Origin of the sequence: Sulfurospirillum arsenophilum NBRC 109478, from assembly GCF_000813345.1 — a bacterium.
Lineage (GTDB): Bacteria > Campylobacterota > Campylobacteria > Campylobacterales > Sulfurospirillaceae > Sulfurospirillum > Sulfurospirillum arsenophilum.
The window spans coordinates 344,396-459,738 of sequence record NZ_BBQF01000002.1; the positions used below are offsets into that span (position 1 = coordinate 344,396).

Here is a 115,343-nt window from a genome sequence, read left to right on the forward strand (position 1 = left end):
ACATTTCAATCGTGCGTGATATCATCAAAATTGAATCGGTTTATTCTAAAATGATTGAAAATGAGAATATCCTCTACGTACGTGTTGTCAACTTCGACAAGAACATTGTAGGTGATGTACAAGATGCCATTACAAAATATAAAGGTGCCAAGGGCATTGTTTTAGATCTTAGAAACAACCCTGGTGGACTTTTAAACCAAGCGGTAGGTTTAGTGGATATCTTTGTTGATGAAGGCATCATCGTCTCTCAAAAAGGACGTGTCGAATCTGAAAATGCTGAATACAAAGCAAGCAAATCTGGAACAAGCACAAAATTACCACTGGTAGTGTTGGTTAACGGTGGAAGTGCCAGTGCGAGTGAAATCGTCAGTGGCTCATTACAAGATCATAAACGTGCCATTATCATTGGTGAAAAAACCTTTGGAAAAGGAAGCGTTCAAGCAGTCCTTCCAGTCGTTGATAATGAAGCAATTCGTCTGACCATCGCTCGTTACTATCTCCCAAGTGGACGTACGATTCAAGCAGAAGGTGTAACACCTGATCTTGTTGTATATCCAGGTGATGTACCACATAAAAACAATGAACAGTCACTCAAAGAGAAAGATCTTAAAAAGCATTTAGAGGGTGAACTTAAAAAAGTAGATGAAAACAAAACTGAAGTAAAAGATACTAAAGCAAAACCAAAAACAAAAGAGTCATCAAAATCTGACAAAGAGATCATAAGTCAAGAGAGTCTTTTCAAAGACTTACAACTAAAAAGTGCTGTTGATGCTATCAAAGTACTTTCTATCAAAAAATAATTGAGGAGTAGCAAGTGAATAAAGGTGCATTGTTATACGAAGGAAAAGGTAAAAAACTGTTTTTGACAGATGATGAGAATCTTTTAGTCTCAGAATTTAAAGACGACTTGACAGCATTCAATGCTGAGAAAAAAGGCAATGAAGCAGGCAAAGGTGCGCTTAACTGTAAAATCAGTACCCAACTCTTCCATCTTCTTGAACAACATGGCATTAAAACGCACTTGGTAAAAACACTTGATGATACCAACCAATTAATTAAAAAAGTAAAAATCATCCCTATTGAAGTGGTTGTTAGAAACATTGCAACAGGTTCTTTAGCAAAACGTCTTGGCATTAAAGATGGCACTGTCCTTCCATTTACACTCGTTGAGTTCTACTATAAAGATGATGCACTTGGTGATCCTATCATTAACGATGAGCACTGTTTAATGCTTAATCTTGTAAAAAGTGAATCTGATTTGGAAGAGTTAAAAAGATTGGGACGTGAAATCAATTCTATTATGAAAAGCTTCTTTGCGGAGCGTAAACTCAAACTTGTTGACTTTAAAGTTGAATTTGGTGTTGATAAAGATGGCAATATCCTTCTCTCTGATGAAATCAGCCCTGATAGCTGTCGTTTCTGGGATATGGATACCAATGAAAAACTGGATAAAGATAGATTTAGACAAGGTTTAGGTGATGTTAAAGTTGCCTATGAAGAAGTCTTAAAACGTATCCTATCTCACTAAAATTACAAGGAAAAGATAAACGATGAAAGTTATTGTCAATATTCAACTCAAAAATGGCGTTTTAGATCCACAAGGAAAAGCCGTTCATCATGCACTTGCTTCTTTAAAATTTAACGAAGTGAATGAAGTGCGTATTGGAAAACAAATCATCCTTGACATTGCTGAAAGCGATAAAGCTAAAGCAAAAGAGAGAGTAACCATTATGTGTGATGAGCTTTTAGCCAATACCGTTATTGAAGACTATTCGATTGAGTTTCCAACATGCTAGTAGCCGTTGCTGTATTTCCAGGAACAAACTGTGAAATCGACACCAAATATGCTTTTGAAAAACTAGGGCAAGATGTTGTCCTTGTTTTTCATAAAGAAGAAAAATTACCAGAAGGTACCGACTTAGTTGTTCTTCCAGGTGGTTTTAGCTATGGCGATTACTTAAGAAGTGCTGCTATTGCTAAATTTTCTCCTATCATGAAAGCAGTCATCGAGTTTGCAAATAAAGGTGGAAAAGTGCTTGGTATCTGTAATGGTTTCCAAATGCTTGTTGAAGCACGCTTACTTCCAGGTGCTATGAAACGCAATGAAAATGTTCACTTCATCTCCCAGTTTCATCACCTCAAAGTCATCAATAATGACAATACTTTTTTACAAAAATGCGCTATTGGTGAGCTTTTGAATGTGCCTATCGCTCATGGTGAGGGAAGCTTTTATATTGATGATGCAGGGCTTAAAGAACTGTATGCCAATAAACAAGTCCTTCTTACTTATTGTGACGACAAAGGTGACATTAAAAATCCTAATGGATCTGTTGATTCCATTGCTGGTATTTGCAATAAAGCAAAAAATGTCTTTGGCCTTATGCCACACCCTGAACGTGCCATTGAGAAAATTTTAGGCTCTGATGATGGCGTGAAAATGCTTGAGGGTTTTATAAACTAACGTGATGAAGAAATTTTTCACACTGCTGACACTCTTTTTAGCGCTTTTAGCACCTGCCTCTGCTGCTGAAGAGAGTGCCTTTTCAGGGCGTTCCAAGTCTATTTTTCTCTCCATTGAAGAGATGCCTCAAAAAGTCTATATTGGGCAAGTTTTTCCTGTAAAATTTAAAGCCATTGTCGCTAATGATAAAATTGATGGTCTTGGCAATACCTTTTCTGGTTCATCGGCCGCGGAAGTGCTTAATCCTCAAAATCCTTGGGAACGTTCCGTCAACAATACGTATTTCAATACATTTTATTTTAAAATAAATTCTAAAACAGCTGTTATGCCTCGCCTAAGCGTCTCAGTAATACAACAGCAAGAAGCGGTTGAGAGTGAAATGATCACTTTAAATCTTCCTGCTCAACTGGTGCAACTCAAGCAAGACCCACTCTTCAGTAATGTTATTGCTAAAACGTTAACTGTCAACAAATACAAAACAACAACCTTTGATGCTAAAAATGTTATCGTTGTCTTAGAGATCGAAACAACAGGCGCAAATCTCAAAGATTTTGCACTCAGTGGCATTGCAAAAAGTGGCATTGACTCGTTCTCAGATAACGGCACTTCACAAAAAATTTACTACTACGGTATTGTTCCGAACTATCAAAAAAGTTTTGATTTTACCTATTTTGATCTTGCAAGCAACAAATTTAATAAAATAACTATTCCGATGGTGATTGAAAGTGATGAAGTTAGTACTCAACTAGGGCTTAATCCAAAAGAGAGTATTTTTGAATTTTATAAAAGTGTTGCCTACGCAGTTGCTGCATTTTTGTTTTTTGTCATTTTACTCAAACGTCGCAGATGGTACTATTTGGCTATTTCATTGTTCTTCTTGTGTCTCTTTTTTCTTGATCGTAACCCATTGAACAATGCCAAGCTCAAATCAAACAGTAGCATTATGATTCTACCAATGGAGAGATCAACTGTCTTTTTTACCAGCGATAAAATCTTAGATATTGAAAAATTGGGAGATAGAGAAGGATTTATCAAAATCTTGCTACCTGATGGAAAAATTGGATGGACAGACCGTGAAAATATTATCAAAAATTAGAGGAATTTACGTGATGATTGAGTTTGTCATCACAGTACTGATCACCATCGTTTTGATGTATGCTTTTCGCAACCATACGCATCCTATTAGACGTACATGGGGACACTTGCAAACTTTCTTAATGGGTTTTAGTATCAAACCAGAGGGTGAGGCAAGCCCAACAACAACGCTTTTAGTGATGAACCATCAAAGCCTTGTCGATATTGTAGCTCTAGAGACGATCTACCCTAAAAATCTCTGCTGGATTGCTAAAAAAGAGATCGAAGACATTCCTCTTTTTGGACACATTATTCCCGCTCCTCGGATGATTTCTATCGACCGCAAAGATAAACGCTCAATCATTAAGATGATTAAAGAAGGTAAAGAGCGTGTCAGTGAAGGACGCGTGCTTGCGATGTTCCCCGAAGGTACACGTGGACGTGGCGATAAACTCTTGAAATTCCAAAGTGGCGCAAAAATTTTGGCTGAAAAGTTAGAGCTTATCGTCCAACCAGCCATCATTGTAGGTGCACGTCATGTCTTTGATTCTAAAAACATTGATGCGCATAGTGGAGAAGTAAAAGTCATCTATCTTGACCCTATTAATCCTAAAGAGGATGAACAGTGGTTTGAGAAAATGTACCACACCATGGAAGAGAGATTAGCTCTCGAATTGGCTTCAAAATAATAACTCTGTGAAAGTCACAAAAGTGGCTTTCAAATTCTTTCAATTTTGCTAAAATAACGCAAATTTTTTGGATTTATCAAAAAACTTCTTTACATGTAAAGCTTTTTGACAAATCCAAAATAGAACAAAGGATATATCAATGTCAAAACATCAATTTCAAACCGAAGTCACTCAGCTTTTAGACCTGATGATTCACTCGCTCTACTCCAACAAAGAGATCTTTTTACGTGAACTTATCTCCAATGCTTCCGATGCACTGGATAAGCTAAATTATCTCACACTCACCGATGATACATACAAAGCACTCTCGTATGTACCCCGTATTGACATCGCCATCAATAAAGAAGCTAAAACACTAACACTTAGTGACAGCGGTATTGGTATGAATGAAGAAGATTTGGTTGAAAATCTTGGAACCATCGCTAAAAGCGGTACAAAATCATTCTTGCAAAATCTCAGTGGCGACAAAAAGAAAGATTCTAGCCTCATTGGTCAATTTGGTGTTGGTTTTTACTCTGCTTTTATGGTTGCCAATAAAATCGAAGTCGTAAGCCGTAAAGCTGGCGAAGAAAAAGCCTATATGTGGAGTAGCGAAGCCGGTGCAGAGTATGACATTGCAGAAGTTACCAAAGAGAGCCACGGTACATCGATTACCCTTTATCTTAAAGATGACGAAGATGAATTTTTAGAGTTTTACCGCATTCAAAGCGTTATTAAAAAATACTCAAACCACATCCCATTCCCTATTTTTATGGATAAAGAAGTGAAAGAGTATGATGATGAAGGCAAAGAAAAAAGTGCTGAACTTAAAAATGAGCAGATCAATAAAGCCAGTGCCCTTTGGACAGTAGCAAAAAGCCAAATCAAACCCGAAGAGTACAAAGACTTTTACCAACAAATTTCTCACGATAGCACCGATCCACTTCTTTGGAGCCACACTAAGGCTGAGGGGAAATACGAGTACACAACCCTCTTCTACATCCCATCAACGCCTCCAATGGATTTGTTTAGAATGGACTATAAACCAGGTGTTAAACTCTACGTTAAACGCGTTTTCATTACCGATGATGAGAAAGAGTTGCTTCCAACTTACCTTCGTTTTGTCAAAGGTATCATCGATGCAGAAGACCTACCTCTTAACGTCAGCCGTGAGATTTTACAGCAAAATAAAGTGTTAGAGACGATTAAAAAAGCATCTGTTAAAAAAATCTTGAGTGAACTTAAATCACTCAAAGAAAAAGAGAATGATAAATACCTAGAGTTCTACAAAAACTTCGGTCGCGTTGTTAAAGAAGGACTTTACAATGACTGGGATAACAAAGAAGCGCTTCTTGAACTCGTCCTTTTTAAATCATCTAAACGTGAAGGGTTAGTTAGCCTTAAAGAGTATAAAGAGGCGATGGGAGAAGATCAAAAAAGCATCTACTACATCACCGGTGAAAATGAAAAACTCCTTCGTAATTCACCACTGATTGAGCAGTTTAAAGCAAAAAATATCGAAGTCTTACTCCTAGATGAAGAAGTGGATGCCATCGTCTTCCCAATGGTTGGTGAGTACGATAAAACACCTATCAAACCAGTGAATAACTCAGACATTGACGAAGAGATCAAAGAAGATAAAGCGAAAGTCGAAGAAGATGAGAAAACGTATAAAGAGATCTTAGTCAAAATGAAAGAAATCCTCAAAGACGATACGAAAGATGTCAAAATTTCGAGTCGTTTGAGTGACTCTCCTTCATGCCTTGTGTACGATAAAAACGACCCAGATTTCCAAATGCAACAGATGCTCAAGCAAATGGGACAAGACAATATGCCAGCCGTTAAACCTATCTTAGAGATCAATCCAGAGCATGAGATTTTCAAAAAACTTAGCGCGAAATCTGATCTTTTAGAACTTAACGACATCGCTTTCTTGCTTCTCGATCAAGCCAAACTTCAAGAGGGTATGAAGATCGAAGATACCGCAGCGTTTGCAAAACGCTTGAACCGTTTTATCGCTAAAGCACTTTAAAACATACTTTTACATGTAAGGATTTTTCCTTACATGTAAAGTGTGATTGCCCTCACCGCTTCAGGGTATGCGTGAGCGTACTTTTGAATGCCAGCTCCAAAACTCTCCAACATATCTTTCGCGCGTATAAACAACGCTGTATCATCTTCTATTTTGGCTAATTCAAAAAGATTTTTAATCATCGTTGAAAGCGGACTTTTGTAGCTATTATCTTCCAAAACTGCTTTAGCACGAAACGCTTTATCGGAGAGATACCACGTCTCTTCTTTATAAAATTTATGTTCAGCTTCATGGCTTAGTTTTTTTGCCAAATCCAAGTAACGAGCCTCTTTCGTATGCTCATAACCACGAAGTAAACTCTCTATCACAAACGCGTAATCTTCGAGTAATGCTTCCACTTTCAAACTGCCGCCTAAGACGATTTGATGGTACAAAACAGTGTTTACATGTAAAGTGTTTAGAAGTGCACACAAAACACTTTTTGCTTTTTCAATCTTGCCCGCTTCAAAAAGTGCTGTGACCATTAAAGCATTCCAAGATGTCAGAATTTTGGTGTCAATAAACGGATACGCTACCTTTTGGCGCACCTCTTTTAAAATAGCAATAGCGTCATCCAAACGCTCTGGTTTTTCATTACATGTAATCACAGGATTGGTGCTTTGGTGCTCGAAATTCCCAAACTTCGTAATGCCAAAATAATCCATAACCTCTTTGACTTCGACATCATTGAGTCCACCCTTTAAAAGAGCCTCTTTAGCCTCAGAAAAGCTAAAAACGAAGTATTTTCCCTCTTCTCCTTCACTGTCAGCATCGCTGGCACTGAGGTATAGCCCTTCTTTTAAGAAACGCTCATCCATCGCTTCGATGGTTCTATCGACCACCTCTTTAAACAATGGTTTTTGCGTAAGCGTGTACAATTTGGCATAGACTTCAATGAGTTCGGCATTGGTATAAAGCATCTTTTCAAAATGAGGAATAATCCAGCTCTCATCGACGCTGTAACGGTAAAATCCACCCTCAATTTGATCGTTTATACCCCCTTGTGCCATCGCACTAAGCGCATCTTCACTCATATACAAGGCTTCAAGATTTTTGGTTTGCATATAAATATCTAAAAGTGCGTTCCATGTCGAAGCATGCGGGAATTTTGGCGCACTCCCTACACCTTTGGAGACATCATCATAACTTGCTTTGACATTGTTCACAAAAGCCTCGACAACCTCACTTTTTTCAATGCTTTGCTTTTGCTCAAAACTACGTTCATAATGCTTGATAGCAGCTTCTATACTCTGCGCACTCTTTTGAACTTCTTCATATTCATCATCGAATTTTCCTTTGATGAAGCTTGTCAGTTCACGAAATCCCATGCGCCCTTGCTGACTTTGCGGCGGCAAATACGTTCCTGCAAAAATCACTTGTTGCTGTGGCGTCATAATGATACTCAGCGGCCAGCCACCACTTCGTTTGGTGAGTAGATAATGCACGTCTTGATAGTATTTATCCAGATCAGGCATCTCTTCACGATCAACTTTGATACTGACAAAAGAATCATTAAGTAGCTTTGCGCTCACTTCATCTTCAAACGTCTCTCGCTCCATCACATGACACCAATGGCAGGTGCTGTATCCAATGGAAAGAAAAATCAGTCTGTTTTCATTTTTAGCTTTTAAAAGCGCCTTTTCACTCCACGCCATCCAGTTAACAGGATTGTGGGCATGTTGAAGCAGGTAAGGAGAATCCTCATGGATTAGTTCATTACTATACATCGTTTTGCCTACGGTTTATAAGGCTCAGGGGTATAGCCTTTGGACATTAGGGATTTCATGCCACCTTTGAGATTGACTACTTTGTAGCCTTGCTTCGATAAAAGCTCAGAAACAGCAGATGTTCGGTTTCCCGTACGGCAAATGAGCGCAAACTCTTTGTCTTTGGTCACATATTTGTCAAGTTCTTTCATGAAACTATCGGCGTCATAACGTCCTTGTTCATCAAAAAAAGTAATGGGAATAGCATTTTTAACCAAACCCGTCTCTTTCCATTCAGGGAGTGTGCGGATATCGATGATTTTTATGCTACTTTTAACCACCTCTTCACTTGCATCCACATGGCGTAATTCGGCAAAAAGAAATGTTGAAAGAAGTGCTATGAGTAATGAAATTTTATACATGTAAACTCCTAGTGATTTTAGGAGTTATTCTATCTCTTTTAAGTTAGCAGATGCTTTAAAACTTAATGTACCATTCCAGCTTCAACTAAAAAGGGTGAATGGGTATAGCTAATCTTTTTAATTTTGTCATATTTCGCGTAAGAGAGTATCAACATGTCTTTCGCACGCGTGGTTGCCACGTAAAAAAGACGTCGCTCTTCTTCAAGGCTTCCACCTTTTTGCATCAGTTTTCGGTTAGGAAAACGCCCATCCATGAGGTCGATGACATACACTTCTTTAAATTCAAGCCCTTTGCTCGCATGAATACTGAGTAAATTTACACCCTCACCTTCGCTCATTTCATTACTTCCAAGCGTTAAAGCATTCAAGAAACGTTCACTAGAGGCATACGAACTTGCCAAATCTTTCAGTAAGTGACCTTTACGAAAAATACGCGCACGTGCTTCTGTTTTTAATTTTTCATCCACCGTTCCATCTTTTTTGATGGTACGTTTGACGGCTAAAATTTCAGCAATGGCGCTAAAAACTTCAGAGCTTAACACATGATTGATAAGGCTTTGAGGTGTTTTAATGCGCGTAGCATGCTTCATAAACTTGTAAAACTGATGGAGAAATTTTGCTCCATCAATAGAGAGTTTCGGATGTTTCAAGATAGGACTAGAGAGAAAAAGCTCTTCAAATCCTAAACTGTAAAAACGGCTCACACTTCCAAGATCAATAATGTCATCAAAAAGCCCTAATTGATGATTTTTAGCCCGCTTTTTGAAAATATCTTCAACATCTTCACGAGGATGAAAAAATCCTTGGTAAATGTTTCCATCACCCAGTTTAAAAAGCCCATCAAACAGTTCTTTGGAGAGCGAACTTCCCACTCCTCTAGCGTATTCAAAGGTATGAATAAACGCCATCATATCTTTAGGATTGACGACAACACCAACAAGGTCTAACATCGCTTTGACTTCTGCTGAGTCAAAAAAGCTAATGCCCCCTTTTCGCTTACATGCAATCCCTTGTTCTCGAAGGGTGGCTTCGATGCCATCGGCTGTGGAGTTATTGCGAAAAATAACCGCAATATCAGCAGGTGCATGTATAGAATGTTTAATGAGCGAAGAGATCGAGTGATACTGTGAAAAAAGCTCATCGTAGATCAACAATTTTGGTGCTTCAAATGCTCCATCACGCGTTACTTCAAGCCTTTTTTCATACAATCTTGGATTTTTTTCAATGACACGGTTGGCTAACGAGAGAATTTTATGGGATGAGCGATAGTTTTTATTGAGTGTAAAGACATTAGCATTAGCATAACGCGTGCCAAAAGAGCCGATAATATCGATATTTGCACCATTAAACGCGTAAATACTCTGATCATAATCTCCCACACAAAAGAGTGACTTTGAGCGAAAAGCGTCAATTAAAGAACCTTGTAATGTATTGGTATCTTGATACTCATCGATCAAAACTTCATCAAAACTAAGCTCATCGGTGGTTTTGAGTGTATCACGCATTAAAATCAAGAGATCGTTAAAATCCACATAACCAAACTCGCGCTTAAGTGCTTGAAATTCCTCAAAAATGTCCTCATAAATGTCAAAAAAGAGACCATGTTCACTGTCATTTGACTCAAGCCACTCTGTAAAACTCTGCGTTACGGTGCTATTTTGATAGAGCGAAAAAATGTCATAAAGATAAGCCGCACTGTAAGCTTTTGCGCCAGAATCAATATGATCAAACCTGCGTCTATCGTGAATGCTTTTAAGTAAAATTTTGAGATCTTTTGGCTGTTTTAAAACAATGTTACGACCCAGTTTTTTCAGCAAACGGTAACTCACTGCATGAAACGTGCCTGACTCGATTTGGGAAGTGATGTTTTTACCAAAGAAAACACCGACACGCTCAAGCATTTCAGCCGCAGCTTTGTTGGTAAAAGTAAGCAGTAAAATGCGAGATGGTTGAACACCTTGATGTAAAAGATGTGCGATCCTCGCTACAATCGTCGAGGTTTTACCCGTTCCTGCACTGGCAATAATAAGATTATGTCCTGAGGGTGCAGTTGCAGCACTTTTTTGCTCAGCATTGAGTCGACTAAGAGGCATTGGGTTCCTAGAGTAAAAAAATTAGAGGGGGAATTTTAGTCCAAAAGACCCTAAAACAAAGTAAAACCTCACAGATACCAGTGACGTTTAACCAACTTGCCATCTTTATTCTCATCGATGTAAACCTTTTTTGGATCATCATCGGAAAGCCAGAGTACATAGTTCATTTCAGGTGTTTTAATCTCAATACGTTTTTCAATGGCTTCATAATTGCCTTTGGAAAGTTGTTCAAAGACACGAGAAAGGACGTGGTTGGTTCGTGGAAGTTTGAGTTCTTTAAGATTGATGTTATCATGCATAAATTGGTAAATAAGCTTTTTTTGAAGCATAAGTGTTGCAAAGTAAGAACCACTTTCGCGGTACTCTTTAGTACTAATGAGATTTTTAGAAATATTACCCAAAATATTGATTGAGTCAACTTTTGCACAAGCATCGCCAATGGCAACTAAAACTTGCTCGTTTTTATCATTGCGTGTCACAATGCCGGTACCATCATTACACACTTTTTCAAAATTTTTCGCCTCATAATCTCTCAAAACATCGTTGTAAGAGTATCCATACATACTGCTACACAAAAGGCCCAATAATGTTAAAACAACTCTCATTCCTGTCCTTTGTAAAAGTTTAGAAGTTCATGCGCTTCTTTAGAATTAATATAGCCTAAATAGAGTTCCAAAGACCTTATGGCCTCTGCTCGATCACCTAGCAAAAACTTCACTTTCGCATAAAGTATCCACGGTTTTTCAGAGCTTGAATTATGTTTGCTTGTCTCTTTAGCCCATATAATCACATCGCTGTACGATTGACGTTCAAAGTAAAAATATGCCAAAGCATAAGCATTATCGAAATTTTGCACTGTGTTATAGTTTTTAAGTAACTGTGCTTCTACACTTAAAGAATTTGTCGTTGTTTTTGTTTCATTCACAGGAAGTTTGACATCTTTTTTAGAGAGTTGAGGCGCTAAAAAAAGGATCTCTTCAGGTACGATTTCGGGTACGATTGTCTTTTCTGGCATAGTCAGATTACTCTCATTTTGATCACTCACTATTATTGACTGAACTTCAGTGGCAACAGGTGTAGGTATAGATGTAGGTGTAACGACTAGAGATATGTGAGAATGATTTGTCCAATAGTAACTGCTAAAACCTACCAAAAACAAAGACGCTATAATAAAAACAAGGCGAATAATGCGTGCTTTTTTAAGCTTAGAACAACGTCTCTCCAACTCTTCAAAACGTGTACTAGTCATGAACAAGTCCTAGATCAAGTGCTGCCATCGTGAGAAGACAGCTACTCAGTTTACGGTACTTTGAAAGACCTCTTTTTTGCGCATAATCGAGCAATTTCATAAGCGTATAAAGAAACTTTTTAATCATTCTAAAATTGCCCTTAGCATACCGTGCTATCACCCTAGCCTCATTTTTTGAAAACATCAATGCAATTTCACCGTGAATATGCCCCATACACAGTGTTTGAATATAACGCAAAATCTCATTTTCCTCAAGATTGCCATATTCTATGACCAATTTTGAGCGAGTTTTAAACTGCTTTTTTTCAAGCAGTGCCAACCCCTCTTCTTTGTGCATGGCAAGGACAAATTGAAAGAGCTTCGTGTCACTTAAGATGCGAATAAACTCAATCTGTTCATTGCTTAAAAGTTGTGCTTCATCAATTAAAACCGTACAAAATGACCCTGCATAGATTTCAAGAAGTTCATCCATAAACTCGCCTAAGCTTTTGCTTTTATCAAAAGGTATGCCCCTGGCTTCATAGAGCGTTTTGACAAGATCTCGTGAATCAAAGAAGGGATGTTCGATTAAAAGAGTGGATGAGCTCAGTACTGCTGAATGGTGCATGACTTTCATCATGTGGCTTTTGCCAACACCGGGGTCACCCAAAATAAAAATAAGCGGGATGGAAGAATCACCCATAGCCTCTTTGAGGTTATTGCGAGCGATTTCTGAACTGATACTATCAAAGTAAAATGAAGGGTCTACCGTGTCTTTAAAAAATTCTTTAGCAGCTTCAAAATCTTTCATTATGACTCTTTGCAAGCGGTTGCTTTAATTTGTCTTATTCTATCATATTCTTTCAAGATATATGAGATTTAATGTGTGATAATACCTCTTAAAAATTAACTGCATTCTCTTCTGGAATCAAAGAACGTTTTGGAAGAGGTGGGGCAAGATTAAGTTGCTGGGATTGTTGGTGTTGTTGTTGCTTTGGAGCAGCATTTTGTTGTTGTGGTTGTTGCAAAGCACCCTCTTTTTTGATGGCTTCTACAATCTCTTGAGTTGTTGGATTGGTTTTGACGGTTAACTCTTTAATGTAAACCGAATCGATCACCAAAGCATGTGTTTTTTTAGCATAGGCAATAATAGTCGATTTTAAAAGTTCTTTACCGCGTGAGGTTACAAGATCTTCCGCAAAATAACTTCCGATAACAATGTTGAGCGCATCGACAACTTTATGTTCATTACGCTTCACGTCATTGCCTTCAAAAATCAAACCAACCGTTACTTCTACAGGCTTTTTATCGGACTTTGCAAAGACGTTGGCTTTAAAGTGTTCCAACACTAACGTCTCTGCAAAAAGGCTTACATGTAAAAGTAAAACTGCTGTTAAAATGCGTTTCATACGACCCTTTTTTTAGACTGATGTATCCAGCACATTTCCGCCAAGTTCTTTGACTCTCGCGTCAACTTTTTCCAGTGCTTTTTGCATCGTAGTATAACTAATTTCAGGTAATTTTCCACCCCAAAGCTTTTCAGCTTCACTAAAACCTTGAAGCATTCCAGAACGTCCTGCTTGAAGCTTAGAGAGGTCATCTCCTGCGCCATTAATGACAAAATCTGAAATACGAGCACTCGTTTGTGCAATACCAAAAAAACCATCATCAGCGACCAACGCCTTGGCTTCATCTTGGCTCAACTGCCCAATAGGTTTGCCCTTATAACCAATATCTGCAAGAGTAAAAGTGTCCGCTTGTGTACCAAAAGTCGTTTTCGATTCAGAGGTCACTTGCGCCATATAGTCTGCTAAATAACTGTTGGTAATCTGCTTACCTGTTGTCAGTTTTTTATCTTTAGCATTAACGTCTTGATTGCTTTGTGAGTAGGTTATCAAACCCTTTGATTCATATGAAATTTCCAGATTCATGGTTGCCCCTTTTTAACCTGTTTCTTTTACATGTAAATCGTCAAAATTCATCAAAAAGTGAATCGCTCTTGACCTCTTCTATTTTTAAAATATCTGATTTTTGATAAAACTCCCCTACTTTGGGCGAGACTTGCACACAGCGTGTCAAATGCTCATAAAAACGTTGATAACCATAGTCCAGCAAAAGCTGTTTAGGATAACGCGCTCTTGAAATCGCTACGTAAAACTGGCTTTTTTCAAAAATATTGTTGATGTTACACACCAGTGAGTCGATGCTCATGCCCTGACTCTTATGAATCGTGATGGCATACGCCAGTTTGAGGGGAAATTGTTCAATAGAAACAAGTGGTTTTTCTTTGACTTCGCCTTCCATGACGACATTTTCGTGCAAGGTGTACTCTTGACGCTCTACTTTAACAAGCTCTCCTGCTTTTTCCACAATGACCTCATTTTCATCAATCGCTTTGATGACACCTCGCTCACCATTGTAGTATTTTCCCCATTTATTGGTGCAAAAAAGCACCTTTGCTCCCACTTTTAAGGTCAAGTCCACAGGAATGGGAAGCGCGTTTTTCCACCCCTCGATCTTGTTTACATGTAAAGACTGCTCATGCACTTTTTCTTTGGCTTTCAGCACGATGGGTTCACTCTCAATCTGCGCTAATTTTTGGATGTTCAGCATCTCTGCTTCTTTGTTTCTGCCAAACAAAACGGTTGGGTCATCGTCCCACACACCAACATTGGTACGTAACGCTTCAAGGTATTCGAGTGTATCGCCATCCAGTATGCCTCGTCGTATCTTTCCAAGGTGTGAGAAGAAAAGTGTGTCGTGTGTACGCTTGGTGATGGTTAACTCCACAACCACAGGCTCAAACGCGTTCCAGGAACTGCTCTCAAACGCATACTCAAAACCGCCCCACAGACTATTTTCTTTGCCTTTGGAAACAGGAGGAAGCTGGAAAAAATCACCCACAAACAAGACACTTCCCTCAAAACCCGCATTGCGCAGACGATAATAGATCATATCCAGCAAATCCGCTGAAACCATGCTAATCTCATCAATCACCAAAAGATCGCATCTTGTGAGCACTTTTTTGATCTCAACCAGTCTGGCTTTGGTATAGCGATCATGGCGAGTGAGTTCATCGAGATGATTGCAGATACCAAAGGCAAAAAAACTGTGCAAGGTTTGACCGCCAACATTGACTGCACTGACACCTGTACTGCCTAAAACAACGATTTGTTTTCCGATTTTTCGCAGCTCCGTGACGATTTCACCGACGAGATAACTCTTGCCAACTCCCGCACCACCCGTGAGGAGTACATTGTCTTTTTTTAAGATATCGATGAGTTTTTGTGCTAAGTTCAAAGAGGCTTCCTAAGTTGTTTTGGGTATTATAACATTAACAAAAGACAAGGCAGATTATGATTTCATTTCGACATATTTTTCTTTTTACATGTAGCCTTTTTGTCCTCGTAGGTTGTGCTTTAAAAGAGCCGTCAGCGGAAACGGTTATTGCGCAAAGAACCGCTTCAAAAGAGATGCTGCTTTACCCTCAAAATGTGGACTTTTTAGCGCAAAACATCACGCCCCAAAGCGTAGCACAAAACGATTTTACCTATCGCTACTATTCACCATGGTTTAGAACCCATGTCAGTTACAATAAAGAAGATGCACTCTGGGCAAACAAATCGTATGGGCTGAAAAATCGCTATTATGGCGAGAACTTGCAACTCATAGATGGTGTAGAGATCGATGCCATCATCAACGCTACGAATGTGGAAGCCTATTCAAGCATCAATGCTCATGCGATTATGATTCAAAATGCACAAATGCGCAATCTCCCTACGGACAAACCTTTTTTCAAAAAAACGACCTTACCAGGAGAAGGTTATCCCTTTGATTATTTGCAAACATCACGCATTCATATTGCCGAGCCTATCATCATCTCACACTACAGTCGAGACGGTGCTTGGGCATTTATCGAGAGTTCTTTTGCCTCTGGCTGGATTCCCGTTGAGAGCTTTGTGCTTGTCGATGCTAAAGAGCGCACAGAATTTTTGAGTGCCATAAAAATCGCCATCACAAAAGACAATGTGCCTCTTTACAATGAAAAACAACGGTTCATCACGTATGCAAAAGTGGGAGCCATCTTTCCCATCATAAGTGAAGACGATGACTTTTTTCATGCCTACATGTACACACGAGATGCTACGTTTACCGCACAAAAACTAGAACTTCGCATCCCAAAAAGCTTTGCGCAAACCGTGCCAATAAGCTTTAACAAAGAAAATCTCAGCCAAATCGGTGATGCGCTTTTAGGCGAAAAATACGGTTGGGGTGGATTTCTTGCAAACCGTGATTGCTCTGCCATGACGCGCGATTTTCTCTCTCCTTTTGGCATCTGGATTCCCCGCAATTCTGGCGCTCAAAAGAGTTTTGGAGAGTACGTCTCACTCAAAGATTTAACACCCAAGGAGAAAGAAGCGATGATACTCAAAAATGGCATAGCCTTTTTAAGCCTCATTTACCTCAAAGGTCATATTATGCTTTACGCAGGCGAATTTGAAGGCAAAGCCCTCGTAATGCAAAATATTTGGGGTGTCAGAACGATGGAAGAAGGCAAAGAGGGTCGTAATGTCATCGGTAAAGCCATCATCTCGGACCTTTATGTGGGAGCGAACCAACCCAACGTGCCTGAAAATGGACTGCTCATCAACCGCATTGAAGGCATAACAATCAAACCAGCAAATACAAAGAGCAACAATCTGGTTCAAAAATACCCTAGTATAAAGACTATCAAAGATAACACCGTCTTTTTTATGGATGGAAGCTCACTCCCGTATGATGACAAAAAAGTAAAGACGTTTGATGAGAAGCTTGAAAATGCTGACATCGAAGATATGTTTGCTCAAAAATACCCTGCCTTTGCACCCATAACTGACCCCGCATTCAATGATGACCCAGGTCGTTTTCGCAATGATACTTTTTTGAAAAAACTATACGGCTCAAGCAAAAGTGAAATTGAGAAAAATCTCACAACAATAAACTGGCTTCCAAACCACGGTGGGAAAAAACTATACTTTAATAAAAATGAAAACGCGAGCGCACAACTTCAAAAAGTCTCTGATGAGCTTGACCGTTTGCCTGAAGAGTACATGAAGTATCTCAAAAAAGTCGATGGAACCTACTACTTTCGCAAAATCGCCAAAACAGAACGCTTAAGTGCCCATAGTTACGGCATTGCCATCGACCTTGACACCCACTACTCACGCTACTGGCAGTGGGACAAAACGCACAATTTTCACAATGAATTTCCAAAAGAAATCGTCGATATCTTCGAGAAACATGGCTTTGTTTGGGGTGGCAGATGGTATCACTACGACACCATGCACTTTGAGTATCGACCTGAGTTGTTTGAAAGCATTGACTAACAATAGAGCTTTACATGTAAAGCTCTTATTTCGTAAACCCGCACGCCTTTACATCTTTGTCATCTTCTTTCACAATTGCTTGCGCTGCAATGACTGTTTGACCGTTAAACGTCACTGCTGGGTTTCCGTGTAACTTCCAACCGTCATTTAAAAACTCGGTGATTCTTGAACAAAAGGTTGAGTCATCCGGTCCTGTGATAAGTTTGTATTGCATATTTTCTCCTTTGAAATTTTTACATGTAAAGAATTTTAGTCTGTTTCGCTTAAAATATTGACGATGAGTTTTACCATTAGCTCTTTTTGGCTTGGCTCGCTTGCGGCAACAAGAAGAGCGAGAGAAACAAGCGCATTGTCATTTATCTTTGGCTCGCCATTTGCTTTGTAAGCGATGCCATTTTTGTGTAAAAACAAGATAAACAAAAACGATCCTATTCGTTTATTGCCATCACTAAAAGCGTGATCTTTGATGACGTAATAGAGCAAATTTGCTGCTTTTTCTTCGATACTTGAAAGTAGATCAACACCTCCAAAGGTTTGATAGATATTCAAGAGTGCCCCTTTAAACTCCCCTGCCTTTTCATTACCAAACAGTTCTGTTGCATCGCCTTTTTTCATTAGGTCTTTTTTAAGCTCTCTAATGGCATGTTTTGCCTCATCATAATCCAAAACAAACCGTTTTTCACAAGTTCCTTGTAACGAATGGAGTGCATCGGAGTCATAGCCTTGTAGCAATGCCCATGTTTTGGCATAGTTGTTGATGATGTCAAGTAAGCCTTTGGCTTCGTTACTGCTCAGTTCTTTCGTTTCGATGCTTTTGCGCACTAGTTCCATCGTAGCGGTCAGTTCATTCAAACTTTGAGCATTAATACGTTGGTGGTTAAGAGCATAGCCTTTGATAAGGTAGTCTTTGAGAATTTTACTTGCCCAAATACGGAACTGCGTACCGCGCTTAGATTTCACGCGATATCCAACAGAAATGATGACATCAAGATTATAAAAAGCGACATCTCTTTCTACTTCTCTTTTACCCTCAATTTGAACTATCCGGAAATTCCGGATAGTTGAGTTTTCCTCAAGCTCACCTTCTTTAAAAACATTTCCAATATGTTCATTGATTGTTTTGACATTTTTGTCAAAAAGCTCTGCCATCTGTTTTTGACTCAGCCAAACCGTCTCATTTTCAAGGCTAACTTCTAAACTCACTTGCCCTTTATCATCGGTGTATAAAACAACATTTTGCGTCTCTTGCATCGTTGCCATCCTTTTTTTCTTGTTTTATTATAGCCTTTTAATAAAAAGGCTATACATTTCATTTCACAATGAAATATCACTTTACATGTAAAAAATTTCCAATTCCTAGATGTAGATCAAGGTTTTTTAGTATTAAATGGGATAAAATGACTCTCATATAAAACAATTGAAAGGATAACCATGACATTTACCGCAAAAATAGACAAAACAGCCCTCAAAGGCACGCCCGTAAAATTGGAAGGCAACTTCCAAGAAGTGGGCAATAATGCACCTGTTGTTACTGTTGTCACTCCAGACTTACAAGAAAAAACCATCGGTGGTGAAAACAATAAAGCTCAACTCATCATCGTAGTACCTTCACTTGACACACCTGTGTGTGATGCGGAAGCGAGACGTTTTAACCAAGAAGTTGCGAAGCATGAAAACATCGACACGACGATTATTTCGATGGACTTACCGTTTGCAAGCGCAAAATTTTGCAATGTTGCGGGTATTGAAAATCTAACCGTTGGTAGTGACTTTAGACACAAAGCATTTGCACGTGCTTATGGCATGCTCATCAGCGATGGTGCACTTGAAGGCTTGTGTGCTAGAGCGCTTTTTGTTATCAGTAAAGATGGCAAGATTGTTTACAAACAGGTGGTTCCTGAGATCACGGAAGAACCCAATTATGACGAAGCGTTAAATGCCGCTATCGATGCAGCCAACAGAGGGGCTAGTTGTTGTGGTTTTTGTCAGTAGTTTAACCCCACCAGAGCCTCCAAAAACGACGGCTCTTCAAAACCTAGTCGCTCAGCCACACCGCCTCTTTTTCTTTGCGGGTGTGGTCAATGGCGTACTTTTTGTTGCTCTTTTAGGTCTGCATTATGCAGGGCTTTTGAGTTTACATGTAAGCGTAGGACTGTACCATGCTTATGCGATGACGTTCATCGTTTTTACGCAATTTTTTGCAGGCTTTTTGCTAACGACATTTCCACGCTATCTCTCGCGTCCATCGGCATCACCAAAAGCATATTTGCCGATCGCATGGCTGATGAATGGTGGTGGACTTTTGTTTATTGCACTCTCATTTGTCTCTGAGATGGCACTTGTAGCCCCTATGCTTGTTATCTTAGCAGGCTATGTCAAACTCTGCTTACTTTTGCTTGATTTTCAAACGAAAAGTACAGTGACCAATAAAACAGATACCACATGGATGCTCAGAGCGTTTGCACTGGGTCTTGTAGGGCAGCTACTTTTCATCGCAGATCTGTTTATTCCAGCCTATTCACTCGCACTTGGAGTGAGTTTTTATCTCTATTTGTTCTTTATTGTTCTCATCGTTTCACAAAAAATGATGCCGTTTTTTGCAGCCAATACCATTATCGGCTATACGATGAACAAAAGCAAGCACTTTTTGCTCTTGGTCTTTGTAGCACTCATCCTCAAAGTGGTTTTAGAAGCATTAAACATGAATGCTTTTGTGGCAGACAGTGCGCTCTTTAGCATCATCACGTATGAGCTTTTGAAATGGCGCCTACCGTTTCGCAAATCCCCAGCCATTTTATGGGTACTTTTCCTCTCGATTTGGTGGGTTCCAGTAGGGTTTGGGCTTTTTGTGGTGCAAGACTTTTCGGCACTTGTAGGACACTCTATTTATTTGGAAAAATCACCACTGCATGCCTTGGCATTGGGTTATTTTACAACCGTTCTTGTGGGCTTTGGAACCAGAGTTATTCTTGGGCATTCAGGGCGAACGCCTAAAGCAGATGCGTATGCTGTGACACTTTTTGGACTTATTCAAGCGATGGCGCTCATTCGTATCATCGCAGGTATTTTCCCGCAATTTGGGTATTTGCATGCGGTGCTTACCGTGGCAGTTCTGTGGATTGTTGTTTTTGGCTTATGGTCGAAGCGGTATATTCATATCTTATTTGAGAAGTAACGCGTTGTGTGAGCCCAAATAACAGGGCTCACTTACATGTAAACGAATAACTGACGAGCCAAAGGCGAGTGGGCACTCTGCGTGAGAGAACCCAGTGTTAACGTAGTTTTTAAAGCTTTGCTTTAAAAGCGTGTCAGAATTTAAAATTACGAAATGACTTCAAAACCTGCTTCATCAATTGCTTTTTCAAACACACTTACATCAATCGGAGCATCGTACTCAATAACCGTTTGACCACTGGCTAAGTCAACATTGACACTCTTGACACCTTTAATTCCCTCTAAAACACCTTTAACGCTTTTAACACATCCTCCACAACTCATCCCTTTAACCACCAATGTGATTGTTGCCATTATGTATCCTTTTACTATGATTTTATTTTTTCATTTTCCAACGTCGTAACAGCAGCGAATTACTCACCACCGAGACCGAACTCATCGCCATTGCGCCACCTGCGACAATCGGGTTTAACATACCCAAAAATGCCAGAGGAATTGCTAACACATTATACACAAAAGCTAAGAAGAGGTTCTGCTTAATTTTTGACATCGTAGCACGCGAAAGTGCGATGGCATTGACGACATAGAGTGGATCATTTGCAATTAAGATAAGATCGGCGCTCTCCACAGCAATGTCCGAACCATTGGACATCGCAATCGCCACATCAGCCACCGCAAGTGCAGGTGCATCGTTGATGCCATCACCGACCATGCAGACAAATTTTCCCTCGTTTTTAAGCTTTGCTATTGCCTCTGCTTTCCCGTTCGGCAAAACTTCTGCAAAAAAGTGCTTGATGCCAAGCTCACGAGCAACTTTCTGCGCACAACGTTCGTTATCTCCTGTGAGCATATACACTTCAATACCATCATTTTGAAGCTTCTCAACCGCCACTTTAGCACTCTCTCGAATCGTATCTGCCAATGCGATATACCCAAGAATCTGCTCTTTGGTAGCCAACGCTACAATGCTGTTGCCCTCTTCCAAAAACGTTTGCGCGACAGTTGAAGGTTGCAGAGAACTAAATTGCATAATAAAAGCAGGTGACCCAGCAAAGTAAACCACGCCATCGATCTCACCTGAAACGCCCAAACCTGAATAGTTCTGAAACGCTTGAACACTCTTTGATGAGTTCTGCGGTGCTGAAGCAATAATCGCTTTGGCTAACGGGTGTTTTGACCCCTCTTCTAAGGCTGCAACAAGGACTAGAAATTGCTCTTTATCCAATTCATTTTTTTCGATTAAAACATCGACCACTTGAGGATTTGCATAGGTCAATGTGCCTGTTTTATCGAACACGACAGCATTGATTTTTCCCACATTTTCAAGCACTTCTGCATTTTTGATGAGAATTCCCTCACTTGCCCCTCGCCCAACACCCACCATAATCGCCGTTGGCGTTGCAAGTCCAAGCGCACACGGACATGCGATAACCAATACCGAAACAGCGTTGATAATCGCCTCTTCAAAATCGCCCCCGATAAACCACCACGCACCAAAAGTAATCACCGCGATGCTCACCACAATGGGCACAAAAATACCGGCAATCGTATCGGCAAGGCGTTGAATAGGCGCTTTGGAGCCTTGTGCTTCTTCGATAAGACGAACGATGGAAGCTAAAAAAGTGCCAGAACCAACTTTCGTGGCTTGGCATTTGAGCATCCCATCGCCGTTTTTGGTCGCCCCAACAATGACATCTCCCACGGATTTCAGCACGGGTAAACTTTCCCCCGTCATCATCGACTCATCGACCATGCTATTGCCTTCCACAACAATACCATCCGTGGGGATGCTCTCGCCCGCTTTTACCACAAAAATATCGTTTACATGTAAAGCTTCAATGCTGATCTCTTCGACCACACCATTGCGCTCTACAAACGCTTTTTTAGGCTGTAAATGAAGGAGTTTTGCAATGGCAAAACCAGTCTTTGCCTTTGCTCTCACCTCTAAAAGTTTGCCTAAAAGTACCAATGTTATTACCGAAACAGATGCTTCAAAGTAAAGGTGTAGCGGCACGTAAAATAGCACAACGCTGAGGCTTAAAAAATACGCGGCACTCGTACCCAAAACCACGAGAACATCCATATTGGCACTGCCACTTTTCAAGCTTTTGTAGGCACCTATATAAAATTTTCGTCCACAGTAAAACTGTACAATCGTCGCAAGCCCTAGCTGAATCATCGGTGAGAGGTGCAGATGGATATTGAAAAGCATCGCCACCATTTCGACTAAAAACGGCAGTGTGAGCAGTGCTGAGAGGCTAAATTCTCTTAAAAGTTTTTGATAATCTTGTTCTTTGTCCAGACTTTTTTGATCTTGATCGACTTTGGAAGACTCCGTGGCGCCAAAACCTGTTTTTTCAATGCTTTGGATGATTTCAGGAAGATTGATATTAGGGTTAGATGAAGCAACAAACGCTTTTTCGCTCGCCAAGTTGACATTGGCTTTGACGCCTTCAAGCTTTCCAAGTACACGCTCAATGCGTGCTGAACATGCTGCACATGTCATGCCCTTGATGTCAAGCTCAAAATGTTTTTCAGACATTTTTTGTCTCCTTTATTTTTTGACATTCTAACGCTTCGTTACTTGTGCCAAGATGAAACAAAAAATGTAGACAAATCTTTACATGTAAAGACTATTCGTCTTCTTTTGCTTCCAAAAGTTGAGCAGCTTCGATGTCTGTGTTAAAATCTTGGTATTCAAGTTTGGCATCTTTAAGATTTTTAGTTGCTTTGGCGCCTAAACGCTTCAAATTCTCTACGCGACCTAGTATATTACCTGAGCCTTCTGTGAGCTGTTTTTGAGCGTTTTCATAGCTGTTATTGAGTGTTTGAAGCTGGCTGCCAACTTTTTTGAAACTCTCTGAAAAACCGACCATTTTGTCATACATTTTTCCAGCTTCATCAAAAAGCTTTGAGGCTAAAGTACTCGACTGCTCACTTTGCCAGTAGAGATAAATAGTGCGCAATGAAACGGTTAACGTTGAAGGGTTAACAATGGCAATATGCTTGCGAAGCGCGTACTCATAGAGTTTTGGATCTTCATTGATCGCGACCGAAAAAGCACCTTCAATGGGAACAAACATAAACACATACTGGAGTGTGCCTTGTTTATAGTGAGTGTAGTCTTTACTATCAAGTATGTCAATATGCTCACGAAACGCCTGCATCAAGGCTTTAGAAGCAATGTGTTTTTCTTCTTCACTCTCCGCCCTGATAAACTCATCGTAACTATTCAACGAAACTTTCGAATCAATAATGATGGTACGATCTTGAGGGAGTTTAATGACGACATCAGGACGCTTTGTTCGTCCCTCTTCATCTTTATAACTCTCTTGTGTTTCATAATGCACACCCTTGATGAGTCCTGAGTACTCTAAAACACTCTCCAAGATCATTTCACCCCAACTGCCTTGGCTCTGTTTTTTACCTTTGAGCGCTTTGGTGAGATTTTCAGCCTCTTTGGAGATGTTCATACCAGCTCTTGCGACCTGTTCAATCTCTTTAGAGAGCTCTGCAAATTTTTTCGTGCTGTTTTCTTGGGAATTTTCAACACTTTTTTTAAAACCATCTAAATTTTCTTTAAAGGGCTTAAGCAGTGTTTCAAGCGATTTTATCGAGGTGTCATCCAGTTTTTGAAGCTTTTTCTCTAGGTGTTGCTCCATGATAGCATTAAGCTTGAGTTCAAGCTTTTTCCCCTGCTCTTCAAGATCAAGTTTGAGTTTTTGATTTCCCTCTTTTTGGGCACTCAGTTCTGCTTGGAGTTTCGCACTTTGCATGTTAAGGGTTAAATTATCGGAAGTTAACTGCTCATTTTTGGCTTTAAATTCGGCTAATACATAGGCTTTTTCCTGAAGCACCGACTTAATCCACAATCCAAACACCACCATGGCAACACTAAATGTAATAAAAATAGCTAAAAATAGCATCTCTTGAGGCATAACAAACTCCTAATATGTGCTTACATGTAAAGAAAGATTATTCGATATAAATGGTGTCTAAAATCTGATTTTTGAAGCGAATATTTTCCAAGTTTTGCTTTAAAACGCGGTTCTCTTCTTTAAGAATTGAGTACTCACCATACAGTTTGCTAATATCACGGCTCATGTAATAAATTTGATTTTTGATGTAAATTTTGGGAAGAATCAGCAAAAAGGCGACAAACATCACCATATACACGAGCAATAAAAAACGAAAATCGAGATTTTTCTCGACCTTCTGCTCGGCATCATACTGTTCTAAAAGATCGTTTTTATCGCCCATTATGCACTCTTTATCTCAAAAACTCTCAGTTTTGCACTACGGCTACGAGGATTTTTCTTGACTTCAGCATTACTTGCTTCAATCGGTTTTTTACTGATGAGTTTACCTAAGCGGTGGTTATTACCACACATACAACGCATCACAGTAGGTGGGCAAATACAGTTTTGTGACCAAAGTTTAAAGGTCTGCTTCACGATGCGATCTTCAAGGGAATGAAACGAAATAATTCCTACCATACAGTGCTCAAAATTGGCATTTTTGATGCTTTCCAAAAGCTCAGTTAGAACACCCAGTTCGTTATTGACTTCAATACGAATGGCTTGAAACAGAAGTGTCGAAGGATGGATACTCTTTTTCCCTCCCACTTTCTCAGCTAATTTAGAAAGCTCTTTGGCACTTTGAAGAGGCACTTTGGCTCTAGCTTCGCAGATAAGATGTGCCAATTTTTTATACTCGTGAATCTCGCCATATTCCCGTAAAATAAACTCTAGCTTCTCTTTGGAGTAGTGATTGATGACTTCATAAGCACTAAGTTCCTGCTTCGGGTTCATGCGCATATCTAACACATCGGAATCAAAAGCAAATCCACGCTCTTTTTTATCAAGTTGCAAGGAAGAAACACCGATATCAGCGAGAATTCCTCGGATGGGGAGATCCGTATATTTAGAAATAACAGAAGAAAAATTACCATGATGAAACACAACACGATCACCAAAGCGTTCTAACCTTTTTTTGCTAAAGGCTAACGCCTCTTCATCTTGATCACACCCAATAAGTTTGATGTTAGGATTTTGCTCCAAAAGAGCCTCACTATGCCCACCATATCCTAGCGTACAGTCAACAATAACCCCATCATTAAGGCTAGAAAATGCCTCTTTGACCTCTTCTAAAAGTACGGGGATATGGGGAATGTTCACTGTGTGTCCTTCATTAAAATGGCTCTATTATAATCTATTGAGACTTACAATCGCCTCATACGCTACGTCCATCATCGTTTCAATTTCTTTACATGTAATCACATAAGGGGGCATAAAATAGACAACATTGCCCAGCGGACGCAGTATCACGCCCTTTTTCAGGGCATACTCAAATATTTTTAAATTCACACGAAAATCAATCGGATAAACATCAAGTTCCACAGCTGCGATCATTCCCATTTGACGAATTTTTTGCACATTGGGAAGTATTTTGAACTGCTCTAATTTAGAAGCGATTAGTGCAATTTTTTCTTGGTTTTTTTCTAAAATAGACTCATTCTCAAATATATCAAGTGTTGCATTCGCTGCACTGCAAGCTAATGGGTTGCCTGTATAACTATGAGAATGTAAAAATGCCTTAAATTCGGCGTAATCGCAATAAAATGCATCATACACTTTTTGAGTCGTAAGAACAACAGAAAGGGGAAGATAACCGCCCGTTAGTCCTTTGGATAATGTCATAAAATCAGGACTAACATTTGCATGTTCACAGGCAAACATTTTGCCCGTCCTACCAAAGCCAACAGCGATCTCATCGGCAATAAGATGCACACCATACTCATCACACAGTTTGCGAGCAAGCGAAATATAAAGTGGATGATACATGTTCATTCCACCCGAACATTGAATCAGTGGCTCGATGATAAACGCTGAAATTTGAGCTGCTTTTTCTTTAAAAATTTGCTCCAGCGCATCCGCTGCTTTTATGGCACTCTCCTGCGTTTGATCTTTAGGAACAGGAGTTTGAATCGTTTGCAATAAAATATCTTCAAAAACCTCTTTATAAAGCTTCACATCACCAACGGCTAAAGCACCGATGGTTTCGCCATGATAACTGTTTTCTAAAGAGACAAAGAAAGGTCGTTTTTCGCCTCTGTTTTTATGGTATTGAAAGCTCATTTTCAAAGCTACTTCGATCGCACTGGAGCCATTATCAGCATAAAAACATTTCACCAGCCTTTTTGGTGCTATGGCACATAGCCTTTTGGAAAGCCTAATGATCGGCTCATGCGTAAATCCAGCAAAAATAACATGTTCTAGCGTTTCTAATTGCTCTTTAACTTTTTGATTGATGTAAGGGTTGCAATGACCGAAAAGATTGACCCACCAAGAACTAACACCGTCAATATAACGGTTATCTTCAAAATCGTGTAAATAAACCCCTTTCCCACTTTTAATAGGGATAATCGGAAGTGTCTCGTGGTCTTTCATCTGCGTACAAGGATGCCATATATGCTTTAAATCATCCTCAATTAACATTTTTGTGTTCATTGTTACATTTTGCCTTTTTTTGTTAGGAGTTTCACGCAATTTATGGTTATTTAATAACTATATAGATAGAATTATAGCAAAATACAAAGATCTCAAAGGTTAAGAATGATTACGTGGATGCAACGTCACAAGAAATATCTGGTCATCACTATCTGGATTAGCACAATAGCATTCGTCGGTGCTGGTTTCGTAGGATGGGGGGCTTATGACCTCAATAAAGATCGCGCTGCTTCTGTTGCCAAGGTAGGTCATCGTACCATTTCTGTCCAAGAATTTCAATCCGCTTATGCAACCCACTACAACTTCTACAACAATCTTCTAGGTGGCAAACTCACTCAAGAACAAGCAGAACAAATGGGTCTTGATAAAATCGTTATGAACACACTGGTCAATCAAACACTTCTGTTGAATTATGCTGATGAGCTTGGTCTTCTTGCAACCAAAGAAGATGTCAAAGAGCGCCTTAAAAACACTTCAACGTTCCAAACTGATGGCGTTTTTAACAAAGATCTTTACTACTCAATCCTCAAAGCAAATCGTATCAATCCAAGCGATTATGAGAATGGCCTTGAAAAAGAAATTTTAAATGCAAAACTTGAAAACTTCTTCAAACTCACACCTTCACCTAAAGAGATCGACCTTTTTGCATCTGCCTTTTTTATGGAAGATCGCATCGCAGTTGCTTCGGTAACACTTGATGCAAATGAAGTCACAGCGAATGAAGAAGCGATCAAAGCCTACTGGGAAAAAAATAAATCAAACTATCTGACTAAAAAAAGCTATACACTTGAACTTCTTAATCTTCCTGCTTCACAAGCAAAATTTGATGATAAAACACTCGAAGAGTTTTTCAATCAAGAAAAATTCAATTATACATTTGAAGATGGAAAATTGATGACATTTGCGGAAGCTAAGAGTAAAGTCGCAGTAAACCTCAGACTTAAAAACGATAAGAAAAGTGCCCTAGAATCTTTCCTTGCTTTCAAAAAAGGTGAAGTGCCCGCCAATGAAACAAAAGTTGTTTTTGATGATGATACGATATACCCTCTCGATAAAATTCAAGTAGCAGCTAGAGACGAAGTACTAAAACCACTCGTTATCAAAGACAACTACGTTATCATTAAAATTAAAGAGATTAAATTTCCTGAACCAATGTCTTATGATATGGCTAAGAAAGATGCGAGCCGTGATCTTTTAGAAGGATTAAAAAGTGCCGCATTGGAAAAGAAAGCCCAAGTCAAACTTGACAATTTTTCAGGAAGCGACATTGGCTTTGTAAGTAGGGATTCTGTCAAGTCTATTGCAGGGCTTAGTGAAGCAAAAAGTGCAGAGTTTTTAAGTCACGTTTTTGATAACACAACAAAAAAAGGTTATAAAGTTATTGATGGTAAAGCCATTGTTTACGAGGTTTTGGAACAAAAGTTGCTTAACAAGGACAAGGCTAAGCAGTATGTTAGTTTGATTAGCGAAAATGTTTCGCAAGTGAAACAATCTGAGTTAAATCAAAATCTTATCAAAAAGCTCGCTACTGCGTATAAAGTCGAGCAATACTACAAAGGAAAATAGTTGAGCACTACGATTTTAGGTATCGACATTGGTTCAACCAAGATTTGCGCTATTATCGCTCAAAAAAACGATGATGGTGACGTCAAAATCTTAGGCGCAGGTATTGCAAAGTCTCAAGGTCTTAAAAAAGGTATTATTACCAATATTGACCTTGCTTCAAAGTCGATTCGCAATGCACTTAATGATGCAAAAAGAGTCGCGGGTACACAGTACGAGATGGTTATCGTTTCGATTTCTGGAGCTTACACGAAAAGTGTTGATAGCAGCGGTATTGTCAATATTCCAAACCGTGATATTGGTATCAAAGAAATTAATCGTGCAATGCAAATGGCAGATCATAACGCTAATATCCCAAATGAATATGAAAAACTCCACGTACTTCCTTACAATTTCAAAGTTGATGATCAAGAATTTATCGAAGATCCACTGGGAATGAATGGGGCACGCTTGGAAGTCCAGGTTCACATCATTACCGCACAAAAATCTTCACTCAGTAACCTTAGAAAAGCTGTTAAATCAGCAGGTGTTGAAATTGACAATATTGTTCTTGGCGGTTACGCCTCAGCAATTGCTGTTTTAAATCACGATGAGCGCGAACTCGGTGTTGCTGTGATTGATATGGGTGGCGCTACATGTAACATCATGATTCATGCTGGCAACTCTATGCGTTTCAATGACTATCTAGGCGTGGGTTCACTGAATATTACTAACGATCTCTCAACCGCTCTGCATACACCTCTTGGTGCAGCAGAAGAGATTAAAATTAATTATGGCTCGCTTAAAAGTAATTCAAGCGAACTCATCGAACTCCCTGTCATTGGGGATGATGGATCAACCCATGAAGTATCACTCAATATTGTTTCTAACGTTATCTATGTTAGGGTTGAAGAGACACTAATGATCTTAGCAAAAACACTTGAAGATAGTAGTTTTAAAGAACAAATCGGTGCTGGTGTTGTTTTGACAGGTGGAATGACAAAACTAGATGGCATTAGAGAATTAGCATCAGCAATTTTTGACAATGTGCCTATTAGAATTGCCAAACCAAGAGAAATGGATGGCCTCTTTGAGACGCTCAGAGATCCAAGCTATTCAACGGCAATTGGTCTTGTTCTTTACGGTGGAGGCTATTTTACACCGTATGAGATCGATTCAAATAAAAAATTACGATACAAAGATGAGACCATAGAACCAACGCGTCACCAACATCAAGAGACATTTGAAGAGGCTGATGGCGTTGAAGAAAATGAAATTGGAACACTTCCTGCTTCTGATAGCAGTAATGCGAAAGAGAAACTAAAAGATCTCGCAAATATTCAGGAAGAAAATAGTGAGGGTTTTGGCTCGAAACTATGGAATAGATTAACACAATTATTTTAAAGAGGGGTAAGAGGTATGAACGGATTTAGCATAGAAGAATCAAAATGTGTTTACGGAGCTAAAATCAAAGTTATCGGTGTTGGCGGCGGTGGTGGAAATATGATTAACCACATGGTAAGAGAAGGTATTAGTGGTATCGATCTTATCGCAGCAAACACAGACGCTCAGGCCCTTGAAAATTGTTTAGCAAAGACAAAAATCCAATTGGGCAAAAAAGGTCTGGGAGCTGGAATGCGCCCTGACATTGGTAGAGAATCTGCACTAGAGAGCTATGAAGAGATTAAAAGTTCTTTAGAGAAAGCTGACATTGTTTTCATCGCATCTGGTTTTGGTGGAGGAACAGGAACAGGAGCAGCACCTGTTGTTGCACAAGCAGCTAAAGAAGTTGGTGCATTAACCGTTGCCGTTGTTACACGTCCCTTTATGTTTGAAGGTAAAAAAAGAGCTAAACTTGCAGAACTTGGTATTAACGAACTTCGTAAAGAGAGTGATTCGATTGTAATTATTCCTAATGATAAACTTCTTGCTATTGTCGATGCAAAATTTGGTATCAAAGACAGTTTCAAGATCGTTGATGATGTTTTGAGCCGTGCTGTGAGTGGTATGAGTTTGGTTGTTCTTTCATCTGGACAAAGTGATATCAACGTTGACTTTGCCGACGTACAAACTGTTATGAGTCATCGTGGTATGGCACTTATGGGTATTGGCGAGAGCACTGGTGAAGATGCAGCGATGGAAGCGATTAAGAGTGCTATTGAGTCACCTCTACTTGATAACCTCTCAATTAACGGTGCCCTTGGTGTCTTGGTTCACTTCCAAATTCCATCAAGTTATCCTATTACTGAGATTAGCAATGCAATGCAACTTATCCTTGATTGTGCGGATGAAGATGCAGATGTTATCTTTGGTACAACAACCAGTGAAGATATGGAAGAAAACAGTGTTAAAGTTACTATCGTTGCAACAGGTTTTGAGAATAAAATCGAAGCTTCGAAAGAGCTCAAAATGCTTAATAGCAATCAAGAATCAATCAAAAAAGAGCGTATTTTACGCCTTAAAAAAGTAAGTGGTGGCTATGAGGGACAAGATGATTATCTTGATATCCCAACGTATATTAGACACCAAATGGATTAATACTCTCCCCTAAAACCTCTTCTATGCAGGAGAAGAAGCCTTGGCTTCTTCTCTTACTTTTGACTTAACCAACTACGTCTTACAAATAATACACATTGCGCTACCATTAAAAATTTCATCACCCATTCACTCTGCTTATGCATTTTAGTAAACAACTCTGTTGTTGTCTCAGCATTACCCAATTGTTGAGCATGCACAATAAATGGCGTATAGTAAAAAATAAATAGTCCTGTTGCGACAACAATCACAATCGACACTATAAATGACAAGAAATCGTAATTTTTAAACATCATCCAAACTTGTACTTCATAAATAATGCTGAAAAGTGCCACAAATCCAATGAGAAGGTTCATCTTCAAAAAAACCTGAGTCATTAAAATACCACTTTGAAAATGAGTCAACACACCATCGCCTAAATATTTTTGTGGGAAAAATATTACAGGAGCGATGAATGCACCTGCAGCAATTTCAACACCGATTGCAATGCCAAGCATCACCAAATAAATCACCATAAAACTTCTCATCTCTTCTCCTTAATCCAAAATCCACGATCTAGCTCCGCTAAATCTTTGTAAAATGCAATCTCTAAGCCTTTACTCTTTGCATACTCACTGATCGGCTGACGCTGATCATATCCCATCTCACAGGCAAGTGCTTTTACACCTCGTGTTACAAAAAGATCAATAATCTGACACAACATCTCGTCTCCTCTACTTCCGCCATAAAGTGCTAAAGAAGGTTCATACGAAAGTCCTATACCTAAAGGTTCTTCATTCGCGATATACGGAGGATTGGAAACAATCATATCGATTTCTCCACTAACCCCATCCAAATAACTGCCTTCAACAAACGCAATACGTTCACTAACACCTTGTTTTTTGGCGTTATGCTGGCTTACATGTAAAGCCTCACTTGAAATGTCCACCGCTGTAAATCTAGCCTTTGGAAGCAAAAGCGCAAGCATAATAGAGATGATTCCACTACCACACCCAATTTCGACAATATGCAAATGGGGTGAAAGTTCTTTGGCTAATTCCACAGCCTTATCGACAAGTATTTCTGTCTCTGGGCGAGGGATAAGCACACGGGCATCAACATCAAACTCTCTACCATAAAAACTAGCGCGTCCTAAAATATACTCCAACGGTTCATGGCTGATACGACGTTTCAAAAACTCTGTAAACCGCTCATCCATACTTATTTCATCATCACTATGGCTTAAAAGCCAACTCATCTCACAACCAAGCACTTCACCTAAAAGAATCATCGCCTCTTTTTGAGGAATATCCGTAACCTCGCGCAATTGCTCAGCACTTTTAGCTAAAAGCTCTTTAATGAGCAAGAGCCTCTCCTTCATTAAAGCTCATACCCAATTTTTTAAGTCTTTCCGTCAATGGTGGATGCGTAAAATAAAGTGCAATGCTCAAGGGATGGGAAAGCGGGAAACTTTTATTTTCATCTGCAAGTTTAACTAGAGCAGAAGCAAGCGATTCTCTACTTTCACACTCACTGCCATATTCATCTGCTCGATACTCATTGTAACGACTTAAAAGCCCAAAGAGTGGCATTAAAGCAAATGAAACCAGTGGTGAAAGCAATAAGAAAAGAGTCATCACACTTCCAGCAGATTTGTTTACATGTAAAGATTTAAAAAGCTCTTGTGGCAAATTTCCAAAGAGTCCAAACATCAACAAAAGCATCAAGGCACTTGAAGCAATATTTTTGAGAATATCTTTATGTTTAAAGTGACCCAGTTCATGACCCAAAACAGCTAAAAGTTCATGTTTTTCCAATTTTGCAATTAAGGTGTCAAACAGTACAACGCGTTTAGAACTACCCAAGCCTCCAAAGTAAGCATTCAGCCTATTGTCACGTTTGCTGGCATCCAAGCTAAATACACCACTGCTTTTTAGCCCTGCTTTGTGTAAAAGCGTTTCAATGGAACTTTTAAGACTCTCATCTTCAAGAGGGGTGAGTTTATTAAACAATGGAACAATCACAATCGGATAGATCATATTAATAAACAATATGACCGCAAAAGAGAATAAAAATCCGTAAAACCACCAATACGCGTAAGTCATTATAAGAATACTCATCACCCAGAAAAATGCACCACCAAAAAGGAAGAACATTAAAGATGATTTGATTTGATCTAAAATAAACGTTTTTAGATCAATGGTTGAGAAACCAAATTTTTTATCAAGTCCAAAAGTCTGGTAAAGATCAAATGGAAGTGAAAGTAGGTAATTGACCGCAACAAAGCTCATCACAAAAAGAACAGAGCGTAGCGCTTCATTTTCAAAATTTAGTACAGAATTAAGCATTGAAAAACCAAACGTTATCCAACCAAAAAAGAGTACAAAATCAAACAATGAAGAGACTAAAGAGAGTTTTTGTGTTGCTATCTTGTAAGAAGCGGCTTTGAGATAATTGGCAGGTGAAAGAATTACTGCTTTCAAGTCACGTGCTTTGGTTACAAAGCCTATTTCCATGAGTGCTGCATACATTCTAATTAAAAGATACATTATATAAAAGAGCGTTAATAGTTCTAACATAAAGTACGATTCCTTTGTCAAATTGAAAAACGTTATCATACCAGTTTTTCATCAATATTGCCTAAATGGATACAACTCATTTGCAACATACGAATGCTATTATTTTCTCAGAAATAGATGTGTTTCTTAATCCTTCCTAATAAGATACATGCTTTAAATCTTTTATTAGGAAAATGAGTTTACAATGAAAAAACAAAGACAAAAGGACGCAAGATGACAATTTCTAAGCAACTGATGGTAATGCTTTCCATCGCCATTATCGGAACCTGTACCATATTTGGTATCAGTATACGAGAAATGGATAAGATTTATGAGGAAACAAATTATAGCAATGTCAATTCGTTACCAAGTATTCTAGTTTTCAACGATATCACGGTAAATGCCCTTAGGCTTCGATTAGTTCTGTGGGAACATATATCGCAAGATGATAAAGAAGCTAATAATAAAAGTGCTGAAGGCATTAAAAAGGCTATTGATGAGATTGCTAAAGGGTTAAAAGACTATGAAGCTCTACTTTCCGATACCAAAGATAGAGAGTTGCTTAACAAGGATCTTGAAAGCTTTAAACAATACACTGCCGTCGCGCAAGAAGTTCTCAAACTCTCGGGATCTGGACATAAAACAGAAGCGGGTAACTTCTTAAATAAAAGCAGACCGATATTAAAAATATTTACAGCAGCCCTAGATGCACATATGGAATATAACGCTGAAATTGCAAAAAACTCAGCAAAAATGGCAGCAGAAGACAAACAAAATGCAAGTTTTGTGATGATTATTCTCTCTCTTGCCATTATTGGCTCAACCATCTTCATCAGCGTACTCATTCGAAACAACATCATGCAAGGCGTACATCTCGTACGCGATAGTATTGGTAACTTTGTTCGCAACAAAGAGCTTAACTTCCGCATTCAATACACCAAACAAAATGAAATCAAAGAGATGGTTGATAGTTTTAATGCGCTTGTAGAAACACTCGAAAGTACGATTGTCGATGCAAAGACCTCTTCAAGTGAAAATGCCTCTGTTTCGCATGAACTTAGCACCACCAGTATGCAAATAGGACGCAATGCAGAGCAAAGTTCTGCTATTGTCGCCAATACCATCCAAGAGATTGAAACCATCAAAGTCTTTGTGCAAGAGACAGCTACACTTTCTGAAAATATGAAACAAAGCATTGCAACCGCAGGTAATAGACTTGATAATGCTAAAAATGAAGTCATTGCCCTTCGTGGTGAAATGGATCAAGCCAGTGCCTCTGAAACGGCTCTTGCTCAAAAGCTAGAGCAAATGAGCCATGATGCAGAGCAAGTCAAACAGATCTTAACGGTGATTTCTGATATTGCCGATCAAACCAATCTTTTAGCGCTTAATGCAGCGATTGAAGCTGCAAGGGCTGGAGAGCATGGTCGTGGGTTTGCGGTTGTTGCGGATGAAGTACGAAAACTAGCTGAGCGTACGCAAACATCACTTACAGAAATCAATGCTACGATTAATGTCATTGTTCAATCTATTGTGGACTCTTCAGAGCAGATGGGAAGAAATGCCAAAAATATTCAAAGACTCTCAACGGTATCCAGTGGCGTTGAGACAACTATTTTAGGTACCACTCAAGTGATGGACGAAAGTGTTGCTGCCGTTACCACCAGTGCGCAGAACTCACGAAAGATTTCACAAGATACGGATAAAATTGTCGACATGGTCTCCAATATCAACACCCTTACCAGTGAAAATGCCAGAAGTGTTGAAGAGATCGCTGCTGCTGCCGATCATCTCTCTCGTTTGGCTGAAAATCTTAATAACAAGCTTAATCAGTTCCGCTCTTAATCTAGCTCTTGTTTGGGTAATGCATCTAAGCTTTACCCAACTTCTACGCATTTTCATCTTAATGGTATAATACGCGCAAAAAACAAAGTAAGGCACTTAATTTGGCACTTTTAGATTTAATTGGCATTAGCAAGGCATACGAAACTCAAAAAATTTTAACAGATGTTGATTTTTCCCTGCACGAAGGTGAGCGCGTTGCCATCATCGGTAAAAATGGTGGTGGTAAATCAACCCTTATGAAGATCGTTTTTGGCTCTTTGGAAGCAGATGAAGGAAGGCGGATTCTTCAAAAAAATACCAAAGTAGGCATGTTAGACCAAACACCTCGCTTTAAAGAGGGAATGAATGTCAAAGAAGCGATTGAAGAGGAACTAAAAGAGCTAAAAACCGCACGTCTTCGTTATGAAGAGGTCATTAAAACGTTAGAACATGACTATCACAATGAAGCACTGCTCGCAGAGCAAAGTCAACTGGTCACTTTTTTAGACCTGCATGATGCGTGGAGTTTGGATGAAAAGATAGAAAAAGTCTTGCAAGAGTTTGACCTTAAACAATTTGAACAAAGCGATGTCAACCTCTTAAGCGGTGGAGAACAACGTCGCGTGACATTAGCAGGACTCATTCTTCAAAAGCCTGATATTTTGTTACTGGATGAGCCTACCAACCACTTGGATGTCTATATGGTTGAGTTTTTAGAGCAAATGCTTTTAACTGCTAAATTCACGCTACTTTTCATTTCGCATGATCGTTATTTTATCGATCATCTAGCGACTCGTACGATTGAAATTGATGATGCTAAAGTGAGAAGCTTTGAAGGCGGTTATGAAAATTATCTTACATGTAAAGAGTTATTGATCTTATCGCTCCAAAAACAGCATGAAAATCTACTCAAATACCTTAAAGGCGAAGAGGAGTGGCTCAGACGTGGCGTCAAAGCTAGACTTAAACGCAACGAAGGGCGAAAGCAAAGAGTTTTTGAATTACGTGAGTCTGCAAAAAAAAACCCCTCTTTGGTTCGAAAACTCAAACTGGAGTTAGAGCGTGAAAAGCATAACTTCAATGGCGAAAAGATCATCAATAAACAAAAAATGCTCTTTGAAATGTACAACATCCATAAAAAACTAGGGAATAAACTCCTCATCAAAGATTTTAGTACACGTATTTTACAAAAAGACCGCATTGCCATTGTTGGTAAAAATGGAGCAGGCAAATCAACACTGCTGAAAATTTTACTGGGCGATATGAGTGTCGATAGTGGAAATTTTGACAAGGGTGAATTTAAGGTCGGTTATTTTGATCAACAACGCATGATGCTCGATGACAATAAAAACCTTATAGAGACATTTTGCCCTAATGGTGGAGATCGTGTCGATGTTAAAGGTAAAAATCTCCATGTATTTGGATATCTCAAAGATTTTCTCTTCCCCAAAGAAGACCTGAACAAAAAGATCGGCATACTCAGCGGTGGTGAAAAAAATAGAGTAGCCCTCGCCCTGCTCTTTTCACAAGAAGTCGATTGTCTTATCCTCGATGAGCCAACCAACGATCTTGATATTCCAACCATTAATATTTTAGAAGAATACATCCAAAGTTTTGGCGGAGCAGTTATCTTTGTTAGCCATGATCGTTACTTCGTCGATAAAATTGCTGGAAAGCTTTATGTTTTTAAAGGTGAAGGGATCATTGAAGAGAGCTATCAAAGTTACAGTGAATACTTAGAAATTGAAAAAGAGATCAAAGAACTTGATGCCATGGAATCTGCACAAGAAGCACCATGGATTGAAAAAGAAGAACCAAAAGCGCAAAAAGCAAAAGAGAGTGTACCCACAAAGCTAAGTTACAAAGAACAGCGTGCTCTTGATACACTGCCATTACAAATCCAAGCACTTGAAGATGAGATTAGCTCTATTAAAAGATGTCTTGAAAATCCAGAGTGCTATCAACAAATTGGACTTACAAAACTGAGTCAAAACTTAGAAGAAAAAGAAGCACTTTTAGAGCCAATGATTGAAGAGTTATTGGAAATAGAAGAAAAAGTAGAAATGATGCAAAGAGGCTAAACCTCCTTGCATTACGCTTTAAATGTTGAAAGTGTTGTGTCTAGATTTTGTGAAGACTCAAGCATGGTTTGAGAGATATGTGAAAGCTCAACAGCAATTTTTTCATTATTGTCAGATAAGCTTAACGTTCGTTTCATCTGCTCCATCATTTGATTGGTCAGATGCGAAATTTCTACAACTTTTTTAGATGCTTTTTTAGAAATATCTATCGACTCTAATGTACGATTTTTAGTCTCCTCTGTAGCATTTTGAACATCAAAAGCGCTGTTAGAGATATGACTGATATTTTCCGCATTCACTTCCATATTGGTACTGAGTTGTGTTACGCCTTGAACGATAACACTAATCGTAGCATCGATTTCAGCAAGTGCTTTTTGAGTACGCTCTGCAAGCTTTCGTACTTCATCGGCAACAACCGCAAACCCACGACCATGCTCCCCTGCCCTTGCAGCTTCAATCGCAGCATTGAGTGCTAACAAATTGGTCTGATCAGCGATATCTTTAATCATCGCCAAGACACCTTTGATTTGGTCAGTTTGCGAAACAACATTTTGGATTTGATGGGCCATCTCTTGTTCAGAATCACTCGCACCATTAATCTTTTGAACGACTTCGTTGAGTGCCAGACTCATTTTTTCTAAAACACTAAACGATGCGCTATTATCTTCAACCGTATGAATAGCAAGCTCTTCAGATAGATCCAAATCGGCTTCAATATCTTTCATCAAATCAAACGACATCTTAATCTGATGTGCTTGCTCAACCACACCTTTTGAAAATTCTAGTGCATTTTCATTCAGTGTTTCACCCGTATGTTCAACATTTTGTGAAATTTTTTGTGAGCTTAAGATGATAGATTGAATTTTTTCAATGAAAATATTGATGTATTTGGCAATATCACCCATCTCATCTTGGCTATTAATTTGAACTCGCGCAGTCAAATCGCCATTTCCGCTGGAAAGGTCATGGACACGTGCCATGAGTATCGCTAAAGGATCACCAACAACACGTTTAAGGACAAGCATAATCAAGACCGAGGTTACCAGCAATGAAAGTGCAAAAATACTAATGAGTTCCCAGCTTACCTCACTAATATAAGCATCAATTTCAGAAAATGAGAATGTCATATCCATAACGCCAAGCACATCCCCTTTTTGTGAAGTAGCATGACAGGCCAGACAATCTTGCTCAGCAATCAGCGGTTTTAAAAGTCTTAAACGATGACCTTTATCATCATCGAGTGTAATATTTTGCTGTTTTGGGTTTTTGAAGATATCGATAACTGCAACATCTGTTGATGGTTTTGCATTGATACCAAAAGTATCAATAACCGCTTGAGATTGATGGATTTTAAGCTCTTTAATCCCTTTCATTTCCCCAGCATCTTGCAATGATTTTTCAATCAAAGCACGATCACCCAAATTCATTGCAGCACGTACCGTTTGGAAAACCGATTGGCTGAGTAAATTTAGATTATTTTCACTTTGGATTTGAGAAGATTTTTTAAACTCACCTACAATGAAAAACTGTAAAATAATAAAACTAACCAATAAAAGAGGTATAAGGGTTAACCCTATTTTTAAACCTATGCCTTTGCGCATGAGTAGGCCTTTCTGACATTCATTACTTCAATCAAATTCATATCATCCAGCATAGTATACAACTCTTCACAGTTTATATTTACCTGTAAGTTCATTTTGTCCATTTTAATCGACTTAATTAAAAAGCCAATAACAGATGAAGTAATAATAAAAGAGTCTTTAATCGTTAGATTAATGATAGCATCAGGATGTTGCTCGTGAGTTTTTCGGACTGCCTCTTTAATAGCTTGTGCATTTGCAATTGTCTTTATCGTGCCCGTAATGAGAATTTCAACATGCTCACGGTGCACTTTAGTCACTAAATCCATTCTGCCTCCAAAAACAAAAAATCAACTTTTATTATAGTATATATTTCTCTGATTTTGGAATGAATGGATTCTTAGTGTGACACAAATTAGCCACACAGTTCCTTTTTGACACGTTCGCTAGCCATTGTGATATTCCAAGCTGGTTCCCAAACAATTTCGATGTCACAATTCTGCACACCTTCAATTTTTAAAACAGCATCTCTTGTCCATTGTTGAATAAGTTCATGCAACGGACATCCCTTCGTAGAAAGCGTCATTGTAACATGCACATCACCCTCTTCAATTTTAACACCATAAATAAGTCCTAATGAAACAATATCAAACCCAACTTCGGGGTCAATAACCGTTGAAATAGCACTGTAAACATCTTCTTCTGTAATCATCACTTACTCCTTAATTTTATAATTGAACGCATATGCTGCATTAAAAGCTACCAATACCAATGAAATCAGTAGCAACACGCTTCCTGCAAAAAAAAGCTTCTCTACTTGTAACACGACACCACCGCAAAGCCCAGCAACCGCACTAAAAAGCATCCATGTTTGAGCGTCAGCAATTTTGGTGTGAATCATCTGATGTAAAAGTGGCACTTTTTGTTTTCCAACCAATGGTGAAAATTTTTCATACCAAATCAAAAAAGGCAAAATTTTATAAATATGCCCCACAATAAAAGAGAGCAAAAAGCCAAAAAAGAAAAGTACCCCTGCGAGTATGCCCATAACACTGTTGCCAAAAGCAAAGTAAAGAGCACAACAGATCACAGAAGCGACCAAACAGACCAATGCAAACAGGACATTCTTAACCCAGTAATCATTTTGTTTACGCGCTCTTTGTTTGAAAATAATGCTGATTTGCACCACAAAACACGCAATAGCCGCAACCATAAGGGCAGCCCCAAGAGCTTGAAAAATCCAAGGCATTTGCATGATTAAAGCAACCATACACAACGCCGTTCCAATACTATGCAGATACAATGCCGCATTGATCCATTTCTCATCAAAACCATGAGAGAGTGAAAACATAGGAATAAGTACCATCGAAACGCCCATGACGATCATCATCACAAACCCACCGAGTGTGCCTATCATATGTGCTTTCACCCACGCATCAATGTCAATTGCTAAAAGACCATGTCCTAAACTAAGCCCAATCAGTAAACCTAAGCTCACCGAAATAAACAAAAAGATCGTACCAATAAGTAAAAACTTGCTCACAAGTGTTATGTTCTCTAAACGGTAAAAGGTTAAAAAAACATTGAAACAAAAAATAAGCATCGAAAGATAGGTTATTACCGCACCATAGGGAATAAGCAGATGAAGTTCGCTAAAGCTAAATCCGCTGACCATCAATGAAAACCCAACAATGTACATGTAAAACTGAACATACGCAAAATCTTTGGAAAAAATGGGTGCTTCAAGCACAACCGGTAAAAGCTGGTACATCGCACCAAAAATGACCATCATTACAAAACCAAGCAGATAGAGATGTGAAAATGCAGCTAATGAAGATGAGATGATATAACCTGATATATCGGAGCTCATAAACAAAAGGGCGATACCACTAATGCTTAAAAAAATAATTCCTGCAATAAAAAAATGCGCTACCAACACAAATGGAGGTGCCATCTCGGTGGCAAGTGAGACTTTCATCTACTTAACCAGCACACTGTTTTTGGCTTAAATCAACTTTGTCACTCATCCCCTCTTTGTATGAAAAGATAAGTTGGAGTTTTCCACCTTCAAGCTCTGTGACATCAATGTCATAAAAAGGTTGCACTTTGGCAAGTAAACCAATGGGGGATCGATGGTTAATCATCACTACTTTCTTGTGTGGGCTATCCAAAAGCTCAAGTGCGATCATGGCATTCACCATAGGTTCCGGTGGTACGCACAATGAAGTGTCAAAGCTGATGTATTCTATACCCTCTTGGACATAAGAGAAAAAAGGAACCGTTGTGTTGTCTACATGTAAAAGTTTTGCATCGCTAGGGAAATGATTTGTATTCATGATTTCATCCTTATTTTTGATGAAACTATAATGCAATGAGAAGATAATTTCCTTAATCTACATCAAGAAAAAGATAAATATTGTCTTATTTAAAAAAAGAGGAAGAAAGAGCCTTTATTCAAGGCTCTTGTAGAAGCTATTAATGTAAGAAGTGTCTAACGCCTGTAAAGTAGAGTGCCATACCATGCTCATTGGCAGCGGCAATGACATCCTCATCACGAATGCTACCACCTGGTTCAATGATCGCTTTAACACCCGCTGCCGCTGCAGCATCAATGCTATCACGGAATGGGAAAAATGCTTCGCTTGCCAATGCAGCGCCACTCACATCAATGCCCATATCTTCGGCTTTGCGAAGAGCGGCTTTCGCGGCATCCACACGACTAGTCATACCCATACCAATTGCCACCATTGCGCTCTCTTTGACATAAACAACACAATTTGATTTGGTCAAACTTGCCACTTTATAGGCGATTTCAAGGTCACTCAACTCTTGTTTGGAAGCAGTTCTGCTTGTTAAACATTTTGCATTTTTGATCTCGTCGTTACCCACCATGTCGCTCTCTTGGAACACAAACCCACCATCGACATGCTTAAAGTCATACGCATCTTCGCTAAGAACAAGGTATTTGCTCTCTTGCGTAAAGATTTTGATACGCTTTTTAGCATCAAAAACATGTAAAGCATCTTCATCCACGTTTGCAGCGATGATGACTTCCACAAAAATTTCATTGATTTTTTCAGCCAAGGCTTTATTCAAAGTTCCATTGATTGCCACAACACCACCATAAGCAGAAACAGGGTCACATTTAAGTGCTTTAACGTACGAATCAAGTAGATTTTCACCAATTGCAAAACCACATGGATTGGCATGTTTAATGATACACACCGCAGGGGCGTCACCAAAAGATGCAGCAATTTTAACAGCACCGTTGATGTCTGTCATATTATTAAAGCTAGCTTCGCCTTTGAGGGTTTTAAAATTATTGGTAAAGAAGTAGTCAAACTCATACAATGCACCCTTTTGGTGTGGATTTTCACCATAACGGGTGTCAAATGCTTTGGTTCCAACGATGAACTGTTTTTCACCAAAACCGTTGTTAAAACGTTTGTTCATGTAGTTTGCGATCATGCTATCATACGCTCCCGTATGCTCAAACGCCTTAATCATCAAATCTCTTCTAAATTCTAAGCTATTCGCTCCCGATTTAAGTGCTTCAATGACTCTGTCATAATCCAAAACATCGGTAACGATTAGTACGTCATTAAAGTTTTTTGCTGCACTTCTCACCATCGCAGGACCACCGATGTCAATGTTTTCAATAATGTCATCAAAATCATCAGTCTTCGTAATGGTCTCTTTAAAAGGATAAAGATTCACGCACACAAGATCAATTCCCTCAATGCCATGCTCTTTTGCAACATTTACATGTAAAGGTAAATCCCTTCGGTGTAAAATTCCTCCATGAATCATCGGGTTGAGCGTTTTCACACGTCCGTCAAACATCTCAGGAAACTTAGTCACTTCGCTTATTTCAAGCGCACTAACACCCTCTTCTTTTAAAAGTTTATAGGTTCCACCTGTTGAAATGATCTCAAAACCCAACGCCACCAAATCCTTGGCGAACTCCACAATACCCGTTTTATCGCTGACACTAATTAACGCTCTCACACTCGTCCTTTTTATCATGTTAAATATTTGTTTATTTATTTATTTTACAATACGTTGGTTTTAGTAACGATTAAATACAATACCAACAAATTTTGGAGCCCTTAATGTCCCAACCACAAAAGTCGTCAAATCTCGTTTGGATAACACTATTTTTGTGTTGGCTTACAGCGATGATTGCAACACTGGGAAGTCTTTTTTTCAGTGAAGTTATGCTCTTCCCACCCTGTGTTATGTGTTGGTATCAGCGCATTTGTATGTACCCATTGGCCGTTATTTTTCTCGTCGCACTTTTGAGTAATGATAAAAATGTTTTCAAGTACGCCATGCCTCTTGTTCTACTTGGACTTTTCTTTGCAAGTTATCATAATTTACTCTATTACGGCATCTTACCAGAAGCTGTTGCACCTTGTTCACAAGGAGTTTCATGCACGAGTGATTACATTAACTGGTTTGGATTTATGACCATTCAGTTACTCTCTTTAGTTTCATTTGTTATTGTTTTTATCTTATTACTATTTTTAAAACGAAAGGCTTCTTAAACCATGAAAAAACAGACTCTTGTCATTGCATCTCTTTTTACCCTTGTGCTTCTTTTTGTAGGAGGAAGCTACTTCTATAAAAATGCTGACCACAGCATCGTAGGAGAAAAAACTTCAGCGCTGATGCGCCCACATGCCTATGTCATCGGAAACCCGAATGCTAAAACAACCATTGTGGAGTTTTTTGACCCAGCATGTGAGACATGTAAAAGTTTTTATCCGTTTGTGAAAAACATTCTCAAACAAAACCCCGATAAAATCAAACTCGTACTTCGTTACGCACCTTTTCATACAGACTCTTACTATGTCGTTGCGATGATTGAAGCAGCACGGTTGCAAGGCAAATACCTTGAAGCCCTCGAAGTAATCTACAAATACCAAGACAAATGGGCAAGCCACGGAACGCCTAATATTGCGCTTATTTGGGGATTTTTACCTGAAGTGGGCATTGACATCGAAAAATTACGGGACGATATGAAAAAACCAGAAATTGATGCGCTTATCAAACAAGATATCGCCGATACAAAGACGCTGGGAGTCAAAGCAACTCCAGAGTTTTTTGTCAATGGCAAACCACTGGTTAAATTTGGATTCAAAGAGCTTCAAGCACTGATTGAATCCGAACTTTAAGAGAAATTAGCCCTGTTTTTGGGGCGTAATTTCATTGTAGCCATGAAGCCTAATATCACGACGCCTTTGTGCGTCATGGCAACGTCTTTTTTCCACATCATTTTCTGGCACAAAGGTAGGCACAGGTGTTGGTCTTCCTTTGTCATCGACAGCGACCATTGTAAAGAAACAGCTGTTTGTATGCGTTGCAATCCCTTTTTGAATATTTTCTGCAATCACCTTAATACCGACTTCCATCGATGTTTTTCCTGTATAGTTAACACTGGCTAAAAACGTTACCAGCGTGCCTACCGGAATGGCTTGTTTAAAAATCACTTGGTCAACGGACATCGTAACAACATAACCACCACAATAGCGTGATGCGCACGCGTACGCTACTTGATCGAGAAGCTTTAACAAGTCTCCTCCGTGAACATTACCAGAGAAATTGGCTTTATCGGGTGTCATTAAAACAGACATACTGAGCGTATGTCGCTCAAAAGGCGTGGATAGCATCTAATTTTTTTCCTTTTTTATCATTTCATACGCTTCATTAATCTCTTGAAGCTTAGCAGTCGCAGCGTCAATGATATTTTTATCTTTGCCCTGCCCCATTAAAATATCGGGATGGTACTCTTTGACAAGAGCTCGATACTTCTTTTTTATGCTTTCCATATCTTCGCTTGGCTCTGCACCTAAAACTGCATAGGCATTTTTTATTCCCATCTGCGCGTGTGTTGCTTTATTGGCATAAAACTGTTCAAAAGAGGCAATCAATCTTTCAAAATCAGCCCGTTTAACGTCTAAAGCATTCGCTATATCTTCGGTAATCATAAATTCCGCTTGGGAAAACTCATTGTCTATAAACGCAAGATTGAGCAAGTATTCCATGACTTTAAGACGTTTGACATAGTCATTTTTAGTGAGTTTGAGGTATTTTTGTGAGACAATCAGTGTATTGTCAAAACTTTGCATCTCTTTTTGATAGATCTCTTTTAGCTCTTCACGAACACTTTCGCTATTTTCAAATACACGAGCAATATCGCTAAACGTCAGCTTCAAAAGCTCCGCTTCAAGTTCATTGACTCTGCCATCTGCCTTGGCTACTTTTGCCATGAGTGCGACTAAAAGCCCCGCCTCATGTTCAGCCAAATCACCTCTCAGTGTCTGCTTAACATCCATGTTAATATGTTGGTATGCCTCAGTTTGATAGTTTTTTGTCAGTAAATAAAATACAACGAGAACGACTGCAATAATGACGTAGGTCATTTTTTCACCTTTACATGTAAAACTTGGTTTATGAAAATATGTTACAATCATTACACTAAAAAAAAGGACAATTTTGATGTTTAATTTTGATGAGATCGTCGATAGAACCAAGACACCTTGCGAAAAATGGAACAAATATAAAGGCCAAGACGTCATCCCAGCATGGGTTGCTGATATGGATTTCAAATCACCTCCTTGCGTTATTGAAGCGCTTCAAAAAAGAGTGCAGGAGGGTGTTTTTGGCTACACCGATATCGATGATGAAACCTACGATGCGATGATTGCTTTTGTGAAACGTCACTATAACTGGGAAATCAAAAAAGAGTGGATTCTCTTTACTCATGGTGTTGTGAGTAGCATGAATATCGCCTGCATGGCGGTGGAAACTGCAAGTGTTATGACCACAACGCCTATTTATCCGCATTTTATCAAAGCACCCAAACATGCAAACAAAGAAGTTCTAGCCATTGCGATGAAAGAAGAGAACAAACGATGGGTGCTTGATTTTGAAGCGATGGAGAAAGCCATTAATCCTACATGTAAACTCTTTATGCTCTGCAATCCTTACAACCCCGCAGGAACTGTTTTTACATGTAAAGAACTTGAGAGTCTTGGGGATTTTTGTTTAAAACACGACCTTACCATCTGCTCCGATGAAATTCATGCCGATCTGCTTTTGAATCCAGAGACAAAACATATTCCTATCGCTTCACTGAGCGAGGCATTAGCGCAAAAAAGCATCACGCTGATGGCTCCGAGTAAAACGTTTAACATCGCAGGACTTCAAGCCTCATTTGCCGTTATTCCCAATGCTGAGCTTCGTAAAAATTTTAAAAGAACCATGGGAAGCATGGTCGGAGGGATCAATATTTTGGGAATTACTGCTCTTAAAGCAGCCTATCTTGAAGGTGATGCATGGCTGAGTGAGCTTCGTGTCTATTTAGCTGCAAATCTCAAAATGGTGCAAGACTTTGTGAGTAAAAATCCAAAACTCAAACTCCTAGGTCAAGAAGCAACATTTCTCGCATGGATCGACGCATCATCTTTACATGTAAAAAGCCCGTATGAATTTTTTGTACAGCATGGGGTTGGTCTAAGCGATGGGGAACCTTTTGGCAACAAAAATTTTGTACGATTAAACTTTGGAACCCAAAAAAGTGTTTTAGAAGAAATTTTAAAACGCATGCAAAAGGCAATGGATAGCTTATGAAAAAGTACTTACTAGGGCTTTTAACAGCCCTTAGCCTCTATGGTAGCACGCATATTGTAATCTTAGGTGATCCCCACCTTCCAGGGAAAAATCCTCAGATGAAAGAGCATGTATTAGAGCAGATCAATCAATGGAATGATGTCAATATGGTTGTAGCCATGGGCGATCTTTGCTCAAGAACAGGGACAGAGGAAGAGTATGCTTACGTCAAAGCCTATTTTTCAAAACTGACCAAGCCACTTTATGTCATTACAGGTAATCACGATTTTATCTACGCCGATGAACTGGGTAGCAATGAAAAATTGCAACACGCTCCTCGTGAAATTCAAGAAGCGAAACTAAAACGTTTTCAGACCACATTTAATCTTCCAAATCTTTACTACAGCATTGAAAAAGAAAACTACTTGCTTCTGTTCCTCTCCGCGGACAATCCCTCTCATCTAGCAGAGCTCTCTAAAGAACAGCTCACATGGATAGAGCATGAATTGCAAAAACACCCTAAAATGCCCACCATTGTTTTTTTCCATGCACCCTTGGATAACACACTTGAAACCTATAATCGTTGGGTCAATACACCCAATTTCGTAGCACAACCTAAAGAAAAAATCCAAAAGCTGATTCAGAGCAATCCTCAACTCTTTTTATGGATCAGTGGGCATACTCACACATCCGTAAAAGAGCCAAGTTTTGCCTCAACGATTAACCACTATGAACATGTAACCAACATCCACAACAGCGACATGAATAAAGAGGTTATCTGGACAAACTCTTTGTTTTTATATGACAATCATGTTACGATTAAAACATACAACCATACAGAAGAAAAATGGCTCGATCCGTTAGAGCGAACCATTTCTGTACCAAGATTTTAGGTAAAAATGGTTAATATGCCGCAGATTTTTATGAGGATTTGAATGAGACAGTACCTATTTGCACTTTGTTCTTGCCTGTTTTTGCTAAGCGGTTGTGCCCAAAAAGAGTTTACGCAAAACGCTCCAGAACTTCAGCTCAAAGACGATACTCCAAAACGTCAAGAAATCATAAAAAATGCGCTCAAACATCAAGGGAAAAACGATGGTGGCGACTGCTCAGGCTTTGTAAGTTTAGTGAATAAAGAAAGTATAGAGCCTTACTTTACAACCGCAGAACTCAATGGTTATTTTGAGGATGCCAGACGCTCACTTGCGATTTACAATCTTTTAGAAGATCAAAATCGTATCTATCAAGAAAAGCCAAGAATTGGCGACTTGATCTTTTTTGCCAATACCGTTAAAAAATATGTAAAAACAAAAAAAAGTGTCGAAAATATTACACATATTGGGATTATCACGAAAATTGACTCCGATGAGACAATCCACTTTATTCACCACACGAAAGGTAAAAATTTGATTAGCCAAATGAATCTTAACTATCCATCAATTGCAACGTACAATAATAAATCGGTCAACTCTTATATGGAAAAATGCGCCAAAAATGAGGGTCATCAATGTCTAGCACCTGCTTATTTTAGTGCTTATGGGAAAATAAAATGAAAAAATGGTTTGCTTTGAGTGTTGCAGCTCTTTTATTCACAGGATGTGTGCCAAAAACAGTAGAAACACCTACCGCATCTATGGCAGAAAATACTCCAAATGAGCAGAAAATGTATCTTGGAGAAAAACCTTCCAACGACTTTTTTCTAAGACAAGAACATGATAGCTTTGACTTGCGTCCTATGCCTGAACTCTCCAGACGTGAAGCTATTGTACACAATGCATTGATGTATTTAGGGAAGCGTGATGGAGGTGACTGCTCAGGCTTTGTGAGTCTCATCAACTATAAAACAGGAACTCCTTTTTACCAAGAAAAAGAGTTAAGCCAAAGTTTTGACAATGCAAGAAAATCACGTGCTATGTTCAATCTTATGTCAAAAAAAGGACAGGCTTTTGAGACAACATTGCCCAATATTGGGGATCTTGTCTTTTTTGAAAATACCGAGCGAAAACCTGCTGTAAAAACAAAAGGTAAAGGCAAAGATAAAGTAGTAGCAAAACAACCTGTCGTTAATGTTGCAGAAAACATCACGCACGTAGGCATTGTTACCAAAGTAGAAAAAGATGGAACGGTTGAATTTATTCACCACTCCAATGGCAAAAATATCTTGGATTATATGAATTTTAATTATCCAATGCTCACCAATAAAGATGGCAAAGTCATTAACACTTATATGAAGCGTTGCCCTTCCCAAAAAGGTGCAGCACAACCTCAGTGTATGAATATCGCCTTTTTTGTGGCATATGGGACGTTTTAGGCTTTTACATGTAACACAAGCTAAGCTTGTGTTACTCAAATAGAAATATAACTTCTTACAATTAATACGTTTTAATAGCAGGCGGCTCATACGTACGCATTTTACTGAATAAACTCTCATAATTATCATCAACATAAAATACGTTACGTGATCGTTCTTGTAAAAATTTTTCAGCAACCATATGATCAAAAAGTTCAATCAACTTATTGTAATAACCATTGATATTTAATATACCGCAAGGCTTTTGTAACAACCCTATTTGATTCCATGTAAAGACTTCAAAAAATTCTTCTAAAGTCCCAGGTCCTCCTGGCAGAGCGATAAATCCATCGGCTAATTCCATCATTTTAGCTTTACGCTCGTGCATCGTGTCCACACAAATCAGTTCGGTCAAATCTTTATGTGCAATTTCTCTTTGTTCAAGAAATGTTGGAATAACCCCGATAACAGAGCCTCCCTCTTTAAGAATTGCATCTGCTATGGTTCCCATAATGCCAACACTTGCTCCACCATAAATTAACGTAATCTTCTCTTGTGCTAAAAACTTACCTAGTAAAATCGCTTGCTCTTTATAAATTTCACTTGCCCCAAGGCTTGAGCCACAATAAACTGCAATGCTTTTCATCCATACCCTTTTAATTATCAAATTTTGAGCTTGAATAGTATTCTTTTTCTAATTAAAAGAATTTATGATAATGGATATAGCGATAAATTTAAATCAATTCCAAAAATTTGTGGAAACCTATTATACGAAAAAGGGTGGTTGGATTTAAATATCTTTATTCATATTGGTTTTTTATCTGAAGAAACAGGAGAAGTGGGTCGTGCTATTCGAGTATTTAAAATTAAAAAAAGAGGTGCTTACACACCTCTTGAAGATTTGTTAGATATCTTGCTCGATAACTTCTTGGAAACGGTTAAAATAACGCTCTTTAATAGCATCAACACTTTTTGAAATATCATTACATGTAAAGTTATTTCCACCAACAGTTCCGATCTTTGAAACACTTAAACCAATGGTTTTAGCCATCGCTTCAAAGCCTGCTTCATCGTTTACTTCAACAAGAGAACGTGAGAAACTCTCTGCAAAAATGTCTTTAGAATCATTACATGTAAATTTACATGTAACGCCTTTTCCACTTTTAGCTACCATTTTAGCAAGAGCAAGAGCGATACCACCAACATTGACATCTTTAGCTGCGTTCAAATAACCTTTTTTGTTGGCTTCTATGACAAGTTCCCAAAGTTTCAACTCTTTGTCATAATCTAGCTCTGCTAATGTGCCTTCAACTTTGCCAAAAAGCTCTTTCATATACAAGCTACCACCAAAATCACTTTTGGTCTCGCCAATAAGGTAAATTGATGCACCCTCTTTTTGGAAGCTTGATGGAAGCGTTTTGTTCGCATCATCATTCAAACCTACCATAACGATCGCAGGCGTTGGGAAAACACCCACACCGTTGGTTTCATTGTAAAGGGAGACGTTACCACTGACAACCGGCGTATTCAACTTCGCGCACGCTTCTTTGATGCCATAACAGCCTTGTGCAAACTGCCACATAACTTCAGGGTTTTCAGGGTTTCCGTAGTTTAGACAATCGGTAATCGCTAAAGGACGAGCACCACTCATAGCAACGTTTCTTCCACTCTCAGCCACCGCAGCAGCAGCACCCATTTTAGGGTCGATGTAGTTATAACGTGGGTTACAGTCACTGCTCATCGAAAGGGCTTTGCCGTTTTCTTTGATACGAATAACACTTGCATCCAAACTACCCGGTGCTTTAATGGTATTGGTTTGGACCGTTGAATCGTATTGGTCAAAAATCCATGATTTATCGCTGACTTCGACGGAATTTAAAAGGGTATCAAATGCTTTTTGGTTCTCTACTTTTGCAAAATCATTGATCGTTGTGTTTTTAATAGTAGCCAAATAAGCTGGCTCTTTAGTTGGTCTATCATAAATAGGTGCTTGCTCGCTGACCGGTTGTACTGGCATATCTGCTACTCTCTCACCATGCCAGAAGAGTTCCATATTGCCCGTCGCCGTTACTTCACCGATAATTTCAGCGTTGAGATCCCATTTTCTAAAGATGTCAACAACTTTGTCTTCATACCCTTTTTTCGCACAGATAAGCATTCGCTCTTGTGATTCAGAGAGCATAAATTCAAACGGCTGCATGCCCTCTTCGCGTGCTGGAACTTTGTCCAAGTGCATGATCATACCGCTACCACTGCGTCCTGCCATTTCAAATGAGCTTGAAGTAAGTCCAGCTGCACCCATATCTTGGATACCCACGATATAGTCTGTTTTAAAGAGTTCTAAACACGCTTCCAAAAGAAGTTTTTCAGCAAATGGATCACCGACTTGTACCGTTGGGCGTAGGCTTTTGTTTGCTTCGGTAAAGCTATCACTTGCCATAACCGCACCACCCAGTCCATCACGACCTGTTTTAGAGCCAACGTAAACAACAGGGTTACCAAGTCCTTCAGCTTTTCCGTAAAAAATTTCATCACTTTTAGCAAGACCAAGCGTAAATGCGTTTACCAAAATATTGCCATTATAACTCTCATCAAAGAAAGTCTCACCACCGATGGTAGGAACACCCATACAGTTGCCGTATCCACCGATACCTGCAACAACACCACGTACAAGGTAGCGTTGATGATGGGAAGTGTCGTCATTGTTGGTAACATTTCCAAAACGAAGAGAGTTCATGTTTGCTACAGGGCGCGCACCCATCGTAAAGACGTCTCTTAAAATACCACCAACACCCGTTGCAGCACCTTGATATGGTTCAATAAAACTTGGGTGGTTATGAGACTCCATCTTAAAGACAGCCGCCATGCCATCGCCTACATCGATAACACCCGCATTCTCGCCCGGTCCTTGAATAACCCAAGGAGCCTTCGTTGGAAAACCATTCAGATACTTTTTACTGGATTTGTAAGAGCAGTGCTCGCTCCACATGGATGAGAAGATACCAATCTCTAGCATATTAGGCTCACGTCCTAAAATGTTCAAAATATTTTCATATTCGTCTTTTGTCAACTTATGCTTTTTTAACACTGCGTCTAAATTTTCCATGGATTGTTGCCCTATGTGATGTAATTAAAATGGGCTTATTTTACACAAAAGGAACTAAAAGTTAGTTTTGGTGAAAAGTTGCTTCCAATACTTCGGCACTAAGAGGCTTTGCAAAAAGGAATCCTTGCATGCTATCGCATTCATTTTCGATCAAAAATGCTTTTTGCTCTTCCGTTTCAACACCTTCGGCTAGGACTTCAAGGTTAAGCGTTTTACCCAGAGCGATGATCGCCTTTGAAATCGCTTGATCGTCTTTATCGTATGGCAAATCTTTAATAAAAGAGCGATCAATTTTAAGTTTATCTAATGGTAACTGTTTCAAATAACTGAGAGAAGAGTAGCCTGTCCCAAAATCATCAATCGAAATTTTATACCCAACAGTTTCTAATTTTTGCAACGTTTTAGAGACGTGTTCAGGGAAATTCATGAAACAGCTCTCCGTAACTTCAAGCTCAATGTTAAGTGCACTTACCCCTATTTCTTGGCGTATAGCTTCAATTTTTTCAACAAAATCTTCCTCTTCAATCTGTACGCTAGAGATATTAATCGCAAGAATACCATCAAAAAAACCTTTCTCTTGCCATCGTTTCATCTGCTCTAACGCTTTTTTGAAGATTAATAATCCAAGAGGAATAATCAGTCGTGTCTCTTCAGTCCTTGGAATAAAATTATTCGGCGGTATCATCCCTTCAACGGGATGCTGCCATCTGACAAGCGCTTCTAAACCTATCATTTTATTGGTGAAAAGATTAATTTGTGGTTGATAAAAAATAACAAATTCATCGTTTTCTACAGCATGTTTAAGGTCATTGTCCAATTTAGATATATTTAAAAGTTGTTCTGTCATCGACTTGGTGTAAAAAACACAGCTCTTTTGGAGACTTTTTTTAGCTTCATACATTGCTGTGTCAGCATTTCGAAAGAGTGTTTCAAAGCTTTTACCATCTTTTGGAGAACAGGCAATCCCCATGCTAGCACTTACCCTAAACTGTTCAAAACCAATTTCTATAGGTGCTTCCAAGCTTTGCAATAATCGTTCAGATAATGTTTTTACATGTAAAGAATCACTTGAAAGAATCACAAACTCATCACCACCTACGCGGGCTATAAAATCTAGCTCGTTGAGTGATGCTCTAAGACGTTCAGCAACGACTTGGATGACTTTATCACCGGTAGTATGCCCATACATATCATTGATGGTTTTAAAACGATCCAAATCTAAAAATAAAAAGCAGAGTTCTAGCTCATCTAAGAGGCGCTTTTCAAGCTCTTGTTTTAAATAGACACGATTAGGAAGTTTCGTCAAAGGATCATTAAGCGCTAAAAAGAGTATCTCTTTTTGTGTATTTTTGCGATTGCTAATATCGCGATGTGTGCCAGCAAGGCGCAGAGGAACGCCCGTTTTTTCATCACGTTCTACGACAGCTCCAGAGCCTTCTATCCAAACCCAATGACCATCAGAATGGCGCATACGAAACTCTATAATATAGGGTTTATTGTTGCGAATTGTGTTTTCAATAGCTCTTTGTGCAATGATTTTATCATCAGGATGGATTCGCTCAGACCAATCCGTTACCTCTTCATGAATATCTTCACGCACCAGTCCTAAAAATGAGAGCCATCGATCATTGACAATATGTGTATCATGCACATAGTCCCAATCCCAATACCCAAGATCAGCCCCATGAATAACATACTCTAAGCGTTGCTCATTCTCTTTAAGTTTTTTTTGCATTGATTCAATTTGCGTAATTTTCGCTTTAATAAGTCCATAAAGAAATAATGAAGTAATAAGAACAAAGAAAAAACCTTTATACGTTGAGAGCGTTGCAAATACGGTCACATTATCAACAAAATATTCTACAGCATGATCTGAAAAAAATATCCATAACGTTGCGAAGAGAGCATAAATAAGCACAATACGGAATGGACTAATTCTAGAACGCATCAATTAACTCCTATGATTACAGTTTTCAACTTATGCCTATTATACTCCACGTTCATGACATTTATATTATTTTGATAAAAATTCAGCTAAAATCCAACCTTAACTTAACTTCGAGGCGGTACCTTTTATGTTTGGAATGGGAATAGGAGAAATCCTTGTTATCGCGATTGTTGCTATTATATTTTTAGGTCCAGAGAAACTTCCTGAGGCAATGGTCAAGGGTGCAAAATTTTTCAAGTCATTTAAAAACAGCATCAATGACGTCAAAAGTAGTTTTGAACAAGAGATGAAAATCCAAGAGCTCAAAGACGAAGCGCTTACGTATAAGAAAAAATTGGATGAAGTAGCTACCAATGCACGTAAAGTCATTACATTTGATGAACTCGAAGAGATCAAAAAATCAACACAAGGTGTTAATGACTCTTTGAAAGAACTCGAAGAGAGCGTCAAAGAGAGTACAACACTCGATACACCTTCGACGATCACACCCGAACCTATCCAAGTGCAAGTGATCGAAACGCCTAAAGAGATAAAAAAAGAGGACAATGTATAATGTTTGATGAGTTAAAGCCCCATTTAGCAGAACTTCGTAAAAGACTTTCCGTTTCACTCGTTACCATTTTTGTGATGTTTCTTATCTGTTTTTCGTTTTGGCAGCCTATTCTTGCATGGATGATAGCACCACTTAAAGCCGTACTTCCAGAAGGAAGCAATGTCATTTTTACTGGCGTTCAAGAACCTTTCTTCACCGCAATGAAAGTCGCTTTTTTTGCAGGGTTTATTCTATCTTTGCCTGTTATTTTTTGGCAATTTTGGCTCTTTGTCGCTCCTGGTCTTTATGACAATGAAAAAAAATTGGTAATTCCTTTTGTATTTGCAGCAACAATGATGTTCACCATAGGAGCCTCTTTTTGCTACTATGTTGTCGTTCCTCTGGCCTTTGGCTTTTTGATTGCTTTTGGTAGTGCCCTGTTTACCGCACTTCCTAGCATTGGCGAATACGTTGGCTTCTTCACAAAATTTTTAGTTGGTTTTGGACTCTCATTTGAAATGCCTGTTGTCATCTTTTTCTTTGCAAAATTAGGACTTGTAGATGACAAAGGCTTAAAAGAGTTCTTCCGCTACGCCATCGTGATTATCTTTGTTGTTGCAGGTATTTTGACCCCTCCCGATATTCTTTCTCAGTTCTTAATGGCAGGACCCCTACTGATTCTTTATGGTATCTCTATTTTGGTGGCAAAAATTGTCAATCCGTACATCCCACCTGAAAATGATGATACAGAAGAAGAACCTGTTGAAAAGAGTGAGGAATAAGGCCATAGACCCGCTTTTAAAATCAACTTACGACTACACGCTTCCACCAGAGCTTATCGCCACACATCCGGTTGAACCCCGAGATGAGGCGAGGCTTTTGGTGCTTGATCGCAAAAGTGGTCGTATCACACATACACTTTTTAAACACCTCTTTGACTTTTTACCCTCAGACATTGCAGTCCTTCTCAATGACACAAAAGTCGTTAAAGCACGTGTTTTCGGCAAAAAAGAGAGCGGTGGTGAAGTCGAAGTGCTTCTCAATGCTCCTTTGCAAGACAATCTTTATTCGGTGTATATCAAAGGTCGTGTCAAAGTCGGAACGAAGCTCTTTTTTAATGAAAAGATGGAAGCAGAAATTAGAGAACTCAAAGAAGATGGCACACGTATTGTTGCTTTTAGCCAAGAAGGAAAAGCACTGCACACCAAAGCTCTTTTTGATGTTTTAGAAAAAATTGGACATATCCCTCTTCCTCCATACATCAAACGTGAAGATACAAAAGAGGATAGTGTAGATTACCAAACGGTATTTGCTAAAGAGCAAGGTGCCGTTGCTGCACCAACAGCGTCGCTTCACTTTACACCTAATATGTTTGAAGAACTCAAAAGGCGTTATGAAACACACTTTTTAACCTTACATGTAGGTGCGGGAACGTTTAAGCCTGTGGAAGCAGAGCATATCTTAGAACATGTGATGCATTCTGAGATTTACGCTATTCCCTCGCTTACATGTAAACTCATTCAAAGTCCAAAAAATATTCTTGCCGTGGGGACAACGGTGACTAGAACCATCGAGTATTTTGCACGTACAAGCAATGCAGTAGGAAGGTGTGATCTCTTTTTACATCCACAAAATTTACCACTTCGCGTCAATCACCTCTTAACCAATTTTCACCTTCCAAAATCGACATTAATTATGTTAGTGGCTTCATTTGTGGGGATTGACAAAACGCTAGAACTCTACGAAGAAGCCGTGAAAGAAAAGTATCGTTTCTTCTCTTATGGCGATGCAATGTTAATTATTTAATTAGAGTTCTTACAGCACTCTAAATACGTTTTTAAAGCAAAGCTCCAAAGACTACGTTAACACTGGGGGTTTCCTCGGCGGAATGCCCGCGCACCTTTGATGCTTTTCGTTCTTGCAAAATGAGTTTTTACAAGAACTCTATTACGCTTTCATATCCAATAAACTGCCAAGCATTTCATCTTGAGTTTTAATGGTATCGGCATTGGCCTCAAAGCTTTTATCAATCGCAATTTGATCGGTGAATTCTGTCGCTAAATCGGTACCATTAGTTGATTTCCTGCTTTGTGCAACAACAGCATTATCTTGATTTGTAATCGTTGTTTGGGTCGCATTGTACTTTTCTGTGTTGACATTAGCAACATTTTGAGCACTGTTATTCATCCAGTTGGACATAGCCGTCATGGCAGTTGCATTAATTTGCATGATTGCTCCTTTCTCATATTTGCGAACTATACTCTACTTCGCTTGAAAAAGATATAAAGAAACGTTTAAGCCTATTTGACGAGGGTTTTGAGTGTATTGTTTAGATTATCAATCATTTTTGGATTTGTTTCTTTGTTAAAAGCAAAATAGAGATCACTCTCTTTTAAAACATAAACTACTTCGTATTCTGAAATATCACACCCCATCTCTTCAAGCAAAGAGAATGCTGATTCAACACTAAAAGCAATGGCATCTACGCGGTTTTCTTGGAGTTTTTTCAGCTGTGATGTACGGTTGGCAAAACGCTCCAAATTCTCCAAACGAAAGTCAAGGTCTAAGAGTGCTTTTTCTGAAGCCGTATCAGGGATGGTTGCAATTTTATAGCGATGCAAGACAGAAGGCGATGGAACTTGTAAATGCCTACTTTTCTTGGCAATAATACCTAATGTCATCTTCCCAACAGGTCCAACCCATTGAAACAGTGCTTCCCGCTCAGGTGAACGTACCATGCTATATATCATCGAATTTGTTTCGTTTAAAACATTACGGTAGCCTCTAGCCCAAGGTAAAAGTCGAATAGAATTATCAAAAAATTGATGACCACTCTTGGCAAACAACTCTTCAACAAGGCGTGTTGAGGAACCCTTCACGTTACCATTTTCTAAAAAACTATAGGGAGGGCTTTGCTCCGTATAGACTTTAAAAACTTCTGCACAAAGCGTCAAAGAGAAAAAAGCTATGAGCAAAAGATATTTCATAGCGTACTTCTTGCGCGTTGAAGCGACTTCCATGTATAGATAAACATATCAAAATTGTCTAATAAAATATCGGTAATATTAGGATCAAACTGCGATCCTTTCATCATTACAAAATAGTCTCGTACTACTTTCTCTTCCCACGGATCTTTATAAACACGCTTGTCCAAAAGCGAGTCAAAAACATCGGCAACAGAGCAAATACGTCCTACTAAAGCAATATTTTCTCCTTTTTTGCCATGAGGATAACCCTCGCCATCCCAACGCTCGTGGTGTTCTAATGCAATGGTTGCCGCCAAACGCATTAGTTCAAACTCAGAATCAATGAGCATCTCGTAGCCCATCACTGAGTGTCTTTTCATAATTTCCCACTCTTGATCATTCAGCTTATCAGGTTTATTCAAAATTTCATCACTAATGCCGACTTTACCGATGTCATGTAAAACGGCTGCCATTTTTACTTTCTCACACTCAGCTTCATCGTGACCTAGAAATTTGCAAAAAAGATAACAAAATTCAGCAACACGTCTTAAGTGTTGTCCCGTCTCTTTGGATTTAAGTTCAGCAATAGAGGCTGCAAGATACGTCATTTCATGATTAAGTTTCCGAATCTCTTCGGTTTGGCTATCGACTTGTTGTTGAAGATTTGATTGAAGTTGGTACAACGAGATGTGTGTTTTAACCCTCGCTTTTAAAAGGCTTGCATGAAAAGGTTTTGCAATAAAATCAACAGCACCTACATTAAATCCTATCTCTTCATAATCACTACCATCATTTGCAGTCAGAAAGATAATAGGGATATTGCGAACTTTATCCATTTGTTTCAGTCTGCGACACACTTCATAGCCTGTCATTAAAGGCATATTAATATCCAGTAAGATCAAATCAGGAAGTATGGATTCGGCTAACATAAGCCCTTTTTTTCCCTCTTTTGCCGCATAAACTTCATACTCATTGAGTATGGAACACAACATTTCAATGTATTCAGGTGTATCATCAATGACTAAGATTTTAGCCATACTTCATCTCCTCACACAAGTGTGCCAAGCTCATATTTGCGGCATCAAAATCAAAGCTTTTACATGCGAATACGAGTGTTTTAAAAGCTTCATGTTCACGTATGTTTTCATGTGTTGCAAGCTGTTCGAGAAGGAGGCTAACTTTAGAAACATTGGACATATCAAGAGCGAGTTTAAGCTCTTTAAGAATCGCTTCCAAGGCTTGTTTATCTTCATGGACTTGCATTTGAATTGTATGTGTGCTTAAATCAATTTGTTCAAATTCAGCGCGTAATGTATTGATGTTGGCATGATGCTCTTCAAGAATTTCATTCAAAGAGACACTTTCGACACTATGATGCTCTTTTAAAAACTGTTCTACTGCGCCAAGATGCTGTTCTAAAACTAAGACGCCTATCGTTCCGCAAAGTCCTTTGAGTGTATGGACATAATCAATCAGCATTGCAGTCTCTTTCTTTTCGATCAAGTCTTGCAACTTATTAGGCAGTTCTAAGTAGGTTTCAAAAAAACTGACAAAAAGCTTTTGCCACAATGCTTCATTGCCTCCTAGTTTTTTAATCGCTTCTTTTTTTGCAAAATGTTTTTTCACGCGTTTTTGAGTATTTACGGGTTGTTTTGGAGAGATAGAAAGGCTTACATGTAAAACCTCTAACAGCGTGCCATAGAAGTCTTCAACTTCAAATGGTTTCCCAATATGAGCATCCATCCCCGCTTGAATACATTTTTCAATATCCTGTACCATGACATTAGCGGTCATCGCTACAATAGGCGTTAGAACATTGAGCTCTTTACGAATCATGCGTGTCGCTTCATACCCATCCATGATCGGCATCTGAACGTCCATTAAAATTAGATCAAACGGATGTTCTTGCTCTTGAATCAACTCGACTGCTTCCAAGCCATTGCGGGCTATCTCAACTTTGGCATGAGTCTCTTTGAGCAAGTAGGTTGCAACTTCGAGGTTAATGTCATTGTCTTCAACAATCAAAATACGTTTAGAAGAGAGATCAATCTTGGAAGGATCAAACAGTGGCGTCTGTGAAGCAACAGAACATAAGGATACGAGTTCATCATAGAGCATCGAAGGATTGATCGGTTTTTTCAAAAAGGATTTAATGCCTGCATTATTAATACGATTTTTGATCTCTGCATCATCATTGGTCGCGATCATTAAAAAAGAAGGTAGCGCTTCAATGGCAATCTTTTGTGTCAACTGTCCATAAAGATCGACGCCATTAGCCCCTTTTGCGAGCTCATAATCAAGAATCACCAGATGATAAGGTTGTGCAATCGTTTGAATTTTTTCAGCAATATCTTCATTGCTTTTACATGTCGTAACAAAAAATCCAAACGAACGAATAAAATCACAGAGCATATCACTGACTTTTTTCTGATCTTCTATTACTAAAATGCGCAGCGGTTCATATGTTCCACTACTATTTTCATGCTGTATTTCTAGCCCTTGTGCTATTGGCAGTGTGATGGTTAAACTAAAAAGGCTACCTCTGCCCTCTTCACTCTCTAGGCTGATGTGTCCTTGCATCATTTCGGCAAGCTGCGTACAAATGTAAAGTCCTAACCCAGTACCACCATGTTTTCGTGTAATAGAAGCATCAAGCTGTCCAAATGCTTTAAACAGAAGCGATTGCTTCTCTTTAGGAATGCCCATACCGCTATCTCGCACATTTAATGTCAAGGTAGCTTTATTGCCTTCACTGGATTTTTCGTGAACACTCAGAACAACAGCACCCTCTTTGGTAAATTTGATCGCATTGCTTAAAAAGTTATTGACAATTTGCATAATTTTGCAAGGGTCACCTTTAAAAAAACGGTTTGTTTCTACAAAATCACACTGGAAATCAATGCCTTTCTCTTTGGCTAAAACGGAGAAAATAGAACAACTTTTTTTGAGTTCTTTATGCAGATCAAAAGCAATCGATTCAACATCCATTTTGCCAGCTTCTATTTTAGAAAAATCCAAAATATCGTTGATAATACGAAGAAGCACCGAAGATGCTTCTTTAATTTTTCCTACATAACTGGATTGTGTGTTGTTCATGGCTGTTTTACTGAGTAGATGAGACATACCCATGATGGCATTCATAGGCGTGCGTATTTCATGGCTCATATTGGCTAAAAATTCCGATTTGTAACGGCTTGCATCCTCAAGTTCTTTGGTGCGCAGTTTTACTTTTTCATCCAATATCTCATTTTCATGTTTGAGCGCATCAAAAAACCCTTTAAGTTTGATACGTGTTTTATCAAGTGCAAAACCAAGTGTTCCAATTTCATCGTTTTCATCCCACACAAAAGGTTCATCGAGCTTTTGCTGTGCTAAAAGATTGGAGTGACTTACCAAACGCCTAATCGGTCGAATGATTTTATAGTAATAAATCCATGAAATAAGAACGACTAAAAAAAGAATTTGGAAAAAAAGCATCGTACCAAAGAGTGTCAAGTCAGACATCACCGAATCTACAAGATCTTGACGTTTAAAGCCCATTTCTAATGAGCCAACAACCACATTGTCCTTTTCTAACGATTTATGTAAAAAGAGTGTGTCATCATTGTTCGCAATCCTATTTTGCTGCTCCCATCTCAAAAAAAGCTTTTCATTGCTATCTTTGACATAGACAAATTGCACATTAGGATCCAGCAAAAGCTGGTCGAGCATCTTTTGCCCTAATTCTGGGTAAAAATTCCATAATGACTCTACAAAAATCGCTGAGGAGAGGTTGAATTTTTTAGTATTGAGCGTTGTAAACTCTTCTTGCTTACTTTTATAAGTACTATTGGCATACGTGAGCATTAAAAGAGGCAATGGCAAAAGCAGTGAGATAATAATCATCACTGCTAAGGCTTGCAATAAAGATACGCGGTACAGCATCGCTCTAATCATTTTGAAGGCCTCTTTCAAAAGCTATTTTGACGACATTAGCCACAAAGGCACGCATGCTTGCAAACCATCGATCAAGCACTAAACGAAGTCTAAATTAACTATAACATTTTCAAATCAAAATTGTCAATTTTAGAGATAAATAGACTCCGCTTTTTTGACAATATGTACCTTACTTTCGATATTTTCTTTTAAATAGGCTTTAAAAAGCTCTAATTTGTCCTCTTCGCCATGAATGAGATAAATATTCTTTAATTCTTTGATCTGTTTAATCCATGACAACATATCCGCACGATCAGCATGTGCAGAAAAACCATTGATCGTATAAAGTTTTGCACGTACTTTAATATCTTCACCGTAAATGCGGATAAACTGCTCTCCATCGATGATATCTCGTCCCAACGTTCCCTTCACTTGGAAACCCACAAAAATAATGGCATTTTTAGGATCCCAAATACGTTGTTTAAGGTGATGCAAAACTCTACCACCATTACACATACCACTTCCAGCGATGATGATAGCGCGTTTTTCCACCTCATTAATTTCCATCGAATCTTTTCTACGAGGCGTATATTGAAGCTCTGGGAATGAAAAAGGATCATCCCCAAGACTTACACGTAACCCCAAGGTTTGATTCAGTTGTGCAGGATATTTTTGGTAAATCTTCGTTGCCTCAATGGCAAGAGGGCTATCTAAAAAGACATGACAATTGTGCAATTCACCCGCTTGATGCATCTGATGCAATAACCATAAAATCTCTTGGGTTCGCTCCAATGCAAACGAAGGTATGACAACATTACCGCCCGACTCAAGCGTTTGAATAATGGCTTCTTTAAACTCTTTGATACTCTCATCTAAGGCTCTATGTTCTCTATCACCATACGTTGATTCTATAAAAAGAGTGTCTGTCTTAGCAAGGGGACTTAGAGGATTGAGTAGCAAACGGTTTTTACTACCAAGGTCGCCTGAGAAAACAACACTTTTGTGCAAGGTATCTTCTTCATAATTGACCTCAACAAAAGCACTCCCCATAATATGACCTGCATTGTGAAATGTGAGTTTTAAAAAAGGAGCAATATTAATGACCTCATCGTATTTTACACGGCGAATTTTTTTCGTAAAAACTTGTTCTACATGCTCTTTCGTGTAAAGTGGCTCTTGGACGGTATTCTCTTCACCACGACGAAGTGCTTTTCGAAGCTGTGTTTCATACTCTTCTTGTAGTAATCCAGCACTGTCTAAAAGCATGATATACGCAATATCTAAGGTTGCATCGGTGGATATAATTTCTCCACGAAAGCCCTCTTTAATCAATTTTGGAACCCTACCAATATGATCGACATGCGCATGTGTTAAAACCAAATAATCAAGAGAAGGCACATCAAAAGGAAAAAGCTCGTAGTTGTTTTTCCAATGTTCACCTTGAATCATTCCACAATCGATTAAAATTTTAATCGATTGAATCTCTAATAAGTGACATGAACCTGTAACCATAGAAGCTGCACCATACGATGTGACTTTTGCCATACTTTATCCTTTAGTGTATAAATTTGTCAATAATCTCTTTGTATTTTTTTTCTATAACATGGCGTTTCTTTTTAAAGGTATTGGTGAGTTCTTCCCCCACTGTAAATTCTTTATCTAAAAAGTGAATATTTTGGAGCTTTTCGAAAGGTTTAAAACCTTGTCCTTGATGTAACAGATCGTTCATTTCACTTTTAATTTTAGCAACTATTTGCTTATCTTCCATTACTTGCTCAATATTCTGTACGGCTTTGTTAAAATGAACCGCTACATACTCTTTGAGCTTTTCAAAATCAGGCACAATAAGCGCCCCCAATCCTTTTTTAGTATGCCCAACCAAAATAGCATCTGTGATAAATGGCAACATCGATATGGTTGTTTCAATACGACTAGGGTCAACATTTTCACCACTGGCAAGCACAATGATCTCTTTGGATCGCCCGGTAATGACAAGCTCACCCTTAATGGTCAGCTTTGCAAGATCACCCGTTTTAAAGAAACCATCTTCACTAAAACTTTTTGCATTTTCTTCAGGGTTATGATAATACCCGCTGGTAACCTGCTCACCTTTCACCCAAATCTCGCCTACTTCTCCAGCGCCCAGCATATCGCCTTCTTTGTTGACGATCTTAAGCATGGTATCTCGAACAGGCAGACCCAATGTTGCAAACGTATTGCATTGAAGAGCACGCCCAGCAATCGTTGGTGCGCATTCTGTCATACCATATGCATTCACAATGCGAATTCCAATCGCATCAATCCATGTATCTAAAAAATCAGGTAAAGCGCCACCACCACTGACAGCCAGACGCAATCTTCCCCCAAATTTTTCCTGCACAAGCGCCAATTTTTTCTTAGCAAAAGCATTCAGTGGAGCAAGCAGTAAGCGTTGGGAAAATGCAACCGTTTTTTCTTTACATGTAAAAAGAAATGAGCGTTTTTCAAAACACGGAAGTTCATCTTTTAAAACACGATCCGCCCTATTGTAGGCTGCTGAAATAGCAACCAATTTATGAAACAATTTGGCTTTTTTAGGATCTTTTTTTTCTAATGCAGTATTGATCTTCGTATACATTGACTCCCAAAGTCTTGGTACCGTTGCAACGATAGTCGGCTTATAATGTTCTAAATCAGCCGCAAAAGTTTTGATAGTAGAGTAAACCGTACAACACCCTTTTGAAAGGGCTACATACTCAGCAGCACGCTCAAATATATGCCATGATGGAAGGATAGAAACCCAAACATCACTACTCTCTAGGGCGATTAATGGAGGAAGTTCACGAACATTGTACATAATGTTTTTATGGCTTAAAATAACCCCTTTAGGCGTACCTGTTGTACCTGATGTATAGATGAGTGTACACATGTCTTCCTCATCTAAAGCGTCTTTTCCTGCAATAAATGCTTCGATTTCATTGCGATGAATCGTTCTGTCTTGCAAAATATCTTTATAAGAGTAAATATTGCTTAATAGCGAGTGTACTTTAGGGGCTTCCAAAATAAAAATAGCTTTGAGTTTCAGATGATTGAGCATCATTTCGTGGCGTATGTAACTATGCTCATCTTCGACAATGAGAAACTCTGCACCTGAATGGGAAAGTATAAACTCTAACTCTTGCGTAGGAGTATCGCAGCCTCGTGGAATGCTAATAGCCCCCAAAGAGATAAGGGCTAGATCGGTGACCATCCACTCATAGCGGTTGTCACACAAAAACATGACTTTAGAGCCTTTTGTGAGCTTTTTAGCCTTAAAAGCACGAGAAAGAACCAAAACATCTTCAAATAATTTTTCATAATTAACTTCAAATTCTTTATCTGCTACCTTATAGATAAAGGCTTTTCTTTCTTTATGCTGTTCATACGTCTTAATAAACATATGAAACAACGTGTTTTCTTCACGGTGCAAGCACAATCCTTAACATTTCAAATTACGTTTATTGTAATCTTTATTCCTGAAAGAGAAGCTTATCTGTGGCGAAATGCTTTGAAAACACAGTAAATAATTACAATTTGAACTACCAAAAGTAGCCCATGTAAACAATAGACTTGGGTTTCTTTATCTATAACCCCGAAAAATTCGACAAATTTGTAAAAAAGATAAGAAATGATCATCCCAGCAAGATAGCCTTGTTGCTTCACAACATCCGCAAAAGAGAGTAGTGTCGTGCGCTTAAGGGCGAGTGTTTCCATACGCATAAGGTAATTACCAAACACAAATGTAAGTTGGTATGAAATATAGATAAAAAGTACATTGGTATAGCTATACTGAAAGATGAGAAAACTGATAATAATCAGTAATGCCAGAAACTCTACCAAGAGTGTAATTCGGTAAAAGACGAGAAGATTCATCATCTTCTCGTACACTTTTGCGACAACCAGCAACCCTACGGCTAACCCAATCCCTCCTAAAGAAAAAACAGAGGGCTCAAGTGGTGTGTAAAGCACAAAAACACTTCCTACCGCAAGACCAAAAAAGAGGGAATTGAGTAGCTTATACCAAAGGTAAGGGCGTAGGTTTAGGTTCATTAGAATCTCGCCTCAACACCCATATAATAGCTTCGCTCAGCCGATGCAAATCCGTAAGCAGTTTGGTAATATCGATCAAAGATGTTGTTGACTTTGACGTAAACATCCCACGTTGGATCAATGTGGTAGCTTACTTTTGTATTGGCTACAAAATAGTTTCCTGTTTCAACATTGCGCGCAGGTGTTGATGAAAAATCTTGATCTGCACGAGAGCCAACATACGTACCACTAACATTCCATGCTAATTTTTTTATTGGCATATACGTTGTGTAAAGCGTTGATTGGTAACGAGGACGTCTTGTAAGACGAACACCATCTTTGTTTTGTGCATCAACATACGTATAATTGCCTCCCATCAATAAAGATTGTAAGAGTTGTTGTTCATAAGAGATCTCGACACCTCTCATAATGGAAGTCCCCTCGATATTCACATTTTTTGACGTTGCATTATCCCAATTGATCATATCTTTAATTTCATTTCGAAAGAAATTGATTGTTAATCCAGCATATTGTGTTCCGATATTGAAACTTTTAATGTTTTCAGGCTTTAAATCAAAATTGCTTGTACCCCAAATGTTAATCATGTCAAGCATGGAAGGCGTTTGATATGCTGTTCCATAGTTTGTATAAATATTGAATTGATCGTTAAAGAGGTATTTTGCGCCTACTTTACCCGTGACTTTGTCATCAAATGCACTAAATCTATCATAACGGAGTGCCTCTGTTAAGATCACTTGATTAAATTGGTTTGTATTATTTACATACAGTGCTTTAGAATTATCATTGCGTTCTTTTTCAGCAGATCCTACTTGAGTGTATTCGATTTCACGTTTTTCATAAGAGCCACCAAAGACCAATGCACTCTTATCGTAATATTTCCATGTATCCTTCATCTCAATCGAAGGTATTTCACCTTTATAATCGCTCACACCGAACGTTGCATCAAGCTCTTTTTTAAGAAAACTGCTCTTTGAAAGCGTTGTCTCTATAGAGTGATCTCCCACCAAATGTTTATAGCCTACATAGCCAGAACGATTTCTAACATCGCTATGCTGTGAGTCATTGGGTGTATTTTCATCATAACTGTTCAGGGCATTCACATCATGATAGCCTGCTTCAACGCGGTTATACGCATCAAGCCAATATCCTGTTTTTAAATTTACGGTTGTATTTCTATAAGGGTCATCTTCGAATTGATCTATCTTCTTTCCATACAGTGCTTGACTTGTAAATCCATCTTCTTTCACACGCTCAACCGATAACATGATATCAAATACATCGGTTTTATGAGAAAGCGATGTATGCATACTTCGTCTCCCATAACTTCCAGTTTCTACACCAGCTGTTCCATGCGTACCATTTTGAGCATTTTTAGTGATGATGTTAACAACGCCAGCCGCAGCATCGGCACCCCATACACCGCTTTGTGCACCTTTTATCACTTCAATGCGGTCAATATCATCTACCAAAATTTGACTAAAATCGGCACCAGAGGTATTGCTAGGATCGTTATATCGAACACCATCAATAAGGACTAAAATATATTTATTGGACATACCTTGCATAAAAACACCCGTTGATTTACCAAGTCCGCCATTGGAAGCAAAGCTTACGCCTGGTATGGTATTAAGGGCGTCAACAACAGAAGTAATGCCTTTGAGAGAGAGTTCTTCGGAGGTGATAATGCTCACATTATCGGTGACATTGGTCGCACTGACCAAGGATTTGGAAGCCGTATAAACTTCAGACTTTTTTTCTTTGATCTTCTTTGAGATCACCACAACAGGCGCAGCACTTTCTTCGAGCACTTCTGTTGTTTCAGAGGATGCTTCAGCTTTTGGCGTATACAGTTGCTTTTCATTATCTACGACACTTTGCCCTTCACTTGCAAGTGCAATCGTAGCATTTAAAGCAAGTATCGCGGCTAGGCTGAAATACTTTCCTCTAAATCCTTTCAGATTTTTCATTTATTCTCCTTAAAATTTGGGAGAAATATTTTATCTAAAAAGTAACTATTTTCATATATCTTCATCTTACATAAGAATTAATCTTTACATGTAAACGCTAACAACGCATTAACACTCTAAAATTTGGTACAATAACCTAGTTAAAAATGTAGAAAAAGATTCGTAATTAGCTTGGTTACGAAGAAGGAACGGAATGAATCAAAAGACCTTACGGATTATCTTTTTTAGTTATCTTACGGTTGTTTTTATTGGCGCTATTTTATTGATGCTTCCGTTTGCTCATGTGGGAAAACTCGCTTTTATAGACGCACTTTTCACCTCCACATCCGCAACATGCGTGACAGGGCTTGTGGTTAAAATCACCCCTGAGGATTTTACATTTTTTGGACAATTTGTCATTTTAATTCTTATGCAAATTGGTGGTGTAGGCTACATGAGTATCGTCACCCTCTTCTTCTTGTTTATGAAGAGAAATCTCAACATCCATGAAAAAAATATGGCAAAAGAGTCTTTGAACTACTCAACCAACTTGGACATTCAAAACTTTCTTCAAAAAGTATTTCTGTTTACACTCATCATAGAATCATTAGGCGCACTCATCTTAACCCTACGCTTTGCAACACACATGCCTTTGCATAAAGCTATTTGGCAAGGTATTTTTCACTCGGTTGCCGCGTTTAACAATGCTGGTTTTTCTACCTTTAGAGACAACCTTATGGGGTATCAAACCGATTTCACCGTTTTAATGACCGTTGGATTTCTTATCATACTAGGTGGTATTGGCTATTTGGTCTTGGTTGAGCTTCATGCCAAGGCTACGCATAAACGTTTTATGCTCTCCGCTCACACAAAAATCACCCTTGTCGGTACGCTCGTTCTCATCGTTTCAGGAACACTTCTTTTTTTAGCGATTGAAGGGGATAACAAAGGTATTTTTGCCAACATGACATGGTATCATAGCCTGCTTAACAGCTTTTTTCTCTCGGTCAACTTTAGAACTTCTGGCTTTAACAGCCTTGATCTTTCCCAACTGAGCGACGCATCGCTTTTTTGTTCGACCATTTACATGATGATCGGTGGCGGTGCAGGAAGTACCGCAGGTGGTATTAAGATCACTACGGTTGCTGTGCTTATCATCGCAACCATCCACACCATTAAGATCAGTAACCAACAACCCCATGCCTTTAAGCGTACTATTTCGCCTGAAGTCATCAATCGCTCTTCTGCCATCATTTTAGTAGCTTCATTTATAGCAATTATGGCAACGCTTATCTTGGTTGAAACCCAAAAAACCAATTTCATGCAAACACTCTTTGAGGTCGTCTCCGCCTTTTGTACGGTAGGTGTTTCCGTTGGCAACGGCGATGTTCTCAGTCTCTCAGAAAAATTTAGCACCTTTGGAAAATCACTTGTAGTAGCGCTCATGCTTATCGGACGTATGGGCATTTTTGCCTTTGGATTTCTCATTATGGGAAGAGAGAAAATTAAACACATACAATACCCCGAAGGAAGGATTTTATTATGAAAACTTACGCCGTTATAGGCCTTGGAAAATTTGGCTTTCACATTGCAAAAGGCTTGGCTGAACAAGGTATGGATATCATCGCCATTGACAACGACCCTCATAAAATACAAGTCATTAGTGACTACATCGAAGATGCGCTTATTTTAGACAGTACCGACACAAAAGCACTTCAAGAAGCGGGTGTTGTAGGGCTTGATACGGTTATTATTAGCATTGGTGAGAACATTGAGGCAAGTATTTTAACGCTTATGGCACTTAAAGAGCTGGACAACAAAAACATTATTGCCAAAGCCATTACGCTAACCCATGGTGAAATTTTAGCGAGGCTTGGAGCTTTTAAAGTCATTTACCCTGAGAGAGAATCTGCCAAAAAACTCGTTGAAAACCTTGTCGGAAATGTCGTCATCGACCAAGTTGATTTTAGCAGTACCATCAAAATCGCAAAATTCCTCGTCACACAGTCACTTATTGGCAAACAAGTCAAAGATATTGAAACCATGTTTGAACATGAGATCCATCTCATTGCATGTAAAACACGTGATAATTGGACGTTTGATGTTGAAAAAACCTATAAAATCCGTGAAAATGATATGCTTGCATTCATCGGTAAAAAAGCCTTTATCGACAAGCTTCGAAATCTCACCAAATCTGAAAGTTAATCTTTACATGTAAAGCCTCTTTTAACAAAGTGTTGTTATAACATTCTGGTAAAGAGGTTTTTTCTCCACATTTTTAAATCTCCTTGCACAATTTTTCATCAAACGCAAAAGGAGTGCTTATGCCACTCAATCCTCTAACACCAGAAGAAGAACGTATCATCCTGCATAAAGGCACAGAAATGCCGTATTCTGGGATATACAATAGCTTTTATGACCAAGGCATCTACCATTGTAAACACTGTAATGCGCCCTTGTATACCTCAAATGACAAGTTCAATTCTGGCTGTGGCTGGCCTAGCTTTGATGATGAGATCAAAGGGGCAATAAAGCGCGAAAGTGACGCTGATGGCAGACGTATAGAAATACTTTGTAACGCGTGTGGTGCGCACTTAGGACATGTGTTTGAAGGTGAAGCCTTAACGCCTAAAAATACGAGACATTGTGTCAATTCCATTTCACTTTTATTTGTCCCTGAAAAAAAGTAGTTTTTTGTTTATGCTATAATACGGCACAAAATATTTTAAAGGAATTCTGAATGTCCCCAAGTGAACCAGACTCGCGTAGTTGTAGCTTACATCTTACTCTAGGCAGTCTATCATGACTCTACTTCTTGTCTATCTTTCTCTCGTTTTATTTATATCGTTTCTCTGTTCAATTTTAGAGGCTGTTTTGCTCTCGAGCACCGACTCTTATATCGAAACTATCCCTAGAGAAAATAATGAAAATGCAATCTCTGTGCTCAAAGAACTCAAATCTAACATTGACGTGCCAATCTCATCTATCTTGACGTTCAATACCTTCGCACACACCATGGGTGCAGCAGGTGTGGGTGCGCAAGCACAAATTCTTTTTGGAAATGAGTGGCAAACGGCTGTGGCATTTGTTGTTACATTGCTTATTTTATACATTGCTGAAATCATCCCTAAAACCATTGGTGCTTTGTACTGGAAAAAACTCCTCATTCCATCAGGATATACGATCGCATTTTTGGTGACACTCACCTACCCTTTTGTATGGGTTTCGTCTCTTTTAACCAATTACATCTCAAAAAACAAGAAAAAACATCCTAACTTCTCGCGTGACGAGATCATGGCCGTTGTGGCGATGGGCGAAAAAGATGGTTCGATTTTGAGTAAAGAGAGTGATCTGATTGAAAATCTTTTAAAACTTAAAAACATTAAAGCCAAAGATATTATGACTCCAAGGAGTGTTGTTTTTGCATTGCCTGCAACGACAACCATTGAAGAAGCCATCGAAGATGACCGTATGTACATCCATTCTCGTATTCCTGTTTTTGGTGATACCTTGGATGATGTTGTGGGTATTGTCTTTAACCAACGAATTCTTGAAGAGAGTGTGGAAGACCACGACAAAATCACACTTGAAGACATTGCACATGAAGTGCATATGGTTTCTGAGAACTTGCCAGTTCCAAACCTCATAGACCAGTTTGTTAAACGTAAAACTCACCTTTTCGTTGTCTTTGACAGCTACGGTCAAACTGCGGGCGTTGTTACGCTTGAAGATGCTATTGAGACGCTTTTGGGTGTTGAAATCGTTGATGAGATGGACGAAGTTGAAGACATGCAAGTCTTTGCTAAAGATCGCAGTAAAAAGTTTCAAGACCGTATGAAAGTCGAGCGTAAAAAACTCGAAAAAGCAAAAGTTAATTAAATACATTTGATTTGTAAAAAGTAAAAGCACCAAAGGTGCGAGGACTTTCTGTCGAAGAAAACCCAGTGTTAACGTAGTTTTTAAAGCTTTGCTTTAAAAACATATTAAGAGTTCTTGAGGAACTCTAATAGGAAGAGGCTTTACAGGTAAAGCCTCTTTAATAAACTCTTCTGTACTCCCACTTACTACTTTGATGATCCCACGTTAATTCATTCACACACGCATACGGTTGTTCTATGCTAAACATATCGTTGATGGCTACACCTAATATCTGTGAGAGAATCATGCGATTGACCCCAGCATGGGCGACAATGAGTAGAGAACCTGTTGCATGATGTGTCATGGCATCAAAGGCATCTCTAACGCGTTTTGCCATATCGTGGAAGCTCTCGCCATTGGGTGGCGTAAAGTACTCTAAATCTTTGCCTCTTTGGGCATACAGCTCAGGATACTGCAACTTGATGTACGACATTGGCACATTTTCCCAATCTCCCATATCAATCTCACAAAAGGCCTCAACAATTTGATACCTTGTATTTTTATCAATGCAGAGGATTTGAGTGGTTTGTAAACAACGCTTGAGCGGACTGGTAAAAATAGCATCAATAGGAATTGCTTTAAAATAATCATGCAATTCCCTAGCTTGTTCAAAGCCAAACGAATCTAGAGGAACATCCGTTCTGCCTAAATACCTTTTTTCACTTCCATTATCAATGTGCCCATGACGAAGCAGATAAACTTTTTCAACCATAAGGAAACGCTTTACATGTAAGGTTTACGATCTTTGCGATAATCGCTTTTGTGGCATTTAAACGCTTGGTGATGTTGCTTTGTGCGTCAAGGTTTCCTTCACATTTTTGAAATGCCCGAGCAAAGCGCTTTTCAAAACCACATACCTCATCTTCACTTACCAATTTATCGGCTAAAAAGAGCAGTTCATTGGCATTTAAAGGAGCATTTTCATCGACTTCAATGTCCATGTGTGTGGCAATGATGTCGCCTATAGCTTCATAGCCCATCGCACGTAATTTTTGCGCACCAACAAGAGCATGATTTTTCTCTTTTCGCGAGATGTCATGTACCAATGCCGCAGCACTTAAAACATTTTTATCAACGCCAAGTCCAAAAGAAGCGATCTGCTCGTACACCTTACATGCCATAGCTTCCACTGCTTCGCAATGCTTAATGATATGTTCTGGTACTTCGTTTTGAAGCATCATCGCTAAACACTCTTCTTTGTTAGGAACACTCATCGCTTCGTATCGCAGGAGGTTTTCATAATCCTCTTGTGTGTCCATATCCATTAAAACTGACTGCTCGGAAACGTTTACATGTAAAGCATCATTGCCGAATACTTCAAGCACTTTTTTAAGCCCGCCCTCACCATTGCTTGCAAGAATCTGCTCTTTATACTTCATATCAATTAAAGGAGGGTGTCCTTTACGCCCCAAAAACGTAGGGTAGATAACACCTTTGCGTTCACGCGCATACGCCTCATACAAGCGCTCAAGGCTTTGAACTTTAATGAGTGGAATGTCCACAGGCTGCATGTAAAACGCACTCAATGTTTCATCAATGGCTCGAACTCCTTTTTGGATAGAGCTAAACATCCCTTTATCGTAATTCTCATTATAAACAATAGACACATCCTCATCTTTCAAGACATCTCTCATTTCGTCTTGACGATGCCCAACAACCACATAGATATGCTTAAGACCATGCGCTTGATAGGTCTGAATCAACCGCTGCACAGCACTTGTTCGTCCAAACGGTAGCAACGGTTTGAAGTCGTGCATACGCGAAGAGTATCCCGCGGCGATGATGAGAACGGCGATTTGGCTTTTTGTCATTACCTAGCTTCTTCTAAATTTTATGAGCTCTGCTACGATACTGATGGCTATCTCTTCAGGTGTTTGGGCGTTGATGGAAACACCAACAGGGCAACACACCTCATCTAAGTCCTTTTGTGCAAATCCTTCATTTAAGAGTTGAGCATAGACATAATTTTTTTTGGTTTTACTTCCAATCATACCGATATATTTAGCTCTCGCTTGAAGTGCTTGCGTCAATACGATTTTATCAACGCCTCTGGTGACGATGACAATGTAACTGTTTTTAGGAATCCCTACCTCTTTTATCAATCCCTCGTACGTCGAAGAGACAACATGCACTTCATCAGCAGTGGGGAAACGCTCTTTGTTAGCAAACGCTTCTCTATCATCCAAAATAACCGTGTAAAACCCTAGTGTTTTTGTCAGTGCTGCAATTTGTTGTGATACATGACCAGCACCTACGATATAAAGTCGCTCCGTATTGTAAAAAGGTTCAATCATATATCTATTTTTTCCAACAAAAAGATGAAATTTGATATGAAAGAAATTTTCTCGAAGCTCATCCACAATGCTCTGTACTTCTTTATCTTCAACGCCATATAGATCTGTTTCAGTGCATATCCATTTATTTTTACCTGGAATTTGTCTGTTTGTCTGTGTAATCTTTGTAATCATAATAAAATCAACGCCAGCAGTTTTGAGATCTTTTGCTTGATGATGGATATTAAGTTGCTGAATGTCCAAAGCGTCTATGTGTTCCAAAAGAACGCTTACTTCACCACCACACACCATGCCCGCAGCACGTGCGTCATCATCGGTGAGTTCAATGTCTTCAATAGAGCACTGTTTGGTTCTAAACTTCTCAGGTGCCAATTGCATTGCCATAGCTTCAAGTGTTCCTCCACCAATGGTACCTTCAATAGAAGCATCTTTACGAATCACCATCTTTGCCCCTGCTTCTCTTGGAGCTGAACCACTTTTGTGCAGAATGGTTGCGGTAACGATTTCGTGTTGTTCATTTAAGCTATCCACAATGTGTTCAATTATGGTTTTCATCCATCATCCTTTTTTTCGTAAGTTGTCTATTTTTCTTTTGATCATACTGTTGGTAATTTTGATTGAATGGTCATCTTCCAGAGCATCAAGTCTGAGATCAAATTCAAATGGAAAATGCTCTCGAATCCGCCGAATTATCTCCTCTTTGAGCGCTCCACAACGCTCTTTGTTGGCAAGAATAATCTTTACATGTAAAACATTTTTCTCATACACCGTGAGCTTATAATCTAAGATACGAGAAAAGCGTAAAAGAATTTCATCGACCTCTCTTAAATGAATCTCATGCCCATGTATGTTTATTTTGTTTTCAATGCGCCCAAGTACTTTTTCCATGGTTCGTAAAAACGTACCACACGCACACGGTTTGGCAGAAATGCGTGCCATATCACCTGTTTTGTAACGAATGAGTGGCATTGCTTGACGATTTAGCGTTGTAAAAACAACTTCGCCGTACACTCCATCTTCCACAGCTTTCCCCGTTATCGGGTCTATAATTTCAAAATAGAGATCATTTTCCCTTAAGTGATAGCCGTTCAAACACTCGCACTCAACGCCTCCACCATAGCCCATCTCTGTCATACCGTAATGGTTAAAGACTTTGCATGCTCCATGATGACTCAGTGCTTCTACCAGCGCATCAGGAACATAGTCGGTGCTTAAAAGCACTTTTTTAATGTGGGTGTAAAAGAGTTCTGGCTTAACACGACTAAGGTACAACACTTGCATCGGTATGCCAACAAGACAGGTAATGTTATTTTCCTCAATACTCTGCGCCGTTTTTTCAACATCGCTAAGAACCCCTTGAACAATGCACGGGATTCCACTTTTAGCCAACGCTTTTTTAAGTAAATCCCCAATACTCGCATAAGAGGGTCCAGGAAGTAGAACCATCACTTTGTCACTTTCATCAAGAAGACAATCCATCCCGTGTTGAAAAAAATCGATGGTAGCTTCCAAATCCTCATGCGTGAAAAAAATGCGTTTCTCATCGCCTGTTGTACCTGAGGTATTTAACGTCACAATACGCTCAATGTCGGAACTAGGAACACAAATAAAATCAAGGCTATTTCGTTTAATGTCTTCAGCTGTTGTAAAAGCAATTTGCTCAAAATCTTGGAGCGATGAAATAGAATTTAGGTCACTCTCTCTCAGTCTTTCTTGATAAAATCGACTCTTTTCTTTTGCATACACCAAGGTTTTAACGAGTTCTCTCAACTGATATGCTTTTAAAGCTTCTTGGCTTTTGGACGCTAAGTGTGTGCGCTCTACTATCCAATTTTCCAATGGTGTTACTTTCATCATGCCCTCTTTGCATCTCGATAAAGAGAGGCCCCTTCCATGTTGGTGATGTTGTACATACAAAAAGGAATAAGCTTTCCATCAACGGTTGAGACATGAATACAACAATCTCTAATACGCTCCAAATTCACATTCCACGCATCTTGAAACGCCATACCTGAAAGGCTAAAAGCGTTGTTTTGAATCGCACTGAGTATTTTGTCCCAATCCGAGAGTTTCTCATCTTGAACCTGCTTTTGGTACGACCAATTGCGCGCTACAAAGGCTTTGGCTTTAGTAGCACCTTCCTCTGCTTTTTCACTTTCACTTGAACAGCAAGAGCGTTTAGTCACAGGCTTTAAGCTGCCCTCTTCTATTAGATAATTACCGTTAAATGAACAGAGTGCATTTTCACATCCAGGGGGTTGCATACTCTGCATACTCACCATGTGATCGGTTTGCTCACAAATCTGCTCCATTACTTCAGGCAAGGTGATTCTATCTTCATCCCTAGGCGCTTCTGGAATGCGTCCAAAATAACTTACAGGTTGAAAATGTACCCCTCTCACTGTGGGAGAACGACTGATGCCAAAACGAATGATGTCACCAATGTTATCCACATTGATATGGGGTACGATGGTCGGAACAAGCACCACACCGATGCCGAATTTTCGGCAATTCTCAATCGCTTGGCATTTCACATCAAACAACGCTTTTCCACGCAGTTTTTCATAAATCGCATCATTGATGCCATCAAATTGTAAAAAGATCGAGCTAAGCCCCGCTTCTTTTAAAGCTTTCACATACGTTTCATCGTTTGCCATTCGAAGACCATTGGTATTGACTTGAATAAAAGGAAATCCAAGTTCAACACCTATACGAATAATTTCCGAAAGATCATCTCGTACCGTTGGTTCACCGCCTGAGAGTTGGATATTGCATTTGCCTGAAACCTTTAAAATACTCTCGAACTGAAAACGCAACTGCTCCAAAGTTGGGTCGCTGCTCTTGGCATCCAAAGCATCTGCAAAACAAAAACGACAGTTTAAATTGCAACGCGTTGTCACTTCAATGAGCGCTGTACACGTGTGTTGCCTATGAGCACTGCACAGTCCACAATCAAACGGACACCCCTTTTCTACGTGTGTAATGGTTTTTTTGATGTAAGCTCTCTCTTTGGTGCGTATCCACTCTCGCATTAACGTACCACCTCTCCAGACAACCGTTTTAAACACTCCGTGTTCGGGACACTCTTTGTGCAGGAAAGTACTCGCTCCTTCATCGTACATATAAGCCTCAAGCTTACACAAACAGATAGGGCACAAGCTTTCAGTATGCATCAAAGGATTATACGTCATTACATCTGCTCTCTATTGCCATATTCATAGCCATATTCAACCAAAAGCTCATAGACTTTGATATACGCTTTTTGAATTATCTCTGCGCAGATGGGTTTATAGCTCTGATCGCCACTATGAAAATCCCTCACGCCAATGAGCGTAGCACACTGTGTCGAGCCAAATTCTGTTTTAAACCACTCGTGAAATTCATGCACCATCTGCGTAAAATTCTCTTTTGCACTCTCTTCGTCTTTAGCCTTAGCCGCATACAATCCTAAAACACCAATACCTCCACTCAGTACTCCACAGGTTTGTTGGGTATCGGCAATTCCTCTGCAAAGACCTTGCGCTGAGCGCACTAGATCATCATTGGAAGAGCCTTCATCTTCAAGAGCAAGCTTATACATAATCTGCGAACAGCAAAAACCCGCTGATGAGAGTTTAAATAAACGTAGGGATAATTCATCCATTGTTTGCTTCTCCTTTTTTAGCGATTAACATAAAATAACCAGGTTTGCAGTGTTTGATGTTTTGTTCAAAAGAACAGCATGTTTGAGCTTCTTCACCTTCGATGGTTTTGCTCCAAAATGCACCCATTGAGCCGTGCGAAAAGATGATTTTGACCATAAGCTCTTTGAGTAGATGAGAGCAATCTTCTAAAAGCATAATTTCAAAGCCAATCTTTTCTAGCATCTCTTTTAAAGAAAGAAGGTCATGCATTCCCCGCATACACGATGTAATGGAAAAATTGTCCATAGCATTGAGTGACTCAGGGATTTTCGCATAAACATCGTTGATCACAAACCAACCGCCTTTTTCTAATACTCTGTACACCTCTTGCAACGTTACATGTAAATCATTCATCAAGGACAAGGTACACTCTGCCAAAACACACTCAAAACGATTATTTGCAAACGGTAGCGCATCACCCGATCCTTTTACAAAACGCCCAAAAGGATTTTTGGCGTGTGCGATGTCGAGCAATTTGTCTGAAGGATCAATACCAACCACATGCACCCCGTAATTTTGGTAAAGATACGAAACTGTCGCACCCATACCACAGCCAAGATCCAATACGTGAGTTTGCTCATTTATAGCGCAAAAACTAACGGCTTGCTCGGTCAGTTTAAATCCTCCAGGACGTAAGGTTTCGCCTGTGGCTTCTTGCATACAACTACTTTCATAAACGTTTAACACGTTACTTATCCTCCAAGCTTTTTTCGACTTCAAGTATCTTTCCCAAAGCCAAATCTTCACTAATAAGAACCATATTACACGTAGGGCATTTTAAAAGATCCACTTCAAAATTGCCCTCAAGATAGCGCACTTTTACCTTTTGCGTCACCAATGCTTGATGGCATTTATCACACATCCATACAGTTGTTTTATCGGTTTGATCGCTCATCTTAATCCTCCACCACTTCCATGCGATGACTGTACACATCTTTGATCGTAATATCTCTGCCACTCTCTTCATACTTCACCCAAAACGTCACATTTTGAACGCGAAGACGTGCGAGATAATTCGATGCTTCAGGGTTGAAAAATCGCTCTTTACCGCTTAGGGAGTGATCCACCACTTTTTCAACATCACTCATCATAATAAATCGCTTTTCCATAAGAGCAACGATTTCATCTGAAACATGTAGGGTAAAATCATATGTCTTGCTCACAGCACATTCCTCCTCTTCATTCCAAATCTCTTTAAGAAGTTGATTTTTAAGTCGTTTTCGATTGTTTTGTCGATCAGAAAGTGTGGGCATTTTTTGAGGGGCATCTTGATTGACTTCATTACCATAAATAATGTCCAAAATGTGATACGCTCTTTTATTGCCTTTAACGATGGCATCTTTACACATCGCACAATAGACAAGAACATCTTGCTCGCTCTCACAGATGCGATCTTTCACAAAGTCATCCGCTTGTTCAGGATTTGCATTGGAAACCAAGCCACCGTAGCCACAACATTTCGCTTTTTCTTTGGAGTATTCAAGCTCTTGGATGGTATAGCCCAATGTTTTAACAATGCTTCGTACACTGTTATGAATCGCTGAATTATGCCTCGTAGCACAGGCATCGTGGATGCAAAGCTCGCGTTTTCCTTTTTTAATATCCACCTCAGGAAGTCCGTATGTGTCAAACACTTCCCATAAGGAAATGGTTTTAATCATCGGCAGATATTTCTCAAACGTAGCAGCGCAACTGGAACAGGCTAAGATAAACGTTGGCTCACCCATCTCTTCCCACGTCTTGTGTATCTTTTCAACACTTTCAGGCATCAGATCAAGCCTTCCTGCCCAATCCGCAGGAGCACCACAGCAGCCTAAATATAATCCCACGTCGTTATCCGCATCTTTGTCTTTAATCACACCCACTAAATGTTTATAAATATCACCAATATAATCGGTGTGTGTTGAGCTAAGCTGGCATCCCGGGTAAAAGAGATAGCCCGTCTTCCCAGAGCCTTTGTACAAGCCTCTTGCATATTTCGAAAAGGCAATGACAGGATAATAAAAGAGATTTTTGGATTGTTCTTTGCTCGGTTGTTTACGTACCATGGAAAAATAATCGCTATGGCTATACTGCATATCTTTGAGGGCGAAATCATGTGCTGAAAGAGGCATTTTGCCGCGTTCAACCATACTTTCACGCGTAGCGTGTATAATATCTGCCATACCAATTCCTATAGGACAGACCTCTTTACACAGACCACATTCAGTACAAGAGTTAATCATCAAATTGGCACTACGTGTTCCTAAAACGATACGTTCATTATGATTGATACTCCTGATATAGCTATCGGGAGTTATATTAAATCGCTGCATATGCACGCATGCTTTAATGCACGCGTCACATTGGCATTTGAGGCATCGTTTAGCTTCTTCTTTTGCTTCATTTTCACTGTAACACTGTGATGTTTTAACTACCACGTCTATAGGTTTTACCGTATCAATTTTATACTGTAATTTTGTTTCAAAAATTCCCTCGCGCTCTCTTGAAGCACTCATCGAGGTTTTGTTAATGTAGCGGTCTATCGAAACGGCTGAACGTTTGCCTGAACTGAGCGAATAAATAACGGAACTGTTTTGAGTTTGAATTTTTCCACCTATAAACAAGGAGGATTCATTGGCTTGAAACGTCTCAGGATTGATAGCATATATTTCGCTCCAAACGCCTGTTCCTAAGTAAACAGCATCGTATTGTTCGATATACCGTTTAAGATTTTCCATCAACACTTCGGTGTTATAATGAACTTTAATACCTTTTTTCTCAATCATCAAAAGTTCTTCTTCGATGAGCGAGGCTTCTAACCCTTTACCTTCATACTCCCAAAGACTTCCACCTAAACGGTTTGTTTTTTCATAAATAGTAACTTGGTAGCCTTTTTTATCGAGTTCAGTAGCGACAACAATCCCACTGAGTCCTCCACCGATAATCGCAACAGTACCTTTGTTTTTGGGTAAAAGCAGTGGTTTTTTGGGACTCGTATAGCCTAAATCAATAACAGTTTTTTCAAGTTCGCTGATGCGTATGCTTCCCCCTGCATCTTTTCTCACACAGGTATTCTCACAAGGATGGTCGCAAATTTTTCCAATAAGCCTGCTAAAAGGTATTTTGTTTTCCATAACCTTATACGCTTTAGCAAAATCACCTTTTTCAATTTCGTGAGCAAATGCAATCACATCCATATGCACCGGACACGATGCTACGCATACGGGAGGTTCTGAATGAATACATTGATTGCCAATTTCCAATAATTTATCTAAATCCATTCTTTATGTCCTCATATATCGCATTAAAAGCAAAAGGATACGTGAGATACATCTGTATCTCACGTATCGTCAAAACGTCGCTACATTAAGCCATAGCTGCTAAAACTTTCTCAGGACGTGCTGGTAAATGTGTCACTCTAGCACCGCACGCATTGTAAATAGCATTAATAATCGCGGCATGAGGAGCGGCAAGAGGCATTTCACCCGCACCAGAAGCACCTAATAAGCTGTTTGGTCTTTGGTATTCTGTGTAGATGAGATCAAGATTATCAGGAACATCTTTGATTTTTGGAATACCACATCCTGTCAAGGTTGTATGTTTTTTAAGATCATCAAAGTCCTCAGTAAGTGCTAGACCAATACCTTGAACCAAACCACCATACATTTGACCATCAACAACAAGTCTGTTGATAATGGTTCCAACATCCGATGCCAACGTCATTTTTTCAACATTGGTTTTACCTGTTTTTGTATCGACTTCAACTTCAGCGACACACACACCGTACATGTACGCTGCAAATGGATTTCCTTGACCATGATCTGGTGGTGTATCGGTACATGGCGCTGTCCATTTGCCCATGTATTTCACCTCACGACCTTCGGCTACCATCTCAGTATAGGTTCTGTATGTTCCATCTGCTTTTTTCATAGCTTCAAGAAGATTTCGGCACGCTACAACGGTTGCATTACCCGTAACAACATTGGAGCGACTTCCGCCTGCTGGTCCACTGTTTGGTGTTTTAGTCATATCGTTCAAGACCAAATCAATCTGTTCTGGTTTAAGATTTAACGGTTTTAACGTTTCATGCGCAAAAGTCAATGTGCCTACATCTGCGCCCTGACCGTGATCTTCCCATGAATTACCGACAGAGACACCTTTTGGCGTAAGCTCAGCCCATGCTTCAGATGAGTCTGGACCATCTAAACCACAACCATAGATGTTAACAGAAACGCCTACGCCGTATTTTTTACCTGGAGCCGCATTGGCATTCTTTTTAGCCGCTACTTTTTTCGCTAATTCATACACTGGACGGCTTTTATCAAACAGCTCTTCCAAACAGAAGACATCTGGAGAACATCCTGTTGGTGTTGTGTCACCTTCTCTGTAAATATTTTTATATCTGAATTCAAATGGATCCATACCCACTTTTTCAGCCAATTCATCAATAAGCACTTCGGAAGGGAACATAATCTCAGGAGCACCGTATCCACGGAACGCTGAACCCCAACCATGATTGGTACAAACGGTTCGTCCATTACCACGAATGTTAGGAATGTGATAACCAGCACCACCAAATTGGAAACCACGTTGTGTTAATAAGTCACCAAATTCTGAGTAAGGACCATGGTCAACACTCCAATCGGACTCTAATGCTAAGATTTTGCCATTTTTATCGGCAGCCATTTTCATTGTTGTCCAGAAAGGTGAACGCTTACCTGTGTAGGTAATTTGTTGTTTCATATTGAACTCAAGATACACAGGTCTTCCTGTAGCCATGGTTGCAACACCAAGTAAGCCTTCCATCGTTGGGCTAAATTTATAACCAAAAGTAGCCCCTGTATTATTTTGGACGATAAAGACGTCTTCTGCTTTCATACCTACACCCTCTGCAATCATAAGTGCATGGAAGTGAAGCGCAATACTCTTAGAGTGAATGATGAGTTTTCCGTTATCATCCACATAACCAAAACCAACATCTGGCTCAATAGGTAAGTGAGGCTGACGTTGTGTATAGAAGCTATCTTCCACAACATAAGGAGCATCTTTCATGATAGGAGCAGTTTCAGCCCCTTTGCTGATGTGGTTATTAAAGTAAACATTCGGCGTTCCCGGATGAATCTCAATAGCATCCACAGCCATTGCATCTGGTGCGTTCATATAAGCTGGTAAAACTTCGAGCTCCACCTTAACTTTATCAACACCAGCATGTGCCGCTTTTTCATTCTCAGCTAAGACAATCGCAATCGCATCACCGTATTGGAAGATTTTTTTATCGTTTAAGATTGGACGATCAAGTCCATCACCTTTGTTGGTAGGGAAAGCCAAACCATTAATGCGGTTGGTTCCTTTAACATCTTTATAGGTTAAAACAGCAACAACACCAGGAACTTTTTTAGCTTCTTCTGTGTCAATCGATAGAATATTGGCATGAGAAACTTCAGCTTGTACGATTTTGGCATGAAGTGTGTTAGCTGGAAGTTTTAAGCCTAAGTCTGCTCCAAAATCCCATGTTCCCATAACTTTTGCCATCGCGGAAGGACGAATATAAGATGAGCCAACCAATGATGCGCCTTCTGGAATTTTTTTCCAAAAATCTTTAAGCTCTAGTTCGCCTCGCATAATTTTTGCCGCATCCATAACCGCATCAACGAGAGGTTTGTATCCTGTACAGCGGCAGAGGTTTTTGTTTTTTTGGAACCAGTCTCTGACTTCTTCGCGTGTTGGATTGTTATTTTCTTCTAAAAGAACTTTAGCTGAAACAATGAAACCTGGTGTACAATAACCGCATTGTGCAGCACCATATACCATCCAAGCAATTTGAAGTGGATGAAGCTTGTCTTTCGTTCCCACACCTTCAATTGTGATAATTTCATCATTATCTTCAACCTTTTTCATCTTAGTAATACATGCTCGCACAAGTTTACCATTAAGAATAACTGTACAAGAACCACACTCACCGCTATTACAACCTACTTTCGTACCTGTAAGCCCTAGTTGTTTTCGCAAAACATCTGATAATTTGTCGTCTACGTCTGTAACCAAAGTTGTTTTGACACCATTGATGATTAACATTTTCTTTAACATGTTTGTACCCCTTATAAATATAGTATTACGATATTTATATATGCGAAAAAAGCATATTAGCATCTATAAGTTTTCTGAAAATCTCATTTTAAATGCTTGCAATATGTCTTTTTTGCATATTACCTACTATGAACGATCAAAAAACTCACCCATTTAGACCCACTATGAAAAGCACCTACATACATTGTATTGTTCATGTTTTATAGAATATTTTCTGGCCTCCCATAACCTGCGTATTTTTTGTTGTCTTAACTCTCACTGAAGATTATATACTAGAAACATAGCATGAATATAGCAACAGGAATGATTGTAAATACGCATTATTTTAAACTTAGGTTTATGAGTAAATAAGTAATATTTTTACATGTAAAGCAGTATCTTTTACAACTTTATACCTCAAAGCAACTTTGTTGCAAGTTGATATTTGGTATCTTGGTTCTTATCTCAAAGGAGAGGAATACGTTTTGTGAAAACATACAATTATTGTTATGAAACAGGTCAACTGCAAAATAATATAGATTTTTCATTATTTGAACAGGAAAAGAATGTTTTAGTACAAATCTTTTGCGGTCAAAATAAAGATGTATTATCTTATCTTACTGAAATTATCTTGCGCTATATTCCAAATGCTATTTGTATAGGGACAACAACGGATGGAGAAATCTATGGTGATTCTATTTCTACCCTACGAAGCATTATCTCCATTAGCATCTTTGAGCATACCTTCATCAAAACAGCCTATGTACAAGATAAAAATTCGTTTCAATGTGGTGTAAAACTAGCATCTGACTTAATCACTCCAAATACAAAGCTACTCATTCTCTTTTCAGATGGCACAAAGATGAATGCAGAAGAATTCCTTCACGGTGTGGAATCATTCGATGCTACTGTGCCTATTTGTGGGGGTATGGCAGGCGACAATGGTAAGTTTGAGCAAACCTATATCTCATCACAAAACACCATTTTAGGAGAAGGTGTGGTGGGAGTTTCATTAAATTCTGATATTTTGAAAGTAGCAACGGATTATAAATTTGATTGGAAACCTGTGGGGCTTAAACATACCATTACAAAGGTAAACAACAATAGAGTCTATAAAATAGATAGGATGAAAGCGTCCTACTTTTACGATAAATACCTCGGTAGCAATTTCTCGCGAACGGAATTTCCCCTCATTCTTGAAAAAAATGGCGTTATTATGGCTAGGGCGGTCATTGGAAAACATGAAGACGGTAGTTTGAGTTTCAGTGGTAACTTGGAGGAAGGAGATCAAGTGAGGATTGGCTTTGGCGATGCCGAATCTTTAATGAAAGACCCTATAGAAGTTTTAAAAAACTTACACTCAATTGACATCGAAACATTTTATATCTTCTCCTGTATGGCGCGAAGACGGTTTATGCCATTTTTAATCAAGCTTGGCATCGGTTCTTTTTCTAAAACAGCCCCATGTTCAGGGTTCTTTACCTATTCAGAATTTTACCACCACAATGGACACAACAAACTTCTTAACCAAACCCTTACGGTTGTCGCATTAAGTGAATCTTCCAAAACAGGTTCTGCTTTAGCTGTTTCCAACAAAGAAGAGACGAAAAAAAACACCTCTTATTCTAAAACGATAGAATCTTTAACCCATTTAATTGAACAAAGCGCTCGTGACTATGACAAACAGTCTAAACGCCTTGAAAAGCAGATGAACTATTCTGATGCTCTGTTAACTTCGCATAAACAGTTTTTGCGCTACACCGTTCATGAGATGAACACACCTCTAAGTGTTATTATGAATAACATTGAACTGTATGAGATGGAATTTGGGAAAAATAATTATTTGGAAAATATCGAAGTTGCCGTTAAAAGCATTTTTTCAATGTACGATGATTTGAGTTATTTGGTAAAAAAAGATCATATAACCTATTTAAATCAACGCATTGACTTGGTCGATTATATTCGCAGTCGCATCGACTTTTTTGCGCAAGTGGCAAATAAAGCCAAATCTATGTTTATTTTTGAAACCAATTCCGACAAAATTGATATCTTTTTTAATGAAACAAAATTACAACGCATCATCGATAATAACATTACCAACGCTATTAAATATACCTTTGAAAATGAGAAGATAGTTGTTTCACTCTTTAAAGAAGATGATAGCTGTTGTTTTAGCATCGCATCGCATTCACGAAGAATTCAAGACCCTGAAAAGATTTTTGAAGAGTATTACCGCGAAGAACTTGCACAAGATGGCTTTGGACTAGGACTCAATCTCGTTAAAAGAATTTGTAAGGAAGAAAACGTGAAAATCACACTGCATTCAGATGAATCTATAACATCCTTTTCATATCAATTTAAAATCGAGAACGCATGAAAATCTTACTTTTAGAAGACGACATCCTCCTCAATGAATCTATCACAAAATACCTCACAACCGTTGGTCATGCCATTACTTCCGTAAGAGATGGCAATATCTGCTTAGAAATTTTAGAAAAAGAAAAATTTGATCTACTTGTTTTTGATATCAATGTTCCCAACATCGATGGATTGAGCATTTTAGAAACATTGCACAGCCAAAAAAAAATAATTCCGATTATTTTTATCTCTACACTCATTGACATCGAAGATATCTCAAGAGCGTTTGAGCTTGGCTGTTATGATTATTTGAAAAAACCTTTTCATTTAAAAGAGCTCAACCTAAGAATCGACAGAATTTCAAAAACCGCTAAAAAAGAGTTGCATCACAAAAGGCTCTCTCCTTCTTATAGTTTTGATTGCGACACTATGACGCTTTATTTTCATGAAGAACCGCAAGTTTTATCCAAGCGTCAACTTCAGATTATTCAATTTCTCGCACATAACCGAGGCTTTGTCTGTAGCTACGATAGGTTTAGAGAATGCGTATGGAATGATTTTGATATGGACGTCGACGAAGCTACCATCCGAACAGAAGTCAATCGCTTAAAAAATCATTTGAAAGAAGATTTTATCGTCAATATTAGAGGTGTAGGCTATATCGTAAAAACGCCTTCGCTGTAACATAGTCTATATTTTACATGTAAAGATTTTACGTAGCATAACGTTAAAAATTTAGCTCCAAACCTTTTCTTTTATACACCAATGTCTTCATTCCAAAGCTCAGGGTTTTTTTCTATAAAAACTTCCATCAGTTGACGGCATTTAGGGTTGTTGAGCACTTCAACTTCAACGCCTCTTGACCTAACGTACTCTTCTGGTCCACAAAACGTCTGGTTTTCGCCGATAACAACTTTGGGTATGCCATAAAGCAAAATGGCACCACTGCACATATCGCAAGGCGATAATGTAGAATAAAGCGTTGCTCTACGATAATCAGCGGCACTAAGACGTCCAGCATTTTCCAAACAGTCCATTTCCGCATGCAATACAGCACTTCCTTTTTGAACTCTTTGGTTGTGACCACGTCCTACGATTTTACCGTCTATCACAAGAACAGAACCAATAGGTATACCGCCATCATCCAAACCTTTTTGGGCTTCCTCTATGGCTGCTTCTAAAAATTTATCCATAATTTTTCCCTTTTAGTTATCCTAGATTACTTGATATGACTATCGCTTCTATATTTATATTTCATCATCAATAATCATATTATCAATAATAGTTTTACCTATTTTCCAATCTTCTTCCCAAGAATGCACAGGTGCTTCAAAAAATACAATATATAAAATATCTTTTTTATCATTAGCAAGAAGGATATGAAACATCACAGCTATATCATCTCTCGAATCAAATTGATAAATTGTGAAATCCCCATTTAGGTAAGATTGGGGTTCTTTATAAAGTTTACCATTGTGCTTTTTTATTGAAGAGAGAAAGTTAACAATAAATTTTTTTGAGTATTCAGTAGGCTTTAGTTTGCTTTTTTTACTTACATTTAGAATTGAATTGACTGATAAACCCGTCAAAAAGTTTTGATTATTTATAATTTGTTCTTTTGAAATAAACACGGCATGAACTTGGTCATTTTTTTCAATTTGTAAAAACCAATCATTTGGTAATAAAAAATTTGTTTCCTTAGGTCCACAATTAGACCATTTAAAACCATTAGGAGCTGGATGATCTATTAATATAGATGAATTTGCAAAAATATTAATTGAAAATATAAAAAATAAAATTTGTAAAAGTTTCACTGTATGCCTTTATATAATAAAATATTACCCTCGCAAAAACCTCTCCACATCCCCCACTATCTCATCCACCGCCTCAGTAGCCCTTTGATGCAACACTTTGGTATAAACCCGCTCATTTATGGCGTCACTTGGCTCTAAATTATTGAGGATGGAATGTTTTACATGTAAAGCGAAATGATCCATCGCGATGACGTTTCCACTAGAGCCGATGATGACTAAAAACTGGCAATCTTCCATCGCGTCATAAAGGTGTTCGTACATGGGAGCTGGTTCGCCAAAGAAGACGATGTCGGGGCGTAGTGAACCATTACATTTACATGTAAAAGCTCTCTCTTGCTTGGTGTAGCCTATGTGATGGGTTGTGCCACACTTTTCACAGCGAAGGTGTGGTAAAAAACCATGCAAGTGCAAAATGTCCTTACACCCTGCTCTCTCGAAAAGGTCGTCCACATTTTGAGTGATGAGGGCAATGCCATTGGGGTGGTGTTCTTGTAGTTTTGCTATGGCATAGTGCGCAGCATTGGGCGTGACGGAGGAGAGTTGTTCACGTCTGGCATCGTAAAATGCTAAAGTATTTTCTCTGTTCCAACTCAAACACCCAGCCTGACAAATCTCTTCGATGCGGTACTTTTCCCACAGTCCATCCGTGTCGCGAAAAGTAGAGAGTCCACTCTCCGCACTGATGCCAGCCCCTGAGAAAATCACAACCCGTGCCATGGTATTACCTCTTTATAGTTTTGCTAAAAACGCTTTTATCGCTTCATTGCTATCGGTTGGGTTTTCAACCACACTCATGTGTGCCGCATGTTTGATAAGCACAAACTCTGCACCATGTATCTGCTCTGCCATCGCTTTCATGCGTGAAGGAGGTGTGATGGCATCGTGTTCTCCACAGAGAACGAGTGTAGGAAGTTTGATGGAAGAAAGATATTCAGTCGTGTCATTGCGTGTTAACATAGCGAGTAAACACCCTTTAACGCCGATAGAGTTAAAGGTCATAGACTTTGCGATGCGTTTTTCAAAAGCCTCTTTGTGCTCTTTTTTATACGCATCGGTATAACACTTTTTAATAAAATTTTTGGAAAACGTTGGCAAACCTTGCGCGTTGATACGTCTGATGACGTCGGAGCGTTCAAGTTTTGCATGATTGTCATCCGCATTGGAAGCCGTGTCGCATAAAATGACCGCTGAAAATTTATCTTCCATGCGCTCTAATGCACGCAAGGCAATGTATCCACCCATCGAAAAAGCGCATACTATAGGTTTTTCACCCTCTCTGAATTCTTCAACCATCATCTCAAGATCATCGACAAATGACTCCATCGTAAACTGTCCATCGCCAACGGAAGAGCCACCAAGGCCTCGTATATCGTACGCCATGCAGTAGTAGTTATCACTAAGCGCGGCTATTTGTTCACTCCACATCGTATGGTCATACGGAAAACCGTGTAAAAAAATGATGGGTCTATTTTTTTGATTACCTTCCAATAAGACCGCTAATCCGCCGATGGTTTTTTTCATATTTTATCCTTTGTATAGGTCATTATACATCAGACATTAAAATATAAGGCCTCCCTATGGTGCATAGCGATTGCCGTCGTGCTCTGTTCAGGATGAATTTGGAATGTTTCACTGAGTTCTATGCCAAATTCTTCAGGTTTTAAAAGGTCAAAAATGACTCGTGTATCTTCCAACGCTGGGCATGCGGGGTAACCAAAAGAGTAGCGGCATCCATGATAACGCTTCATCTGTACATCACGTAAACTATGCCCCTCATTCTCAGCAATGCCTAAATCAAGGCGTATCTGTTTATGAACGATCTCGGCAAGCGCTTCGGCCAGTTCAACGCTCAGACCGTGCACAAAAAAGTACTCGGTAAAATTGCCCGCATCGTAAAGCTCTTTTTCATACACGGAAAACTTTGGTCCAGCACTCACGCACGTAAGTGCTAAAACATCGTGACGATCAGGAGCGATAAAATCGCTTAAAGAACGATACGGGTTTCTATTTTGACGAGGAAAGTCAAAAACTTTAATGGCTCGATCTTTAATGGCTTCGATGCTTTCACGATTGACCTGCGCATCGCTAAAGTAGCCTTCACTCTCATCAAAAAGGTAAAGGTTGTTCTCATGCGAGCGTGCTGGGTAGTACCCATAAATGACCGTCGGCTCAAAAAGCCCTAGTCGCTCTATGTCCGCTTTCACACGCTCAAACGTTGGCCATAACACCGAATCGAGTTGTTTTTGCTTCTCTTCTTTGCTCTGTCCTTTTCCACTGTAACCCCAACGCTGTGCGAAGAGAATTTTGTGGTTGATCCACGAAAACGCCAACTCTTTAAGGTCAGTTTTAAGCACACGTCTGCCCCAAAATGGCGGTGTTGGAATGGCAATGTCACGGCTAGGCATTTTAATGCTCTTAAAAGGAGGCATCTCTTTGACTTCTTTTGTGGCTTTAACGACACTGTTTTCTGCACCTTTTCGCTTAAACGTCGTGTCATAGTTTTTTGCTTCGATGCGACCCATAGCCTCAAGACCCTCAAAGGCATCTTTGCAGTAGTAGATCGGACCATCGTAGATCGGTCGGCAAAAGTCTTCAACAAAGTTATCGGTCAGGGCTGCACCACCTAAAACAACAGGGATTTTAATGCCCATTTTCTGCATCGCTTCCAAGTTTTCTTTCATCACATTGGTGGACTTTACAAGTAGTCCGCTCATACCTATGGCATCGGCATTGTGCTCTTTCAGTGCCTCTAAAAACTGCTCTAAATCAGCTTTGATGCCGATGTTGATGACCTTAAATCCGTTGTTACTTAAAATAATGTCAACCAAGTTTTTACCAACATCATGCACGTCACCTTTTACCGTTCCGATGATAAGCGTGGTGGTCGTACTTTTCTCTGTTTTTGGCAAGTAGGGCTGTAAAAAGTCCACGGCAGCTTTCATCACTTCGGCAGATTGAAGGACGAACGGTAATTGCATCTTTCCACTACCAAATAGCTCGCCAACGACTTTCATCGCGTCTATCAAGATTTCATTGACGATCAATTCTGCAGGTAACTCATCTTTCGCCGTTGGCAAGAGGATGAGCATGCGTTCTTTATCGCCATCGATGAGCAATGTCGCGATCTTCTCTTTAGTATTCATCGCAAGGTACGCCGCGTCACTCTCGTCTTTGTTCTCAACAACCCCTTCAAAATGGTCGATGAATTTAAAGAGCGGGTCGCCCTCTTCTCGGTGATTAAAGAGCAAGTCTTCACAGATTTTTTTATCTTCATCGCTGATTTTGTGCATCGGAAGTGTATTTTTAACATTGACAATCGCCATGCTAAGACCCGCTTCGACACAATGGTGTAAAAAGACGGAGTTTAGGTACTCACGTGCATGTTTTGCCAAACCAAACGAGATATTTGAAACACCAAGCACAAAACCCACTTCGGGATGCATCGCATGAAACTCACGAATCGCTTCAATGGTTTCAATTGCCGCAGTATGATACTCAGGATCGCCACTACCCACGGTAAAAGTCAGAAGGTCAAACACCAAATCTCCTGGGTGAATGCCATGTTTTTCCGTCGCTAAGGTATAAATGCGTTCCGCAACCGCAACTTTTTGCTCTTTACTTTTTGCCATACCCACTTCATCGATGGTCAAACAGACCAGTGCCGCACCAAAGCGTTTCGCTAAAGAACAGACTTTATCAAACTTTTCAATGCCATCTTCTAGGTTAACCGAGTTGATGATAGGCTTTCCACCAATGAGTTTAAGCGAAACCTCAAGGGCTGGAACTTGCGTGGTGTCAGGCATAAGTGGCAAGATAATCTTTTGAACATAACGCCCCATAACTTCTTTGGTATCTTTGTGCTCATCTCTTCCTGCAAAACCAACACTCACATCAATGCCATGCGCGCCACTGCGAACTTGTTGTTGCGCCACACTCAGCGTACCATCGTAGTCTTCAGCAAGCAGTAACTCACGAAACGCTTTTGAGCCTGTAGCATTGCTTCGCTCACCAATGAGAAACGGTGCTGGGTCTTGTTTTAAAGCTCTTGTTTCAAACAACGAGGCAATGCTACGAGGCATTTCGCCTTTTGGAGCAAGGGGCTTTTTACCTTCCACACGCTTGGCAAGCTCTAGAATGTGCTGAGGCGTTGTTCCACAACATCCTCCGAGTATGGCAACACCTGCAATTTCGGTGAATTTTTCTTGAAGTTCCGCAAATTCGCGAGGTCCCATCGGATAAAAAGTATAACCACCACGGTTTTGAGGAAGCCCTGCATTGGCGTGTACACTAATCGGTTTAGACCAAACGGAGCTAAGTGTCTTGACATGCTTTTCAACTTGTTCTGGGCCTGTACCACAGTTAAAGCCAAGGCTTAGGATGTCAAAGGGCTCTAAGATCGCCGCGATAGTTGTCGCATCGGTTCCGATGAGCATTGTACCACTCAGTTCAATCGTCACAGAAACCATAATCGGAAGCTTTACATGTAACTCTTTTTGAGCATCGCTAATCGCATGAAGTGCGGCTTTGATTTGTAAGGGGTCTTGCGCGGTTTCAATCAAGAAAAGATCAGCCCCACCATCGATAACACCCCGTGCTGCCTCTTTATATCCCTCATACATCTCATCGTAACCGATATGTCCCAAAGAAGGTAGTTTCGTTCCTGGACCAAACGCAGCCGCTGTAAAACGAGGTTTTTCAAGTGTAGTAAACGATGCACATGCTTCTTTAACGATAGTTGCACCCGCTTTGGCTAATTCGTATGTTCGCTCGCCTATGCCATAATCTTCCAAAACCCACGGCAATGCGCCAAAGGTATTGGTCTTGATGATGTCCGCACCTGCAAGCAAATAACCTCGATGGATTTTTGAAATTTCTTCATGTGCGGTGGTGTTTAGAAGTTCATTACACCCCTCTTTGTTTTCCCATTGCTCAGGCGTAAGGCTTAATGCTTGGATCTGCGTGCCCATAGCACCGTCGATCACTAAAACTTTTTCTTTGATGAGTTCTTGAAGTGTTGCCAAGTGAAGTTCCTAGTATGTTATAACTTAGAATTATGGTATCAAAACTTTGGTAAGGAGAGGCTAAAAGGTTATGAGTAGTCCAAAGAGGCAAAAAATGCCCCTTTGGGTTTTACATGTAAAGATTAGGGATTGACAGTAGATTTGTAAACGGCTTTGCCACCTTTGATCTCTTTGATAACAGCAGAACGGGTTGCATTTCCTTTATCATCAATCGAGATAAAGCCAGATACTCCCTCATATTTTGAAGTTTTTCGGATTTCGTTGTTGACGCAAACGCTATCTTCTGGGTTAGCACAACGATTCATCGCATCGACCATGATGTTATAGGCATCTGCACCCAAAGCTGTAAATGAGTTCAGCTCTCTTTTACCTGTTTTTTTCTCATATGCGGCTATAAAATCTTTTGATTTTTGTGTTGGAGGCGCGCTGTGGTCAAATGCGTCTGTAAACATATAACCTTCGACTGCATCCCCGCCTAAGTCAATAAAGGTTTGATTGGCAACGCCATCGCCTGAAAAGAAAGGTTTATTGAAGTCTGCTTGTTTCGCTTGACGTTTAATCATAGACGCTTCGGTATGATATACAGGCAAGAAAACAAAATCAGCATTAAGCGATTTGATTTGAGAAATAACCGCTTTAAAATCTTTATCACCTGAGCTAATACGAACTTCTTTAAGTACTTTTCCACCGTTTTGTGTAAACGCTTGTGTAAAGGCTTTAGCAAGTCCGAGTGAATACACTTGTGCTTGATCGGTTACTACCACAGCTGTTTTAAGCCCTAAATCTTTAGAAGCATAGTTTGCAACCACGGTTCCTTGGAAAGAGTCAATAAAACAGACACGATTGGCATAAGCTCTATTTTCGGTAAGTTTATCGTTTGTCGCAGCAGGAGCAATCACAGGGATCTGTTTTTTCTCAGCAATAGAGATAATCTGAGCCGTGTTCGTACTGATCATCTCGCCTATAATTCCCACAACTTTATCGGAAGTAATAAGTCTCGTTGTAGCATTGGCTGATTCGACTTTATCGCCTTTGGTATCAACTAAAACCAGTTTAATACTATCGCCATTTTTGAGTTTTGGTTGCAATGCATTGGCAAGCTCAACTCCCTCATTCGCCACTTGACCATAACCCGCAAGCGCACCACTCATAGGTAAAATAACACCCACATTAATCTCTTTTGCATAAGCACTTGTTGCCATAATAGCGGCAAGGCTTAACAGTGTCATAAAAGAACGCATCTTTTCTCCTTTAAAAAATTCCCAAGAAAGTCTAACACAATCAAGATTATGATTGACTCAAAAAGCTCTTTTCTGGGGATAATATTACACATTCAAAGTGACAAAAAAGAGATGGGGAAAAGAGGAAGGAGAAGAAGCGATGATGATGCTTCTTCTTTTACATGTAAGAATAAAATCTATTTAAGCGTGGGTGTTTTCAGCGACGTTCAATGCTTCAGAAACATCGACAATGATTTGAAGTTTTTTGATAATCTCATTCATAGCGCGACTCTCTTCTTGTGCCGCGATGCTGATGCGTTCGACTTCAGACTGCGTTTTAATAATTTCATCAACGGTTCGTTGCAATGCTGGAACAATTTGGTCAACGACTTTTTGGACATCCATGATGGAGAGGCGAATATTATCGGTAGATTTGTTGCTCTGGTCGGAGAGTTTACGTACTTCACTTGCTACAACGGCAAATCCTCGTCCATGATCTCCCGCACGCGCTGCTTCAATGGTAGCGTTAAGTGCTAAAAGGTTGGTCTCACTCGCGATGTATTTAATAGCCGTCGTAATATTACCGATCTGATCAACCGCTTCGGTTAATTCTAGTGCCATATTATTGGTCACTTGAACATTTTGAACTTCAGCTGCCAATTTTGTGTTGACAATAACAATCGTATTTGCAGTATCTTCGATGGATTTGGAAGCACTTTGGGTGATAAGAGAAATCTCTTTGGTTTGCTCCGCTAATTTTTTGGAAATATCACGAGCTTCTTGCAGTGCTTTGTCGCTATTAATAGCCGTTACAATTTGCGCTAATCCACTGACACTCTCAGCCGTAGCTGTACGAGGAGGACTTGGCATGACAACAACATCAGGACGTAAATAGCTACTGTATTTTGTATAGAGTGTTTTACCCGATGAAACATACCCATCGGTTCCGATAATGTATTTTGATTCACTCAAAGCTTCCCTTGTCTCACTATCACTACACTCATCAAAAGGAACAACACGATACGTTACATGGTCTAGTCTGTAAAATTTTAAAAATTTCAGAAGAACATTCGCACCTGATGCACTGTTATTAAAAATAGCGACTTTTTCGCCTGCGGGAATACGACTAACGGCCACAAAAAAATCGGTAGGTGGCACAAACTCAACCGAAATGACTTTCTCTTTGCCATATTTTTTCAACATTTCATCATAACGGTTGGCAAAGCAGACAATTAAATCATAATTTGAAGCATCGTAATTTTGATAGTTACTTAAAGTAGCTTTTTGATACACAGCGGTGGTCGAAAGTGTTGCGTCAACCAATGAGACTAGCTCCTCAGTTGTAGCATCATTTGCTCCGATTAAAAGTAGATTAACACTCATATACTTCCCTTTAAATCAGTTATGTTAGTCATAGAATGGACACATAAAATAGTTCTCTTATTGTAGTCAACTTTACATAAAATAAGCTTGTACTGGTTCATTATAAGAAAAATGTATGACAAAAAAAGGACTAAAATTAATCAACTCCTTTTTTGCAATCGTAGTATAATAAATCAATTTTTAATCAAGGTGCTCACATGTTTGACATTCAGAATTATTATAGCTTTATAGCCGCTATTGTTGTTTTTCAACTTATTCCTGGAGCTGGGACTATTGCGATTCTTAATGCCACTGCACGCAATGGTATTAGAGCAGGTCTTGGTGCAGTCTGTGGGACACTTTTGGGTGATTTTGCTTTTATGATAGCAGCCCTTGCTGGACTTGCGGCTTTAATGCAGCAAAACCCCTTTCTTTTTGAGCTTTTACAGTACTTTGGTGCAGCGTATTTATGTTGGTTAGGTGTGGGACTGATGCGTACTAAAATTGAGCCTGAAAACGGAAAAGCAGAACCCAAAAAATCTGCCTCTGTCTATTTTAAGCAGGCTTTTTTTGTGAGCATTACCAACCCTAAAGTGATGCTCTTTTTTGTAGCATTCTTTCCTCTGTTTTTACGCCCCAATGCTACAGAGATGACATTGGTTGCGATGATTTTACATGTAAGCCTTATTAGCCTTGTTTACCAAACGCTCTTAGTTCTTTTAGGCAATACGTTAACACTTAAACTCAAAGCTTTTCCTCTTGCTCGAAAAATTGCTACCCGCTTAGCAGGAATTTCTCTTGTCGGTTTTGGCATTAAACTCGCCATCAACAACCGCTAATAAAGTAGGTAACAATGCCTCTTAGACATATTTTAATCGCCCTAAGTGTGGTTGTCATTTGGGGAGTCAATTTTGTGGTGATTCAAGTTGCCCTTCAAGAGATTCCTCCCCTGTTACTGACGTTTTTACGTTTCTTTTTTGCAACGTTTCCAGCGATCTTTTTCTTCAAAAGACCCAAAAACACCTCATGGAAAATGCTCTTTTGCTACTCTTTGAGCATGTTTATCCTCGATTTTGCGTTTTTATTTTCAGGAATGTATGTAGGTGTTAGTTCTGGCATTGCCTCTCTGGCACTTCAAACCCAAGTCTTTTTTACCGCCATCTTAGCCGTGATTTTTCTTAAAGAGAAAATGACGTTGGCTAAAATTATAGGAGCGATCATTGCTTTTTCGGGCATTGTATTTGTAGGATTTCATTCAGGAGGCGATGTCAATCTCTTAGGGCTTCTCTTAGTCGAATGCGCCGCACTTTCGTGGGCGATTGGCAATCTTGTTTCTAAGCAAATCGGCAAAGTAGATATGCTGAGCCTTGTGGTATGGGGAAGTTTCATTTCGCTTCCGTTTTTACTGGCACTCTCGTATATCTTTGAGTCTCATCTATGGCATTTTGAGATGTTCACACACCTCTCAGGTAAAAGTATAGGAGCTATTGCCTATCTTGCTTATCCTGTAACCTTTTTTGGCTTTGGCATCTGGAGCTGGCTATTGAGTCGTTACCCTGCAACCACCGTGGTACCTTTTACGCTCTTAGTGCCTGTGGTCGGCTTTTCCTCTTCAGCCCTTTTGGTAGGAGAAGCATTGCCAAGTTGGAAGCTTATCGCAGCATTTTTAATCGTCTTTGGATTAGTAATTAACCTCTATGGGGAACGCTTTATCAAGCGTTCCTAAATGCGTTACATGTAAACGAGATGTAAAGGGATTACTTCTCGTTTAGTGTTCTCAAATTTTCTCTTCTTTGTGTTGCTTTTTCATCTTCAGAGGTAAGATTAAGTGTTTGATTGAGCACGTCTAATGTCAGTTTTTTATCTGCGTTGAGTGTATCGATGGTAATGTCACCACCCAGTTTTCCCAAAGCGTAGCAGTATTTTCCCTTAGTACTCACATTGCTATCCAAGCCTAAAGTAGCGGTACGTGAACATTTATCGACCCATAAAAAAGCATCATTGGACTGATAATCATGCAGATAACCAAAGAGTTTAGCCGTCTCAAAAAATTTGATCTTGACTTCAAAGAAAGGGCTGACTTCTAAGTTCTCACTCAAACGAAGTAATATAGGAAACTTATAAAGCGTTGTACCGATTTTGAGGTTGTTTCTGGCACTGTCTAACACCAAATCTTGCTCTATTTTTGGGAATTCCCAAAAACGGCTGATCTCTTTGGTCCAAGCACCTAAAATCTTATCAAAGTTACTCAAAGAAGCTTCCAATGAGGCGTCTTCGCCCAATAGGTTTCGACTGAGTCCTAGTTGTGCACTGTAGCCTAAAAATGGTAAGAGTGTCGCACCAATATCGAGCGTTGTCCCTACTTTATCAACACTTTGACCACTACTCATTCTTGGGTCAATAATCATAAATTGATTGCGACGTTCACCCTTCATAAGATCATCAATCGCCACATTATGCATCGCAAGATGATCTGAGGCTACAACGATGATCGTATTTTTACCATACGGAGATTCCCCAATTTGCTTAATGAACTTTGCGATCAATTCATCCGAACACGTGACGGCATTCAGCATGGTGTTGCTTCCATCTTTATACTGTTGTTGCTTACAGCTTTTTGAGACATGCCCGTATGGGTGATGCGTGTCCATTGTTGAGAGGAACATTGCAAATTTTTGTTTGGTTTTTGAAAACTTTTTAAAGTCATTCATCGCAATATCAAAAAGCGTGTCATCATACAATCCCCACGGGGTTTGATAACTTGGATTTTGAAGCAATCCTTTCAGCTCTTTAATACCTTTAATATCATCAAATTGATGTGTTTTATAAAGCTTATCAACCCCTGCAAAATCCAAAGGCGAACCACTACGATAAATAAGTTTATACCCCTCTTTATGAAGCATATCACTCATGCACACGGCACCTGAATAGAAGGTGCTCATCTTCGACATGGAGTTACCTTGTGCAGAATGCGCATCGGTTGAAGGCGTCACTAAAGGAAGTCCGCACATCACAGATGTCATACCTGCGATCGTCCAACTGGTTCCTTGTGCTTGATGAATTTGTGTAAATGAGATGCTCTGCTCACGAATAGGACGAAGTGCTGTGACAAGTGAGGGGAAAATCTTCTCATCAAAGTAGGTGTTTTCAAAGCTTTCTGCAAAAATATACACCAAGTTAGGATGTTCTTCGCTCGTAGGCGTAAGTGAAGGTGTCTGATAATAATCCGCAAAGCTGTATTGAAGGCTGAGTGGATTTTCAATGCCAATCGCCTTAAGCACACTCTCGCCCGTAAAGCGTACAGTAGGATGAAGCAACAAAGAAATGATTAACGCCACAAGGGATATGCCATGTTTGAGCTTGTGATGATGTTCAAAGAGATCATTTTTCACTAAACGATAGTAAAAAAGTGAAAGCGCTAAACTTGCTATTAAAAGTCCTATTCCTGCTGCAATGATTAAATAATAATCACCAAATCCTGACCCATCCAACCCATAGCGAAGATGAAAGATGACAGCATCATTAATACCCTCACCCGTAAAGTAATTGGATACAATATAAAAAGCACTCATGATCATATAAATGAAAATTCCCACCGCACCTATGAGTGCACTCTTTTGTGTTCGTGTACGATTTTTAGAGGTAAATAAAGCGATAAGAAAAAGTCCTGCGGATAACCATAGCATGTTATTCATTGTTGTTTTGCATCCTCTTTGATTTTAGGATGGTATTATATCTTGTTGTTAAAAATTTGTAGAAAAATTTGTTATTTTTCCAAAGTGGTTAAATTTTAATCAGTTAACTGAGCATATTAAAATCCGCTAAGTGATACAATTTCATCAGTTCAACATTTTAGGAGGAATTCATGAGAAGTAAACTACTTTCTCTCGCAACATTGTTGCCTGTATCAGCATTATGGGCTGCAGAAGACGCAGCTACTGAGGTGGCAGAAGTCGCTGAAAAGGTTTTAACTCTTGACGTTGGTAACACAGCGTGGGTTTTAACAGCAACAGCACTCGTTATGTTAATGACACCAGCAGGTTTAGCACTTTTTTATGGCGGTATGTCTCGCTCTAAAAACTTGCTTAACACCATTGCGATGAGTGTTATGGGGTACATCGTTGCAGCCGTTGTTTGGGTTGTGGCTGGTTATACCTTGGCATTTGGTACAGATATCGGTGGCGTTATCGGTTTTGATAGTCTCTTCCTAAGTGGTATCAAGGTGACTGACCTTTGGGCAACGGGAAGTATTCCTGTGCTTCTTTTTGTGGCGTTCCAAATGACTTTTGCGGGTATTACCGTTGCTCTTGCAAGTGGTGCTATCATCGAGAGATTGAAGTTTTCAACATGGATCGTCTTTGCGGCTATTTGGATTCTAGCGGTTTATGCTCCTATTGCTCACTGGGTATGGGGTGGCGGATTTTTATCAAAACTTGGCGTTCTTGATTTCGCTGGTGGTACCGTTGTTCACATCAACGCAGGTGTTGCAGGCTTAGTTGTAGCGCTTATGTTAGGTAAACGTGCAGATTTTGGTAAAGCAATGTTCCCTTCATCTGTAACCTTGACCGTGCTAGGTGCGAGTATGTTATGGTTCGGTTGGTTCGGATTTAACGCAGGTAGTGAGTTGGGTGCTGATGGTATTGCTGCGAGTGCATTCCTTGTAACCAACACAGCAGCGGCTATTGCAGCGCTTTCTTGGATGACAATTGAGTACATCACGTACAAAAAGTTTACACTTCTTGGTATCGCTTCTGGTATCGTTGCAGGTCTTGTTGCGATCACTCCAGCAGCAGGTTTTGTTGACACAGGTGCTTCACTTATCATTGGTGCGGTTGCTGGTATCGTAGCGTTCTACGGTGTAAACGGCTTGAAAAAAGCACTTAAATACGATGACTCACTAGACGCATTTGGAATTCACGGCGTTGCTGGTATCTGGGGCGCACTTGCTACGGGTATTTTTGCAAACCCAGAAGTCAATGAGCTAGGAACTGGTTTACTCTATGGTAACGCAGATCAAGTGATGATTCAAATTGAAGGTATCATCGTAACTATCGTCTATACAGCGATCGCTACAGCGATTGTCTTTAAAATTGCTTCTATCCTAACAGGTGGTGCAAGAGTAAGCGCGGATGCAGAGTCTCAAGGTTTGGATGAAGTAGAACACGGCGAAAAAGCCTTCAACTTAAGATAATAAGGATCTAAAATGAAAAAAATCGAATCAATTATCAAACCATTCAAACTTGAAGACGTTAAAGACGCTTTAGCGGAACTTGACATCACAGGTATGACAGTAAGCGAAGTGAAAGGTTACGGAAGACAACAAGGCCATTCAGAGCTTTACAGAGGCGCTGAGTATGTCGTTGATTTCTTACCAAAAATTAAAATCGAAGTGGTTGTTGTTGACGAGCTTGTTGACAAAGTCATCGATGTTATCGTTAAAAGTGCGCGTACGGGCAAAATCGGTGATGGAAAGATCTTTGTTTCTGCTATCGAGAAAAGTGTTCGTATTCGAACCGGTGAGCTTGATAACGAAGCTGTTTAATCTTCATATGGGCAGATCACTCTGCCCATATCTCTTCATCTTCCTCGTTTAACTCTTTTTCTTCTTTCATTCTATAGGTCATCACAAGATTAAAGCAAAGTTCACTCAGCATCATCAGATCCCACATAGAAAGTATTTCTAAAAAAGGCATTCCCTCTTCAAGTTTTTCAAAATTGATTTTACATGTAAAGATGTAAGCATCATTGGGAGCAGCTAGTTCTGGAAGGTTAAGCGAGTATTGAAAAGCAAAGGTAATGTCAGCGTTACGCCCCATACGACGAATGCGCTTGAGTGTACCATCAAAATCTTTTTCGTTTAAACGAATCTCGGAATGAATGTTATGTGAGAGAACATTGCGCACAAAAGAAACAATGTCAAAAAAGTTTTCATACTGTTCACCAAAGAGTTTTTGCATAAAAATTTTAAAGGGACTCTCAAACCGAAGGCTCTCCACCGTAGCCATACAGATGCCACGAAAAGCGTTAAACTCGACAAAATACTCAAAGAGTGAAATCTCTTCTTTTTTAGTTTGCTTTGCATTGACTAAAAGCTCTTGAATGATTTCGGCATTGAAGTAGTACGCTTTATCGTTTTCATACTTTTTAACGACAAAGAGACTGCGATCGCTTAAATCTTCCGTTTTGGAAAGCTTGCCTAGAAACTCTCCCATGTGCAGAAAGTAAAAGTTTTGCTCCACGAGCAAAAGAGCATCATCGAGCAAAATTTCAGTATCGTTCATGTTACTTTTTCCAATTTTACTTTCATCTCTTGGTAAATGGCACAATTTCCCTCTTGACTCATCGCATGCGGTGTGAGTCTGTTCGCATTTTTGGCACCGCTATACAGTAACAGACAATCATCACGAAGCTTATCACTTGGCATCGCCGAGTATTCACAGCTTCCATAACGATTCGTAAGTCTAACACGATCTTCTTGTACCAACCCCAAACAAAGAGGAACATAAAGGTAATCATCGGTGACAAACTGTGAATTGAGTGACTTATTTTGTTTTGCAGCAATAAGAAAAAAGCCCTCTTCCTCTTTAAAATCATCCTCAAACTCTTCTAAAAATTCAAACCTACCACTTTTCGTATAAAAGGTTTTTTCATAAGGATAGTCTTCATACGTTTTAGAAATCAAAAAGCCCTCTTTTTCGATGCTGTTGGAGGCAATAACCCCATCAATAATGCTCTCTTCACTCTCCAACGCTTCATACCCAAATGCTTTAAGCATTGCCGTAGCCAATCCATATTCACTGATACCAATAGAACTTTCAACTAGCTTTGGCATTCGTCCAATAAAGTGATGACCATAACTCAGTTTCAAATCCTCTTTTTCTAAAAAGCTTTTGGCGGGAATGATGAGATGCGCTTTTGCTGACGTCTCATTTTCATGCAAACCAAAATAAACAATGCATTTAGCTTTATCAAGCCCTTCTTTCACTTTGGAAGTAGAAGGCATTTGACTCAGAGGATTGCCACCTTGAATGAAGATGAGATCGTACTTACCAAAATTCGCTATAGGCAAAGGCTCTGTTTTAGTACTTACTTTAAAAGGAGCCTTAAAACCAAAACCGCTGTTAGAGAGATAACTCACACCACAGCCTACTTTTCCAAACAGTCCGAGCATCGCACCCAAAGCGTCGATGGCACGCAGAACACTGTGACCAAAGCTGTATTTTTGTACACCAATGCCGACTAAAATAGAGACTTTTTTTCCTTTGATGAGATGGAGTAAATCCCCAATTTCATTAAGATTGACGTGCGATTTATCCAATAATTTTCGCATCGGAATACCACTGATGAAATCTAAAAAGCCTTTATAATTCAGTGTGCGTTCTTTTAAAAAAGCTTGATCTTCCATCTCTTCCATCGCAACTAAACGACACAGTAAGAGTGCGAAGTAAAAATCGCCTCGTGGTTTGATCTGAATGTGAAGAGCGGCATGACTGGAGAGGTCAATCTTCACAGGATCAATCACAATGAGTGTTTTACCTTTGAGGGCTGGTAGCATGTGTGAGTTGGTCACCGTAGGATTTCGACCCCATAAAATGACAACTTCAGCGTCTTTTACATGTAAAGGTGACAAGCACAAATTTGCCCCTCTGCTCTCATGTACCCCCGCATCTCCTGCTTCATCGCAAAGAGATCCAGAAGCTAGAACTGCCTTATGCTCAGCAAAAAAGCGCTTGGTGACACCTTGCATAACACCAAGATTTCCACTGCCTTTAAAATAGAGTGTTTTGGAAGGTTCATACGCTCTTAACTTCTCTTCCAAAACCTTCAAAGCCTCTTCCATTGTAATACTTTGCCCCAAATAACGTGGCTCTTCAATACGTTCAAAGGTATGGTAGTGGTTTAGATGATGGCAGAGGTAGCCTTGCGTGATGGGGTGGGATTTATTGCCTTTGAGTTTAAGCTCTTTACTAACAGCAATGCTGCATCCATCAAAACAATCCAGCGGACAGGTGGTAAAACGCATTGGAAGCCTCTTTTTGAGTAGAGTTTTGTTGAATGCAATTATACAGCAGTTCTTTAAAGGGAAGCGCATACTTTACACGATTTTGAGTAAGAAAGTTGAAAAAGAGTGTAGATGCGTTTCAACGCATCTACATTGGAGTTGTTAGATACTGATCTCTTTAATATCTGCAATCGATTTAAACGCATTGTAAACCGAAGCAATAAGATTTTGACGATTGGCTCTTACACTTAAATCTTCGGTATTCACCATAACGTTATCAAAGAACGCATCGATTTGTGGTTTGAGAGCAAAAAGTGCGTCAAGATTTTCTTCAAACGAGTTATATGTTTTTGAGGTAATAGCTTTAAAAGCGTTGTAAAGCTCTTTTTCATAGTTGTTATCGAAGAGTTTTTCATCCACGGCAATTTCAGCTTTGACATCCATATTTTTGATGATGTTAGCGACACGTTTGAAGGTTGAAAACATCTCTTTAAAACCGTCATCTTGAACAATGCTTGCAAGAGCTTTGATCTTTTGAGAAAGCTTCACGATCTCACGCTCACCACTGCTAATAACAGCGCTGATGATAGAAGGGTTAACATCAAAGAATTGGTACATTCGCTCTAAGAAGAATGTCTCTAAAACTTCAAAATCAAATGCTTTATACGATGCACTCAACGCTTTAAGATCGTGTTTGATATCAAAAGCTATGCCTTGATCCAGTACAATTTTAACGATACCATTCACCGCACGGCGAAGCGCATATGGGTCTTTGTTTCCTGTTGGAATTTTATCGATACTAAAGAGTGCAATGAGTGAATCAAGCTTGGAAGAAAGAGCCACAATTGAGCTAAAAAGTGTACTTGGAAGCGCACTCTCTTCTGAATTTGGCAGGTACTGCTCTTTAAGCGCTAGTGCGAAGAGCTCATCTTCACCCGAAGTAGTCGCATAGTAGTAACCCATTAAGCCTTGAAGTTCAGTAAACTCATACACCATCTCACTTAAAAGATCACTTTTGCTATACATAACAGATTTGTCCATAAGTGCCGTTAAACTTGAAGCATTAAGACGCGCATTTTGGGCAAGAAGCGCTGTTTGGTATTTGCTGGTTAAGTACGTTGCTATCGCTTTTTCTCGAAGCTCTTTATCCAAAAGTGAGCCCAACCCATCAAGGTAGGTGATGTCTTTAAGCCCTTCATAGCTCAAACCGTGTTTAAGGTCATTGTCCAAGAAGAAGAGTGCGTCAGAAAGACGTGCGCGAAGAACTTTTTCATTGCCTCTAACGATTAAGTCGTAATCATCGCTAATGGCGTTTGAAACCACGATGAAACGGTTGGTCAGTTTACCATCTTTAAAGACAGGGAAATAACGTTGGTTCTCTTTCATTGAAGTGATGATAACTTCGGGAGGTAAACGCAAAAATCGCTCTTCAAAACTACCAATCAATGCTTTTGGATACTCGGTAATCGCTACAACTTCCGCTAAAAGGTCTTCATCAATTTCGATGTGAATTCCCTCTTTTTTCTCAATCGCTTTAAAATCATTTAAAATAATCTCTTCACGTTTTGTAGGGTAAAGCACTACGCCACGCTCGCTGAGTCTGTCAAAATAGTCCCCTGCAAACATATACGCAAATGGCTCATAAGAGATGGTTCTGTGCGGGTAAGAAAATGGCGTGGATTCGATACCAAAAAGGGAGAAAGGAATATGCTCATCGCCTAGCATACAGCCGAACCAACGAATTGGACGAATGAAACTCTCTTCCAAAAAGCCCCAACGCATAGACTTTCCAAAGTTTAGCCCTTTGATAAAACTCTCAATCATTGCTTGAAGAAGATGTTTTGATGCTTGACCTGCAATGGTTTTTTTATAGTAAAGAACCTCTTTGCCATCTTTTTGACCACGAGAAATTTCACTAAATTCAACACCACACTTTTTAGCAAAACCAAGTGCAGCGGGAGTTGGCTCACCATCTTTGAGTGCAACCGAAAGAGGTGCTCCAAAGAATTCCTCTTCACGCTCATTTTGCTGTGTCGGAAACGCTTCATGCCAGAGGACTAAACGACGTGGTGTGTAGTAAAATTTAAACTCGCACGCAAGCGCATTTTTCTCTAAAATATCAAGCCATAATGTTTCAATATTGGGAAGTTCTTTCAAAAAAGGGATCGCAGGAAGTTCTTCGACGCCTATCTCTATCAAAAGGGGTTTGATCATTGATTGACCTTTACATGTAAATAATTTGACTCTATTTTAACCAAAGTGAGGTTAAATCGTCCTTTTACATGTAAAGGATTTTGCGGTGTTATCGACTACTTTTACAGTGACCTACGAGTTTTGTAAAAAGCCAAATGGAAGGACAAAAATCGGTAATTGCCCAGATGATTATCATCGCGATGACAAAGCCTAGCAACATTGTGCCGTAAACTGAGCCTGTGCTCATTAAACAGCATGCGACCAACAAGACAACTGCCAGCATCAAACGTTGGAGTTTTTCAGCACAGATCATTCCAAATCCTTTATGATTAATATAATATGTAACTATAAAAATAAAGCACTTAAAATGATGTTATATTTAAGATCTAATCGTTTACTGTATGGAAAATCGCAGTTAGAGGGAAATGATCTGAATACCCATCGCCTTGGTGTACACCTTTACCTCTATTGCTTATTTGCCAACGATTTGGATTGCCTTGTTCATCGAGCATATAAGGACGTGAAAAGACGGTAAGTGAGGAAGGATTATAGTCAATCCCTTTGCCATCACTCAGTGTTTTTGGAATAACAATATGATCTAATGTCGCCTTTTGTTTGCCATAACTGTGCGAGTAGCGCTTATCTTGAGGCAGGTCATACCAAAGGTTATAGAAGAGCGCACTTTTATCTCCAGTCTTGAGAACATTGACAAAACCCATACCCCAATCTTTCTGAACCTGATACGGTGAGTTAAAATCGCCCAAAAGCACATACTCTCTGCCCTCTTCTTTTAACAGAGCATTGTGCAGTGTTGTTGCGTAAAGAAGCCGCTCTTCTTCTTTCTCTTTTTGTGCAGGCCAATGGTTGATATAAACATCTAAACGCTTGTTCTCAATTTTTAGCGTAATACGATGAATGCCTCTAGCTTGATCCTTAATGGCTATCGTCGCAGTTTTTTCTATCGGAAAGCGTGAAAGAAGCGCTGTTTCGATATTAACGCGCTCTTTTTTATTAGGGTAAAAAAGATACGGATATGCTTTTGCCCCCAACGCCGCATTGAGTTTTTCCAGAACAACTTTGTTCTCAACTTCGGCTAAAGCGATAATATCGGCATCCATGTCAGAAATGACGCGAGCAATATGTGCAATTTTGATCTGCAACATTGCTTCATTCCAGCCATGTTTGTTGTTGGGTTTGTACTCTTCGTACTCTGTGCCATCCACCTTAGCATCAAAGAGGTTTTCTTCGCCATACAGTTAACTTCTTAACTTATAAGCATATTTATACATTACAATAGATCAGAATAACCATATTAAAGGGCGATTTTTCATATGCTTATGAGTGAAGATTATTAACATTTAAGAAATAAAAGATTACTCCCTACATGTAACTTAAAAAGACACCTATATTTATTCCCATGAGAATTGATTTTGTTTTAATTGTTCGTTCTGATAGAATTTTAAAACACCTGAAATTAACAAAAGGTCGAAGTAAATGCTCATTAATATTAGTGGCGTTTTTAGAATTTCTGTAATTATAGAAAACAATGTAGTTGATATTTACAATTCAGATAAATGGTGTATCTGGATGTCTAATCTCAAAAATTACTCAACTTCAACCATTATTCAATATATGAAAAGTGTTGAAAGATTTTTTATTTGGGGATGCCATAATCCTCAAAATGAAGAGTCATTTCCATTTTATCTCGCACACTATCGGCAAGCTCTTCTTGCTGGCTTTGTTATTTATGACCATGATGAAGAAGGAAATGAATTTATATTATGTAAATCTCAGCAACTTTCAAAAAAAACGATTAATAAAGAATTGGAAGGCATTAAAAGTTATTATAGATTTATTGATGAAAGTAGACTTTTTGATACCTTAGTTATTGATCAAAGATATGAATCTACAAGAAGCTCAAAAGGTTTATTAGCAGGTATCCAAATAAAAAAAAGTGATGACTATTTGCAAGCTTTTGGTAAAAGAGAAGAGTTTTTAAGGGCTTTTCGTACACCAAAAAGCACAGAAGAATCTATTAAAGCATTTCCTTTTATACTCTATGATAAATTACTTACTCACGCGAAGCCGAGAGAAAGGCTGATTTTTTTACTCTGTGGCGCTTGCTCAGCAAGAATTGGACAAACACTTAATTTAACTTTGCAAGATATTGACTTTGATAAAAAAGAAGTTTGGCTTATTGATCCTCTATCTGATCAAAAAGATCAATATGGCATTCCTAGAAGAAAATGGCTAAGTGAAGTATATGGAATTGATGTCAAGTCTCATATAGAGCATTCAAAAAAAGATTTTAGATTTAAATATCCTATACCACTCAAAAGAGAGCCTTTATTTTGGTTAGCAGAAGACAAATATAAAGATATATTTTTTAAAACGCTTCTTGAATATACGGCATCCCCGCAATACAACATTGCAAGAATTAAAAAAGTACCCCACCCTTTTATATTTATGACTATTTCAGGTGCACGTCTAACTCAAGCCTCAGTTCTACGAAGTATGAAAAACATTTTTTTAAAAATAGAATCTGACTTATTAAAACGAAAAAAACTAATGAATTTAGGACCGCATTCATTAAGACATATGTTTGGTTCAGCAATGGCAGAAATATATGCTCTAACAGGTGATGAATCATTAATATATGTCTGTAAAGAGGCTATGGGACATGCATCACTTGATTCTACAATGATATATTTCAATATGCTACCAGAAACTAAAAAAAAGCTCATTGCAGAAGTCTCAAGAAAAATTATGGATCAAAAACAAGGATAATAGTATGAATAAAAACAATGAATCAAACCTTGCAAATTATAGAAGAGAAATAAAAGAAAAAAACTTTATTCTTATTACAAAAGCGATTTCTCACTTAAAAAGTATCGGAGCCAACATTAATCAATCGTCTGTATCAAAAATTACTTATTTAATTGCAGATCCATTAATAGGAGAAAGTGGCTTAACGGCTGCTGCAATTTCAAAAAATCCTACATATAAAACACTCATTACATCAGAAAAATTACAGATGAATCATCAACAGGTTACAAAAGATAGATATAAAACAACACTTAATGAAGCAGAAGCATCATTAGAGATATTTAGACTAAAGTCGGAAATAAGTCAATATAAGAGAGATATGAAACTACTCCAACATCATCTAAAAAATATAAAATATGAAGATATAAAGAATGATTCTGCAAGTAATATTGATGAAAATATTGAGCTAAGAGATGCATTAACAACTATCATTGAAGTATTATTTGAGAAGAAACTAGTCTCTTTTGATGCAGAGTTCAATCTTCAATTATCCTTATATGGCAACAAATTGTTAAATAACAAATTAGTATCAAAACTTGGGATTTTAAAAAATGCAAAATAATATTTCTAGTCCTGCTACCACTGACCCAAAAATAATTTTTGTAGAGACCCTCCCTTTAGTCAATATGACTTGTTCATTTCTTATTCAGCAAAACAAACCACTTACCATTATTGAAGATTATTGTTGCTTCCTTGACTTTTTTCTCTCTGAAATTGTAGCTAATGGACAAGCAGGGAAAACATTAAACAACGATAAATTTAAATATCAACGCGGTTCAATGGATTTTGTCAATATTTCTAAAGCCATAAAAAAAATTTATCTCATAGATGGAGATACTGCTATTTTGAGACTTGTGAAAGAACCACATTTACATGTATATAAATATATTCATGGAGCTACCTATCAAGAATTAGTATCCATATATCTCTCAAAGCAAACACAATTTAATGCTCAAAACATCAAAACTAGTGTGCAATATATGCTCGATTGGTTTTTTTTATGGCTATGGGATAAAGGAGATCTTCTGTTCCCAAATGCTATGGCCTATGATTATTTTTATTCAAGAAACTATGGAGCGAACTATTTCTTCAAAGATAATTTGATTTTCAAAGCGATCAATGAGAACATAAATCTTAAACAAAATGTTGAACATTCTGGAGCAAAAACAATATCTCAAAAAAATGTGATGGCTGGTCGCATTATCTCATCAACACAGTGGAAACAGCTTGATCAAGTCATAGAAATTGATCTAACAAACTTTGAAAATTCAGCCAATATAAAACTCATTGCAGACAAAAATTCTTGGAGACCTAAAGCGTTTATCTCTGTCCTCAATAATCTTAGATGGGCACTTATAAAAATAGGATATCACGAAATAAAAAACCCCGCATTTGAAGCAGGCGAAAAGATTAGACAATCAAAGACACCTTCAGGTAAAAGCTTTTTTATAGAATTAGATACTTCAATTCATCAGAATTTTTCATATCTAAAAATTCAAGTATTAAGCTTTATTCAACACCTTGAAAATGAAAAATTAGCTGCTACAACAATTAAAGGAATTATTTATAGACTAAAAAGGTTCTTTGAATTTTTAATGGATAATTTTCCAAAACAACAATATAACGAAGCTTTTTTTGGTCATTTCTATGAGAACACTAATAGCAAAACTTATGCATTACTTGGTGGAGAAAACGATGCAAAAACAACACTTATCGCTTTAGCAAGATTTCTAAAATATGCTGGATTAATGCCTGCCTATGCAATAAAATTTATACCAGAAACTGCTAAAAAAGCTATAAGTAATAGAAAAGCTATGCCAAAAAAAATGATTAGACATCTTCGAGAAATCTTAGTAGAAAGACCCCCTATTACAAAAGTCAGATGGAATCCTAATAAAGCTGATTTATCTTGGTGGCCACACAAAGATGTTTATCCACCTTTGGCACTCATGTTGTTATTTCATTTATATGTACCTCTACGTGGAGAACAAGTCAGGAACCTTTGTAGAAAAAACTCTTTAGTTTTTGATGATATTGGCGATGTAGAATCTTTTATCATAAATACAGATAAAAATGTCAATCGAAGTGAATTACAGAAAATTCCAAATGTATGGGAAGATCTTAAAATATTTAAAGATTTCTATAAATGGCACATGGAATATTTCCCAGTAATTCCAAAAAAAACTTATCATAATGACCCTAACACTCCTTGGGAAAAATATGAACCTTTAATGATTATGCCTTCCACGTTTATGCCAATTAGTCATAGTTATCACAAAGATTATATGTACCGATTATTTGCAAAATATCAAATAGAAGCCAATAATCAACTTATTCAAGAGGGGTTAGAACCAAATATTAAAATAATCTATTTTAAAGATCGAAGACCTTTCCCCCTCAACCATAAAGAAATCGATTGTATGACAACAGAAACAATAGTAAAAGATATACAATGTGCTTACGATATTCACTCATTTAGAATTACTGGAGCGACCAGATACCTGCAAGAAGGCTTAGGAGTCAATCTTGTTATGCAATTAACTGGACATACAAATGCAAATACACTTTTAGGCATTTATGTTCGATTAACGACAGATGAGAAAAAGAAAACACTTACAAGTGCCATTTCAAAACTCTTTTTTGGTGACGATGAGACACTTGTTGAAAATACAAAAAAATTTGTATTGGAAGAAATACCAAATCAATATAACGTATCAGATCCAAATGAAATTTCAAAGGCATTCGAAGATAATGGACTTTTTTCACTTTTGAGAAAAAAAGATCCTGAACAATATGGGACAACAAAATCTATATTAGGTGTAACCATTGCATCATCAAAGCATCCTTCTGAATGGTTTCCAATGATACATGGTATTTGCCCAGGTGTAAAATGTCCTGAAGGGAGAGAAAGAATGTGCTCTTTATGCCCATATCTCATTACTGGGAAGCTTTTCCTTAATGGAATAACACATCAAGCTAATTTAGCTCTAGCAAAAATGCATAGGCTTGCTATTGAGATAGAAGAAGAGAATAAGTGTAACTATAGTAATAATCCAAAATCTGAAAGATTTGAAGTAGCTGTTGAAGAAGTTATGGGATGGTATGAAATCCTTCAGAAAATAGAAATAAATACAGCGTTTAACGATTCAGGAGATACAATTAATCATCAAAATGCATATCCTTCACTTCATAATAAAAAACAAAATAAAATATTTGATATGGTTGTACGGCCAACAGAAATTGCTTATCTTGAAAATACTTATAAGGCTTTTCAATTGGGAGCAGAAAAAGATTCATACTCCATTGCTGCATTAACAATAGCGGCATTCAATCTAGCAATTCATAATAAAGAAATAGAAAAAATATCAAATTTTTCAAATAATGACAAAGCGATGATTGATTATGTTATGCAATATTATCTTGAGGCACAACAAAATGATGCTCTTTCAGATTTTATTGCAAAAATGAAAATCAACGCTCCTCAAATAATTAATCAGAATACTATTTTATATTAGTTATTAGAATAAAATCAATACACTCCTTTCAAAAAAGGAGAAATATGCTATTACAAAATGCTATTGAAGATTTTCGATTTCATTGTAAATATGAAAAAAATTTAAACTCAAAGACTTTGAGAGCCTATGATATTGATCTTACCCAATTTTTAGAGATATTTTACACCTATGAGGTACAAAAAATTGACAAATATAACTTAAAGGATTATGTCGAAAAACTCTATGACAATAATTATAAAATTAAAACAATCAAAAGAAAGCTTGCAGTTATAAAAGCACTTTTCAATTATTTGGAATTTGATGAAATAATAGAAGTAAATCCGTTCAGAAAACTTAGAGTAGCCCTTAAAGAGCCAAAAATGCTGCCAAAGGCATTGGATTTAAAAGAGATTCAAGTGATACTAAAATATCTTTACATGCATAAGCAAAAGCACCAGCTTAAAGATACATGCAATTATAAATTATTGGTAAGAGATATTTTAACGATAGAGATGCTATTCGCTACAGGAGTAAGAGTATCCGAGCTATCAAATTTAAAAATCAATGAAATAAACATCAAAACAGGAATGATAAAAATATTTGGAAAAGGATCAAAAGAACGAATCATTCAAATTTGTGATCATGAGGTCTTATCTTTACTAAAAGAGTATGTAAAACTTTTTAATTTAGAAAATAAAAAAGGTTTTTTTCTGCTCAATAGACTAGATAAAAGATTTTCAGAGCAAGGAATAAGATTAATGGTCCAAAAACATCAAGAGCAAGTAAATGCCTCAAAGCATATTACTCCACATATGTTTAGGCATTCTTTTGCAACCTTACTTTTAGAAGAAGGTGTTGATGTAAGATATATTCAAAACATGCTAGGGCATGCTTCTATCTCAACGACTCAAATTTATACCAAAGTTAATACAAAACATCAAAGAAAAATCCTCAATACGAAACATCCAAGAAAACATCTTTCTTTCATCGCTTAACTCCTCAGAGAATAGCTAAAAATAGCTATTCTCTGAGCCTACCAATGTCTGATAATTAAGAATTATAATACACAAAATACTATTAGTTGAAGTTTTTAGTTATTTATTGCTTTAGCTTGATTAAGGAGTTTTAAAACAATAAAATACACAAATCGGCAACATTCAGAGTCCAAAAAAACCTATTTCCCAGATTTTCTTCTGTTGCATTCTTGACATAGCATTTGACAATTTAGAGTGTCTGTTTTACCACCTGAATACCAAGGTGTGATATGATCTGCTTCCATTTCTTCAATTTTGAAATGTTCTTTACAAATGACACATATCCCTTTTTGTTTCTCATAACACTCTATTTTTTGATTTTCGCTAAAAGGTCTAATATTGAGATGCTTTTCTTTACCACTTAAGAGATATTCATAAATTCCTTTTTTACTTGTTACATCTTCATCTTTTCTTAGTTCTGAAACTCTTTGTTTGAGTTTGATAGGGTCATAACTATTTTTTCCATAATTAAAATAAAACGAGCCCCAATCTAGCCCTTTCATTTCTTTGTGATATTCTGTAAAAAGGACTTCTACCCAATTAATCACACTTTGGAAATAAACCCATAGCTCACTTGCATTTTCATCGTGCTGGTGCATCGCCATATAGTTTTCAATGGTAGTGCTTTTACTTTTTGCAATCCATTCTATTGCTGTTTCAAGATATTCTTGTCTATTTACAGTACCACTTAAGTATTTATTAGCTTTGTTGTATGCCACACAACCATTTTTACTAAAATATCGTTTTGCATCACTAACCCAACTCCCACTAAATACAGCATTCCTTAATTCTTGGTCTGTTAATTTCTCACCAGCAATATTAATGGTTTTAAACCATTCCAATTTTTCACTAGGCTCTCCCTTGCAAAAATAAACCATAAGTTTGTAATTGAGGATTTTTTCTTTTTCATCTTTATGTAAATTATGAAAATAACGCATCATATATGAAAAGTCACTGTTAATATATTGTGCAATAGATATCGTTCGCTGTTGCCCATCTATAACTTCGTAATTGCCATCTTCTTTGACTGCCCAATACATCACGTTAAGTGGAAAATCTTGCATAACAGTATCAATAACAGCTTCACGCTGTTTATCTTTATAAACAAATTCGCGTTGATACGGTGGACGAATATCTAATTTTCCATCATAGCCCAAAACACCATTTTCTTCATTATCTTGATAGCCATTTGTAAGCTCTCGTATAGTTATCTCTTTAAGTTCAATTTTCATAGCTTTTTATTCCTTATAATTATTCGTGCATATGGAACATTAACAATACCATCTATTAACATATACAAATCTCCATCAACAGCACCTCTTTTTTGGATTTCTTTACGATATTTTTTATGTTCTGGTTTATATGGTTGAACACCTATCTCTAAACCTGAATTTGCAATACCTAATCCATGAATCTCAAATTGTTCAGGATTATATTTATCTAAAAATGTAATTGGTACACCCATATATCCTTCATAATCAATGGGTATATCTTTTGTTTTATCAACATTTATTGCATAAAAATTTTCATAAAATGTATATTCTTTAGGGCTATAGGATTTATATAGATTTAAATCTTCATGTCTTTTTGAAATATCTAAGTTTGTAAACCATACGACACCAGAAACTCTTATCATCCCTTCTTTTTTATCTGTAGCTGTAGCATAATCTTCATAATGCTTGTTAATAAAATGGCTTGCACCACCTTTGAATCCATAACCAAGCCATATTTTATTTTCTTTTACTAATTTAAATATTTCTTTGTATGAAATTGCATTTTGATGTCCAATAATAATAAATTTTTTTTCATAAGCTATAAGCTGTGCCACATATTCTCTAAAAAGTGAAAATGGTGGATTAGTGACTACAATGTCTGCTTGTCTTAAAAGTTCAATGCTTTCTTCACTTCTAAAATCTCCATCACCTTTTAATTGATGTGTTCCTATTTCTTCAATGTCGGGCACATTATTGCCATCTTTATCACCTGCATATTCCAGATAAATGGCCTTTTCAGATTTGTTTTCACTAAACAAATCTCTTTCTTGATTTTTATAACATGTAGTGATAAGTTTTTTAAGTCCTAATTTTTCAAAGTTATAAGAAAAATAGTGAAAGAAATTACTTATACGAGGATCATCACAATTACAGTAAACTACTTTATCTTTGAAATGGTCTTTATAGTGTTTTAATTCTCTTTCAATATCTGAAAGTTGTGTATAAAATTCATCTTTTTTTGCGCTTTTTGCACTTGTCAGATTTGCATTTGCCACGCTTATTTTCCTTACCAATTAGTGCATTTGATAATTCTTAATTATCAGCCATTCATTCTAATCAAAAGTTACTAAATTATATATTATTTATGAAAATAGGAAGAAGGGGATTTTTAAATATAAATATCTATATTTTGGAAGTTAGAATATATTATCAAAGCACTACTCAAACGGATTCACCACTTTTTCAGCCACATTCTCAACACTAATTTTCTCAGGTAAATCTTGTTTTTTCAAATACTCCACAATAGTGTCAATCTGACGTTTAAGTGCAAAGGCATACTCTAAGCCTTGTTGGTCTTTGGTGATATCTACTGCGCCATGTATAGAAACTCTATCAAGCCTATTTTCAATAGAGAGTTCTTGTATGGTAATGACTTCTTCTTCATTCTCAAAGGGTGCAATACAAAGTAATTTTTCTTTTGACACGAGTTGTCCTTTTAGTGCTTCATTTCTTTGGGCTCTGGTAAGCTTAACAGTTGTGCTTTTTTATCTTCATTCATTTTTGGAAAGAAGTTAATACCACTAAGGATTTCTAACTCTTTAACAGA

At 38.6% G+C, this 115,343-nt stretch carries 104 protein-coding genes (2 of these 104 running past the window's edge); 38 read left to right on the forward strand and 66 right to left on the reverse strand.

Annotated features, from left to right (window positions below):
- The 7 genes from SAR02S_RS06090 to htpG all read left to right on the forward strand — a co-directional run.
- Positions 1-800 carry the 3' portion of a S41 family peptidase gene (locus SAR02S_RS06090; protein WP_041957880.1) on the forward strand. The gene continues 532 nt to the left of window position 1, outside the view, so 800 of the gene's 1,332 nt are visible here — the last part of the coding sequence; the start codon falls outside the window, past its left edge; it ends in the stop codon at positions 798-800.
- Between the two features lie 14 nt (positions 801-814).
- Positions 815-1,528, forward strand: coding sequence for a phosphoribosylaminoimidazolesuccinocarboxamide synthase (gene purC / locus SAR02S_RS06095; protein WP_041957882.1), 714 nt, complete (start codon positions 815-817; stop codon positions 1,526-1,528).
- 22 nt (positions 1,529-1,550) lie between these two features.
- Positions 1,551-1,796, forward strand: a complete 246-nt coding sequence (gene purS, locus SAR02S_RS06100) for a phosphoribosylformylglycinamidine synthase subunit PurS (RefSeq protein ID WP_041957884.1) — start codon at positions 1,551-1,553, stop codon at positions 1,794-1,796.
- Positions 1,790-2,461 (forward strand): phosphoribosylformylglycinamidine synthase subunit PurQ, encoded by a 672-nt coding sequence (purQ, locus tag SAR02S_RS06105; RefSeq protein WP_041957886.1) that lies wholly within the window; start codon positions 1,790-1,792, stop codon positions 2,459-2,461. Before purS ends, purQ begins: the two co-directional genes overlap by 7 nt.
- Before the next feature lie 4 nt (positions 2,462-2,465).
- Positions 2,466-3,557, forward strand: a complete 1,092-nt coding sequence (locus SAR02S_RS06110; protein ID WP_041957889.1) for a hypothetical protein — start codon at positions 2,466-2,468, stop codon at positions 3,555-3,557.
- Between the two features lie 13 nt (positions 3,558-3,570).
- The gene (locus SAR02S_RS06115) at positions 3,571-4,224 is read left to right on the forward strand and encodes a lysophospholipid acyltransferase family protein (protein WP_232294013.1); all 654 of its coding nucleotides are present in this window, start codon (positions 3,571-3,573) and stop codon (positions 4,222-4,224) included.
- A gap of 139 nt (positions 4,225-4,363) precedes the next feature.
- Complete coding sequence (gene htpG, locus SAR02S_RS06120; RefSeq protein WP_041957893.1) at positions 4,364-6,235, forward strand: molecular chaperone HtpG; 1,872 nt, start codon at positions 4,364-4,366, stop codon at positions 6,233-6,235.
- A gap of 29 nt (positions 6,236-6,264) precedes the next feature.
- On the opposite strand, the gene SAR02S_RS06125 is transcribed toward htpG, so the two are convergent.
- From SAR02S_RS06125 to SAR02S_RS06165, 9 genes are all read right to left on the reverse strand, one after another.
- On the reverse strand, positions 6,265-8,001 hold the full coding sequence (locus tag SAR02S_RS06125) for a thioredoxin domain-containing protein (RefSeq protein ID WP_041957895.1): 1,737 nt from the start codon (positions 7,999-8,001) through the stop codon (positions 6,265-6,267).
- Between the two features lie 8 nt (positions 8,002-8,009).
- Positions 8,010-8,402 carry a rhodanese-like domain-containing protein gene (locus SAR02S_RS06130; protein ID WP_041957897.1) on the reverse strand — a complete coding sequence of 131 codons (393 nt, stop codon included), beginning with the start codon at positions 8,400-8,402 and terminating at the stop codon, positions 8,010-8,012.
- A 62-nt stretch (positions 8,403-8,464) separates the two neighbouring features.
- Positions 8,465-10,495, reverse strand: a complete 2,031-nt coding sequence (locus SAR02S_RS06135; protein WP_041957898.1) for an ATP-dependent helicase — start codon at positions 10,493-10,495, stop codon at positions 8,465-8,467.
- A 68-nt stretch (positions 10,496-10,563) separates the two neighbouring features.
- Positions 10,564-11,100, reverse strand: a complete 537-nt coding sequence (locus SAR02S_RS06140; protein ID WP_041957900.1) for a hypothetical protein — start codon at positions 11,098-11,100, stop codon at positions 10,564-10,566.
- Positions 11,097-11,744, reverse strand: a complete 648-nt coding sequence (locus SAR02S_RS06145; protein ID WP_041957902.1) for a CDC27 family protein — start codon at positions 11,742-11,744, stop codon at positions 11,097-11,099. The genes SAR02S_RS06140 and SAR02S_RS06145 overlap by 4 nt, the downstream gene beginning before the upstream one ends.
- A complete protein-coding gene (locus SAR02S_RS06150; protein ID WP_041957904.1) occupies positions 11,737-12,534 on the reverse strand; it encodes an ATP-binding protein in 798 nt (265 codons plus the stop codon). The genes SAR02S_RS06145 and SAR02S_RS06150 overlap by 8 nt, the downstream gene beginning before the upstream one ends.
- 88 nt (positions 12,535-12,622) lie before the next feature.
- Complete coding sequence (locus SAR02S_RS06155; protein ID WP_041957906.1) at positions 12,623-13,132, reverse strand: hypothetical protein; 510 nt, start codon at positions 13,130-13,132, stop codon at positions 12,623-12,625.
- Between the two features lie 12 nt (positions 13,133-13,144).
- Positions 13,145-13,654, reverse strand: coding sequence for a hypothetical protein (locus SAR02S_RS06160; protein WP_041957908.1), 510 nt, complete (start codon positions 13,652-13,654; stop codon positions 13,145-13,147).
- A gap of 40 nt (positions 13,655-13,694) precedes the next feature.
- Entirely contained in the window at positions 13,695-15,023 is a 1,329-nt protein-coding gene (locus SAR02S_RS06165) for an ATP-dependent DNA helicase (protein ID WP_041957910.1), read from the reverse strand.
- Between the two features lie 56 nt (positions 15,024-15,079).
- Between SAR02S_RS06165 and SAR02S_RS06170 the strand changes: the two genes are divergently transcribed.
- Positions 15,080-17,089: an SH3 domain-containing protein gene (locus SAR02S_RS06170; RefSeq protein WP_232293999.1), complete on the forward strand. Its 2,010-nt coding sequence runs from the start codon at positions 15,080-15,082 to the stop codon at positions 17,087-17,089.
- Positions 17,090-17,114: 25 nt separating this feature from the next.
- On the opposite strand, the gene SAR02S_RS06175 is transcribed toward SAR02S_RS06170, so the two are convergent.
- Together SAR02S_RS06175 and rhuM are read right to left on the reverse strand one after the other, a co-directional pair.
- Positions 17,115-17,303 carry a DUF1737 domain-containing protein gene (locus tag SAR02S_RS06175; protein ID WP_041957912.1) on the reverse strand — a complete coding sequence of 63 codons (189 nt, stop codon included), beginning with the start codon at positions 17,301-17,303 and terminating at the stop codon, positions 17,115-17,117.
- A gap of 35 nt (positions 17,304-17,338) precedes the next feature.
- Positions 17,339-18,340 (reverse strand): virulence protein RhuM/Fic/DOC family protein, encoded by a 1,002-nt coding sequence (gene rhuM, locus SAR02S_RS06180; protein WP_041957913.1) that lies wholly within the window; start codon positions 18,338-18,340, stop codon positions 17,339-17,341.
- 180 nt (positions 18,341-18,520) lie between these two features.
- Here rhuM and tpx point away from each other — a divergent pair, with 180 nt between their 5' ends.
- A complete protein-coding gene (gene tpx / locus SAR02S_RS06185; protein WP_084218462.1) occupies positions 18,521-19,081 on the forward strand; it encodes a thiol peroxidase in 561 nt (186 codons plus the stop codon).
- Positions 19,038-20,264: an NnrS family protein gene (locus SAR02S_RS06190; RefSeq protein WP_232294000.1), complete on the forward strand. Its 1,227-nt coding sequence runs from the start codon at positions 19,038-19,040 to the stop codon at positions 20,262-20,264. The genes tpx and SAR02S_RS06190 overlap by 44 nt, the downstream gene beginning before the upstream one ends.
- A 146-nt stretch (positions 20,265-20,410) precedes the next feature.
- Here the strand turns inward: SAR02S_RS06190 and SAR02S_RS06195 are convergent, their stop codons facing one another.
- The 6 genes from SAR02S_RS06195 to SAR02S_RS06220 form a co-directional block, all read right to left on the reverse strand.
- Complete coding sequence (locus SAR02S_RS06195) at positions 20,411-20,617, reverse strand: heavy-metal-associated domain-containing protein (protein ID WP_025345140.1); 207 nt, start codon at positions 20,615-20,617, stop codon at positions 20,411-20,413.
- 22 nt (positions 20,618-20,639) lie between these two features.
- Positions 20,640-22,805: a heavy metal translocating P-type ATPase gene (locus SAR02S_RS06200; RefSeq protein ID WP_041957918.1), complete on the reverse strand. Its 2,166-nt coding sequence runs from the start codon at positions 22,803-22,805 to the stop codon at positions 20,640-20,642.
- Between the two features lie 91 nt (positions 22,806-22,896).
- Entirely contained in the window at positions 22,897-24,201 is a 1,305-nt protein-coding gene (locus SAR02S_RS06205; protein WP_041957919.1) for a DNA recombination protein RmuC, read from the reverse strand.
- Between the two features lie 37 nt (positions 24,202-24,238).
- Positions 24,239-24,523, reverse strand: coding sequence for a hypothetical protein (locus SAR02S_RS06210; RefSeq protein WP_041957920.1), 285 nt, complete (start codon positions 24,521-24,523; stop codon positions 24,239-24,241).
- Positions 24,523-25,440 (reverse strand): 16S rRNA (cytosine(1402)-N(4))-methyltransferase RsmH, encoded by a 918-nt coding sequence (gene rsmH / locus SAR02S_RS06215; RefSeq protein WP_041957922.1) that lies wholly within the window; start codon positions 25,438-25,440, stop codon positions 24,523-24,525. The genes SAR02S_RS06210 and rsmH overlap by 1 nt, the downstream gene beginning before the upstream one ends.
- A 27-nt stretch (positions 25,441-25,467) precedes the next feature.
- Positions 25,468-26,772, reverse strand: a complete 1,305-nt coding sequence (locus SAR02S_RS06220) for an adenosylmethionine--8-amino-7-oxononanoate transaminase (RefSeq protein WP_041957924.1) — start codon at positions 26,770-26,772, stop codon at positions 25,468-25,470.
- Positions 26,773-26,877: 105 nt separating this feature from the next.
- Here SAR02S_RS06220 and SAR02S_RS06225 point away from each other — a divergent pair, with 105 nt between their 5' ends.
- The 3 genes from SAR02S_RS06225 to ftsZ are packed head-to-tail and all read left to right on the forward strand — an operon-like array spanning position 26,878 to position 30,852.
- Positions 26,878-28,338 carry a peptidylprolyl isomerase gene (locus SAR02S_RS06225; RefSeq protein WP_041957925.1) on the forward strand — a complete coding sequence of 487 codons (1,461 nt, stop codon included), beginning with the start codon at positions 26,878-26,880 and terminating at the stop codon, positions 28,336-28,338.
- A complete protein-coding gene (gene ftsA, locus SAR02S_RS06230) occupies positions 28,339-29,718 on the forward strand; it encodes a cell division protein FtsA (RefSeq protein ID WP_041957927.1) in 1,380 nt (459 codons plus the stop codon).
- A gap of 15 nt (positions 29,719-29,733) precedes the next feature.
- Entirely contained in the window at positions 29,734-30,852 is a 1,119-nt protein-coding gene (gene ftsZ, locus SAR02S_RS06235) for a cell division protein FtsZ (RefSeq protein WP_041957929.1), read from the forward strand.
- 53 nt (positions 30,853-30,905) lie between these two features.
- Here ftsZ and SAR02S_RS06240 read toward each other — a convergent pair whose 3' ends face one another.
- Genes SAR02S_RS06240 through SAR02S_RS06250 form a run of 3 tightly spaced genes read right to left on the reverse strand, consistent with a single transcriptional unit; the run spans position 30,906 to position 33,407 of the window.
- Complete coding sequence (locus SAR02S_RS06240; RefSeq protein ID WP_041957931.1) at positions 30,906-31,376, reverse strand: DUF4149 domain-containing protein; 471 nt, start codon at positions 31,374-31,376, stop codon at positions 30,906-30,908.
- Positions 31,373-32,194 (reverse strand): peptide chain release factor N(5)-glutamine methyltransferase, encoded by an 822-nt coding sequence (gene prmC / locus SAR02S_RS06245; protein WP_041957933.1) that lies wholly within the window; start codon positions 32,192-32,194, stop codon positions 31,373-31,375. The genes SAR02S_RS06240 and prmC overlap by 4 nt, the downstream gene beginning before the upstream one ends.
- Entirely contained in the window at positions 32,184-33,407 is a 1,224-nt protein-coding gene (locus SAR02S_RS06250) for a M48 family metallopeptidase (RefSeq protein ID WP_041957935.1), read from the reverse strand. The genes prmC and SAR02S_RS06250 overlap by 11 nt, the downstream gene beginning before the upstream one ends.
- Positions 33,408-33,620: 213 nt before the next feature.
- On the opposite strand from SAR02S_RS06250, the gene SAR02S_RS06255 reads away from it, so the two are divergent.
- Positions 33,621-35,231, forward strand: coding sequence for a methyl-accepting chemotaxis protein (locus SAR02S_RS06255; RefSeq protein WP_041957937.1), 1,611 nt, complete (start codon positions 33,621-33,623; stop codon positions 35,229-35,231).
- Between the two features lie 101 nt (positions 35,232-35,332).
- Entirely contained in the window at positions 35,333-37,291 is a 1,959-nt protein-coding gene (locus SAR02S_RS06260) for an ABC-F family ATP-binding cassette domain-containing protein (protein ID WP_041957939.1), read from the forward strand.
- An 11-nt stretch (positions 37,292-37,302) separates the two neighbouring features.
- Here the strand turns inward: SAR02S_RS06260 and SAR02S_RS06265 are convergent, their stop codons facing one another.
- The 6 genes from SAR02S_RS06265 to purH form a co-directional block, all read right to left on the reverse strand.
- The gene (locus SAR02S_RS06265) at positions 37,303-38,892 is read right to left on the reverse strand and encodes a methyl-accepting chemotaxis protein (RefSeq protein WP_041957941.1); all 1,590 of its coding nucleotides are present in this window, start codon (positions 38,890-38,892) and stop codon (positions 37,303-37,305) included.
- A complete protein-coding gene (locus SAR02S_RS06270) occupies positions 38,877-39,200 on the reverse strand; it encodes a hypothetical protein (RefSeq protein WP_041957943.1) in 324 nt (107 codons plus the stop codon). The genes SAR02S_RS06265 and SAR02S_RS06270 overlap by 16 nt, the downstream gene beginning before the upstream one ends.
- Positions 39,201-39,286: 86 nt before the next feature.
- Positions 39,287-39,583, reverse strand: a complete 297-nt coding sequence (locus SAR02S_RS06275) for a metal-sulfur cluster assembly factor (RefSeq protein ID WP_041957945.1) — start codon at positions 39,581-39,583, stop codon at positions 39,287-39,289.
- Between the two features lie 3 nt (positions 39,584-39,586).
- Positions 39,587-40,849 carry a hypothetical protein gene (locus tag SAR02S_RS06280; protein ID WP_041957948.1) on the reverse strand — a complete coding sequence of 421 codons (1,263 nt, stop codon included), beginning with the start codon at positions 40,847-40,849 and terminating at the stop codon, positions 39,587-39,589.
- A gap of 4 nt (positions 40,850-40,853) precedes the next feature.
- Positions 40,854-41,207 carry a hypothetical protein gene (locus tag SAR02S_RS06285; protein WP_041957950.1) on the reverse strand — a complete coding sequence of 118 codons (354 nt, stop codon included), beginning with the start codon at positions 41,205-41,207 and terminating at the stop codon, positions 40,854-40,856.
- Between the two features lie 139 nt (positions 41,208-41,346).
- Positions 41,347-42,879 carry a bifunctional phosphoribosylaminoimidazolecarboxamide formyltransferase/IMP cyclohydrolase gene (gene purH / locus SAR02S_RS06290; protein ID WP_041957952.1) on the reverse strand — a complete coding sequence of 511 codons (1,533 nt, stop codon included), beginning with the start codon at positions 42,877-42,879 and terminating at the stop codon, positions 41,347-41,349.
- A 104-nt stretch (positions 42,880-42,983) separates the two neighbouring features.
- Between purH and SAR02S_RS06295 the strand changes: the two genes are divergently transcribed.
- Positions 42,984-43,418 (forward strand): disulfide oxidoreductase, encoded by a 435-nt coding sequence (locus tag SAR02S_RS06295; protein WP_041957954.1) that lies wholly within the window; start codon positions 42,984-42,986, stop codon positions 43,416-43,418.
- A 3-nt stretch (positions 43,419-43,421) separates the two neighbouring features.
- Positions 43,422-44,048: a DsbA family protein gene (locus SAR02S_RS06300; protein WP_041957956.1), complete on the forward strand. Its 627-nt coding sequence runs from the start codon at positions 43,422-43,424 to the stop codon at positions 44,046-44,048.
- Positions 44,049-44,054: 6 nt separating this feature from the next.
- Here the strand turns inward: SAR02S_RS06300 and SAR02S_RS06305 are convergent, their stop codons facing one another.
- Positions 44,055-44,543, reverse strand: a complete 489-nt coding sequence (locus SAR02S_RS06305; RefSeq protein ID WP_041957958.1) for an acyl-CoA thioesterase — start codon at positions 44,541-44,543, stop codon at positions 44,055-44,057.
- Positions 44,544-45,296, reverse strand: coding sequence for a DnaJ domain-containing protein (locus SAR02S_RS06310; RefSeq protein ID WP_041957959.1), 753 nt, complete (start codon positions 45,294-45,296; stop codon positions 44,544-44,546).
- A gap of 76 nt (positions 45,297-45,372) precedes the next feature.
- On the opposite strand from SAR02S_RS06310, the gene SAR02S_RS06315 reads away from it, so the two are divergent.
- Genes SAR02S_RS06315 through SAR02S_RS06330 form a run of 4 tightly spaced genes read left to right on the forward strand, consistent with a single transcriptional unit; the run spans position 45,373 to position 48,796 of the window.
- On the forward strand, positions 45,373-46,506 hold the full coding sequence (locus SAR02S_RS06315) for a MalY/PatB family protein (protein ID WP_052433550.1): 1,134 nt from the start codon (positions 45,373-45,375) through the stop codon (positions 46,504-46,506).
- Positions 46,503-47,378, forward strand: coding sequence for a metallophosphoesterase family protein (locus SAR02S_RS06320; RefSeq protein ID WP_041957964.1), 876 nt, complete (start codon positions 46,503-46,505; stop codon positions 47,376-47,378). The genes SAR02S_RS06315 and SAR02S_RS06320 overlap by 4 nt, the downstream gene beginning before the upstream one ends.
- A gap of 42 nt (positions 47,379-47,420) precedes the next feature.
- Complete coding sequence (locus tag SAR02S_RS06325; protein ID WP_041957966.1) at positions 47,421-48,038, forward strand: NlpC/P60 family protein; 618 nt, start codon at positions 47,421-47,423, stop codon at positions 48,036-48,038.
- A complete protein-coding gene (locus tag SAR02S_RS06330; RefSeq protein WP_041957968.1) occupies positions 48,035-48,796 on the forward strand; it encodes a hypothetical protein in 762 nt (253 codons plus the stop codon). The genes SAR02S_RS06325 and SAR02S_RS06330 overlap by 4 nt, the downstream gene beginning before the upstream one ends.
- Positions 48,797-48,857: 61 nt before the next feature.
- On the opposite strand, the gene SAR02S_RS06335 is transcribed toward SAR02S_RS06330, so the two are convergent.
- The 3 genes from SAR02S_RS06335 to SAR02S_RS06345 form a co-directional block, all read right to left on the reverse strand.
- The gene (locus SAR02S_RS06335) at positions 48,858-49,421 is read right to left on the reverse strand and encodes an LOG family protein (protein ID WP_041957970.1); all 564 of its coding nucleotides are present in this window, start codon (positions 49,419-49,421) and stop codon (positions 48,858-48,860) included.
- Between the two features lie 258 nt (positions 49,422-49,679).
- The gene (gene purL, locus SAR02S_RS06340) at positions 49,680-51,881 is read right to left on the reverse strand and encodes a phosphoribosylformylglycinamidine synthase subunit PurL (protein WP_041957971.1); all 2,202 of its coding nucleotides are present in this window, start codon (positions 51,879-51,881) and stop codon (positions 49,680-49,682) included.
- Positions 51,882-51,942: 61 nt separating this feature from the next.
- Positions 51,943-53,829: a putative bifunctional diguanylate cyclase/phosphodiesterase gene (locus tag SAR02S_RS06345; protein ID WP_041957973.1), complete on the reverse strand. Its 1,887-nt coding sequence runs from the start codon at positions 53,827-53,829 to the stop codon at positions 51,943-51,945.
- 127 nt (positions 53,830-53,956) lie between these two features.
- Here SAR02S_RS06345 and tatB point away from each other — a divergent pair, with 127 nt between their 5' ends.
- The 3 genes from tatB to queA are packed head-to-tail and all read left to right on the forward strand — an operon-like array spanning position 53,957 to position 56,167.
- Positions 53,957-54,382 carry a Sec-independent protein translocase protein TatB gene (tatB, locus tag SAR02S_RS06350; RefSeq protein WP_041957976.1) on the forward strand — a complete coding sequence of 142 codons (426 nt, stop codon included), beginning with the start codon at positions 53,957-53,959 and terminating at the stop codon, positions 54,380-54,382.
- The gene (tatC, locus tag SAR02S_RS06355; RefSeq protein WP_041957978.1) at positions 54,382-55,143 is read left to right on the forward strand and encodes a twin-arginine translocase subunit TatC; all 762 of its coding nucleotides are present in this window, start codon (positions 54,382-54,384) and stop codon (positions 55,141-55,143) included. Before tatB ends, tatC begins: the two co-directional genes overlap by 1 nt.
- A 4-nt stretch (positions 55,144-55,147) precedes the next feature.
- On the forward strand, positions 55,148-56,167 hold the full coding sequence (gene queA / locus SAR02S_RS06360) for a tRNA preQ1(34) S-adenosylmethionine ribosyltransferase-isomerase QueA (RefSeq protein WP_198133095.1): 1,020 nt from the start codon (positions 55,148-55,150) through the stop codon (positions 56,165-56,167).
- 141 nt (positions 56,168-56,308) lie between these two features.
- Here queA and SAR02S_RS06365 read toward each other — a convergent pair whose 3' ends face one another.
- The 8 genes from SAR02S_RS06365 to SAR02S_RS06400 form a co-directional block, all read right to left on the reverse strand.
- Positions 56,309-56,590 (reverse strand): flagellar basal body rod C-terminal domain-containing protein, encoded by a 282-nt coding sequence (locus tag SAR02S_RS06365; protein WP_041957980.1) that lies wholly within the window; start codon positions 56,588-56,590, stop codon positions 56,309-56,311.
- Between the two features lie 71 nt (positions 56,591-56,661).
- Positions 56,662-57,348: a substrate-binding periplasmic protein gene (locus SAR02S_RS06370; protein WP_041957982.1), complete on the reverse strand. Its 687-nt coding sequence runs from the start codon at positions 57,346-57,348 to the stop codon at positions 56,662-56,664.
- Positions 57,345-58,364 (reverse strand): HD domain-containing phosphohydrolase, encoded by a 1,020-nt coding sequence (locus SAR02S_RS06375; RefSeq protein WP_041957983.1) that lies wholly within the window; start codon positions 58,362-58,364, stop codon positions 57,345-57,347. The genes SAR02S_RS06370 and SAR02S_RS06375 overlap by 4 nt, the downstream gene beginning before the upstream one ends.
- The gene (locus tag SAR02S_RS13200) at positions 58,357-61,263 is read right to left on the reverse strand and encodes a response regulator (RefSeq protein ID WP_052433551.1); all 2,907 of its coding nucleotides are present in this window, start codon (positions 61,261-61,263) and stop codon (positions 58,357-58,359) included. Before SAR02S_RS13200 ends, SAR02S_RS06375 begins: the two co-directional genes overlap by 8 nt.
- Positions 61,264-61,392: 129 nt before the next feature.
- On the reverse strand, positions 61,393-62,787 hold the full coding sequence (locus SAR02S_RS06385; RefSeq protein WP_041957985.1) for an MBL fold metallo-hydrolase RNA specificity domain-containing protein: 1,395 nt from the start codon (positions 62,785-62,787) through the stop codon (positions 61,393-61,395).
- A gap of 10 nt (positions 62,788-62,797) precedes the next feature.
- Positions 62,798-64,690 carry an AMP-dependent synthetase/ligase gene (locus tag SAR02S_RS06390; protein ID WP_156961450.1) on the reverse strand — a complete coding sequence of 631 codons (1,893 nt, stop codon included), beginning with the start codon at positions 64,688-64,690 and terminating at the stop codon, positions 62,798-62,800.
- A gap of 59 nt (positions 64,691-64,749) precedes the next feature.
- Positions 64,750-65,310: a hypothetical protein gene (locus tag SAR02S_RS06395; protein WP_041957986.1), complete on the reverse strand. Its 561-nt coding sequence runs from the start codon at positions 65,308-65,310 to the stop codon at positions 64,750-64,752.
- Positions 65,310-67,277: a TonB-dependent receptor plug domain-containing protein gene (locus tag SAR02S_RS06400; protein WP_052433552.1), complete on the reverse strand. Its 1,968-nt coding sequence runs from the start codon at positions 67,275-67,277 to the stop codon at positions 65,310-65,312. The genes SAR02S_RS06395 and SAR02S_RS06400 overlap by 1 nt, the downstream gene beginning before the upstream one ends.
- Positions 67,278-67,470: 193 nt before the next feature.
- Between SAR02S_RS06400 and SAR02S_RS06405 the strand changes: the two genes are divergently transcribed.
- The 4 genes from SAR02S_RS06405 (at position 67,471) to SAR02S_RS06420 (ending at position 71,135) form a co-directional block, all read left to right on the forward strand.
- Positions 67,471-68,802: a TrkH family potassium uptake protein gene (locus SAR02S_RS06405; protein ID WP_041957989.1), complete on the forward strand. Its 1,332-nt coding sequence runs from the start codon at positions 67,471-67,473 to the stop codon at positions 68,800-68,802.
- Positions 68,799-69,461 (forward strand): potassium channel family protein, encoded by a 663-nt coding sequence (locus tag SAR02S_RS06410; RefSeq protein WP_041957990.1) that lies wholly within the window; start codon positions 68,799-68,801, stop codon positions 69,459-69,461. The genes SAR02S_RS06405 and SAR02S_RS06410 overlap by 4 nt, the downstream gene beginning before the upstream one ends.
- Positions 69,462-69,580: 119 nt before the next feature.
- A complete protein-coding gene (locus SAR02S_RS06415; RefSeq protein ID WP_041957992.1) occupies positions 69,581-69,946 on the forward strand; it encodes a methionine-R-sulfoxide reductase in 366 nt (121 codons plus the stop codon).
- A 112-nt stretch (positions 69,947-70,058) separates the two neighbouring features.
- Positions 70,059-71,135: a CNNM domain-containing protein gene (locus SAR02S_RS06420; RefSeq protein WP_041957994.1), complete on the forward strand. Its 1,077-nt coding sequence runs from the start codon at positions 70,059-70,061 to the stop codon at positions 71,133-71,135.
- Between the two features lie 157 nt (positions 71,136-71,292).
- On the opposite strand, the gene SAR02S_RS06425 is transcribed toward SAR02S_RS06420, so the two are convergent.
- The 10 genes from SAR02S_RS06425 to SAR02S_RS06470 all read right to left on the reverse strand — a co-directional run bounded on the left by SAR02S_RS06425 (position 71,293) and on the right by SAR02S_RS06470 (position 83,220).
- Complete coding sequence (locus SAR02S_RS06425) at positions 71,293-71,886, reverse strand: histidine phosphatase family protein (RefSeq protein WP_041957996.1); 594 nt, start codon at positions 71,884-71,886, stop codon at positions 71,293-71,295.
- Complete coding sequence (locus tag SAR02S_RS06430; RefSeq protein WP_041957998.1) at positions 71,879-72,985, reverse strand: DVU_1551 family NTP transferase; 1,107 nt, start codon at positions 72,983-72,985, stop codon at positions 71,879-71,881. Before SAR02S_RS06430 ends, SAR02S_RS06425 begins: the two co-directional genes overlap by 8 nt.
- A 3-nt stretch (positions 72,986-72,988) precedes the next feature.
- Positions 72,989-74,023 (reverse strand): XdhC family aldehyde oxidoreductase maturation factor, encoded by a 1,035-nt coding sequence (locus SAR02S_RS06435; RefSeq protein ID WP_041958000.1) that lies wholly within the window; start codon positions 74,021-74,023, stop codon positions 72,989-72,991.
- 3 nt (positions 74,024-74,026) lie between these two features.
- Positions 74,027-75,322, reverse strand: coding sequence for a DVU_1553 family AMP-dependent CoA ligase (locus SAR02S_RS06440; protein WP_041958001.1), 1,296 nt, complete (start codon positions 75,320-75,322; stop codon positions 74,027-74,029).
- Complete coding sequence (gene trsS / locus SAR02S_RS06445; RefSeq protein WP_041958003.1) at positions 75,322-76,659, reverse strand: radical SAM (seleno)protein TrsS; 1,338 nt, start codon at positions 76,657-76,659, stop codon at positions 75,322-75,324. Before trsS ends, SAR02S_RS06440 begins: the two co-directional genes overlap by 1 nt.
- The gene (locus tag SAR02S_RS06450) at positions 76,659-77,111 is read right to left on the reverse strand and encodes a DVU_1555 family C-GCAxxG-C-C protein (RefSeq protein ID WP_041958005.1); all 453 of its coding nucleotides are present in this window, start codon (positions 77,109-77,111) and stop codon (positions 76,659-76,661) included. Before SAR02S_RS06450 ends, trsS begins: the two co-directional genes overlap by 1 nt.
- Complete coding sequence (gene trsM / locus SAR02S_RS06455) at positions 77,104-77,838, reverse strand: DVU_1556 family methyltransferase (RefSeq protein ID WP_232294001.1); 735 nt, start codon at positions 77,836-77,838, stop codon at positions 77,104-77,106. Before trsM ends, SAR02S_RS06450 begins: the two co-directional genes overlap by 8 nt.
- A 1-nt stretch (position 77,839) precedes the next feature.
- Positions 77,840-78,046, reverse strand: a complete 207-nt coding sequence (locus SAR02S_RS06460) for a DVU_1557 family redox protein (RefSeq protein WP_041958007.1) — start codon at positions 78,044-78,046, stop codon at positions 77,840-77,842.
- A gap of 1 nt (position 78,047) precedes the next feature.
- Positions 78,048-80,414: a pyridine nucleotide-disulfide oxidoreductase/dicluster-binding protein gene (locus SAR02S_RS06465; protein WP_041958009.1), complete on the reverse strand. Its 2,367-nt coding sequence runs from the start codon at positions 80,412-80,414 to the stop codon at positions 78,048-78,050.
- Between the two features lie 85 nt (positions 80,415-80,499).
- Positions 80,500-83,220, reverse strand: a complete 2,721-nt coding sequence (locus SAR02S_RS06470; RefSeq protein ID WP_041958011.1) for a molybdopterin-dependent aldehyde oxidoreductase — start codon at positions 83,218-83,220, stop codon at positions 80,500-80,502.
- Between the two features lie 466 nt (positions 83,221-83,686).
- Here SAR02S_RS06470 and SAR02S_RS06475 point away from each other — a divergent pair, with 466 nt between their 5' ends.
- Positions 83,687-85,576 carry an FIST N-terminal domain-containing protein gene (locus tag SAR02S_RS06475; RefSeq protein ID WP_041958013.1) on the forward strand — a complete coding sequence of 630 codons (1,890 nt, stop codon included), beginning with the start codon at positions 83,687-83,689 and terminating at the stop codon, positions 85,574-85,576.
- Positions 85,573-86,241, forward strand: coding sequence for a response regulator transcription factor (locus SAR02S_RS06480; RefSeq protein WP_041958015.1), 669 nt, complete (start codon positions 85,573-85,575; stop codon positions 86,239-86,241). The genes SAR02S_RS06475 and SAR02S_RS06480 overlap by 4 nt, the downstream gene beginning before the upstream one ends.
- 71 nt (positions 86,242-86,312) lie before the next feature.
- Here the strand turns inward: SAR02S_RS06480 and SAR02S_RS06485 are convergent, their stop codons facing one another.
- The 7 genes from SAR02S_RS06485 to SAR02S_RS06515 form a co-directional block, all read right to left on the reverse strand.
- The gene (locus tag SAR02S_RS06485; RefSeq protein ID WP_041958016.1) at positions 86,313-86,750 is read right to left on the reverse strand and encodes a nucleoside deaminase; all 438 of its coding nucleotides are present in this window, start codon (positions 86,748-86,750) and stop codon (positions 86,313-86,315) included.
- Positions 86,751-86,804: 54 nt separating this feature from the next.
- Positions 86,805-87,371 carry a hypothetical protein gene (locus tag SAR02S_RS06490; RefSeq protein ID WP_041958018.1) on the reverse strand — a complete coding sequence of 189 codons (567 nt, stop codon included), beginning with the start codon at positions 87,369-87,371 and terminating at the stop codon, positions 86,805-86,807.
- Positions 87,372-87,395: 24 nt separating this feature from the next.
- Complete coding sequence (locus SAR02S_RS06495; protein WP_041958020.1) at positions 87,396-88,088, reverse strand: SIR2 family NAD-dependent protein deacylase; 693 nt, start codon at positions 88,086-88,088, stop codon at positions 87,396-87,398.
- A 12-nt stretch (positions 88,089-88,100) separates the two neighbouring features.
- A complete protein-coding gene (locus tag SAR02S_RS06500) occupies positions 88,101-88,892 on the reverse strand; it encodes an alpha/beta fold hydrolase (RefSeq protein WP_041958022.1) in 792 nt (263 codons plus the stop codon).
- Positions 88,893-88,921: 29 nt separating this feature from the next.
- Positions 88,922-92,392 (reverse strand): methionine synthase, encoded by a 3,471-nt coding sequence (metH, locus tag SAR02S_RS06505; protein WP_041958024.1) that lies wholly within the window; start codon positions 92,390-92,392, stop codon positions 88,922-88,924.
- 122 nt (positions 92,393-92,514) lie between these two features.
- The gene (locus SAR02S_RS06510; protein WP_041958026.1) at positions 92,515-93,633 is read right to left on the reverse strand and encodes an ABC transporter substrate-binding protein; all 1,119 of its coding nucleotides are present in this window, start codon (positions 93,631-93,633) and stop codon (positions 92,515-92,517) included.
- 180 nt (positions 93,634-93,813) lie between these two features.
- Positions 93,814-94,995, reverse strand: a complete 1,182-nt coding sequence (locus tag SAR02S_RS06515; protein WP_041958029.1) for a methyl-accepting chemotaxis protein — start codon at positions 94,993-94,995, stop codon at positions 93,814-93,816.
- Between the two features lie 197 nt (positions 94,996-95,192).
- Here SAR02S_RS06515 and SAR02S_RS06520 point away from each other — a divergent pair, with 197 nt between their 5' ends.
- A complete protein-coding gene (locus SAR02S_RS06520) occupies positions 95,193-95,813 on the forward strand; it encodes a LysE family translocator (RefSeq protein WP_041958031.1) in 621 nt (206 codons plus the stop codon).
- 14 nt (positions 95,814-95,827) lie between these two features.
- The gene (locus tag SAR02S_RS06525) at positions 95,828-96,700 is read left to right on the forward strand and encodes an EamA family transporter (RefSeq protein WP_041958033.1); all 873 of its coding nucleotides are present in this window, start codon (positions 95,828-95,830) and stop codon (positions 96,698-96,700) included.
- Positions 96,701-96,731: 31 nt separating this feature from the next.
- Here the strand turns inward: SAR02S_RS06525 and SAR02S_RS06530 are convergent, their stop codons facing one another.
- Positions 96,732-98,669 carry a sulfatase-like hydrolase/transferase gene (locus tag SAR02S_RS06530; RefSeq protein ID WP_041958035.1) on the reverse strand — a complete coding sequence of 646 codons (1,938 nt, stop codon included), beginning with the start codon at positions 98,667-98,669 and terminating at the stop codon, positions 96,732-96,734.
- 170 nt (positions 98,670-98,839) lie between these two features.
- On the opposite strand from SAR02S_RS06530, the gene SAR02S_RS06535 reads away from it, so the two are divergent.
- Positions 98,840-100,165, forward strand: coding sequence for an ammonium transporter (locus SAR02S_RS06535; RefSeq protein ID WP_041958037.1), 1,326 nt, complete (start codon positions 98,840-98,842; stop codon positions 100,163-100,165).
- Between the two features lie 12 nt (positions 100,166-100,177).
- Positions 100,178-100,516 carry a P-II family nitrogen regulator gene (locus tag SAR02S_RS06540; protein WP_041958039.1) on the forward strand — a complete coding sequence of 113 codons (339 nt, stop codon included), beginning with the start codon at positions 100,178-100,180 and terminating at the stop codon, positions 100,514-100,516.
- Between the two features lie 16 nt (positions 100,517-100,532).
- On the opposite strand, the gene SAR02S_RS06545 is transcribed toward SAR02S_RS06540, so the two are convergent.
- The 5 genes from SAR02S_RS06545 to SAR02S_RS06565 form a co-directional block, all read right to left on the reverse strand.
- Positions 100,533-101,255: a hypothetical protein gene (locus SAR02S_RS06545; RefSeq protein ID WP_041958041.1), complete on the reverse strand. Its 723-nt coding sequence runs from the start codon at positions 101,253-101,255 to the stop codon at positions 100,533-100,535.
- A complete protein-coding gene (locus tag SAR02S_RS06550; RefSeq protein ID WP_041958043.1) occupies positions 101,252-102,997 on the reverse strand; it encodes a molybdopterin-dependent oxidoreductase in 1,746 nt (581 codons plus the stop codon). The genes SAR02S_RS06545 and SAR02S_RS06550 overlap by 4 nt, the downstream gene beginning before the upstream one ends.
- Before the next feature lie 141 nt (positions 102,998-103,138).
- A complete protein-coding gene (gene glyS, locus SAR02S_RS06555; RefSeq protein ID WP_041958045.1) occupies positions 103,139-105,190 on the reverse strand; it encodes a glycine--tRNA ligase subunit beta in 2,052 nt (683 codons plus the stop codon).
- An 88-nt stretch (positions 105,191-105,278) separates the two neighbouring features.
- Entirely contained in the window at positions 105,279-105,482 is a 204-nt protein-coding gene (locus tag SAR02S_RS06560; RefSeq protein WP_041958047.1) for a phosphoribosylaminoimidazole synthetase, read from the reverse strand.
- A 73-nt stretch (positions 105,483-105,555) separates the two neighbouring features.
- A complete protein-coding gene (locus SAR02S_RS06565) occupies positions 105,556-106,425 on the reverse strand; it encodes an endonuclease/exonuclease/phosphatase family protein (RefSeq protein ID WP_269746293.1) in 870 nt (289 codons plus the stop codon).
- Between the two features lie 238 nt (positions 106,426-106,663).
- On the opposite strand from SAR02S_RS06565, the gene SAR02S_RS06570 reads away from it, so the two are divergent.
- The 4 genes from SAR02S_RS06570 to SAR02S_RS06585 are packed head-to-tail and all read left to right on the forward strand — an operon-like array spanning position 106,664 to position 112,484.
- Entirely contained in the window at positions 106,664-107,956 is a 1,293-nt protein-coding gene (locus SAR02S_RS06570; protein ID WP_041958049.1) for a tyrosine-type recombinase/integrase, read from the forward strand.
- A gap of 4 nt (positions 107,957-107,960) precedes the next feature.
- Entirely contained in the window at positions 107,961-108,557 is a 597-nt protein-coding gene (locus tag SAR02S_RS06575) for a hypothetical protein (RefSeq protein ID WP_041958050.1), read from the forward strand.
- The gene (locus SAR02S_RS06580) at positions 108,547-111,510 is read left to right on the forward strand and encodes a site-specific integrase (protein ID WP_041958052.1); all 2,964 of its coding nucleotides are present in this window, start codon (positions 108,547-108,549) and stop codon (positions 111,508-111,510) included. The genes SAR02S_RS06575 and SAR02S_RS06580 overlap by 11 nt, the downstream gene beginning before the upstream one ends.
- Positions 111,511-111,554: 44 nt before the next feature.
- Positions 111,555-112,484 carry a tyrosine-type recombinase/integrase gene (locus SAR02S_RS06585; protein ID WP_041958053.1) on the forward strand — a complete coding sequence of 310 codons (930 nt, stop codon included), beginning with the start codon at positions 111,555-111,557 and terminating at the stop codon, positions 112,482-112,484.
- A 179-nt stretch (positions 112,485-112,663) separates the two neighbouring features.
- Here SAR02S_RS06585 and SAR02S_RS06590 read toward each other — a convergent pair whose 3' ends face one another.
- The 4 genes from SAR02S_RS06590 to SAR02S_RS06605 all read right to left on the reverse strand — a co-directional run.
- Positions 112,664-113,755: a GmrSD restriction endonuclease domain-containing protein gene (locus SAR02S_RS06590; protein ID WP_041958054.1), complete on the reverse strand. Its 1,092-nt coding sequence runs from the start codon at positions 113,753-113,755 to the stop codon at positions 112,664-112,666.
- Positions 113,752-114,792 (reverse strand): adenine-specific methyltransferase EcoRI family protein, encoded by a 1,041-nt coding sequence (locus tag SAR02S_RS06595; RefSeq protein ID WP_084218464.1) that lies wholly within the window; start codon positions 114,790-114,792, stop codon positions 113,752-113,754. Before SAR02S_RS06595 ends, SAR02S_RS06590 begins: the two co-directional genes overlap by 4 nt.
- Positions 114,793-114,954: 162 nt before the next feature.
- Positions 114,955-115,221, reverse strand: coding sequence for a hypothetical protein (locus SAR02S_RS06600; RefSeq protein WP_041958056.1), 267 nt, complete (start codon positions 115,219-115,221; stop codon positions 114,955-114,957).
- Between the two features lie 11 nt (positions 115,222-115,232).
- Positions 115,233-115,343, reverse strand: the end of a protein-coding gene (locus SAR02S_RS06605; protein WP_041958057.1) for a DNA/RNA non-specific endonuclease. Its footprint extends 642 nt past the window's final position; 111 of the gene's 753 nt are visible here — the last part of the coding sequence; its start codon lies off the right edge, out of view; the stop codon is at positions 115,233-115,235.

Coding starts and splice junctions, on each gene's coding strand:
- SAR02S_RS06150 (WP_041957904.1), bottom strand. CDS start 12,534: ATGAAAGATTTTGAAGCTGCTAAAGAATTTTTTAAAGACACGGTAGAC.
- SAR02S_RS06575 (WP_041958050.1), top strand. CDS start 107,961: ATGAATAAAAACAATGAATCAAACCTTGCAAATTATAGAAGAGAAATA.
- SAR02S_RS06570 (WP_041958049.1), top strand. CDS start 106,664: ATGCTCATTAATATTAGTGGCGTTTTTAGAATTTCTGTAATTATAGAA.
- purQ (WP_041957886.1), top strand. CDS start 1,790: ATGCTAGTAGCCGTTGCTGTATTTCCAGGAACAAACTGTGAAATCGAC.
- SAR02S_RS06510 (WP_041958026.1), bottom strand. CDS start 93,633: ATGCGTTCTTTTATGACACTGTTAAGCCTTGCCGCTATTATGGCAACA.
- SAR02S_RS06535 (WP_041958037.1), top strand. CDS start 98,840: ATGAGAAGTAAACTACTTTCTCTCGCAACATTGTTGCCTGTATCAGCA.
- SAR02S_RS06430 (WP_041957998.1), bottom strand. CDS start 72,985: ATGACAAAAAGCCAAATCGCCGTTCTCATCATCGCCGCGGGATACTCT.
- trsS (WP_041958003.1), bottom strand. CDS start 76,659: ATGACGTATAATCCTTTGATGCATACTGAAAGCTTGTGCCCTATCTGT.
- SAR02S_RS06365 (WP_041957980.1), bottom strand. CDS start 56,590: ATGCAAATTAATGCAACTGCCATGACGGCTATGTCCAACTGGATGAAT.
- SAR02S_RS06590 (WP_041958054.1), bottom strand. CDS start 113,755: ATGAAAATTGAACTTAAAGAGATAACTATACGAGAGCTTACAAATGGC.
- SAR02S_RS06160 (WP_041957908.1), bottom strand. CDS start 13,654: ATGAATCTGGAAATTTCATATGAATCAAAGGGTTTGATAACCTACTCA.
- SAR02S_RS06525 (WP_041958033.1), top strand. CDS start 95,828: ATGCCTCTTAGACATATTTTAATCGCCCTAAGTGTGGTTGTCATTTGG.
- SAR02S_RS06300 (WP_041957956.1), top strand. CDS start 43,422: ATGAAAAAACAGACTCTTGTCATTGCATCTCTTTTTACCCTTGTGCTT.
- SAR02S_RS06190 (WP_232294000.1), top strand. CDS start 19,038: ATGCAGCCAACAGAGGGGCTAGTTGTTGTGGTTTTTGTCAGTAGTTTA.
- SAR02S_RS06580 (WP_041958052.1), top strand. CDS start 108,547: ATGCAAAATAATATTTCTAGTCCTGCTACCACTGACCCAAAAATAATT.
- SAR02S_RS06170 (WP_232293999.1), top strand. CDS start 15,080: ATGATTTCATTTCGACATATTTTTCTTTTTACATGTAGCCTTTTTGTC.
- htpG (WP_041957893.1), top strand. CDS start 4,364: ATGTCAAAACATCAATTTCAAACCGAAGTCACTCAGCTTTTAGACCTG.
- SAR02S_RS06400 (WP_052433552.1), bottom strand. CDS start 67,277: ATGAAAAATCTGAAAGGATTTAGAGGAAAGTATTTCAGCCTAGCCGCG.
- SAR02S_RS06405 (WP_041957989.1), top strand. CDS start 67,471: ATGAATCAAAAGACCTTACGGATTATCTTTTTTAGTTATCTTACGGTT.
- SAR02S_RS06345 (WP_041957973.1), bottom strand. CDS start 53,829: ATGCGTTCTAGAATTAGTCCATTCCGTATTGTGCTTATTTATGCTCTC.
- SAR02S_RS06435 (WP_041958000.1), bottom strand. CDS start 74,023: ATGAAAACCATAATTGAACACATTGTGGATAGCTTAAATGAACAACAC.
- SAR02S_RS06410 (WP_041957990.1), top strand. CDS start 68,799: ATGAAAACTTACGCCGTTATAGGCCTTGGAAAATTTGGCTTTCACATT.
- SAR02S_RS06560 (WP_041958047.1), bottom strand. CDS start 105,482: ATGATCTGTGCTGAAAAACTCCAACGTTTGATGCTGGCAGTTGTCTTG.
- SAR02S_RS06210 (WP_041957920.1), bottom strand. CDS start 24,523: ATGGGCGATAAAAACGATCTTTTAGAACAGTATGATGCCGAGCAGAAG.
- SAR02S_RS06385 (WP_041957985.1), bottom strand. CDS start 62,787: ATGGCAAAAGTCACATCGTATGGTGCAGCTTCTATGGTTACAGGTTCA.
- SAR02S_RS06265 (WP_041957941.1), bottom strand. CDS start 38,892: ATGCGCAAAGGCATAGGTTTAAAAATAGGGTTAACCCTTATACCTCTT.
- SAR02S_RS06205 (WP_041957919.1), bottom strand. CDS start 24,201: ATGCCTCAAGAGATGCTATTTTTAGCTATTTTTATTACATTTAGTGTT.
- SAR02S_RS06140 (WP_041957900.1), bottom strand. CDS start 11,100: ATGAGAGTTGTTTTAACATTATTGGGCCTTTTGTGTAGCAGTATGTAT.
- SAR02S_RS06515 (WP_041958029.1), bottom strand. CDS start 94,995: ATGAGTGTTAATCTACTTTTAATCGGAGCAAATGATGCTACAACTGAG.
- SAR02S_RS06540 (WP_041958039.1), top strand. CDS start 100,178: ATGAAAAAAATCGAATCAATTATCAAACCATTCAAACTTGAAGACGTT.
- SAR02S_RS06370 (WP_041957982.1), bottom strand. CDS start 57,348: ATGAAATATCTTTTGCTCATAGCTTTTTTCTCTTTGACGCTTTGTGCA.
- purS (WP_041957884.1), top strand. CDS start 1,551: ATGAAAGTTATTGTCAATATTCAACTCAAAAATGGCGTTTTAGATCCA.
- SAR02S_RS06145 (WP_041957902.1), bottom strand. CDS start 11,744: ATGACTAGTACACGTTTTGAAGAGTTGGAGAGACGTTGTTCTAAGCTT.
- tpx (WP_084218462.1), top strand. CDS start 18,521: ATGACATTTACCGCAAAAATAGACAAAACAGCCCTCAAAGGCACGCCC.
- SAR02S_RS06305 (WP_041957958.1), bottom strand. CDS start 44,543: ATGCTATCCACGCCTTTTGAGCGACATACGCTCAGTATGTCTGTTTTA.
- SAR02S_RS06240 (WP_041957931.1), bottom strand. CDS start 31,376: ATGAGAAGTTTTATGGTGATTTATTTGGTGATGCTTGGCATTGCAATC.
- SAR02S_RS06225 (WP_041957925.1), top strand. CDS start 26,878: ATGATTACGTGGATGCAACGTCACAAGAAATATCTGGTCATCACTATC.
- tatB (WP_041957976.1), top strand. CDS start 53,957: ATGTTTGGAATGGGAATAGGAGAAATCCTTGTTATCGCGATTGTTGCT.
- SAR02S_RS06335 (WP_041957970.1), bottom strand. CDS start 49,421: ATGAAAAGCATTGCAGTTTATTGTGGCTCAAGCCTTGGGGCAAGTGAA.
- SAR02S_RS06520 (WP_041958031.1), top strand. CDS start 95,193: ATGTTTGACATTCAGAATTATTATAGCTTTATAGCCGCTATTGTTGTT.
- SAR02S_RS06110 (WP_041957889.1), top strand. CDS start 2,466: ATGAAGAAATTTTTCACACTGCTGACACTCTTTTTAGCGCTTTTAGCA.
- ftsZ (WP_041957929.1), top strand. CDS start 29,734: ATGAACGGATTTAGCATAGAAGAATCAAAATGTGTTTACGGAGCTAAA.
- SAR02S_RS06275 (WP_041957945.1), bottom strand. CDS start 39,583: ATGATTACAGAAGAAGATGTTTACAGTGCTATTTCAACGGTTATTGAC.
- SAR02S_RS06545 (WP_041958041.1), bottom strand. CDS start 101,255: ATGAACGATACTGAAATTTTGCTCGATGATGCTCTTTTGCTCGTGGAG.
- SAR02S_RS06200 (WP_041957918.1), bottom strand. CDS start 22,805: ATGTCTGAAAAACATTTTGAGCTTGACATCAAGGGCATGACATGTGCA.
- SAR02S_RS06485 (WP_041958016.1), bottom strand. CDS start 86,750: ATGGATAAATTTTTAGAAGCAGCCATAGAGGAAGCCCAAAAAGGTTTG.
- SAR02S_RS06315 (WP_052433550.1), top strand. CDS start 45,373: ATGTTTAATTTTGATGAGATCGTCGATAGAACCAAGACACCTTGCGAA.
- SAR02S_RS06280 (WP_041957948.1), bottom strand. CDS start 40,849: ATGAAAGTCTCACTTGCCACCGAGATGGCACCTCCATTTGTGTTGGTA.
- purL (WP_041957971.1), bottom strand. CDS start 51,881: ATGGAAAATTTAGACGCAGTGTTAAAAAAGCATAAGTTGACAAAAGAC.
- SAR02S_RS06470 (WP_041958011.1), bottom strand. CDS start 83,220: ATGTTAAAGAAAATGTTAATCATCAATGGTGTCAAAACAACTTTGGTT.
- SAR02S_RS06255 (WP_041957937.1), top strand. CDS start 33,621: ATGACAATTTCTAAGCAACTGATGGTAATGCTTTCCATCGCCATTATC.
- SAR02S_RS06425 (WP_041957996.1), bottom strand. CDS start 71,886: ATGGTTGAAAAAGTTTATCTGCTTCGTCATGGGCACATTGATAATGGA.
- SAR02S_RS06115 (WP_232294013.1), top strand. CDS start 3,571: ATGATTGAGTTTGTCATCACAGTACTGATCACCATCGTTTTGATGTAT.
- SAR02S_RS06415 (WP_041957992.1), top strand. CDS start 69,581: ATGCCACTCAATCCTCTAACACCAGAAGAAGAACGTATCATCCTGCAT.
- SAR02S_RS06130 (WP_041957897.1), bottom strand. CDS start 8,402: ATGTATAAAATTTCATTACTCATAGCACTTCTTTCAACATTTCTTTTT.
- SAR02S_RS06155 (WP_041957906.1), bottom strand. CDS start 13,132: ATGAAACGCATTTTAACAGCAGTTTTACTTTTACATGTAAGCCTTTTT.
- SAR02S_RS13200 (WP_052433551.1), bottom strand. CDS start 61,263: ATGATTAGAGCGATGCTGTACCGCGTATCTTTATTGCAAGCCTTAGCA.
- SAR02S_RS06375 (WP_041957983.1), bottom strand. CDS start 58,364: ATGGCTAAAATCTTAGTCATTGATGATACACCTGAATACATTGAAATG.
- SAR02S_RS06320 (WP_041957964.1), top strand. CDS start 46,503: ATGAAAAAGTACTTACTAGGGCTTTTAACAGCCCTTAGCCTCTATGGT.
- glyS (WP_041958045.1), bottom strand. CDS start 105,190: ATGATCAAACCCCTTTTGATAGAGATAGGCGTCGAAGAACTTCCTGCG.
- SAR02S_RS06495 (WP_041958020.1), bottom strand. CDS start 88,088: ATGGCACGGGTTGTGATTTTCTCAGGGGCTGGCATCAGTGCGGAGAGT.
- SAR02S_RS06270 (WP_041957943.1), bottom strand. CDS start 39,200: ATGGATTTAGTGACTAAAGTGCACCGTGAGCATGTTGAAATTCTCATT.
- SAR02S_RS06330 (WP_041957968.1), top strand. CDS start 48,035: ATGAAAAAATGGTTTGCTTTGAGTGTTGCAGCTCTTTTATTCACAGGA.
- SAR02S_RS06310 (WP_041957959.1), bottom strand. CDS start 45,296: ATGACCTACGTCATTATTGCAGTCGTTCTCGTTGTATTTTATTTACTG.
- SAR02S_RS06125 (WP_041957895.1), bottom strand. CDS start 8,001: ATGTATAGTAATGAACTAATCCATGAGGATTCTCCTTACCTGCTTCAA.
- SAR02S_RS06420 (WP_041957994.1), top strand. CDS start 70,059: ATGACTCTACTTCTTGTCTATCTTTCTCTCGTTTTATTTATATCGTTT.
- SAR02S_RS06175 (WP_041957912.1), bottom strand. CDS start 17,303: ATGCAATACAAACTTATCACAGGACCGGATGACTCAACCTTTTGTTCA.
- SAR02S_RS06325 (WP_041957966.1), top strand. CDS start 47,421: ATGAGACAGTACCTATTTGCACTTTGTTCTTGCCTGTTTTTGCTAAGC.
- SAR02S_RS06450 (WP_041958005.1), bottom strand. CDS start 77,111: ATGGATGAATTATCCCTACGTTTATTTAAACTCTCATCAGCGGGTTTT.
- SAR02S_RS06135 (WP_041957898.1), bottom strand. CDS start 10,495: ATGCCTCTTAGTCGACTCAATGCTGAGCAAAAAAGTGCTGCAACTGCA.
- SAR02S_RS06500 (WP_041958022.1), bottom strand. CDS start 88,892: ATGAAAAAAACCATCGGCGGATTAGCGGTCTTATTGGAAGGTAATCAA.
- SAR02S_RS06550 (WP_041958043.1), bottom strand. CDS start 102,997: ATGCGTTTTACCACCTGTCCGCTGGATTGTTTTGATGGATGCAGCATT.
- SAR02S_RS06250 (WP_041957935.1), bottom strand. CDS start 33,407: ATGTTAGAACTATTAACGCTCTTTTATATAATGTATCTTTTAATTAGA.
- tatC (WP_041957978.1), top strand. CDS start 54,382: ATGTTTGATGAGTTAAAGCCCCATTTAGCAGAACTTCGTAAAAGACTT.
- SAR02S_RS06440 (WP_041958001.1), bottom strand. CDS start 75,322: ATGAAAGTAACACCATTGGAAAATTGGATAGTAGAGCGCACACACTTA.
- SAR02S_RS06395 (WP_041957986.1), bottom strand. CDS start 65,310: ATGAACCTAAACCTACGCCCTTACCTTTGGTATAAGCTACTCAATTCC.
- SAR02S_RS06195 (WP_025345140.1), bottom strand. CDS start 20,617: ATGGCAACAATCACATTGGTGGTTAAAGGGATGAGTTGTGGAGGATGT.
- SAR02S_RS06465 (WP_041958009.1), bottom strand. CDS start 80,414: ATGGATTTAGATAAATTATTGGAAATTGGCAATCAATGTATTCATTCA.
- SAR02S_RS06460 (WP_041958007.1), bottom strand. CDS start 78,046: ATGAGCGATCAAACCGATAAAACAACTGTATGGATGTGTGATAAATGC.
- SAR02S_RS06295 (WP_041957954.1), top strand. CDS start 42,984: ATGTCCCAACCACAAAAGTCGTCAAATCTCGTTTGGATAACACTATTT.
- SAR02S_RS06480 (WP_041958015.1), top strand. CDS start 85,573: ATGAAAATCTTACTTTTAGAAGACGACATCCTCCTCAATGAATCTATC.
- rhuM (WP_041957913.1), bottom strand. CDS start 18,340: ATGCAAGAGACGCAAAATGTTGTTTTATACACCGATGATAAAGGGCAA.
- SAR02S_RS06530 (WP_041958035.1), bottom strand. CDS start 98,669: ATGAATAACATGCTATGGTTATCCGCAGGACTTTTTCTTATCGCTTTA.
- SAR02S_RS06220 (WP_041957924.1), bottom strand. CDS start 26,772: ATGAACACAAAAATGTTAATTGAGGATGATTTAAAGCATATATGGCAT.
- SAR02S_RS06585 (WP_041958053.1), top strand. CDS start 111,555: ATGCTATTACAAAATGCTATTGAAGATTTTCGATTTCATTGTAAATAT.
- SAR02S_RS06285 (WP_041957950.1), bottom strand. CDS start 41,207: ATGAATACAAATCATTTCCCTAGCGATGCAAAACTTTTACATGTAGAC.